Annotated in this window: 105 protein-coding genes, 4 tRNA genes and 2 pseudogenes (2 of these 111 cut by a window edge); 80 read left to right on the top strand and 31 right to left on the bottom strand. The window is 69.3% G+C overall.

The features are described from left to right. Nucleotides 1-819 carry the 5' portion of a hypothetical protein gene (locus ABZ420_RS00845; protein WP_357115761.1) on the bottom strand. The gene continues 195 nt to the left of window position 1, outside the view, so the window shows 819 of its 1,014 coding nt (coding positions 1-819); the start codon lies at nt 817-819; its stop codon lies off the left edge, out of view. A 547-nt stretch (nt 820-1,366) separates the two neighbouring features. On the opposite strand from ABZ420_RS00845, the gene ABZ420_RS00840 reads away from it, so the two are divergent. After that, nucleotides 1,367-2,311 (top strand): hypothetical protein, encoded by a 945-nt coding sequence (locus ABZ420_RS00840; protein ID WP_357115758.1) that lies wholly within the window; start codon nt 1,367-1,369, stop codon nt 2,309-2,311. Here the strand turns inward: ABZ420_RS00840 and ABZ420_RS00835 are convergent. The 3 genes from ABZ420_RS00835 to ABZ420_RS00825 all read right to left on the bottom strand — a co-directional run bounded on the left by ABZ420_RS00835 (nt 2,277) and on the right by ABZ420_RS00825 (nt 4,995). After that, nucleotides 2,277-3,506 (bottom strand): sigma factor-like helix-turn-helix DNA-binding protein, encoded by a 1,230-nt coding sequence (locus tag ABZ420_RS00835; RefSeq protein WP_357115755.1) that lies wholly within the window; start codon nt 3,504-3,506, stop codon nt 2,277-2,279. The genes ABZ420_RS00840 and ABZ420_RS00835 overlap by 35 nt on opposite strands. Nucleotides 3,507-3,728: 222 nt before the next feature. Continuing rightward, a complete protein-coding gene (locus ABZ420_RS00830) occupies nt 3,729-4,262 on the bottom strand; it encodes a hypothetical protein (RefSeq protein WP_357115752.1) in 534 nt (177 codons plus the stop codon). Between the two features lie 661 nt (nt 4,263-4,923). Next, nucleotides 4,924-4,995 (bottom strand) — tRNA-Val (locus tag ABZ420_RS00825). Between the two features lie 370 nt (nt 4,996-5,365). On the opposite strand from ABZ420_RS00825, the gene ABZ420_RS00820 reads away from it, so the two are divergent. From ABZ420_RS00820 to ABZ420_RS00740, 17 genes are all read left to right on the top strand, one after another. Then, nucleotides 5,366-5,438, top strand: a tRNA-Gly gene (locus ABZ420_RS00820). Between the two features lie 43 nt (nt 5,439-5,481). Beyond that, nucleotides 5,482-5,552, top strand: a tRNA-Cys gene (locus ABZ420_RS00815). Between the two features lies 1 nt (nt 5,553). Then, nucleotides 5,554-5,628 (top strand) — tRNA-Val (locus ABZ420_RS00810). 448 nt (nt 5,629-6,076) lie between these two features. Next, a complete protein-coding gene (locus ABZ420_RS00805) occupies nt 6,077-8,305 on the top strand; it encodes a bifunctional SulP family inorganic anion transporter/carbonic anhydrase (RefSeq protein ID WP_357115749.1) in 2,229 nt (742 codons plus the stop codon). Nucleotides 8,306-8,548: 243 nt separating this feature from the next. Continuing rightward, a complete protein-coding gene (locus tag ABZ420_RS00800) occupies nt 8,549-10,798 on the top strand; it encodes a bifunctional SulP family inorganic anion transporter/carbonic anhydrase (protein WP_357115746.1) in 2,250 nt (749 codons plus the stop codon). 107 nt (nt 10,799-10,905) lie between these two features. Continuing rightward, nucleotides 10,906-11,334: a TIGR02611 family protein gene (locus ABZ420_RS00795; protein WP_357115743.1), complete on the top strand. Its 429-nt coding sequence runs from the start codon at nt 10,906-10,908 to the stop codon at nt 11,332-11,334. Continuing rightward, the gene (locus tag ABZ420_RS00790; protein WP_357115740.1) at nt 11,331-11,945 is read left to right on the top strand and encodes a (2Fe-2S)-binding protein; all 615 of its coding nucleotides are present in this window, start codon (nt 11,331-11,333) and stop codon (nt 11,943-11,945) included. Before ABZ420_RS00795 ends, ABZ420_RS00790 begins: the two co-directional genes overlap by 4 nt. 177 nt (nt 11,946-12,122) lie before the next feature. Continuing rightward, entirely contained in the window at nt 12,123-14,174 is a 2,052-nt protein-coding gene (thrS, locus tag ABZ420_RS00785; protein WP_357115737.1) for a threonine--tRNA ligase, read from the top strand. Then, a complete protein-coding gene (locus ABZ420_RS00780; RefSeq protein ID WP_357115734.1) occupies nt 14,171-14,770 on the top strand; it encodes an HIT domain-containing protein in 600 nt (199 codons plus the stop codon). The genes thrS and ABZ420_RS00780 overlap by 4 nt, the downstream gene beginning before the upstream one ends. Nucleotides 14,771-14,795: 25 nt before the next feature. Next, complete coding sequence (gene pgsA / locus ABZ420_RS00775; RefSeq protein ID WP_357115731.1) at nt 14,796-15,491, top strand: phosphatidylinositol phosphate synthase; 696 nt, start codon at nt 14,796-14,798, stop codon at nt 15,489-15,491. Nucleotides 15,492-15,579: 88 nt separating this feature from the next. Continuing rightward, entirely contained in the window at nt 15,580-16,548 is a 969-nt protein-coding gene (locus tag ABZ420_RS00770) for a phosphatidylinositol mannoside acyltransferase (protein WP_357115728.1), read from the top strand. Then, nucleotides 16,545-17,669: a glycosyltransferase family 4 protein gene (locus ABZ420_RS00765; RefSeq protein ID WP_357115725.1), complete on the top strand. Its 1,125-nt coding sequence runs from the start codon at nt 16,545-16,547 to the stop codon at nt 17,667-17,669. Before ABZ420_RS00770 ends, ABZ420_RS00765 begins: the two co-directional genes overlap by 4 nt. Continuing rightward, nucleotides 17,669-18,712, top strand: coding sequence for an NUDIX domain-containing protein (locus tag ABZ420_RS00760; protein WP_357116429.1), 1,044 nt, complete (start codon nt 17,669-17,671; stop codon nt 18,710-18,712). The genes ABZ420_RS00765 and ABZ420_RS00760 overlap by 1 nt, the downstream gene beginning before the upstream one ends. Before the next feature lie 422 nt (nt 18,713-19,134). Next, complete coding sequence (pdxS, locus tag ABZ420_RS00755) at nt 19,135-20,055, top strand: pyridoxal 5'-phosphate synthase lyase subunit PdxS (protein ID WP_357115722.1); 921 nt, start codon at nt 19,135-19,137, stop codon at nt 20,053-20,055. Nucleotides 20,056-20,079: 24 nt separating this feature from the next. Beyond that, nucleotides 20,080-20,964: a LysR substrate-binding domain-containing protein gene (locus tag ABZ420_RS00750; protein WP_357115719.1), complete on the top strand. Its 885-nt coding sequence runs from the start codon at nt 20,080-20,082 to the stop codon at nt 20,962-20,964. A gap of 160 nt (nt 20,965-21,124) precedes the next feature. Continuing rightward, a complete protein-coding gene (locus ABZ420_RS00745) occupies nt 21,125-21,619 on the top strand; it encodes a hypothetical protein (RefSeq protein ID WP_062976116.1) in 495 nt (164 codons plus the stop codon). A gap of 149 nt (nt 21,620-21,768) precedes the next feature. After that, a complete protein-coding gene (locus tag ABZ420_RS00740) occupies nt 21,769-22,503 on the top strand; it encodes an SDR family oxidoreductase (RefSeq protein WP_357115716.1) in 735 nt (244 codons plus the stop codon). Nucleotides 22,504-22,730: 227 nt separating this feature from the next. Here the strand turns inward: ABZ420_RS00740 and ABZ420_RS00735 are convergent, their stop codons facing one another. Continuing rightward, a complete protein-coding gene (locus tag ABZ420_RS00735) occupies nt 22,731-23,357 on the bottom strand; it encodes a hypothetical protein (RefSeq protein ID WP_357115713.1) in 627 nt (208 codons plus the stop codon). Nucleotides 23,358-23,463: 106 nt separating this feature from the next. Between ABZ420_RS00735 and ABZ420_RS00730 the strand changes: the two genes are divergently transcribed. The 3 genes from ABZ420_RS00730 to ABZ420_RS00720 all read left to right on the top strand — a co-directional run bounded on the left by ABZ420_RS00730 (nt 23,464) and on the right by ABZ420_RS00720 (nt 25,930). Further along, nucleotides 23,464-24,285 carry an acyl-CoA thioesterase II gene (locus tag ABZ420_RS00730; protein WP_357115710.1) on the top strand — a complete coding sequence of 274 codons (822 nt, stop codon included), beginning with the start codon at nt 23,464-23,466 and terminating at the stop codon, nt 24,283-24,285. A gap of 79 nt (nt 24,286-24,364) precedes the next feature. After that, complete coding sequence (gene pdxT, locus ABZ420_RS00725; protein WP_357115707.1) at nt 24,365-25,015, top strand: pyridoxal 5'-phosphate synthase glutaminase subunit PdxT; 651 nt, start codon at nt 24,365-24,367, stop codon at nt 25,013-25,015. Nucleotides 25,016-25,177: 162 nt separating this feature from the next. Then, nucleotides 25,178-25,930, top strand: coding sequence for a YebC/PmpR family DNA-binding transcriptional regulator (locus ABZ420_RS00720; RefSeq protein WP_357032526.1), 753 nt, complete (start codon nt 25,178-25,180; stop codon nt 25,928-25,930). A 274-nt stretch (nt 25,931-26,204) separates the two neighbouring features. Here the strand turns inward: ABZ420_RS00720 and ABZ420_RS00715 are convergent, their stop codons facing one another. Both ABZ420_RS00715 and ABZ420_RS00710 read right to left on the bottom strand, forming a co-directional pair. Beyond that, on the bottom strand, nt 26,205-26,411 hold the full coding sequence (locus tag ABZ420_RS00715; protein WP_040867713.1) for a DUF5988 family protein: 207 nt from the start codon (nt 26,409-26,411) through the stop codon (nt 26,205-26,207). 41 nt (nt 26,412-26,452) lie between these two features. Beyond that, nucleotides 26,453-27,388, bottom strand: a complete 936-nt coding sequence (locus tag ABZ420_RS00710; RefSeq protein ID WP_357116427.1) for an NADP-dependent oxidoreductase — start codon at nt 27,386-27,388, stop codon at nt 26,453-26,455. 97 nt (nt 27,389-27,485) lie between these two features. Between ABZ420_RS00710 and ABZ420_RS00705 the strand changes: the two genes are divergently transcribed. Further along, nucleotides 27,486-28,460 (top strand): helix-turn-helix domain-containing protein, encoded by a 975-nt coding sequence (locus tag ABZ420_RS00705; protein ID WP_357115704.1) that lies wholly within the window; start codon nt 27,486-27,488, stop codon nt 28,458-28,460. 16 nt (nt 28,461-28,476) lie between these two features. Here ABZ420_RS00705 and ABZ420_RS00700 read toward each other — a convergent pair whose 3' ends face one another. Next, nucleotides 28,477-29,913: an alpha/beta hydrolase-fold protein gene (locus ABZ420_RS00700; protein ID WP_357115701.1), complete on the bottom strand. Its 1,437-nt coding sequence runs from the start codon at nt 29,911-29,913 to the stop codon at nt 28,477-28,479. 116 nt (nt 29,914-30,029) lie between these two features. Between ABZ420_RS00700 and ABZ420_RS00695 the strand changes: the two genes are divergently transcribed. The 5 genes from ABZ420_RS00695 to ruvB all read left to right on the top strand — a co-directional run bounded on the left by ABZ420_RS00695 (nt 30,030) and on the right by ruvB (nt 33,424). Next, the gene (locus tag ABZ420_RS00695) at nt 30,030-30,545 is read left to right on the top strand and encodes an O-acetyl-ADP-ribose deacetylase (protein WP_357115698.1); all 516 of its coding nucleotides are present in this window, start codon (nt 30,030-30,032) and stop codon (nt 30,543-30,545) included. Nucleotides 30,546-30,629: 84 nt separating this feature from the next. Next, nucleotides 30,630-31,082, top strand: coding sequence for an acyl-CoA thioesterase (locus ABZ420_RS00690; RefSeq protein WP_062977420.1), 453 nt, complete (start codon nt 30,630-30,632; stop codon nt 31,080-31,082). A gap of 82 nt (nt 31,083-31,164) precedes the next feature. After that, on the top strand, nt 31,165-31,734 hold the full coding sequence (gene ruvC, locus ABZ420_RS00685) for a crossover junction endodeoxyribonuclease RuvC (protein ID WP_357115695.1): 570 nt from the start codon (nt 31,165-31,167) through the stop codon (nt 31,732-31,734). Continuing rightward, nucleotides 31,731-32,333 (top strand): Holliday junction branch migration protein RuvA, encoded by a 603-nt coding sequence (gene ruvA / locus ABZ420_RS00680; RefSeq protein WP_357032513.1) that lies wholly within the window; start codon nt 31,731-31,733, stop codon nt 32,331-32,333. Before ruvC ends, ruvA begins: the two co-directional genes overlap by 4 nt. A gap of 8 nt (nt 32,334-32,341) precedes the next feature. Beyond that, a complete protein-coding gene (gene ruvB / locus ABZ420_RS00675; protein ID WP_357115692.1) occupies nt 32,342-33,424 on the top strand; it encodes a Holliday junction branch migration DNA helicase RuvB in 1,083 nt (360 codons plus the stop codon). A gap of 27 nt (nt 33,425-33,451) precedes the next feature. Here ruvB and ABZ420_RS00670 read toward each other — a convergent pair whose 3' ends face one another. Beyond that, nucleotides 33,452-34,015 carry a DivIVA domain-containing protein gene (locus tag ABZ420_RS00670; protein ID WP_357115689.1) on the bottom strand — a complete coding sequence of 188 codons (564 nt, stop codon included), beginning with the start codon at nt 34,013-34,015 and terminating at the stop codon, nt 33,452-33,454. A 151-nt stretch (nt 34,016-34,166) separates the two neighbouring features. Beyond that, nucleotides 34,167-34,832 (bottom strand): TetR/AcrR family transcriptional regulator, encoded by a 666-nt coding sequence (locus ABZ420_RS00665; RefSeq protein WP_357032510.1) that lies wholly within the window; start codon nt 34,830-34,832, stop codon nt 34,167-34,169. A gap of 36 nt (nt 34,833-34,868) precedes the next feature. Here ABZ420_RS00665 and ABZ420_RS00660 point away from each other — a divergent pair, with 36 nt between their 5' ends. The 11 genes from ABZ420_RS00660 to ABZ420_RS00610 all read left to right on the top strand — a co-directional run bounded on the left by ABZ420_RS00660 (nt 34,869) and on the right by ABZ420_RS00610 (nt 47,919). Next, on the top strand, nt 34,869-36,359 hold the full coding sequence (locus ABZ420_RS00660; protein WP_357115686.1) for an NAD(P)/FAD-dependent oxidoreductase: 1,491 nt from the start codon (nt 34,869-34,871) through the stop codon (nt 36,357-36,359). A gap of 171 nt (nt 36,360-36,530) precedes the next feature. Beyond that, nucleotides 36,531-36,887 (top strand): preprotein translocase subunit YajC, encoded by a 357-nt coding sequence (gene yajC, locus ABZ420_RS00655; RefSeq protein ID WP_357032504.1) that lies wholly within the window; start codon nt 36,531-36,533, stop codon nt 36,885-36,887. Nucleotides 36,888-37,007: 120 nt separating this feature from the next. Then, a complete protein-coding gene (gene secD, locus ABZ420_RS00650) occupies nt 37,008-38,678 on the top strand; it encodes a protein translocase subunit SecD (protein WP_357115683.1) in 1,671 nt (556 codons plus the stop codon). Between the two features lie 7 nt (nt 38,679-38,685). After that, nucleotides 38,686-39,921, top strand: a complete 1,236-nt coding sequence (secF, locus tag ABZ420_RS00645) for a protein translocase subunit SecF (protein ID WP_357115680.1) — start codon at nt 38,686-38,688, stop codon at nt 39,919-39,921. A gap of 17 nt (nt 39,922-39,938) precedes the next feature. Then, complete coding sequence (locus tag ABZ420_RS00640) at nt 39,939-41,660, top strand: ABC transporter substrate-binding protein (protein WP_357115677.1); 1,722 nt, start codon at nt 39,939-39,941, stop codon at nt 41,658-41,660. A 37-nt stretch (nt 41,661-41,697) separates the two neighbouring features. After that, nucleotides 41,698-42,270 (top strand): adenine phosphoribosyltransferase, encoded by a 573-nt coding sequence (locus ABZ420_RS00635; protein ID WP_357115674.1) that lies wholly within the window; start codon nt 41,698-41,700, stop codon nt 42,268-42,270. 90 nt (nt 42,271-42,360) lie between these two features. Continuing rightward, a complete protein-coding gene (locus ABZ420_RS00630; RefSeq protein WP_357115671.1) occupies nt 42,361-42,966 on the top strand; it encodes a DUF4291 domain-containing protein in 606 nt (201 codons plus the stop codon). 165 nt (nt 42,967-43,131) lie between these two features. After that, nucleotides 43,132-44,721 carry an ATP-binding cassette domain-containing protein gene (locus tag ABZ420_RS00625; protein WP_357115668.1) on the top strand — a complete coding sequence of 530 codons (1,590 nt, stop codon included), beginning with the start codon at nt 43,132-43,134 and terminating at the stop codon, nt 44,719-44,721. Between the two features lie 286 nt (nt 44,722-45,007). Beyond that, entirely contained in the window at nt 45,008-45,955 is a 948-nt protein-coding gene (locus ABZ420_RS00620) for a hypothetical protein (protein WP_357115665.1), read from the top strand. 15 nt (nt 45,956-45,970) lie between these two features. Continuing rightward, the gene (locus tag ABZ420_RS00615; protein ID WP_357115662.1) at nt 45,971-47,224 is read left to right on the top strand and encodes an adenylosuccinate synthetase; all 1,254 of its coding nucleotides are present in this window, start codon (nt 45,971-45,973) and stop codon (nt 47,222-47,224) included. Between the two features lie 68 nt (nt 47,225-47,292). Further along, complete coding sequence (locus ABZ420_RS00610) at nt 47,293-47,919, top strand: NUDIX hydrolase (RefSeq protein WP_357115659.1); 627 nt, start codon at nt 47,293-47,295, stop codon at nt 47,917-47,919. Between the two features lie 46 nt (nt 47,920-47,965). On the opposite strand, the gene ABZ420_RS00605 is transcribed toward ABZ420_RS00610, so the two are convergent. Together ABZ420_RS00605 and ABZ420_RS00600 are read right to left on the bottom strand one after the other, a co-directional pair. After that, entirely contained in the window at nt 47,966-48,298 is a 333-nt protein-coding gene (locus ABZ420_RS00605) for a YnfA family protein (RefSeq protein WP_040867681.1), read from the bottom strand. Further along, complete coding sequence (locus tag ABZ420_RS00600; RefSeq protein ID WP_357115656.1) at nt 48,295-49,077, bottom strand: metallophosphoesterase; 783 nt, start codon at nt 49,075-49,077, stop codon at nt 48,295-48,297. Before ABZ420_RS00600 ends, ABZ420_RS00605 begins: the two co-directional genes overlap by 4 nt. 202 nt (nt 49,078-49,279) lie before the next feature. Here ABZ420_RS00600 and ABZ420_RS00595 point away from each other — a divergent pair, with 202 nt between their 5' ends. From ABZ420_RS00595 to ABZ420_RS00505, 19 genes are all read left to right on the top strand, one after another. Beyond that, the gene (locus ABZ420_RS00595) at nt 49,280-50,311 is read left to right on the top strand and encodes an alkaline phosphatase family protein (RefSeq protein WP_357115653.1); all 1,032 of its coding nucleotides are present in this window, start codon (nt 49,280-49,282) and stop codon (nt 50,309-50,311) included. A gap of 372 nt (nt 50,312-50,683) precedes the next feature. Continuing rightward, complete coding sequence (locus ABZ420_RS00590; RefSeq protein WP_357115650.1) at nt 50,684-53,083, top strand: RelA/SpoT family protein; 2,400 nt, start codon at nt 50,684-50,686, stop codon at nt 53,081-53,083. Between the two features lie 302 nt (nt 53,084-53,385). Then, complete coding sequence (locus ABZ420_RS00585; RefSeq protein ID WP_357115647.1) at nt 53,386-54,984, top strand: cutinase family protein; 1,599 nt, start codon at nt 53,386-53,388, stop codon at nt 54,982-54,984. Between the two features lie 57 nt (nt 54,985-55,041). Continuing rightward, nucleotides 55,042-56,010 carry a hypothetical protein gene (locus tag ABZ420_RS00580; RefSeq protein WP_357115644.1) on the top strand — a complete coding sequence of 323 codons (969 nt, stop codon included), beginning with the start codon at nt 55,042-55,044 and terminating at the stop codon, nt 56,008-56,010. Between the two features lie 15 nt (nt 56,011-56,025). After that, a complete protein-coding gene (locus ABZ420_RS00575; protein ID WP_040867667.1) occupies nt 56,026-56,904 on the top strand; it encodes a hypothetical protein in 879 nt (292 codons plus the stop codon). Further along, on the top strand, nt 56,901-57,563 hold the full coding sequence (locus ABZ420_RS00570; RefSeq protein ID WP_357115641.1) for a DUF6668 family protein: 663 nt from the start codon (nt 56,901-56,903) through the stop codon (nt 57,561-57,563). Before ABZ420_RS00575 ends, ABZ420_RS00570 begins: the two co-directional genes overlap by 4 nt. Before the next feature lie 51 nt (nt 57,564-57,614). Next, entirely contained in the window at nt 57,615-57,911 is a 297-nt protein-coding gene (locus tag ABZ420_RS00565; RefSeq protein WP_039799032.1) for a hypothetical protein, read from the top strand. A gap of 7 nt (nt 57,912-57,918) precedes the next feature. Then, complete coding sequence (locus tag ABZ420_RS00560; protein ID WP_040867663.1) at nt 57,919-58,194, top strand: hypothetical protein; 276 nt, start codon at nt 57,919-57,921, stop codon at nt 58,192-58,194. A gap of 31 nt (nt 58,195-58,225) precedes the next feature. Beyond that, nucleotides 58,226-58,882 (top strand): hypothetical protein, encoded by a 657-nt coding sequence (locus ABZ420_RS00555; protein WP_245660150.1) that lies wholly within the window; start codon nt 58,226-58,228, stop codon nt 58,880-58,882. Next, on the top strand, nt 58,879-59,691 hold the full coding sequence (locus ABZ420_RS00550) for a hypothetical protein (protein WP_062977460.1): 813 nt from the start codon (nt 58,879-58,881) through the stop codon (nt 59,689-59,691). Before ABZ420_RS00555 ends, ABZ420_RS00550 begins: the two co-directional genes overlap by 4 nt. Continuing rightward, nucleotides 59,685-60,527: a hypothetical protein gene (locus tag ABZ420_RS00545; protein ID WP_357115636.1), complete on the top strand. Its 843-nt coding sequence runs from the start codon at nt 59,685-59,687 to the stop codon at nt 60,525-60,527. The genes ABZ420_RS00550 and ABZ420_RS00545 overlap by 7 nt, the downstream gene beginning before the upstream one ends. Then, nucleotides 60,521-61,993 carry a hypothetical protein gene (locus tag ABZ420_RS00540; RefSeq protein ID WP_357115633.1) on the top strand — a complete coding sequence of 491 codons (1,473 nt, stop codon included), beginning with the start codon at nt 60,521-60,523 and terminating at the stop codon, nt 61,991-61,993. Before ABZ420_RS00545 ends, ABZ420_RS00540 begins: the two co-directional genes overlap by 7 nt. Next, nucleotides 61,990-63,480, top strand: coding sequence for an SCO6880 family protein (locus ABZ420_RS00535; RefSeq protein WP_062973526.1), 1,491 nt, complete (start codon nt 61,990-61,992; stop codon nt 63,478-63,480). Before ABZ420_RS00540 ends, ABZ420_RS00535 begins: the two co-directional genes overlap by 4 nt. A 7-nt stretch (nt 63,481-63,487) precedes the next feature. Beyond that, nucleotides 63,488-65,632: a hypothetical protein gene (locus tag ABZ420_RS00530; RefSeq protein WP_357115630.1), complete on the top strand. Its 2,145-nt coding sequence runs from the start codon at nt 63,488-63,490 to the stop codon at nt 65,630-65,632. After that, the gene (locus tag ABZ420_RS00525; protein WP_040867646.1) at nt 65,629-65,937 is read left to right on the top strand and encodes a transposase; all 309 of its coding nucleotides are present in this window, start codon (nt 65,629-65,631) and stop codon (nt 65,935-65,937) included. The genes ABZ420_RS00530 and ABZ420_RS00525 overlap by 4 nt, the downstream gene beginning before the upstream one ends. 37 nt (nt 65,938-65,974) lie before the next feature. Further along, nucleotides 65,975-67,639, top strand: a complete 1,665-nt coding sequence (locus ABZ420_RS00520; RefSeq protein ID WP_357115627.1) for a peptidoglycan DD-metalloendopeptidase family protein — start codon at nt 65,975-65,977, stop codon at nt 67,637-67,639. Nucleotides 67,640-67,704: 65 nt separating this feature from the next. Further along, the gene (locus ABZ420_RS00515; RefSeq protein ID WP_357115624.1) at nt 67,705-68,268 is read left to right on the top strand and encodes a hypothetical protein; all 564 of its coding nucleotides are present in this window, start codon (nt 67,705-67,707) and stop codon (nt 68,266-68,268) included. 42 nt (nt 68,269-68,310) lie between these two features. Beyond that, on the top strand, nt 68,311-70,146 hold the full coding sequence (locus tag ABZ420_RS00510) for a TraM recognition domain-containing protein (protein WP_357115621.1): 1,836 nt from the start codon (nt 68,311-68,313) through the stop codon (nt 70,144-70,146). After that, nucleotides 70,143-70,529: a DUF4913 domain-containing protein gene (locus tag ABZ420_RS00505; protein ID WP_236565231.1), complete on the top strand. Its 387-nt coding sequence runs from the start codon at nt 70,143-70,145 to the stop codon at nt 70,527-70,529. Before ABZ420_RS00510 ends, ABZ420_RS00505 begins: the two co-directional genes overlap by 4 nt. 70 nt (nt 70,530-70,599) lie before the next feature. Here the strand turns inward: ABZ420_RS00505 and ABZ420_RS00500 are convergent, their stop codons facing one another. Both ABZ420_RS00500 and ABZ420_RS00495 read right to left on the bottom strand, forming a co-directional pair. After that, nucleotides 70,600-71,142: a hypothetical protein gene (locus ABZ420_RS00500; protein ID WP_040867639.1), complete on the bottom strand. Its 543-nt coding sequence runs from the start codon at nt 71,140-71,142 to the stop codon at nt 70,600-70,602. A 406-nt stretch (nt 71,143-71,548) separates the two neighbouring features. Further along, nucleotides 71,549-72,430: a peptidylprolyl isomerase gene (locus ABZ420_RS00495; RefSeq protein ID WP_357115616.1), complete on the bottom strand. Its 882-nt coding sequence runs from the start codon at nt 72,428-72,430 to the stop codon at nt 71,549-71,551. 139 nt (nt 72,431-72,569) lie between these two features. Between ABZ420_RS00495 and hisS the strand changes: the two genes are divergently transcribed. From hisS to ABZ420_RS00480, 3 genes are all read left to right on the top strand, one after another. Continuing rightward, nucleotides 72,570-73,841: a histidine--tRNA ligase gene (hisS, locus tag ABZ420_RS00490; protein ID WP_357115613.1), complete on the top strand. Its 1,272-nt coding sequence runs from the start codon at nt 72,570-72,572 to the stop codon at nt 73,839-73,841. A gap of 144 nt (nt 73,842-73,985) precedes the next feature. After that, a complete protein-coding gene (locus ABZ420_RS00485; protein WP_357115611.1) occupies nt 73,986-74,633 on the top strand; it encodes a hypothetical protein in 648 nt (215 codons plus the stop codon). 126 nt (nt 74,634-74,759) lie between these two features. Beyond that, a complete protein-coding gene (locus ABZ420_RS00480; protein ID WP_357115609.1) occupies nt 74,760-75,764 on the top strand; it encodes a malate dehydrogenase in 1,005 nt (334 codons plus the stop codon). Nucleotides 75,765-75,792: 28 nt separating this feature from the next. On the opposite strand, the gene ABZ420_RS00475 is transcribed toward ABZ420_RS00480, so the two are convergent. From ABZ420_RS00475 to ABZ420_RS00460, 4 genes and pseudogenes are all read right to left on the bottom strand, one after another. Continuing rightward, nucleotides 75,793-76,872 (bottom strand): 2-oxoacid:ferredoxin oxidoreductase subunit beta, encoded by a 1,080-nt coding sequence (locus ABZ420_RS00475; RefSeq protein WP_357115607.1) that lies wholly within the window; start codon nt 76,870-76,872, stop codon nt 75,793-75,795. A gap of 152 nt (nt 76,873-77,024) precedes the next feature. Further along, a pseudogene (locus tag ABZ420_RS00470) lies at nt 77,025-78,938 on the bottom strand (2-oxoacid:acceptor oxidoreductase subunit alpha); the annotation flags it as partial. Between the two features lie 110 nt (nt 78,939-79,048). Further along, nucleotides 79,049-80,065 carry an Rv2578c family radical SAM protein gene (locus ABZ420_RS00465; RefSeq protein WP_357115604.1) on the bottom strand — a complete coding sequence of 339 codons (1,017 nt, stop codon included), beginning with the start codon at nt 80,063-80,065 and terminating at the stop codon, nt 79,049-79,051. Nucleotides 80,066-80,096: 31 nt separating this feature from the next. Then, a complete protein-coding gene (locus ABZ420_RS00460) occupies nt 80,097-81,101 on the bottom strand; it encodes an NAD-dependent epimerase/dehydratase family protein (protein ID WP_357115601.1) in 1,005 nt (334 codons plus the stop codon). Nucleotides 81,102-81,312: 211 nt separating this feature from the next. Here ABZ420_RS00460 and ABZ420_RS00455 point away from each other — a divergent pair, with 211 nt between their 5' ends. Next, nucleotides 81,313-81,642, top strand: a complete 330-nt coding sequence (locus ABZ420_RS00455; RefSeq protein WP_040867626.1) for a type VII secretion target — start codon at nt 81,313-81,315, stop codon at nt 81,640-81,642. Beyond that, entirely contained in the window at nt 81,639-83,255 is a 1,617-nt protein-coding gene (locus ABZ420_RS00450; RefSeq protein WP_357115598.1) for a hypothetical protein, read from the top strand. Before ABZ420_RS00455 ends, ABZ420_RS00450 begins: the two co-directional genes overlap by 4 nt. 78 nt (nt 83,256-83,333) lie before the next feature. Here ABZ420_RS00450 and ABZ420_RS00445 read toward each other — a convergent pair whose 3' ends face one another. Next, entirely contained in the window at nt 83,334-83,870 is a 537-nt protein-coding gene (locus tag ABZ420_RS00445; protein ID WP_040867652.1) for a hypothetical protein, read from the bottom strand. A 117-nt stretch (nt 83,871-83,987) separates the two neighbouring features. Continuing rightward, nucleotides 83,988-84,911 (bottom strand): neutral zinc metallopeptidase, encoded by a 924-nt coding sequence (locus ABZ420_RS00440; protein ID WP_062973548.1) that lies wholly within the window; start codon nt 84,909-84,911, stop codon nt 83,988-83,990. 190 nt (nt 84,912-85,101) lie between these two features. On the opposite strand from ABZ420_RS00440, the gene aspS reads away from it, so the two are divergent. Together aspS and ABZ420_RS00430 are read left to right on the top strand one after the other, a co-directional pair. Beyond that, nucleotides 85,102-86,886 carry an aspartate--tRNA ligase gene (gene aspS, locus ABZ420_RS00435; protein WP_357115595.1) on the top strand — a complete coding sequence of 595 codons (1,785 nt, stop codon included), beginning with the start codon at nt 85,102-85,104 and terminating at the stop codon, nt 86,884-86,886. Between the two features lie 73 nt (nt 86,887-86,959). After that, entirely contained in the window at nt 86,960-87,928 is a 969-nt protein-coding gene (locus tag ABZ420_RS00430) for a DUF389 domain-containing protein (RefSeq protein ID WP_357115592.1), read from the top strand. Nucleotides 87,929-87,936: 8 nt separating this feature from the next. Here ABZ420_RS00430 and ABZ420_RS00425 read toward each other — a convergent pair whose 3' ends face one another. Further along, entirely contained in the window at nt 87,937-88,911 is a 975-nt protein-coding gene (locus tag ABZ420_RS00425) for a hypothetical protein (RefSeq protein WP_357115589.1), read from the bottom strand. Between the two features lie 190 nt (nt 88,912-89,101). On the opposite strand from ABZ420_RS00425, the gene ABZ420_RS00420 reads away from it, so the two are divergent. Beyond that, nucleotides 89,102-90,271, top strand: a complete 1,170-nt coding sequence (locus ABZ420_RS00420) for a kinase (RefSeq protein ID WP_357115586.1) — start codon at nt 89,102-89,104, stop codon at nt 90,269-90,271. A 766-nt stretch (nt 90,272-91,037) separates the two neighbouring features. Here the strand turns inward: ABZ420_RS00420 and ABZ420_RS00415 are convergent. Further along, nucleotides 91,038-92,693, bottom strand: coding sequence for an alkaline phosphatase D family protein (locus ABZ420_RS00415; RefSeq protein WP_357115583.1), 1,656 nt, complete (start codon nt 92,691-92,693; stop codon nt 91,038-91,040). Nucleotides 92,694-92,831: 138 nt separating this feature from the next. On the opposite strand from ABZ420_RS00415, the gene ABZ420_RS00410 reads away from it, so the two are divergent. From ABZ420_RS00410 to ABZ420_RS00380, 7 genes are all read left to right on the top strand, one after another. Continuing rightward, entirely contained in the window at nt 92,832-94,175 is a 1,344-nt protein-coding gene (locus ABZ420_RS00410; protein WP_357115580.1) for a replication-associated recombination protein A, read from the top strand. A 106-nt stretch (nt 94,176-94,281) separates the two neighbouring features. Further along, nucleotides 94,282-96,951 carry an alanine--tRNA ligase gene (gene alaS, locus ABZ420_RS00405; RefSeq protein WP_357115577.1) on the top strand — a complete coding sequence of 890 codons (2,670 nt, stop codon included), beginning with the start codon at nt 94,282-94,284 and terminating at the stop codon, nt 96,949-96,951. Next, a complete protein-coding gene (gene ruvX, locus ABZ420_RS00400; RefSeq protein WP_357115575.1) occupies nt 96,951-97,514 on the top strand; it encodes a Holliday junction resolvase RuvX in 564 nt (187 codons plus the stop codon). The genes alaS and ruvX overlap by 1 nt, the downstream gene beginning before the upstream one ends. Next, nucleotides 97,511-99,001: an endolytic transglycosylase MltG gene (locus tag ABZ420_RS00395; protein ID WP_357115572.1), complete on the top strand. Its 1,491-nt coding sequence runs from the start codon at nt 97,511-97,513 to the stop codon at nt 98,999-99,001. The genes ruvX and ABZ420_RS00395 overlap by 4 nt, the downstream gene beginning before the upstream one ends. Beyond that, entirely contained in the window at nt 98,991-99,818 is an 828-nt protein-coding gene (locus ABZ420_RS00390) for a shikimate dehydrogenase (RefSeq protein WP_357115569.1), read from the top strand. Before ABZ420_RS00395 ends, ABZ420_RS00390 begins: the two co-directional genes overlap by 11 nt. A gap of 48 nt (nt 99,819-99,866) precedes the next feature. Beyond that, on the top strand, nt 99,867-100,313 hold the full coding sequence (locus ABZ420_RS00385) for a B-4DMT family transporter (protein ID WP_357115567.1): 447 nt from the start codon (nt 99,867-99,869) through the stop codon (nt 100,311-100,313). Between the two features lie 171 nt (nt 100,314-100,484). Continuing rightward, nucleotides 100,485-100,766: a hypothetical protein gene (locus ABZ420_RS00380; protein WP_245659988.1), complete on the top strand. Its 282-nt coding sequence runs from the start codon at nt 100,485-100,487 to the stop codon at nt 100,764-100,766. Between the two features lie 85 nt (nt 100,767-100,851). Here the strand turns inward: ABZ420_RS00380 and aroB are convergent, their stop codons facing one another. The 5 genes and pseudogenes from aroB to ABZ420_RS00355 all read right to left on the bottom strand — a co-directional run bounded on the left by aroB (nt 100,852) and on the right by ABZ420_RS00355 (nt 105,722). After that, complete coding sequence (gene aroB / locus ABZ420_RS00375; protein WP_357115564.1) at nt 100,852-101,973, bottom strand: 3-dehydroquinate synthase; 1,122 nt, start codon at nt 101,971-101,973, stop codon at nt 100,852-100,854. A 236-nt stretch (nt 101,974-102,209) separates the two neighbouring features. Further along, nucleotides 102,210-102,857: pseudogene (locus tag ABZ420_RS00370) on the bottom strand (shikimate kinase); the annotation flags it as partial. After that, entirely contained in the window at nt 102,854-104,062 is a 1,209-nt protein-coding gene (gene aroC, locus ABZ420_RS00365; protein WP_357116425.1) for a chorismate synthase, read from the bottom strand. The gene aroC and the pseudogene ABZ420_RS00370, both read right to left, overlap by 4 nt. A 96-nt stretch (nt 104,063-104,158) precedes the next feature. Beyond that, a complete protein-coding gene (locus tag ABZ420_RS00360) occupies nt 104,159-105,007 on the bottom strand; it encodes a universal stress protein (protein WP_357115562.1) in 849 nt (282 codons plus the stop codon). Nucleotides 105,008-105,248: 241 nt separating this feature from the next. Beyond that, nucleotides 105,249-105,722 carry a prepilin peptidase gene (locus ABZ420_RS00355; protein ID WP_357115559.1) on the bottom strand — a complete coding sequence of 158 codons (474 nt, stop codon included), beginning with the start codon at nt 105,720-105,722 and terminating at the stop codon, nt 105,249-105,251. Between the two features lie 223 nt (nt 105,723-105,945). On the opposite strand from ABZ420_RS00355, the gene ABZ420_RS00350 reads away from it, so the two are divergent. From ABZ420_RS00350 to ABZ420_RS00335, 4 genes are read left to right on the top strand one after another with little or no spacing between them, the layout of a single operon-like run. Next, nucleotides 105,946-107,073 (top strand): Xaa-Pro peptidase family protein, encoded by a 1,128-nt coding sequence (locus tag ABZ420_RS00350; RefSeq protein ID WP_357032360.1) that lies wholly within the window; start codon nt 105,946-105,948, stop codon nt 107,071-107,073. Between the two features lie 48 nt (nt 107,074-107,121). Beyond that, on the top strand, nt 107,122-107,685 hold the full coding sequence (efp, locus tag ABZ420_RS00345) for an elongation factor P (RefSeq protein WP_040867576.1): 564 nt from the start codon (nt 107,122-107,124) through the stop codon (nt 107,683-107,685). 34 nt (nt 107,686-107,719) lie between these two features. After that, the gene (gene nusB, locus ABZ420_RS00340; RefSeq protein WP_040867601.1) at nt 107,720-108,229 is read left to right on the top strand and encodes a transcription antitermination factor NusB; all 510 of its coding nucleotides are present in this window, start codon (nt 107,720-107,722) and stop codon (nt 108,227-108,229) included. Continuing rightward, nucleotides 108,226-108,489 (top strand): YciI family protein, encoded by a 264-nt coding sequence (locus ABZ420_RS00335; protein ID WP_357115556.1) that lies wholly within the window; start codon nt 108,226-108,228, stop codon nt 108,487-108,489. Before nusB ends, ABZ420_RS00335 begins: the two co-directional genes overlap by 4 nt. A gap of 258 nt (nt 108,490-108,747) precedes the next feature. Here ABZ420_RS00335 and ABZ420_RS00330 read toward each other — a convergent pair whose 3' ends face one another. Continuing rightward, entirely contained in the window at nt 108,748-110,010 is a 1,263-nt protein-coding gene (locus tag ABZ420_RS00330; protein ID WP_357115553.1) for an SLC13 family permease, read from the bottom strand. 223 nt (nt 110,011-110,233) lie between these two features. On the opposite strand from ABZ420_RS00330, the gene ABZ420_RS00325 reads away from it, so the two are divergent. The 4 genes from ABZ420_RS00325 to ABZ420_RS00310 all read left to right on the top strand — a co-directional run bounded on the left by ABZ420_RS00325 (nt 110,234) and on the right by ABZ420_RS00310 (nt 113,269). Continuing rightward, complete coding sequence (locus ABZ420_RS00325) at nt 110,234-110,722, top strand: DMT family transporter (protein ID WP_357115551.1); 489 nt, start codon at nt 110,234-110,236, stop codon at nt 110,720-110,722. Nucleotides 110,723-110,784: 62 nt separating this feature from the next. Continuing rightward, on the top strand, nt 110,785-111,291 hold the full coding sequence (locus ABZ420_RS00320; RefSeq protein WP_357115548.1) for a DMT family transporter: 507 nt from the start codon (nt 110,785-110,787) through the stop codon (nt 111,289-111,291). A 101-nt stretch (nt 111,292-111,392) separates the two neighbouring features. Then, nucleotides 111,393-111,926 carry a DUF4334 domain-containing protein gene (locus ABZ420_RS00315; protein WP_357115545.1) on the top strand — a complete coding sequence of 178 codons (534 nt, stop codon included), beginning with the start codon at nt 111,393-111,395 and terminating at the stop codon, nt 111,924-111,926. Nucleotides 111,927-112,042: 116 nt separating this feature from the next. Then, complete coding sequence (locus tag ABZ420_RS00310) at nt 112,043-113,269, top strand: FAD-dependent oxidoreductase (RefSeq protein WP_357115542.1); 1,227 nt, start codon at nt 112,043-112,045, stop codon at nt 113,267-113,269. Nucleotides 113,270-113,285: 16 nt separating this feature from the next. Here the strand turns inward: ABZ420_RS00310 and ABZ420_RS00305 are convergent, their stop codons facing one another. The 3 genes in view from ABZ420_RS00305 to ABZ420_RS00295 are tightly spaced (at most 43 nt apart) and all read right to left on the bottom strand, a layout consistent with a single transcriptional unit that may run on beyond the window. Further along, nucleotides 113,286-114,209 carry a serpin family protein gene (locus ABZ420_RS00305; RefSeq protein ID WP_357115539.1) on the bottom strand — a complete coding sequence of 308 codons (924 nt, stop codon included), beginning with the start codon at nt 114,207-114,209 and terminating at the stop codon, nt 113,286-113,288. Continuing rightward, entirely contained in the window at nt 114,175-114,450 is a 276-nt protein-coding gene (locus ABZ420_RS00300; protein ID WP_357115536.1) for a hypothetical protein, read from the bottom strand. Before ABZ420_RS00300 ends, ABZ420_RS00305 begins: the two co-directional genes overlap by 35 nt. A 43-nt stretch (nt 114,451-114,493) precedes the next feature. Continuing rightward, nucleotides 114,494-115,343, bottom strand: the 3' portion of a protein-coding gene (locus tag ABZ420_RS00295) for a zinc-binding dehydrogenase (RefSeq protein ID WP_357115533.1). It continues 134 nt past the right edge of the window; the window shows 850 of its 984 coding nt (coding positions 135-984); its start codon lies beyond the right edge, outside the window — the gene reads right to left on this strand; its stop codon occupies nt 114,494-114,496.

Genomic DNA, 115,343 nt, shown 5'->3' with positions numbered 1-115,343 from the left:
GTCCTCACCGGCGCGGTGCGCACCGGTGAGTCCGGTGACCGGTGTCGCCCCGTTCTCCGATCCGCTGTGCTGAGTGCTCGGGGTGGACGCGACGATGCTCTCGTACGCGGCGTTCTCGGTGGGGGAGTAGGTGGCCGGCTCGCGTGTCTCCCGCTGACCGGTACTCGGATCGCGCGGTGCCGGCGGGGTGAAAGGCGACACGGGTTCCCGCGGTGTCGGCGTGGTGAAAGCGGGCTCACGCGAGGGCGGCGCGGTGAAGTTCGACGCCGGTTCGCGGGGTGCGGTGAAGTTCTGGCCGGAGGAGACGCTCGGATCCAGCGCGGTGAGCGTGGGCTCGCGCGGCGGTGTGAAACCCGTCTGCGCGGCGGAATTCGGTTCGGCCGCCGCGTGCACCGGCTCCCTGGGTGTGCTCTGCGGTCGCGCGCCGTTGCGGGAAACGGCCGCTTCGCCGGCATCGCTCTTTCGCGCCGCGGGTTCGGCGCCGCCGTGCTCCGCCTTGCGTGCGTTCGCCCGTCCCGCGGCCGCCCGGGGAAGCGAGCCTGCCGGGCGCTGCGCCGTCCGATCCTCCGGAGCCGGGTCGTCGCCGGATTCCAGGAGCTGCACCCTGGTGTCGAGACCCGAGATATCCTGTGCGGCACGGAAAGCCCACGCCTCGAGTTTGGCCAACCGTCCCTCGGCGGTTGGTTCGCTCACCACGGTCTGCGCGCCATCGATCCGGGCCGCCACCGCGTCCAGCTTCTCGCTGACCTCTCGGAGAGCCGACGCGATACTCGACAACATCGCGCCGATCGACTCGCCGGTCTGCTGACCGTGCTCCATCCAGTACCTACTTCCCCGTATCGGCCCAGCTCGCACTCGGCCGGACGATTCTATCCGCCCAGTTGGACATCCGCGGCTCGCGAAGTATCGGCGGCGCACCGATCCATGACCTGATCGAAGCAGCCTAGGCCCCCGGAATTACCCCCCTGCAGGCGGATTACGCGGCGACCCGGTTTGTCCGGAAACAGGCCGACGCATCTGATCGGTCATTATCCGCATGATCCGCGCCCTCCGCGACTCCGCGCTCCGGACGGCCGCCGTGAGCTGCGTTACGCAGGCCGCGAGTTCGCCCGGATGCCCGGCGGCCGGCGCGTCATGGGATGGCGGCAACTGTCAATTCGCCGATACCGGACTGCCCGGTGCGGGCCCGTGGCATGATGAAAATCCTTGTGCCACAGAGAACAACGCCAATTCTGCTGATCGATTACCTGCGCGGCACACCCGAGCGCGGGGTGAACGGGGCTGGCGAGGTAGCCGAGTCTGACGCACTCTTGATCTATGGCGTAGGTCGCCGGGCCTGCGGTGGTTTGTGCAGGGGAGTGGTCGCGTGAGAACGAAGCAGCGGGCGGAGATCGCCTGCGGGCGCCGGGCGATGCTCGCCGAGTTGGGTATCGGAGAGGCTTCCGGCCGTACGCGTGGGTCGAAAGCCGGTTATGCCTGCGGGTGCCCGGAATGCGCCGCCGCCCAGTGGGATACGCGGCGGCTCAAGTACTGGTTGTGCGGCAGGCTGCTCGCCTACGGGGCCGACGAGGCCGAGGTGGATCGGCGCATCGGCACGTTGCCGGTGGACGTGTACTGGCGCAAGGGCGACCGGGTGTACGCGATCGAGGTGCGCAGCGGCCCGCTGGAACGGGGCCTCGCCCAGGAGCACACCGAGCGGCTGCGCGCCGCCGGCTGCACGGATGTGCTGTGGCTGTGCCCGCCCGGCTACTGGGTGCCGTACCTGCACGCTCTCGGCATCGCCGACTTCGCGCCCGCCGCCTGTGATTACCGCGCGGTCACCGGTGTGCTGGACACCGAGCACGCCATGGCGGCGCCGCGGCGGGAGCCGGTCGAACTGCGCGAGTTCATCGCGGGCTGGGTACGCGGCGAGTACGTCTGGGGTTATCGGGACGAGAGGACAGGAGGCTGGGCTACCGTGACCGACTGGGAATACCACACGAAGACGCAGGCCATGGTCATCGCCCGGCAGCGCCAGGAACTGGTCAACCAGCGCACGGCGCTGGCGGTGACCCGCAAATCATTGCGCGACAGGCAGAAACACCTGCTGAAGCTGACCACGCGACTGGAACGCGCGGAGCTGGCCGCCCAGAAGCAGGCCGACGCCCTCGCTACCGCCCAGCGCACGATCGCCGATCACGATCGACTCGACAAGGCGCTGCGCAACACGATCGCCAATCTCGAGGTGACCATCGGCCGCTGGCAGCTGATCACGATCTGCGCGATGCTGCTGATCGTCACGTTCCTGGCGGCGGCGATGGTGGTGCGCTGAGCCGGAAGGGCGCCCGCTCCCACCGCCATTCGTGGCGCAGCACCAGCGCGAGGAAGTCCAGCAGTTCCAGGCCGGTCTTCGCACGCACTTCGCGGAGCGCGGCCCAGTGCACGGTGCCGCGCTCGACGAGGTCGCGCAGCATCCGCTCGCTGGTGGCGTCGACGGGGCGTGCGCGCAGATCGGGAACGCCGATGCGGCTGCCGGTCCAGACCAGCCAGCCCCAGCCGTTGGCGTGCGCGTGTGCTCGACCGGCGGCGGCCTTCACCCGGTTGACGTGGAAGCCGACGTGCCCGAGCGCGGCGACGTCGATCAAGACCGTGCGGCCGTCGGTGAGCCGGGCGACGATGCTGGGATAGTGCACCCGTTCCGCGCCGTCGAGGTCGTAGACGACCGCCGCGGGTTGCTCCTGAAAAGTCTCGACCAGATCGCTGGCGTTGAGGATCCAGAGCAGCCTGGCCTCCAAACCGGAGTCGAACGGCACGTCGCGACCGACCTTGTCCAGGTAGAAGCGCCCGCGGCCGTCGTCGTCGCTGTCCACGGTGCGCGCGGAGACGGTGGGGACCGCGGCCGCGGCGCCTGCCCGAGGCCAATCGACCTGGCTCAGCCAAGGATTCAGCTGACTCGTCGCCCGCGGCTCGGCATCGTGCAGCTTCGCCAGGCGCCGGTTGGTCTTCTTCTGCCAGGCGGCGATGCGCTGAGTGACGAACCCGGCGATCCGCTTGGCGTCCTCGGCCGCGTGCCCGGCCAGCCGCAGCTTCAGGTACGACAGCTCGGTCGCGGCGATGTCCGTGTCGGTCGCGTAGGTCTCCACCAGGAGCGCGCGCACCAGCTGCCGGTCCCTGGCGTCGAGCGGATAGCGCGCGGACAGGACCGCGGCGGCGTGATGGCCGGACAGTTGCGCCATCCGGATCATCTGCCCGACCGCTTTGGTGTGCAGTTGCCGCACCCGGTCGCGGGAAAGGTCGTAGCGAGCGCCGATCCGGGCCAGCGTCTCCGGTTTCTCCCCACCCACCCCGAGCCGAGCCGTCAGCAGGTCACCGTCCTTGGCCTTGTGGTCGGCGTGCAAAGCGATCAACTCGCCGAGCACCTCGTTGACCTCTTCGAGTTCGAACGAGATGTCATCTCGCAGATCGAGCGATTCGGGATCGTCGTCGTCCGGCGCCGCTCCTTGCGCGACCTCCGCACTGATCGTCACGCGACAACCCCCTGACTCGGCTCCGGCACTGTGCGCCACAGCGTATCCCCACCCACCGACACCGGACCGCCGCCGCGACCACCCGCGAACATCGCGCCACAACGATCGAAGCGGGGACTGGGTGCGGGATCTGCGCGACGAGTGCGTCGAGGCCGAGGTGCCGTTCTTCGTCAGCTTCTCTGCGCCATGACTGGCGCAAGCCATGATGAGGTGCTGGGTTTGTCAGGCGCTGCGCAGCCGAATTCTTCGGGTCGCGTCGAGATGCCGGTCGACGGTGAATTGTGCGGTGGTGCCGACGGCGGGGGGCGTGCCGGACCAGGACAGGACGGACCAAAGGCCATCGAATGCGACGACGTATTCGCGGTTGCTGGGGAAGACGTCGGTGACCTCGGCGGTGACTGCGGAGCCGACGGGGTGGCGGTTCTTGGCGGCCCACCATTCGGACTCGCTCATGGCGGGGAACCTTGTTGTGCTCGATCGGAAGGCGGGATCGAGAGGCCAGAGGCGAACCTGGCCGCGTGTGTGCTGGAGGACCTCGAACTCGGTCACTGTGCCGACAGCGGGCCATTGGTCGGCGGTAAACGGCAGATTCAGGATGTCGACGAATCCGGAGGGTGGATGGCCAAAGTCGACGAACAGTCCGACGACGCCGGGTCGCGGAATCAGCGTGACCACTCCGGTGACATGGTCGCCGATCGGATAAAGGCTGTGAGCGGCGTTGAGTTCCTCTTCGAGCTGGGGGTCGGGTTCGATCATCGTTGGACTATTTCAACGATCACTTCTGCCGATTGTCAATGATCAGGACTTGGTGGGAGATCAGTCCCGACCATTGCCCATGGTGCATTCGCGGTGCGGTCAACTGGGCAGCGGGGCGGCCGGACCCGAAGCACCACGGCCGCAGCCTTGACAGAGCTGCGCCACCAGCGGTGGCGTGTTCGCGCGTGGGGGCCGCGCTCAGTGCTGGATGGGAGTCACGAGCATTGGCGGTGGTCCAGGCACGCGAGTTCGCCGACGGGCCGGATCGCGTGGCGCGGGTGCAGCACGTTGCTAGGGTCCATCGCGCGGCCGATGCCGCGGCGACCAAGAGGGCCCGGGGCGGACATCGCAACGGATAGAGATCGCGGATTCTTCCATCCGTCGTTGCCAGTTCGACCTGGCACACCCAGCAACGCCGCCGGTCATCGAAACGCTGCGCCGCCTCGAACATGGCGAATATGGAGTGGCCGACGGCGGGTACGACCAGGCAATGTATGAGCTGAGTCTCTGGTGCCGACAACAGTGGGGATCGGCAAACGCGACACCCGAGCCGCACATCTTGGCGACGTTCGGATTCGCGAGATGGAACCCCAGTGGACACACCTGGCACGGAGAAGAAAGAAGACCGGGCAAGCAAGTGCACCGGTCTCGCATATGGGAGTGGTCCCAGCTGGGATCGAACCAGCGACCTTCCGCGTGTGAGGCGGACGCTCTCCCGCTGAGCTATGAGACCTGATATTTTTCCGGCGGCTCGGGGTGCCCTCCGGACGAGACGAAACATTAGCACGCGCCACCGGCGGTTCACCAAATCGCCATCCGGACAGAGACGGTTCGGCGGAACCTCCACTCATCCGGCGACCCTTTTCGCCCAGCCGCACGCCCGCCGCTATGCGTTCGCGACCGGTCGCCGACTCGACGTCCGCGCCGGTGGAAGCGACGACCGGAGCCTCCCCTCCCCCATCCACCACATGCGCCACCGGCGTCACACCATTCAACTTCTCGATTTCCGCCGTTCTACCAGCGGATTTGTGCCTTTCACCGAGCGTCCGCTAATGTTCTGTCTCGCACCACGGAGGCCGGAAACGAGCCCCGGGAGGCAGAATGCGGATGTAGCGCAGCTGGTAGCGCATCACCTTGCCAAGGTGAGGGTCGCGGGTTCGAATCCCGTCATCCGCTCGAGAGGTAGGGCCAGGCAAAATAACGCCGTCCCCCTTTGCGCGGTGGAGTGGCCGAGTGGTGAGGCAACGGCCTGCAAAGCCGTGCACACGGGTTCGATTCCCGTCTCCACCTCGCGCGATTAGCTCAGCGGGAGAGCGCTTCCCTGACACGGAAGAGGTCACTGGTTCAATCCCAGTATCGCGCACCACCGTCTCACGAGGTCAGGCCCGGTTTTCACCGGGTCTGATTTTGTTTGTGCCCAACGCGTGTAAAACGCACAGGCTCAGCAACATCTTTTTGCTATCCGGGACGGACGGCATCCCAGGGCACCCACTGCCGCATGGTGATCTCGGTGGGGCCGTTGTCAGTGCGCAGTTCGATCTCGAGGTACCCGGGCATGTCCCCCTCGAACACGCGGCCTCGACACCAGCCCTCAGTTGCGCTGTGACCTGAGTCACATTATGGTAGCGGTTGCTGTCATCGCGACCGGAAACCTTTTCACACGCTTTGGGAAGTCTTTACTATTGTCGCGACCGCCGTGTCAGGGGTCGTGCTCCACCGACGGGGACGGCCCGAGCTTCGCCCGCCGCTCGCCTTCGATGCCAAGAACATGTTTGACCGATGAACCGGGACCACCACCCGGCGAAGGAGAAAATATGTCCACCGACACCGATTCCGCACCCCGGACGTCGCCGCACGCGCACATGGCCGATCGGCTGACCCGGATCGCCCGTAACGATCTACCCGCGTCGATCGTGGTTTTCCTTGTCGCCCTTCCCCTTTCGCTCGGCGTGGCGGTGGCCGCCGGTGCTCCGGTCGCCGCGGGTTTGATCGCGGCCGTAATCGGCGGCGTGGTGGCGGGGCTCCTCGGCGGTTCCTCGATCCAGGTCAGCGGGCCCACCGCGAGCCTCACCGTGGTCGTCGCCGAGAGCGTGCACCAGTTCGGCTGGGCCGCAACGTGCTTCATCACCGTCGGCGCGGGCGTGCTGCAGATACTGTTCGGGCTGAGCCGGGTCGCGCGCGCCGCGCTGGCCATCGCCCCGGTGGTCGTGCACGGCATGCTGGCGGGCATCGGTGTGGTGATCGCGCTGCAACAGGTGCACGTGCTGCTCGGCGGGAACTCGCTGAGTTCGTCGTTCGCCGCGCTGGCCGCCCTGCCGCAACAGCTGACGTCGGTACGCACGGGCGACCTGTGCGTCGGGCTCGTCGTGATCGTCATCCTGATCGCCTGGCGATTCGCGCCGCCGCGGGTGCGCCTGATCCCCGGACCGCTCGTCGCCGTGGTCACCGCCACGCTGCTGGCGCTCGTCCTGCCCACGCACGTCGAGCGGATCGTGCTGAACGGCTCGTTGCTGGACTCCCTGGGCCTGCCCGCCGTCCCCTCCGGCGGCACGACCGCCGTCATCACGACGATGGTGACGATCGCGCTCATCGCCAGCGTCGAGAGCCTGCTGTCGGCCGTCGCGGTGGACAAGATGCGGCCGGGCCACCGCACCGACTTCGACCGGGAGTTGATCGGTCAGGGGTCGGCCAACGTCGTGTCCGGCCTGCTCGGCGGCCTGCCGATCGCCGCCGTCATCGTGCGCAGCATCACCAACGCGAACGCGGGCGCCCGCAGCCGGGCGTCGACCGTGCTGCACGGTGTCTGGATCCTGCTGTTCGCGGTGGCGCTGGCCGGGCTCGTACGGCAGATACCGACCGCCGCGCTGGCCGGACTGCTCATCTTCGTGGGCGCGCAACTGATCAAACTCGCGCATATCCGGCTGGCCAGACGAGCGGGCGAGATGTACGTCTACCTGGCGACTGTGCTGGGCGTGGTTTTCCTGAATCTGTTGCAGGGCATGGTGATCGGTCTGGTGCTCGCGTTCGCGCTGCTGCTGTGGCGGGTGGTGCGCGTGACGATCGTGGCGGCCCCCGTCCCCGGCTCGCGACGGTGGGTGGTCAGCATCGATGGCACGTGCACCTTCTTGGCCTTGCCGAAGCTGACCGCGGAACTGGCGAAGGTTCCGGCGGGCGCGGATGTGACCGTCGAGATGACCGTCGATTTCCTGGACCATGCCACGCACGAGTTCCTCACCGAATGGGCCAGGGAGCGTGAATCCGGCTCCGCGACCGTGGAATTCGCCGAACTTGGTAGCGCGCGGATGGCCACCGCCTTGGCCGGACCGCCCGAGCGCAGGCACGTGCGCCAGGTCATCGACCAGGTGATCGGGCCGTGGCGGCGCTCGGGCAACGGGGAGGACCGCATCGCGGCGGGCATCGCCGCCTATCACCGCGGCCACGCCCACGTGCTGCGCCCGCATCTGGACAAGCTGCGCCATCGGCACGACGCCGACTCGTTCTTCCTGACCTGCGCGGACGCGCGGATCGTGCCGAACGTCATCACCAACAGCGGACCGGGCGACCTGTTCACCGTGCGCAACGTGGGCAACCTGGTGCCGGTGCGCGGGGAGGACGTCTCGGTGGAGGCGGCCCTGATCTACGCGTTGGAGCGGCTGGTTGTGCGCGCGGTCGTGGTATGCGGTCATTCCGGCTGCGGTGCGATGGAGGCGCTGCACCGCGAGGTGCGTCCCGGGACCGGTCTCGGCGACTGGCTCGCACACGCGCGCCCGAGCCTGGAGCGCTACCGGCTGGGGCATCCGGTAGCCGCCGCCGCGGCCGTCGCGGGGTTCGGCGAGGTGGACCAGCTGGGCATGGTGAACGTGGCGGTGCAGCTGGAGACGCTGCACGCGCACCCGGTCGTGCGCCGGGGGATCGAGGAGCGGGGCGTAGTGGTGTCGGGGTTGTTCTTCGATCTCGCCACGGCCCGCGTGATCGAGGTCATGGTCGACGGCATCGCGGAGTTCGGCGACCGGGAGAGGCGGATCGCGGCGGAACCGGTCTGACCAGGCGATGTTCGGTGCGTCACGGTGATAACGACGAGAGGACAGTGGGGAACTACACACAATCGGCGAACTTCTCAGGCTTTGCTAAGTCTTTACCAATACAATTGTCCGTGTTTACATCTCGACTCATCGCTGTGTCGGGACTGCTTCACCGCGAGATGCCGGTTCGCGGTCTTGTGCCCTGCTGGACATGTTGATCGTCAACCGACCTCGGCGAATCAGCCGAGTCGGCGAAGGAGAGTCATGGCTATCGATCACGATTTAGCCCCGCCACCGTCCGTACCCGCACCGGCGGACCCGGGCCGCAGTTCCGGACCGCTGTCCGACCGCTTCACCGAGATCCTCCGCCACGATGTACCCGCCTCGATCGTGGTTTTCCTTGTCGCGCTACCACTTTCGCTGGGCATCGCGATCGCCTCCGGAGCCCCCGTCGCCGCCGGGCTCATCGCCGCCGTGATCGGCGGTATCGTCGCCGGAACGCTCGGCGGGTCGGTCCTCCAGGTGAGCGGCCCCGCCGCGGGCCTCACCGTGGTCGTCGCCGAGACGATCAATCAATTCGGCTGGCGCACCACGTGTTTCATCGTCTTCGCGGCCGGTGTGCTGCAGATCCTGCTCGGGCTCAGCCGGGTGGCCAGAGCGGCGCTCGCCGTGGCGCCCGTGGTGGTGCACGCGATGCTCGCCGGTATCGGCATCACGATCGCGCTGCAGCAGATCCATGTGCTGCTCGGCGGTTCCTCGCACAGCTCGGCTTGGCGCAACATCACCGAGCTGCCCGGGCAACTGTTGTCCCTGCACGGCGGCGGCACGCTGATCGGCGCGGTCGTGATCGCCATCATGCTCGGCTGGAAATACCTGCCCGCCAAGGTGCGCGTGGTGCCGGGCCCATTGGTCGCGGTGCTCGTGGGCACGGCGTTGTCGGTGGTGTTGCCGCTGAATGCCGAGCGCATCGTGCTCAATGGCTCGCTGTTCGACGCCATCGGCCTGCCCGCGCTGCCCAGCGGCGATTGGTCGGGTCTGGCTCTGGCCGTCCTCACCATCGCCCTGATCGCCAGCGTGGAGAGCCTGCTGTCCGCGGTGGCCGTGGACAAGATGCACTCGCGCAAGCGCACCGACTTCGATCGCGAGCTGATCGGCCAGGGTTCGGCGAATGTGCTGTCCGGCCTGCTCGGCGGACTGCCCGTCACCGGCGTGATCGTGCGCAGCGCCACCAACGTGCAGGCGGGAGCGCACAGCCGCGCCTCCGCGATCCTGCACGGCGTCTGGCTGCTGGTGTTCGCCGTGGCGCTGGTATCCGTGGTGGAGCAGATCCCGAAGGCCGCGCTGGCCGGTCTGCTCATCGTGATCGGCACCCAGCTGGTCAAGTTGGCCCACATCAAACTGGCCCGGCGCACCGGTGACCTGCTGATCTACGCCGTCACAGTGCTCGGGGTGGTATTCCTGAACCTGCTGGAGGGCGTGCTGATCGGCCTCGGCCTGGCCTTCGGGCTGCTGCTGTGGCGGGTCGTCCGAGTGACGGTCAGGGCCGAGCAGGTCCCCGGTACACAGCGCTGGCTCTTCGCCATCGACGGCTCGGCAACCTTCCTCGCACTGCCGAAGCTGTCGGCGCAGTTCGCGAAGATCCCACCGGGAGCCGACGTCACGGTGGAGATGACCGTCGACTTCCTCGATCACGCGGCGTTCGAGGCCATCGAGGAGTTCGCCCGCCAGCAGGTGAACAGCGGAGGCAGCGTCGATTTCGTGGAGATCGGCGGAGCCAGGATGGCCCACGCAGGCGCGCAACCGCCCGCGCGGAGCTTCGCGCGCTCGGTCTGGGACGAGATCCTCGGCCCCTGGCGACGCGACGAGCGGCACGAGAATCCGGTCGCGGCCGGCGTCGCGGCCTACCACCGCAGCCACGCGCACGTGGTCCGGCCCCACCTGGACGAGTTGCGCGACACGCAGGACCCGGATTCGTTCTTCCTGACCTGCTCGGACTCGCGGATCGTGCCGAACATCATCACCAACAGCGGACCGGGCGACCTGTTCACCGTGCGCAACGTGGGCAACCTCGCGCCCGCCGAGGGGGACGCGTCGGTCGAGGCGGCGCTGGTGTTCGCGCTCGAGCAGTTGAACGTCCGCTCGATCGTGGTCTGCGGGCATTCCTCCTGCGGCGCGATGAAGGCGCTGCACACCGGCGCCGAGGTACCCGGCGTGGACGCCTGGCTCGCGCATGCGCGCCCGAGCCTGGAGCGATTCCGCGCGGGCCATCCGGTCGCGGCCGCGGCACAGGAGGCCGGTTTCGGCGAGGTCGACCAGCTGGCAATGGTGAACGTCGCGGTGCAGCTCGAGTTGCTGCACCGGCACCCTGCGGTGCGCAAGGCGATCGCCGAGCGCGGCGTCACGGTGTCGGGCCTGTTCTTCGACATCGCCAGCGCCCGGGTCGTCGAGGTGACCGAGAACGGCATCGCGCATATCGATGACGCGGGCCATCAGCACACTCCCGAACTCGTGTGATCGACGGGGATGGGTGATCCCGCCCGGGCGCGCCGCCCGGGCGGGATCGCTGTATCCGGACGGTCGAGAGCAGATTCGGTCCGCCGGATTGCTCGTACCCTGGGAACGTGACCGCAGACCTGGAAACGAGCTCCGACGATCCGACCCGCTGGCGCGCCTTCCGCGCCGGCCTCGAACGACGGCCTAAGCTCTACCTCGTCTACCGGATCGTCGTCGCGGTCGTCGGTATCGCCGTGCTCGCGGTCGGCGTGCTCGCGATCCCCTATCCCGGTCCCGGCTGGGCGATCGTGTTCGCCGGACTCGGCATTCTTGCCACCGAATTCGCTTGGGCGCGTAGCGCATTGGCCTGGTTACGGGACCGGTACCGGCAATTGATGGACTGGTATCGCAGGCAGGGCAGGCCCGTGCAGGCCGTCGGGGCGATCGGGACCGCCGCGTTGGTCGTGGCGACGCTGTGGATATTGGGAACCTTCGGGCTAGTGGGTAGTTGGATCGGAGTCGAATGGGAATGGCTGCGCAGCCCCCTGCAACGGTGACCACCGTTCCGGGGCGCGTGCTCACCGAACCGGAATGGCTGGCCGCGCGCATCGCGGAGATGGGCCATTCCTGGGGGACCACGTCGCCGCGGATCGCGGGCACGCTCTGGTGGTGCATGGTCGCCTCCGCTCTGGTGGAGCAGCTCGCGCGGGCCTACGCGGACGACGAGGACGCCCCCGTCCCCGCGCTGGACCGGCTGGAGTGCGAGGTGCGCCCGGACGGTGGCGTCGAGCGCGTGCGCGTGCCCGCGCACGATGTTCCCTCCGTCAGCGGCGCGACGGCGCTGCGCGACACGCTCGGCGTCGTGATCCCGCCGGTCGCCGAGGTGTCCGGCGCGGGAGTCCCCGCGCTGTGGGCGATCGCCGCCGACGCGATCGGCAACCGCGCGCTCGACGCCGGTTCGCCGGAAGCGGGGGCGCGGCTGGCAGCCGACATCGCGGGCAAACTCCCGGTGCCGCGGTTCGTGGAGATCGGCGGACGCACCTTCGTCCGGCGCATTTCCTGCTGCCTGGTGTTCGAGGTGCCGGGTTGCCAGATGTGCACCAGCTGCCCGAAGCGGCCCGCGGCCGAACGGGCCGCACTGCTCGCGGACCTGGCCGCCGAAAACTGAGCAGAGCAACCTGCGCGAGGCGCAAGTGGTTTCCCGCGCCACCCGACCGGTACGGCCAAAGGCCCGAAGCGGCAGGACAGCGGCGGGACAGTAGCATGGTCGCGCCGGACGAACTTGCGATCGGCCACCATCAAGCGGGCCCTGCCCGCACACGAGAACGCCAAGGAGAGCGCAGCCGTGACCACCTCAGCCCCCATCAGCCCAGTCACCCTCGTCCGGGTGCCGGGCGGGACGACGGCGGGCGCCGCGGTGCGCGAGGCGGGCCTGCCGACCAAGGGGCCGGAGACCGTCGTGGTCGTCCGGGTGGACGGTGAGCTCAAGGACCTCTCCTGGACCCCGGCCGACGACGTGGACGTGGAGCCGGTCGCGGCGAACACCGCCGAGGGCCGCAACGTCATCCGGCACTCCGCCGCGCATGTGCTCGCCCAGGCCGTGCAGCAGGAGTTCCCCGAGGCCAAGCTGGGCATCGGGCCCTACATCAAGGACGGGTTCTACTACGACTTCCGCGTCGAACGGCCGTTCACCCCGGAGGATCTGGCGAAGCTGGAATCCCGGATGAAGAAGATCGTCAAAGGCGCGCAGCGGTTCTCCCGCCGGGTGGTCGAGATCGACGACGCCAGGGTCGAACTGGCCGGGGAGCCGTTCAAACTGGAGCTGATCAGCGACAAGTCCGGCATCGACGATCCGGAGGTCATGGAGGTCGGCGGCAAAGAGCTGACCATCTACGACAACCTGGATCCGCGCACCGGCGAGCGGATCTGGGGCGACCTGTGCCGCGGTCCGCACATTCCGACCACGAAGTTCATCCCGGCCTTCAAGCTGACCCGCAGCTCGGCCGCCTACTGGCGCGGCGACCAGAGCCGCGAGGACCTGCAGCGCATCTACGGCACCGCGTGGGAATCGCAGGAGGCGCTCGACGAGCACCTGCACCTGCTCGCCGAGGCCGAGCGCCGCGACCACCGCAAGCTCGGCCTGGAGCTGGACCTGTTCAGCTTCCCCGACGAACTCGGCTCCGGCCTGCCGGTGTTCCACCCGAAGGGCGGGATCATCCGCAAGGAGCTGGAGGAGTACTCGCGCCGCAGGCATATCGCGGCGGGCTACGAGTTCGTCAACACCCCGCACATCACCAAGGGCCACCTGTTCGAGGTCTCCGGCCACCTGGACTGGTACCGCGACGGCATGTTCCCGGCCATGCACCTGGATGCCGAGCTCAACGAGGACGGCACCGTCCGCAAGCCCGGCCAGGACTACTACGTCAAGCCGATGAACTGCCCGATGCACAACCTGATCTTCCGCGCCCGTGGCCGGTCGTACCGGGAGCTGCCGCTGCGCCTGTTCGAGTTCGGCTCGGTCTACCGCTACGAGAAGTCCGGCGTGGTGCACGGCCTGACCCGGGTGCGCGGCATGACGCAGGACGACGCGCACATCTACTGCACCAAAGAGCAGATGCACAGCGAACTGACCGACACGCTGCGGTTCGTGCTGGATCTGCTGAAGGATTACGGCCTCGACGACTTCTACCTCGAGCTGTCCACCAAGGACCCGAAGAAGTTCGTCGGTTCCGACGAGATCTGGGAGGAGGCCACCGAGACCTTGTCCAAGGTCGCCTCCGCCTCCGGCCTGGAGTTGGTGCCCGATCCGGGTGGCGCCGCCTTCTACGGCCCCAAGATCTCGGTGCAGGCCAAGGACGCGCTGGGCCGCACCTGGCAGATGTCGACCATCCAGCTGGACTTCAACCTGCCCGAGCGCTTCGACCTGGAATACACCGCCTCCGACGGCACCAAGCAGCGGCCGGTCATGATCCACCGCGCGCTGTTCGGCTCGATCGAGCGATTCTTCGGTGTGCTCACCGAGCACTACGCGGGCGCGTTCCCGGCCTGGCTCTCGCCGGTGCAGGTCGTCGGCATCCCGGTCGCCGAAACCTTTGCCCCGCATCTGGATCGGGTGATCGAACGGTTGCAGGACGAGGGCATCCGGGCACTGGTGGATCGCAGCGACGATCGCATGCAGAAGAAGATCTTCAACAACACCGCGCAGAAGGTGCCGTTCATGCTGCTGGCCGGTGAGCGCGACGTGACCGCGAACGCCGTGAGCTTCCGCTTCCGCGACGGCACCCAGGTCAACGGCGTACCGGTCGACGACGCGGTGGCCACCATCGTCGCGTGGATCGCCCAGCGGCAGAACGCGTCGCCGACGGCCGAGGGTTTCGAGATCAAGGGCCCGGCATGACCGAGCGGACGGTGCAGGACGGGCTCGCGGATCTGGACGGAACCGCGACCCCGGAGGAGCCGGGCAGCATCGTGGACAGCGGCGCGGGCGAACCGGATCGGCTGCTGCGGCTGTGGACGCCGTATCGCATGTCCTACATCGCGGAGGCGGCCACCGGCCCCAAGGATTCGACCGGCCATCCCTTCACCGACATCCCGAAGATGTCCGATGAGGACGGATTGGTCGTCGCGCGGGGTGAGCTGGTGTACGCCGTGCTCAACCTGTACCCGTACAACCCGGGGCACATGATGGTCGTGCCGTACCGCAAGGTGGCCAACCTGGAGGACCTCACCGAGGCGGAGAGCGCCGAACTGATGGCCTTCACCCAGCAGGCGATCCGGGTGATGAAGAAGGTGTCCCGGCCGCACGGGTTCAATGTCGGGCTGAATCTCGGCGGGGTGGCCGGTGGGTCGCTGGCCGATCACCTGCACCAGCACATCGTGCCGCGCTGGGGCGGAGACGCGAACTTCATCACCGTCATCGGCGGGGCGAAGGTGATGCCGCAACTGCTGCGGGAGACCAGGGCGCTGCTGTCGGCGGCCTGGAAGGAGGCCTAGAGATGAGCGACCGGGTGGATCGGCCGTGCTGAGCTTCTTCGGCCGCGAGACGTTCGCCAAGGCGACGGCTCCGCTGGGCCGGGCGCTGGTCGGCACGGGACTCACGCCCGATGCCGTGACGCTGATCGGCACCACCGCCTCCATAGTCGCCGCGGTCACGCTGTTCCCCACCGGACATCTGTTCTGGGGAACCATGGTGATCTGGTTGTTCGTCATGTTCGACATGCTCGACGGGGCGATGGCCAGGGCGCGCGGCGGCGGAACGAAATACGGCGCGGTGCTGGACGCCACCTGTGACCGGCTGGCCGACGGCGCCATCTTCGCCGGGCTGGCCTGGTGGGCGGTCTTCCACGAACAGCACAGGCCGCTGTTCGCCGCGACGCTGGTCGTTCTGGTGACCTCGCAGGTGATCTCCTATGCCAAGGCGCGCGCGGAGGCCAGCGGGCTGTCCGCGGACGGCGGCATCATCGAGCGGCCGGATCGGCTGATCATCGTGCTGGTGGGCGCCGGACTCACCGGCATCGCCGGCTACTGGGGCATAGAGTGGCTCACCTACGCCGTGCACGTGGCCATGTGGATCCTCGCCGTGCTCAGTATCGTCACCGTCGTTCAGCGGGTGCTGGCCGTGCGCAACTCGCCGGGGGCGCGCACCGTGATCCCGGCCGCGCGGCCGCAGAGCCCGAGCGCGGGAACCGCCGACACCCCGGGACTTCCGTCGTGATCTCACGCCGTGCGGGACGCAGGCCGATCGACGGCGGCGTCCGGGTATTCGCGACGATGGACAGCGGACCTGCGGTGCGGGAGTGCGGATGACGATAGGGGAGCAGCTCGGCGCCGCCGGATACGCGGCGGGCTGGCGGCTGGTGCGCGCACTGCCGGAGTCGACGGCCCGGCGACTGTTCGAGTGGGGCGGGGACCGGGTCGCCCGCCGCGCCAATCGGGAGTTCCACGCGGGCGGCGCGCCGAACCAGTTGCGGCGCAACCTGGCGCGCGTGCTCGGCGTACTGCCCGCCGACGTGCCGGACGAGTTGATCAGCGCCAGCATGCGGTCGTACGCGCGATATTGGCGGGAAGCGTTCCGGCTGCCCGGGATGGACCACGCGGCGATCGACTACTTCGTAGGTGGGCTGCAATACCTGGACGCCGCACTCGAGCAGGGTCGAGGCGTGGTTTTCGTGCTGCCGCACTCCGGCAATTGGGACATGGCGGGCGTCTGGCTGGTGCAGCACTACGGCGGCTTATCCACCGTGGCCGAGCGGTTGAAGCCGGAATCGCTGTTCGAGCGGTTCGTCGCCTACCGGGAAAGCCTGGGCTTCGAAGTGTTCCCGCTGACCGGTGGCGAGCAACCGCCGTTCGACCAGTTGGCGGCCCGCCTGCGGCAGAACAGGATCGTGTGCCTGCTGGGCGAACGCGACCTCACCGGCAAAGGCGTTCCCGTGCAGTTCTTCGGTGAGCGCACCTGGATGCCCGCGGGCTCGGCCAAACTGGCCATCGAGACCGGCGCGGCGCTGCTGCCGGTGCACGCGTGGTTCGAGGTCGAGGCCGACGGCCGTGAGAACTGGGGCCTGAAGGTCGAGGCGCCGGTGGACGTTTCCGGTGGCGTAGCCGCGGCCACGCAGGCGCTGGCGGATCGTTTCGCGGCGAATATCGCCGAGCATCCCGCGGACTGGCACATGCTGCAACCATTGTGGGAGAGCGATCTCTCGCCCCGGCGGCGCGCGATGATCGACACCGCACAGGCGAGACTCGGGGCCGAGCAGGGAGACGTATCGCCATGAAGATCGGCATGGTCTGCCCCTATTCGTTCGATGTCCCCGGTGGGGTGCAGGCACATGTAGTCGAGCTGGCGCGGGTGTTCATCGAGCGGGGGCACAAGGTGAGCGTGCTCGCGCCCGCGTCGGAGGACACTCCGCTTCCGGAGTTCGTGGTGTCGGCGGGCCGGGCGGTGGCCATCCCGTACAACGGGTCGGTGGCCAGGCTGTCGTTCGGGCCCATGGCCTACACCAGGATTCGCCGGTGGATCGACGGCAACGACTTCGACGTCCTGCACATCCACGAACCGAACGCGCCCAGCCTGTCCATGCTCGCGTTGAAGATCGCCGAGGGTCCGATCGTCGCGACCTTCCACACCTCGACGACGAAGTCCTTGGTGCTGAGCACTTTCCAGGGCGTGCTGCGGCCGTATCACGAGAAGATCTCCGGCCGTATCGCGGTCTCCGAGCTGGCGCGCCGCTGGCAGGTCGAGGCGCTGGGCTCGGACGCGGTGGAGATCCCCAACGGGGTCGACGTCCCGGCGTTCGCCCGCGCGCCGATGCTGCCCGGCTATCCGCGCTCCGGCGGCACGGTGCTGTTCCTGGGGCGCTACGACGAGCCGCGTAAGGGTATGGACGTACTGCTCGGCGCGCTGCCCGATCTGGTGCGCAGGCATCCCGACGTCGAGATCCTGATCGTCGGCCGCGGTGACGAGGACCGGTTGCGCCGCGAAGCGGGCAAGCTGGCAGGCCACCTGCGCTTCCTCGGCCAGGTGTCCGACGAGGAGAAGGCTTCGGCGATGCGCAGCGCGGACGTGTACGTGGCGCCCAACCTGGGCGGGGAGAGCTTCGGCATCATCCTCATCGAGGCGATGGCGGCAGGCACCGCGGTGGTGGCCAGTGAGCTGGACGCCTTCCGCCGGGTACTGCGGGACGGTACGGCGGGCATGCTGGTCCCGATCGGGGATTCGGCGGCCCTGGCCACCGCGCTGCACACCGTGCTCACCGACGAGGTGCGCAGAGAGGCGCTGGTGCGCACCGCGACACAGGTGGTCGGCGAGTACGACTGGCCGGTGGTGGCCGAACAGATCCTGCGCGTCTACGAGACGGTGACCGTCGGCGACACCCGAGTTCGGGCCGCCGGATGATCACGTTCTCCGCCACGACCGTTCTCGTCCTCGCGCTGATCGCGGCGATCGTCGTCGCGATCGGTCTGTGGGCGTACTCCACCGCCAACCGGCTCGACCGGCTGCACGTGCGCTCCGACCAGTCCTGGCAGGCGCTGGACGCGGCGCTGGCCCGGCGGGCGGTGGTGGCCCGGTCGGTCGCCATGGCGATCGCGGGCCCGGTGTCCGATCCGGCCATGGCGGAGCAGGCCAGACAACTCTCGGCCCTGGCCGACCGGGCCGAGCGCGCCGGGCGCGCCGAACGGGAGACGGTGGAGAACCGGCTGTCCTCCGCGTTGTCGGCGGTGGACATCGGCACGCTGCGCCCGCAACTGGTCGCCGAACTGGCCGACGCCGAGGCCCGGGTGCTGATCGCCCGCCGCTTCCACAACGACGCCGTGCGCGACACGCTGGCGCTGCGCACCCGCCGTCCGGTCCGGATCCTGCACCTCGGCGGCACCGCCCCGCTGCCTTCCTACTTCGAGATCACCGAGCGCGCCACTCCCGCGGCGTCCACCGGGCTGGCGGTCGACACCATCCGCACCACGGCGCGGGTCGTGCTGTTCGACGAGAACGACCGGACGTTGCTGATGCGCGGCAACGACCCGAAGACGCCGGAGGTGTCGTTCTGGTTCACCGTCGGCGGCGGTGTGGAGCCGGGGGAGAGCCTGCGCGCCGCGGCCGTGCGGGAACTGTACGAGGAGACCGGTTACCGCGCGGATCCGGTCGACCTGCGCGGCCCGATCTGGCGGCGGGTCGCGGTGTTCCCCTTCGACGGTGAGCTGATCCGGTCGGAGGAACTGTTCTTCGCGCTGCGGGCGCGTGGATTCGAACCGCACGCGGCGAATCGGACTCTGATCGAACGTCGCTCGATCACCGGGCACAAATGGTGCACCGCGGCCGATATCGTCGCGCTGGACCGCTCCGGCGAAACCGTCTACCCGTACCACCTGGACGAACTACTCGGCGAAGCCGCCGAGGCGGCATCGGGCCCCGCCGACCCGGAGGTTCGTTCCATCCGCTGACCGGCCCGAACGCATGTGATGTGTTTCACGATCGTGATAGCGTCGCGATGATTCGGCGCGCCGGAGGGTACTGCTGTCAGGGACGCATGTCAGTTCGGTGTCGTGGTCCTGCCGTCGGCGGGGCCGTTCCAGCTCGGTTGTGGAGGTAGTTCGTTCATGTCGTACCTGCTGTTCGATTTCCTGTTGCCGCTGATCGGCCCCGCGGCCGCGGAGTACTGGGCGACGTTGCTGGTGGTCGGCCCGCTGTGAGCCGGCGCCCGGCAACGGCCGGGCAGCCGGGATGGCGCGCTCGCCGAGCCGTCCCGGCTCAGGGCGCATAACCGAGATCACACCAGGCCAGTGCCCTCCAACTGGCTATCAAGTGGCCTTTTGTCACCGGCTTAGAATCGTGGCGTTCGCATCCGAGCGACCGATTGGCGCACATGCTGGAGGAATTAGCCGTGACCAACCCCGAGACCACCCAGACCGTCGGCACCGCCCGCGTGAAGCGCGGCATGGCCGAGATGCTCAAGGGCGGGGTGATCATGGATGTCGTCACGCCGGAGCAGGCCAAGATCGCCGAGGACGCAGGCGCGGTCGCGGTGATGGCGCTGGAGCGAGTGCCCGCGGACATTCGTGCCCAGGGCGGCGTGTCCCGGATGAGCGACCCGGACATGATCGACGGCATCATTTCCGCGGTCTCCATTCCGGTCATGGCCAAGGCCCGTATCGGCCACTTCGTGGAGGCACAGATCCTGCAGAGCCTCGGCGTCGACTACATCGATGAGTCCGAAGTGCTCACCCCGGCCGACTACGCCAACCACATCGACAAGTGGAACTTCACCGTGCCGTTCGTCTGTGGCGCCACCAACCTCGGCGAGGCTCTGCGCCGAATCACCGAGGGCGCGGCCATGATTCGCTCCAAGGGCGAGGCGGGCACCGGTGACGTGTCCAACGCGACCACGCACATGCGCAAGATCCGGCAGGAGATCCGCCGCCTGTCGTCGCTGCCCGAGGACGAGTTGTTCGTCGCGGCCAAGGAGCTGCAGGCGCCCTACGAGCTGGTCCGTGAGATCGCCGAGACCGGGAAGCTGCCGGTCGTGCTGTTCACCGCGGGCGGCATCGCCACCCCCGCCGACGCCGCGATGATGATGCAGCTCGGCGCCGAGGGCGTGTTCGTGGGTTCGGGCATCTTCAAATCCGGTAACCCGGCCCAGCGCGCCGCCGCCATCGTCAAAGCCACCACCTTCTACGACGACCCGGATGTGCTGGCCAAGGTGTCGCGCGGTCTCGGTGAGGCCATGGTCGGCATCAACGTCGAGGACATCGCCCAGCCGCACCGCTTGGCCGAACGCGGCTGGTGATCCGGGGCCGGTAGCGTCTGCCGCGTGGAGTTACGGCAGTTGCGGTACTTCGTGGTCCTGGCGGAGGAGTTGCACTTCCGCCGGGCCGCGGAGCGATTGTTCATCTCGGCGCCCACGCTCAGCCAGCAGATCAAGGTGCTGGAGCGGGAACTGGGCGGCCCGCTGCTGACCCGTGAGCCGCGGGTGGAGCTGACGCCCGCGGGTGCGGTGCTGCTGCGCTCCGGCAAGACCGTGCTGCGCGCGATGGACGAAGCGGTCAGGCAGACCAGGCGCGCTGCCGTCTCCGGCGCCCCGGTGCTGCGCCTCGGGCTGCTCAACGGCGTCCCACCCTGGCTACCGACGCGCATCGGGAGTCTGCTCACCGCCGCGTCGCCCGGCGCCCGGATGGTGCTCACCGGCGGGACCACCGCCGATCAGGTGCGTTTCCTCGATGACGACGAGGTCGACCTCGCGCTCGTCCGCACCCCGGTAGACCTGCCCGAACGCTTCGCGCAACGGGCCGTGGCCCGCGAGGAGCTCGGCGTGCTGATGTCGCAGCGGCATCCGCTCGCCGGCGAGGCACTGCTCGATCCGGTCGAGCTCAGCGGTCAGGAGCTGATCTTGTTCGCGCGCGAATCCGCCGCGGGCTTGCACGATTCGCTGTTGCGCGCCCTCGCCGACCACGGCGCGCGGGTGCGGCTCAGTGCCAGCGCGATGGGGCACGCGCAGATGCTCGCCGTGCTGCCCGCCCGGCCCGACGTGATCGGGCTCAGCTCCTCGCGCGCGGACGGACTGCCCGGTCTGGTCTGGCGGCCGCTCCTTGGCGCGCCCCTAGTGGTGACCTACGCGGTCGCCTGGCGCGCGGCGGTGCGCGACCCGGCCGTCGCGGCGCTGATCGCCGCCCTCACCGCCGACCTGTCGGCGGAATGAGCCGCGCGGACCGCTTCCGATGCTAGGTTCAACTCTTACGGCGGCCAGAAGGTCGTCTCATGGTTCCCACAATCACGCTCAGTAGCTTCGCCATTCGATGGCCGTCCAAGGCCATTTCGCGCCCTCTCACCGGATCGATCCGAGCGCAAAGGACGAACAGTTGAAGCTTCCCAAGACCGGACGCACCGCAGTAGCGGGTTTGGCCCTCGTGGCCGCCCTCGGCCTCGCCGCCTGCGGCAGTGACGACACGAGCGACTCACCCAAGTCGACCCGCACCACGGCGGCCGCCTCGGCGACTGTGACCACCCCCGCCGCGCCCACCGTCGACGAGCTCAACGCCCTGTTGCAGAAGGCCCTCGATCCCGCGGTGCCGAACGAGGACAAGCTCGATCTCGTGCAGGGTATCGAAGCCGACCCCGGCCTGCCCAACCGCCTGGCCGAGGCGTTCCGGCAGGCGAACGCCACGGCGGTGGTCACCGGAGTGACCGCCTTCGGTGACAGCGTGACCGCACAGGCGAAGTTCACCATCAACGGGCAGGAGAACCAGGTCGACGTCCCGTTCGTGCTGGACGGCGGCAAGTGGAAGGTCCAGAAGACGTGGGCGTGCCAGGCACTGGCCAACTTGAACCAGCAATCACCGGCCTGCACCCCCTGAGAACCGGCCGGGCGCACGGGGCGGTGCGGTGCGGTGCGTCGCCCTGTGCGGTCCCGGATCGGTCCTCGGCCTGCGGCGTTAGTCTCCGGCTAAGGCGTGTTCGGTAGTGCGACATGGACACTCGACCGCGCCGATGGTCGGCTGAAGCCATGACAGCAAGCAGCACAACACCCGAACGTGTCGTCATCGTGGGCGGCAGCTCCGGCATGGGACTGGCGCTGGCGACGGCGCTGGTCGCCGAGGGCGCGGAGGTCACCATCGCGGGCCGTTCCGCCGAACGGCTGGCCGCGGCGGAGCGCAGCGTGCCCGCGGGGCCGGGCTCGGTGCGCTCGGTCGTCGCGGACATCACCCGCGAAGCCGATCTCGAGCGTCTGTTCGCCGAGTCGGCGCCGGTCGATCATGTCGTCACCACCGCGGCCGACATCACCGGCGCCTATCAGCCGCTGGCCGAGTTCGACGCCGACCTGGCCCGGAATTTGTTCTCCTCCAAGCTGATCGGCGCCACTCTGCTGGCCAAGCACGCCCGGGTGGTCCCGGGCGGTTCGGTGACCTTCACCTCCGGCGTGGCGGCCTATCGGCCCGCGCCGGGCGGCGCGATGGTGGCGGCGGTCAACGGCGCGCTCGCCTCACTGGCCTACGCCTTGGCCCTCGAGCTCGGCCCGGTCCGCGTCAACGTTGTCTCACCCGGGTGGGTCGACACCCCGATCTGGGACACCATCGCGGGGCCCGCGAAGACCGAACGTCACCGGCAGCTCGCCGCGCGCCTGCCGGTCGGGCGCATCGGCCGTCCGTCCGATATTGCGCAGGCGATGCTCGGCGTGATGCGCAATCCCTTCATCACCGGCACCGTCCTGCACGTGGATGGCGGGCACCGGTTGGTGTGAGTGGTGAGGGAGCGTTGGGCAAGTTCGGCCATGGGACGGGATCGAGTCCGGTTGTCATGACGAAACGCTGATCGGGCCGAGTGCGCCGCCAGTGATGGCGGAGGACGTGGACCGGCGCACCGAAGCGCGCACGGCGAGCGGAAATACATATGGATACCTGGCTATGCGCATCTAATTATGAATGATCCGAACGCCGGCCAGCAGTCCGATATCGGCAGAGACGGACGCTAGTTCGCCCGGTGCTCGTCGACTCGAAGCGCCGGACGCTCGGGATGATCCCAACGCACGAAGAAGGTTGGCGTGTAGGGGTTCTCGGCGTCGTGCCGCAACAGAGCGGGGATGGTCCATTGCGCGTCGGCCGCGGTGCGGCGGCGGAGCGCGGGTTCGGACAGGTCCAGGCGGAGGCTCAGGTCGGCGTCGAGGTGGCGTCCGGCGAGCATCGGGCCCGCGAGGACGATCGTGGTCGCGGGCGGCGCCGTGCGGATCGCGGCGCGCGCGGAGCGGTCGGCGGCTTCGTCCCAGAGCGAGGGCAGCCACCGGCCGTGCCCGCGGAGCGCGTCGATCACTTCCCGGCGCAGCGCGGCGTAGTCGAACCACGCTGTGCGATAGGACATCTCGTCGGTGCGACCGAACTCCATGCGCAGTGAGGCGGGACGTACGTAGTCGTGCAGGGAGACCACGTCGGCGGACCGGCCCGCCTCGCGCAGCGCCTCGACGATCCGCTGGGCGAGCGCCACCGGCTGGGCGGCGTCCGCGCCGTCGACCGCGATCACGGTGTGCGAGGCCACGGTCAGGACGGGTTCGATTACTTGCTCGACGAGTCCGTCCGGAGTGATGGGCAGAAAGCGGGGCACCCGTCCATCTCAGCAAATCGCGACGGCCGGAGGAGGCGTGGGCGTTGCCGGACGTTCACCGGCGGCCGAGCGGCGACGTCGTGAGCGGCCGGGATAATCTCTGCGCATGGCGACAATCGAAGAGGCGCTGGAGATAGAGCGGCTGGAGCGGGACATCTTCCGTGGCGCGTCCACCAAGACCCAGCTTCCGCGCACGTTCGGCGGCCAGGTTGCCGGCCAGGCGCTCGTGTCCGCGGTCCGGACGGTGGAACCGCGATTCCAAGTGCACTCGCTGCACGGCTACTTCCTGCGTCCGGGCAATCCGCAGGAACCGACGGTCTACCAGGTCGAGCGCATCCGGGACGGCCGGTCGTTCTGCACGCGGCGGGTGACCGGCATCCAGGACGGCGCGGCGATCTTCACCATGTCGGCGTCGTTCCATGTCGGTGACCAGGGCCCCGAGCATCAGGACGTCATGCCCGGCGTTCCGATGCCGGAGGATCTGCCCGACGCGGGCACTACGATGAGTCCGGAACGATTGTGGGCGATGCGCGAGTGGGAACACTGGGACATCCGCATGGTCCCGCCGGAGAACGTGTCCCCCCGCGACGGCGTGGTCTCCCAGCAGCAGGTGTGGTTCCGCTACCGGCACCTGCTACCGGACGATCCGCTGGTGCACGTGTGCACCCTCGCCTACATGAGCGATATGACGCTGCTGGGTTCGTCGAAGGTCGTCCATCCCGACGAGCCGACCCAGAACGCCTCGCTCGATCACGCGATGTGGTTCCTGCGCCCGTTCCGGGCCGACGAATGGCTGCTCTACGACCAGTCCTCGCCGTCTGCGGCTTTCGGCCGGGGCCTGACCGGCGGCAAGATCTTCACCCGGGAGGGCACGCTGGTCGCGGCCGTGGTGCAGGAAGGCCTCATCCGCACGCTGCGCGAAGAGTGATCCGGGCGGTTGCGGCGATGTGCGTGTGGCAGCCGACCGTGAGCGCGCCCACATCGGCACGGCTCGTAAGCTTTCCGGCGTGAACGCTACCTCGGTCACCGCCCCCGCCGCCGACACCGGACAGACGCCGTCCCGTCCCGTCATCGGCGTGCTCGCGTTGCAAGGCGACGTCCGGGAGCACGTCGCCGCGCTCGCCGGCTGCGGTGCCGAGCCCGTACTGGTCCGGCGCGAGTCGGAGCTCGCGGCCGTGGACGCGCTCGTGCTGCCCGGCGGCGAGTCGACCGCGATCAGCAAGCTGCTGGCGGCCTTCGAACTGCTGGAGCCGCTGCGCGCGCGGCTGCGCGACGGCCTGCCGGCATTCGGTTCCTGCGCGGGCATGATCCTGCTCGCCTCGGAGGTGCTCGACACCCGCCCGGACGCCGAGCATCTGTCCGGCATCGATATGACGGTGCGGCGCAACGCGTTCGGCCGTCAGGTCGACTCGTTCGAAACCGATCTGCCGTTCGCGGGCCTGCCCGGTGGCCCCGTGCGAGCGGTGTTCATCCGAGCGCCCTGGGTCGAGCGGGCAGGCGAGGGCGTCGAGGTCCTGGCCACCGTGCCGCACGGCCCCGCCGCGGGCCGGATCGTCGCGGTGCGGCAGGGGAATGTCCTGGCGACCTCGTTCCATCCCGAGGTGACCGGCGATATGCGGGTGCACCGGATGTTCGTGGAGATGGTCCGCTCGGCTTGACGGGCGCGCCCGGACGGAGCCCGCGAAGACGAGTGGGTGCGAAGCCGGGGCCGCTTTGCGGGGCCGTAGTGGACGCCCGAGTAGGCTGGGGAAGCTGTCCGCCCGGCCGTGCCGGTACCGTACACACGACCGAACGTGCCATCGACCTGAAGGAAGTAGGGAATGAGCGGCCACTCCAAATGGGCCACCACCAAGCACAAGAAGGCTGCGATCGACGCGAAGCGCGGCAAGCTGTTCGCGAAGTTGATCAAGAACATCGAGGTGGCGGCCCGTACCGGTGGCGGTGACCCGGATGGCAACCCGACGCTGTTCGACGCCATCCAGAAGGCGAAGAAGTCGTCGGTCCCCAACGACAACATCGAGCGCGCCCGCAAGCGCGGCGGCGGCGAGGAAGCCGGCGGCGCCGACTGGCAGACGATCATGTACGAGGGCTACGGACCCAACGGCGTCGCCGTGCTGATCGAGTGCCTCACCGACAACCGCAACCGGGCGGCGGGCGAGGTCCGGGTCGCGATGACGCGCAACGGCGGCAACATGGCCGACCCGGGCTCGGTGGCCTACCTCTTCCATCGCAAGGGCGTCGTCACCCTGGAGAAGAACGGCCTGTCCGAGGACGACGTGTTGATGGCGGTGCTGGACGCGGGCGCCGAGGAAGTCAACGACCTCGGTGAGTCGTTCGAGATCATCAGCGAGCCCAGCGATCTGATCGCGGTGCGCACCGCGCTGCAGGGCGCCGGTATCGACTACGACTCCGCCGAGTCCGGTTTCCAGCCGTCGGTGTCGGTCGCGGTGGACGCCGACGGCGCGCGCAAGGTGATCAAACTCGTGGACGCCCTCGAAGACAGCGACGACGTGCAGAACGTCTACACCAACGTCGACATCTCGGACGAGGTGCTCGCTCAGCTCGACGACTGAATCGAGCTACCGCGGGTAATACTGCGCGAAATCGGGGCGGCCGGTCTCCTGACGGCCGCCCCGAAGCATGTCCGGACAGTCCGCCCCGTCGCGGTCGATGTGCGGCACTCGGGCGATCTCTCCGAGTTCGCTGACGTCATGTGCCGCGCCCTGGTCGCCGGCACGGCGGGAGCCGGAGTCCGGTACATCCCGGGTGCGATCGCGGAATGCCCGGTGATCTCCCCGGCGGTGCGCCGGGTGCCGACGTCACCGTCGCCGGGGAGGGGAGCCGGAATTACTCCGCGATCTTGGTGCGCTCGCACCATTCGTACACGCGCAGTCGCCCTTCGGGGGTGTCCTGCTCCCGCTGGGTGACCTTGAAGTGCTCGTATCCGCCGCGGAACGGCACCTTCAACTCCACTCCGGGCGGGGTGATCGGGACGATGCGCGCGGGCAGATCTTGCGGCCCGCCTTCGAGGACAGCTTTTGCACCAATGCTCATCCTCGGATCGTAGAAGCGGGAACGGCCTGATCGTGGCACATTCAGGGCACGGTCAGTACCAATTTGCCGACGGTTCGCCCCGTATCGCCCAACGCGTGCGCTTCTGCCGCCTTCGAAAGGGGGAACGACGCGGCGATCGTCGGGCGCAGGGCGCCGGATGCGGCGAGCCCGGCGAGGGCGAGCATGCCGGCGTGATCGTGTTCCACCAGCATCCTGAGCGCGCGGACGCCCAGCGCCTCCGCCTCGCTCGCCAGGTCGAGGGCGCCGAAGGCCCGCAGCGTCACCAGCAACCCGCCGGGACGCAGGGTGCGCAGCGACCGGATGCTGTTGTCGTCGTCGATCGAGTCCAGCACCACGTCGACGCCGCGAACCGCCTCGGCGACATCGGTATCGCGATAGTCGATCACCTCGTCGGCGCCGATCCCGCGCAGGAACGCGTGGTTGGGTGCGCTGGCCGTGCCGATGACGTACGCTCCGCGCGCCTTGGCGATCTGCACCGCGAAGTGGCCGACACCGCCCGCGGCCGCGTGGATCAGCACGCGTTGCCCCGCGGTCAGGTGAGCGGTGTCGACCAGCGCCTGCCATGCGGTGAGCGCGGCGAGCGGAATGGCCGCCGCCTGCGTGTGGTCGAGGGCGGCCGGTTTGCGAGCGAAAGCGCGGGCCGGCCCTACGACGTATTCGGCGCAGGAGCCGTGACCGTGCGGATACGGGAGCATGCCGAACACCTCGTCGCCGGGGCGGAACAGGGTGACGCCGATGCCGGTGGTCGCGACCTCGCCGGAGACATCCCAGCCGAGGACGAACGGCGGCTCCGGCAGGAAAAGCCCCGCGGTGGCGCGGTGGCGCCAGTCGGTCGGATTGAGTCCGGCCGCTCGGATCCGCACCAGGATCTGGCCGGGGCCCGGAACCGGCCGGAGGAGTTCGATTTCGGTGAGCACCTCGGGTCCGCCGAGGGTCTGCTGGCTGACCGCGCGCATGGTCGCGGTGCTGTCGATGTCGGTCACGGCAGTCAGTTTGCCGGGGCCGGACGGCAGAGAAAATGGCACGATTGCCATTATTCGATATGATCGTGCCATGACGGACTCGACCGCACCCCATCGGGTGGTGGTGCTGGCGTTGGACGGGGTCTACCCCTTCGAACTCGGTATCCCGAATCGGGTGTTCGGTAGTGCCGCAGGCAGATACGAGGTGGTCACCTGTTCGGTCGACGGTCGTCCGGTGCGCAGCGCCGCCGATTTCGATATCGCGGTAGCCCACGACGGCCGGGCCTTGCGAACTGCTGACACCGTGGTCCTGCCCGCCTGCGACATCACCACGACCCTCACCGGCGCGCTGCCGGAGCCGGTGCGCGACGCGTTCGCGCAGATCCGGCCGGGGGCCAGAATCGTCGCGATCTGCACCGGCGCCTTCGTCGCGGCGGCCGCGGGACTGCTCGACGGGCGCCCGGCCACCACGCACTGGAATCAGGCCGGTCTGTTCCGGCGCACCTTCCCGCGCGTGCGCCTCGACCCCGACGTGCTGTACGTGGACGACGGGGACGTCCTCACCTCGGCGGGTGCGGCGGCGGGGCTCGACGTGTGCCTGCACCTGGTGCGGCGCGATCACGGCAGTGCGGTCGCGAACGCGGTCGCGCGTCGTTGCGTCGTTCCGCCATGGCGGGACGGCGGTCAGGCGCAGTACATCGAGCAGCCGGTGCCGCCCGCGACCACGGCCGGGACCGCCGCCGCCAGACAGTGGGCGCTGGAGAACTTGAGTCATCCGCTGACCGTCGACGAGCTGGCCGTCCGGGCCCGGATGAGCAAGCGCACCTTCGCCCGGCGCTTCCGCGACGAGGTCGGCATGAGCCCGGGCCGCTGGTTGATCCAGCAGCGCGTGTTCCGTGCCAGGCATTTGCTGGAGACCACCGACCTGACCGTCGATCGCATCGCGGGCGAGGTCGGCTTCGCCACCGGCACGTCGCTGCGCCAGCACCTGGTCGAGGCGATCGGGGTGTCACCGCAGGCCTATCGGCGCACATTCCGTGTGCGGGCGGCCGCGTCGGCGAGCTGAGCCGGTTGCCGAGGGTTCAGCCGGTGGCGGGAACCGGCAGACCTACGCGGGCGGCGACCCACGGCAAGGACGAAGCGAACGCGGCCGAAGCGAATTGCCAGGTGTGTCCGCCCTCGGTGGTGTAGACGGTGCAGTCGATGCCTACCGCGTGTCCGGCGGTGCAGAGTTTGCCGGCGGCGCCGACTTCGCCGGAGTCGGGCACCTCGTCACGACCGCCGAGGCCCGCGCTGTCGTCGTCGGGAGCCGGAGTGCGCCGGTTGGCGCCACCCGAACGCTGGGCGGGGACGAGGTCGTCGAAGAGACCGGCCACGCCGTCGTAGGGACCGTGCCTGGTCATGACGGTCAGCGGGTCGAACGCCTCCCATGCGGCGGCGTCGCCACCGAAGAGACGGGAGACGGTCTGCTCCTCGGTGCCCGAAGACGGCCCGAGATCGCCGGCGATGTCGACGAACGTGTGCACGAGATCCGGGTGCGTGACCGCCAGGTCCACCGCGCAGGTGCCGCCCATGGACCAGCCGACCACCGCCCAGCGCGCGGGATCGGCGGAGGCGCCGAATTGCGCTTCGACGTAAGCGGGCACATCCTCGGTCAGATGCGCGGCGGCGTTGCCGCGCGGCCCGTTCACGCATTCGGTGTCGTTGTTGAAACTGCCGCTGGCGTCGACGAAGACGAGTATCGGGGCGAGGCCGCCGTTCGCCTTCGTGAAACCGTTCAGGGCGGGCATGATCCGGCCGCTGCGGACCCAGTCCGCCGGGGTGTTGAACTCGCCGCCGATCATCATCACCACCGGCAGTGCGGGTGGGGTCGGCCCGGCGAACCACGCGGGTGGCAAGTAGACGTATTCGGTGCGGTGCGGAAATCCGCTGCCGGTGTCGGGGATTCGCACCGGGACCAGTTTGCCGTCGGCGACGGCGGTGTTGCGCAGGGCGGCCAGCGCCGAGAGATCGGTCTGCTGCGGGAGCGGGCCTGCGGTGACCGCGCCCCACGCGGCTTGCACGGTGGGGTAGTAGCCGACCCACTGGTTGAGCACCACCCCGGTGCTCAGCAGCGTCAACGGGACGGCGATGACCGCGATTCCACGCCGCCACCAGCGCGCGCCCGGCCAGCCGAGGATCGCGACCGCTGCCGCCGCGGCGGCCACACCGATCCACACCCATAGTTCGGTGGGCGCGGGGTCGGAGGCCAGCCCCTCGTCGGCGACATACCAGGCCGCGGCCGCCGCCGCTGCTACGCCGACCGCCACGCATGCCGGTAGCCGCTGCAACCACCACCGCCTGGTTCGCCCAGCGACGGCGACCAGCAGGACCACCCCGGCGAGCAGTTCGACGGTCGGCGGCAGCCAGCCGTGCAGCAGTGAGATCCCGTGTTGGAACGCGTGCTGCTGATTCGGCGCCGGACTCGCCGGAGGAAGGCGCGGTGGCACCGGAGTCGCGGGAGCGGCGAGTACTGGCACGTCCGGCATTGTCGCGGCCATTCCTCGAGGCAGGCTGTGAATCGGCTTCGGTACTGCTGGGTGACCGGCCTCGGTTGTGCTCGATGCGCCGTTGGGGCGCGAGGCAGAATGCGAGCATGGTCGAACTGGTGCTGGTGCGCGGCGACATCACCGAACAGGAGGTCGACGCGGTGGTGAACGCGGCGAATTCGTCACTGCTCGGCGGCGGGGGAGTCGACGGCGCGATCCACCGGCGCGGCGGCCCGGAGATTCTGGCGGAATGCCGCAGGCTACGTGCGTCCCGCTACGGCTCGGGACTGCCGACCGGGGCCGCGGTCGCGACCACGGCCGGTCGCCTGCCCGCGCGCTGGGTGATCCACACGGTCGGCCCCGTGTGGTCGGCCACCGAGGACCGCTCGGCCTCGCTGGCCTCGTGTTATCGGGAATCTCTGCGCGTCGCGGAGGAACTGGGGGCGCGGACGGTCGCGTTCCCGGCGATCTCCACCGGCATCTACGGCTGGCCGATAAAGGACGGAGCCCGGATCGCGGTCGACACGGTTCGCTCGACTCGCACGGCCGTGTCGGAAGTCCGGTTCGTCCTCTTCGACGAGCGCGCGCACGCTGTGTTCGCGAGACAGGTCGCCAGGGCCTGAGGCCGGCCGCCCCGGCGAGATCTCCGCGGTGCGAACCATCTCGAGCCCTGAGGCTTGTCGGTGGCGGCTGGCATAGTTCGGCGCGTGTCGTTCAGTACCCGTATCGAAGTCCGGGTGTCCGACTTGGACCCGCAATTGCACGTCACCGGCGCGGCTTACCACCAATTCGCCGACCACGCGCGATTCGCGTGCGTCCGAGCGGCGGGCGTCTCGGTCGACGAGTTGCTCGCCTCCGGCCTAGGGCCGGTCAACCTGGAGACCGTGCTGCGCTTCCGGCGCGAACTACGCGGCGGCGACACCGTCGACGTGTCGTGCGCTTGGCAGTGGGGTGCGGGCAAGACCTATCGGGTCGAGCACACGCTGACGCGCGCCGACGGCGTGGTCGCCGCGACGGTGACCAACGTCAGCGGCTTACTGGACCTGGGGGCTCGACGCCTGGTCGCCGATCCCGCGCACCAGTGGGCGGTGCGGGCGAGTCGTCCGGAGGTGCTCGGCCTGCCGGGCGCGTCGCGGGAAGCCGGTGACGTCGGCGGATAGCCGGGCCGTGTCGCGGGGCGGCGAAAGAGCAAGCCTCCGCTAGACTCTCGAACAGTTGTTCGTGTCCGGGAGAGGGGTTGTCGTGCGGGTGATGGGCGTCGACCCCGGACTCACCCGATGCGGCCTCAGCATCGTCGACGGCGGGTCGGGGCGGAAGGTCACCGCCGTGGACGTCGACGTGGTCCGCACTCCCGGCGATATGGATCTGGCCCATCGCCTGCTGGCGGTCGCAGACGCCGCCGAACGCTGGATGGACACTCACAAGCCCGGGGCCGTTGCCATCGAACGCGTCTTCGCCCAGCACAATGTCCGTACCGCCATGGGCACCGCGCAGGCGGGCGGAGTGATCGCGCTGGCCGCCGCGCGCCGGGGGATCCCGGTCGCGTTCCACACACCCAGCGAGGTTAAGGCCGCGGTCACCGGTAGCGGCACCGCGGACAAGAAGCAGGTGACGGCCATGGTCACCCGGATCCTCGGCCTGCCCGTCGCGCCGAAACCGGCGGACGCGGCGGATGCGCTGGCGCTGGCGATCTGCCATTGTTGGCGGGCGCCGCTGCTGGAGCGGATGGCGGCGGCGGAGGCCAAGGCGGCCGCGGCGCAGCGCCGGTACATCGAACGGCTGGCCGAACAACGGAAGGCGGTGCACGGGTGATCGCGTCGGTACGCGGTGAAGTGCTGGAAATCGCCCTCGACCACGCGGTGATCGAGGCGGCGGGCGTCGGCTACCGGCTCAACGCCACCCCGTCCACCCTGGCCGGGCTCACCCGCGGCGAGGAAACCCGGCTCTACACCGCGATGATCGTGCGCGAGGACTCGATGACCCTCTACGGGTTCGCCGACACCGAGGCGCGCGACCTGTTCGGCCTGCTGCAAACCGTCTCCGGCGTCGGACCCCGCCTCGCCATGGCGGTGCTGGCCGTCCTCGAGCCCGAGGCGCTGCGCAAAGCGCTGGCCGAGAGCAACGTGGCGGCGCTGACCAGGGTGCCCGGCATCGGCAAGCGCGGCGCCGAACGCATGGTGGTGGAACTGCGGGACAAGGTGAACCTCGTTCCGGTGCCCTCCGGCCCGCCCGGATCGACACCCGCGGCGGCCACGCCGGTGCGTGATCAGGTCACCGAGGCGCTCGTCGGTCTTGGTTTCGCCGCCAAGCAGGCCGAACAGGCGATCGATGCGGTGCTGGCCGAACAGCCGGGCGTCGATACCTCCGCCGCCCTGCGGGCCGCGCTCGGCCTGCTCGGCAAGAACCGGTAAGGCGCGTCATGGACCACCACGAGGATCCTACCGAATCCCAGGTCAGCGCAAGCTATCTGAGGTCCGACGGCGAGATCGAGGCGAGTCTGCGCCCGCAGTCGCTGGACGACTTCATCGGCCAGCCCCGGGTGCGCGAACAACTCGCGCTGGTATTGCGCGGAGCCAAACAGCGCGGCGGCACTCCGGACCACGTCCTGCTGTCCGGCCCGCCGGGTCTCGGCAAAACCAGCATGGCGATGATCATCGCCGCCGAACTCGGCACCGCCCTGCGGATCACGTCCGGTCCCGCGCTGGAGCGGGCGGGCGATCTCGCCGCCATGCTCAGCAACCTGGTCGAGGGCGATGTGCTGTTCATCGATGAGATCCACCGGATGGCGCGTCCCGCGGAGGAGATGCTCTACTTGGCGATGGAGGACTTCCGGGTCGACGTGGTCGTCGGCAAGGGGCCCGGCGCGACCTCCATTCCCCTGGACATCGCGCCGTTCACCCTGGTCGGCGCCACCACCAGGTCCGGAGCGCTGACCGGCCCGCTGCGCGACCGTTTCGGTTTCACCGGGCACATGGACTTCTACGAGCCCGGCGAACTGCTGCGCATCCTGAAGCGCTCGGCGCGCATCCTCGGTGTCGTGATCGAGGAGGAGGCGGCGGCCGAGATCGCGGGGCGCTCGCGCGGCACGCCCCGCATCGCCAACCGCCTGCTGCGCCGGGTCCGCGACTACGCCGAGGTGCGTGCCGACGGCCGCATCACCCGCGCGATCGCCCACGCCGCGCTCGAGGTCTACGACGTGGACGTGCTCGGCCTCGACCGGCTCGACCGCGCGGTCCTCGGCGCCCTCGTCCGTAGTTTCGGCGGTGGCCCGGTGGGGGTGTCCACTTTGGCCGTCGCGGTCGGAGAAGAGGCCGCGACCGTGGAGGAGGTATGCGAACCGTTCCTGGTGCGCGCGGGCATGGTCGCGCGCACGCCGCGCGGCCGGGTCGCCACGGCGGCCGCCTGGGAACACCTCGGTCTCGTCCCGCCGCCCGACCTGGTGTTCGGCTCCATCGAGGTGCGCGGTCGCGAGCCACACCCCACGCTCGATCTCTTCGAATGAATCGCCCGTCCGGGTGACCGACCGCGGTCAGCGGCGATCGCGCAGGGCGGCGGCGACCAGGTCGAGGAAAGCGTCGACCTCGTCGCGCTGGTAGCCGCGGGTGCCGAGGCGGGCCTCGGTGAATCGGACGGCTTCGACATCGGCGATGGTGAGACTGCCCGGCCCGCCGTGCACGAGGGTCGCGGCGACCAGGTCGAGGAAAGCGCCGACCTCGTCCTCGTTGTATCCGCGCCGCCCCACCGTGGCTTGGCTGAATCGCATGCGCCGCACGTCATCGGGAGTGAGGATGGCGTGGCCGTTGCCGTTCGCGGCCGGGACCGGCCGGACGCCGCGCTGACGGAACTCCAGCTCGACGCGCAACTGGTCGAGATATTCGTCGACCTGGTCGGCGCGGTAACCACGCTGGCCGAGCCGCGGCGCGCCGAAACCGACATGTCGTAGATCATCGGCGGCCAGCGCGCCCTCCCCGGCCAGGGTCGCGGCGACGAGTTCGAGGAAGGCATCCACCTCGTCCGCGTGGTAACCCCGGTGCCCGAGCGTGGGGGTCGCGAAACGGGTGCGGCGCACGTCCTCGGGAGTCACGGGCGACATTCTGTCAGGCGCGGTGCGCCGGGCCGATCGGAAGGGAAATCTCGTATTTCCCTGGCCTTTTGCGAACAAGGGCCGTCCCCCTGGCGAAAGCGTCGGATCAGTGCGCCTCACCCTAGCGCCGGTGGCGGTGTCAGGGGGATTGCCGAGCCGCTCAGTCCTTGCGAACGCCGTCCACGAGCAGGCGGCGGATCGCCTGGGTCAGCCCGGCGATCGAAGCCTCGTCCGGTTCGCGCAGCGAGTAGACGATGCCCGCGATCAACATGCCGGTCACCGCCCGCGCGGTGTTCATGGTGTCCAGGTCGGCGCGCAGGTAGCCCTGCTCGACGCCGTGGTCGAGATAGCCCGCGGTCAGCGCGTCGGCCGTGTCGAGCAGCCCGTACAGCCGCTGGGTGAGCTCGTCGTCGATGCCGGTGGCGTGGAACAGCAGCAGCTGGGCCACCCTGCGATCGGCCAGCAGGATCTCGGTGAGGGCCACGCCGATGCGGTCGATCTGGGCGCGGTACTCGTCGAGGGAGGCGGCGGCGTCCGGGGCGTTCTCGGTGCCGAGGGCGGCGATGATGCGCGCGGCAAGGTCGTCGATGACGTGGTCGATGATGTCGCGCTTGTTGCTGAAGTACCGGTAGAAGGTGCCGTGACCGATGCCAAGCTGTCCCGCGATGTCGGCGATGCCGGTGGCGTGATAGCCCTTCTCCGCGAAGCAGACGAACGCGGTGTCGATGATCTCCTGACGCAGTTCGGCTTTCCGTCGCTCGGCACGCGTGGATGGCTTCGTCACCTTGCCGATGATACAGTCATCACAAACGGAATGATGTGTCATTCCGTGATATGTGGTTCAGCTAGCAGGAGGTTCGGTGTGGCGCCTCAATACGACGCGGTCGTGGTCGGTGCGGGGTTCGGGGGCATGGGAGCGGGGATTCAACTCGATCGGCTCGGCCTGAGCAATTACGTCATCCTCGAACGCGAGGACGATCTCGGTGGCACCTGGCACGTCAATCACTACCCGGGTCTGGCGGTCGACATCGCCTCGGTCACCTACTCCTACTCCTTCGAACCGAATCCGCACTGGTCGCGGCTGTTCGCGCCGGGCGAGGAGCTGAAGAAGTACGCCGAACACGTCGCCGACAAGTACGGCCTGCGCCGCCGCATGCGCTTCGGCACCGTCGTCGACGGCGCGCGCTGGGACGAAGAGCGGCAGCACTGGGTGGTCTCGGTCGCGGGCGGGCAGACCGTCACCGGCCGCTATCTGCTGACCGCGACCGGATTCCTGTCCCAGCCCTACACGCCGCCGTTCCCCGGTATCGAGTCGTTCGCCGGCAAGATCATCCACACCACCGCCTGGGAGGACGGCTTCGACCTCACCGGCCGCAGGGCCGCGATCATCGGCACCGGCGCCACGGCCGTGCAGCTGGTGCCCGAGGTCGCCGAGAAGGCGCGGGCGCTCACGGTGTTCCAGCGCACCCCGATCTGGGTGGTCCCGAAGATCGACACCGCGATCCCCGCGCCGGTGCGGAAGCTGTTCGAGCGGGTCCCCGCCACGCAGAAGGCCGCGCGACTGGTCAACACCAGCCTGCTGGAGGCGCTGATGGTGGTCGGGGTGCTGCACTTCAAGCAGGCCAGGCTGCTGAACAAGGGCGCGGGCGCGCTGGCAAAGGCGCATCTGCGGGCGTCCGTGCGGGACAAGGAAACCCGCAGACAGCTGACCCCGGACTACGACTTCGGGTGCAAGCGGCCGACCTTCTCCAACCACTACTTCACCACGTTCAACCAGCCGCACGTGCGGCTGGAGACGAACTCGATCGACCACATCGAGCCGGACGGCATCGTCACCGCGGACGGGCACAAGACCGAGATCGACACGCTGATCCTGGCCACCGGCTTCAACCTGTGGGACGTGAACTTCCCGGCCATCGAGATCATCGGACGCGACGGGGTGAACCTCGGAAAGTTCTGGCGGGAGAACCGGTTCCAGGCCTACGAGGGCATCACGGTGCCGAAGTTCCCCAACTTCCTCAGCCTCAACAGCCCGTACTCCTACAGCGGCCTGTCCTACTTCACCACCATCGAAGCGCAGATGAAGCACATGGGCCGCCTGTTCGGCGAGCTGCGCCGCAGGGGCGAGACGACCTTCGAGGTCACCGAGCAGGCCAACGCGGCGTTCCTGGACCGGGTCACCGCCAAGCTGGGCTCCTCGGTCTTCTACGGCGGCGACTGCGCCACCGCGCGCAGCTATTACTTCAACCAGCACGGCGAGGCGGCCCTGCTGCGGCCCACCAGCACGCTCAACGCGCATCGAGAGGCGGTCGGCTTCCCGCTGGAGGACTACGCCTACGGCAGGACCGCCTGAGGTCGGCGCCCCGCCTCGCCCGCCGGAGTGTCGTTCGCCGGGCGGGGCGGTGCGCGATGAGAACGTTGTAGCTGCCCAGCGGGTGTGCGGGTGTGGCACTCGCGCGGTGAACTGGCAGACTGTGTGGGTACTTGTCCATCCCACCCACGACACTAGGGACTGACTTCGACGATGGAACTGCTGTTTCCGCTGCTACTGGTAGCCCTGCTCGTGCCGATGTTCCTCGGTGTCCGCCGTCAGAAGCGGGAAGCCGAGAAGGTCGCAGGCATGCAGGACAACCTGAAGGTCGGCGATCAGGTCGTCACCACGTCGGGTCTGTACGGCACCGTGGTCGAACTCGATGACACCACGGTCGATCTCGAGATCGCCGAGGATGTGGTCACCACGTGGCTGCGCCAGGCCATCCGCGAGGTGCGCACCGAAGAGGTGGGCGCCGAGGAGACCGGCACGGAGACCGGCGGCTCGGACGCGACCGACGCCGTCGAGGAATCCGCCGAGCAGACCGAGACCCGCCTGACCAAGGACTGATCGTTCCGGTTGTGCCCCGGCCTCGCCGGATGTCGCCGCGGCCGTTGGTCCGCGCACCCGGCGCCGCTGGCGCACGCCCGCTGTTCCATCCTCGACTTCCCGCCTAGGAGATGACGTACTGTGCCACCTTCCCAGGGATCGGCGCACCCGCTGCGGTTGCTCGGTGTCTATGCCGCGCTGCTGGCAGTGATCTATGCGCTGGTGTTCTTCACCGGTGACGAGTCCCCGACACCCAAGCTCGGTATCGACCTGCAGGGCGGCACCCGCGTCACGCTGTCCGCGCGCACGCCGGACGGCAGCAAGCCGAGCCAGGACAGCCTGAAGAAGGCGCAGGACATCATCGAGAACCGGGTCAACGGGCTCGGCGTCGGTGGCTCCGAGGTCGTCATCGACGGCGACAACATCGTGATCACCGTGCCCGGCGACGACGGGCAGCAGGCGCGCGCGCTGGCGACCACCGCCAAGCTCTACATCCGGCCCGTATTGCAGGCCGTGCCCGCGGCGGGGCGCGGCGCTACCCCGCAGACGACGCCGGGCACGCAGCCCGCGCCGGCCGCGCAGCCGGAGACGACGCAACCCGCGACACCGGAGACCACCGAGCCCGCCCCGGCTCCGCAGCAGCGCGTGTTCCCCGCTCAGCAGCCGACGCAGCCGCCCGCCGATCCCAGCCTGACGCCCTCCGAAGAGGCGACGAAGGAGATCCAGGCGGCCAGGGCGCTGCGGCAGAGTTCCGACCCGTCCGTGCAGCAGACCGCGCTGGCCATCATGGACTGCGGAAAGGCCGATCCACTCGCGGGCAACGACGACCCGGCTCTTCCGCTGGTGACCTGCTCGACCGACGGCACCGAGGTCTTCCTGCTGGACAAGAGCCGCATCGACGGCCAGGAGATCAAGGACGCCACCTCGGGCCTGAATACTCAGCAGGCCAGGCACGAGGTCTATCTGGACTTCAAGTCCGGCGGCAGTGACGCCTGGGCGGCGCTCACCGGCGAGTACGTCTACAAGCGGGTCGCCTTCGTGCTCGACTCGAAGGTGGTCAGCGCACCGGTCGTGCAGCAGGGCCCGCAGCAGGGCGGCCGCACCCAGATCTCGGGTAACTTCACCGCGACATCGGCGAAGGAACTGGCGAACACGCTGAAGTACGGCTCGCTGCCGCTGTCGTTCCAGACCTCCGAAGCCGAGACGGTCTCCGCGACGCTGGGCCTGTCCTCGCTGAAGGCGGGCCTGCTCGCCGGTGCGGTCGGCTTGGTGGTGGTGTTGCTCTACTGCCTCACCTACTACCGGATGCTCGGTTTCGTTACCGGTTTGTCGCTCGTGGCGTCCGGATTCGCGGTGTACGGCATCATGGTGCTGCTCGGGCGCTGGATCGGCTTCACACTCGACCTCGCCGGTATCGCCGGTTTGATCATCGGTATCGGTATGACCGCCGACTCGTTCGTGGTGTTCTTCGAACGCATCAAGGACGAGATGCGCGAAGGACGCAGCTTCCGTTCCGCAGCTCCCCGTGGCTGGCAGCGCGCCCGCCGGACCATCCTGTCCGGCAACGCCGTCAGCTTCATCGCCGCGGCCGTGCTGTACATCCTGGCCGTCGGCCAGGTGAAGGGCTTCGCGTTCACCCTCGGTCTCACCACGATCCTCGACGTCGTCGTGGTGTTCCTGGTCACGTCACCGCTGGTGCTGCTGGCTTCACGGACGGCGTTCTGGTCCAAGCCCTCGGTGAACGGCCTGGGCGCGATCCAGCAGATCGCCCGCGAGCGGAAGGCGGCCGAGGCCGCCCTCGGGAAGGCGTGAGGACGCGATGACCAACAGCCACACCACCCCCTCGCTCGACAAGACGAGCGCCACCGAGATCACCGACGTGTTCGCGGCGGTCGGCGAGCCGCAGCCGCCCAAACACGGCTTCCTCAACCGCCTCTACACCGGTACCGGCGCGATCGATGTCATCGGCAAGCGCCGGATGTGGTATCTCATCACCGCCGCGATCGTGCTCGTCTCGCTGGGCAGCATCCTCTTCCGCGGCTTCAACTTCGGCATCGACTTCGAGGGTGGTTCCCGCATCCAGTTCCCCGCGGGGAACGCGACCACCAGCGCGGCGGAGGACGTCTACCGCGGCGCCATCGGCACCGACCCGGTCTCGGTGCAGACCGTCGGCACCGGCGGATCGGCCACCATGCTGATCCGGTCCGAGGCGCTGGACCAGCAGCAGGTGGAGGCGCTGAACAACGCGCTGTTCGCGAAGTTCCAGCCGAAGGACAAGTCCGGCAATCCTAGCCGGGCCGCGATCAGCACCTCCGACGTCAGCGAGACCTGGGGCAGCCAGATCACCCGCAAGGCGCTCATCGCGCTCGCGGTGTTCCTCGTGCTCGTGGCGGTCTACATCGCGGTCCGATTCGAACCGCACATGGCCATCGCGGCGCTGGCGGCGCTGGCCTTCGACGTCACGGTCACCGCGGGCGTGTACTCGCTCGTCGGCTTCGAGGTCACCCCGGCCACGGTGATCGGCATCCTGACGATCCTCGGCTTCTCGCTCTACGACTCGGTCGTGGTGTTCGACAAGGTCGAGGAGAACACCCACGGCATCCTGCACCTGACCAGGCGCACCTACGGTGAGCAGGCCAACCTCGCGGTGAACCAGACGCTGATGCGCTCGATCAACACCGCCTTGATCGGTATCCTGCCGATCGTCGGCTTGATGGTGATCGCGGTCTGGATGCTGGGCGTGGGCACCCTCAAGGACTTGGCGCTGGTGCAGCTGGTCGGTCTGCTGGTCGGTACCTACTCCTCGATCTTCTTCGCGACTCCGCTGCTGGTCTCGATCAAAGAGCGCTGGGGGCCGGTGGCGGCGCACACCAAGAAGGTCCTGGCCAAGCGGGCCGGTGCGGCAGGGGCACGGGCAGGCGTCGCGGCCGAGCGCCGGGCGAGCATGGCAGCGGGCCGGGATCTCGACGAGAAGCCGCGCGGACAGCGCGCGGCGGGGCAGACACCGCGACCCGGTGCGCGCCCGAGCGGTAAACGGCACAAAAGGCGGAACTGACACCAGACAGGGGTTTCATGCGACAGCCACGCGGTGCGGTACGACTGATCGGAGCGCTCGCTGCGGGCACGCTGGCCGCCGGGTTGATGGTCGGCTGCTCCAGTAAGAACCAGGTTCCCTCCATCGGCTACGCGACCGATGCCACCATCGCCACCTATAACGGCGGCAGCACGCTCGGAGCGAGTTCCGGGTCGTCGGCGGTGTTCTCCCGGGTGCTCACCGGCTTCTTCTACACCGGTCCGGACGGGCAGCAGGTCGCCGACACCGACTTCGGCACCGCCAAGGAGGTGCCGGGGGAGTCGCAGACCATCCAGTACCGCCTCAACCCCGACGGTGTGTACTCCGACGGTGTGCCGACCTCGTGCGACGACTTGGTGCTGGCCTGGGCCGCCCGTAGCGGGCGGTACACCAAACCCGGTGACCGCGGCGCGGTTCCGCTCTTCGACGCCGCGAGCACCAGCGGCTACGACGACATCGAGCGCGTCGACTGCCAGCCCGGTTCGCGGGATGCCACGGTGGTGTTCCGGCCCGGTCGGCATTACCTGCCGTGGCGCACTCTGTTCGCGGCGGGCGAGCTGGTGCCCGCGCACGTCGCGGCCCGAGTCGCGAACGTGCCCAATGTCGTGTCGGCGTTGCAGACCGGCGACCCGAACGCGCTCGGCAGGATCGCGGAATTCTGGAACACCGGATGGGTCGTCCCGGCCGACGGCCGGCTGGATCTGTCGCGCTTCCCTTCGTCGGGGCCGTATCGCATCGAGTCGTTCGGCAGCGAGGACGGCTTGGTGCTGGTCGCCAACGAGCGGTGGTGGGGCAACAAACCGGCGACCGGGCGAATCGTCGTCTGGCCCAAGACCTTCGACCTGAAGCAGAAGGTCGGCGACAACGCCGTCGGCGTGCTCGACATCGGTGCTCATTCGGTGAAAGACCTGAATCTGAACGGCTTCTCGGTGCAGACCATGCCGGGCCGGGGCGCCGAGCAACTGGTGCTGGCGACCGGCGGCGTGTTCGCCTCGGTCGAGGCGCGCCGCGCGTTCGCGTTGTGCCTGCCACGTCAGACGCTGTTCGACAAGCTCGGCAAGGCGCCGGACGCACCGAAGACCGGGCTCGGCTCCGGCCCGCTCGACGCGCACGTCGTGCAGCAGGACTCCTTGTTCTATCCGGCGGTCATCGGCGCGGCGAACAAGTACTCCGGTGGCGACGTGGCGAACGCGACCAGGGCGGTCGCGGCCTCCGGTGCGCCGAACCCCACCGTCCGGATCGGCTATCAAGGTCCGGACGATCGCCGTGCGCAGACCGTCGCCATGATCGCCGAGGCCTGCAAACCGGCGGGCATCACCGTGGTGGACGCCGGTGCGCCGGACTTCACTCCCACCCGGCTCACCGAGGGCAAGGTCGACGCCGTCCTGGGCAGCACCGCCGCGGTGCCCGGTCCGGCGGGCTCGCTCGGCGGCGAGGCCGCGACCAGCGCGTTGCGCACCGGTAGCGGGCTCAATTTCGGGCGGTTCGGCAACGGCCGTTACGATGCGATCACCGATCAGCTCGGGGCCGACGACAACGCGGCCGTACAGCTGAATCTGCTCACCGAGGCGGAGAACCTGCTGTGGGCGGAGCTGCCGAGCATCCCGTTGTTCGCCACCCCGCGCACGATCGCCTTCGGCAAGGGGCTGCGCAACGGGATCGCCGCCCCCACCCAGGCCGGATCCGGCTGGAACATGGACCGGTGGGTGCTCGAGCGGTGACCGACGGTGTGGGTGATGGGATCATGGAGAGGTGTCGATGAGTAAGCACGCGGCAATCGAATCCGCGGACGTAGCCGCCGAACGGACCACCAAAGCCGCCGAGGTGGTCGACCGTTTGACCCGTTGGCACGACGACTTTCCCACGGCCGGTGTGCGTTTCGCGGATCTCACCCCGGTGTTCGCCGACGCCGAGGGCTTCCGCGTCGTAGTCGAGTGCCTGGCCGCGTGCGCGCCCGACGCCGATCTGGTGGCGGGCGTCGACGCCCGCGGCTTCCTGCTCGGCGCCGGTGTCGCCGCATCCCTCGGCACCGGCGTGCTCGCCATCCGCAAGGCGGGCAAGCTGCCGCCGCCGGTGATCAGCCGCGAATACAGCCTCGAGTACGGCACCGCCGCGTTGGAGATTCCCGCGGACGGTATCGAATTGGCGGGCCGTCGCATCCTGTTGCTGGACGACGTGCTCGCCACCGGCGGCACGCTCGCCGCCGCCGCCGAAATCTTCAAGCAGGCGGGCGCCGAGGTGGCCGCCGCCGCGGTGGTGCTGGAACTCGGCTTCCTCGGCGGCCGCGCACGGCAGGGCGACTACCCGCTGACCTCCATCGTCCAGCTCTGAGCCATGCCCCGGATCCGCTCGCCACTCGCAGCGGGTCGCGCCTAGCGGAAATCCGTTGCCCGGGACCGCGGTGGCTGTCAGGATCGCGGCATGCGAGCTGACGAGCCGCCGCGCCGGATCCGGGCGGTCTACGACGAGAACACGATCGTCGTCTATCAGGCATATGCCCCGGATATCGCGGAATCCGCCCTGGCCGCAGGGACTTTCGTCGCCCCGTTCCGTCGCGAGCGGATGACGTGGATCAAGCCCTCGTTCCTGTGGATGATGTATCGCTGCGGCTGGGCGAGCAAGCCCGGCCAGGAACGAGTTCTGGCGGTCACGATCACCCGTTCCGGGTTCGAGTGGGCGCTGGCGCATGCCTGCCTCAGCCACTACGAGCCGAAACTGTTCCCGGATCGGCGGGCGTGGGCGGAGCGGCTCGAAACGAGTCCGACGCGCATCCAATGGGACCCGGAACGAGATCTCGCACACCGGTCGCTGTCGTACCGCTCTGTGCAGGTGGGCTTGGCGGGTCTCGCGGTAGAGCACTACCTCGACCGATGGATCACCGGAATCCGCGATGTCACCGAGGAAGCGCGGCAGCTGCGCCGGACGGTAGCCGCGGGAAAGTTGGAGGCGGCGACGCGGGCTCTCCCCGAGGAACGTCCCTATCCGCTCCCCGCGGCCGTGGCCGCCATCATCGGCGCGTCGTCCTGAAGCGGACGTGTGATCCGAATTGCACTGGCGCATTCGCCGGAGTTGCGTTTAATCTGGACAGGTCTTATCCCCGTTGATCGGAGTTCTGCCGTTGCTCATTTGAGGTAGCCACTCGTGCGGCCCGCATTCGCGCGCCGTCATTCGTCGCAACCTCCAGGAGCAGGCATGGCCAATTTGTCTTTTTCCGATCTCACTTTCGGCTGGCCGGACGGCACCCCCGTTTTCGACGGCCTCGACGCCGTCCTCGGTCCCGGTCACATCGGCCTGGTGGGCGGTAACGGTGCGGGCAAGTCCACTTTGCTGCGGTTGATCGCAGGGGAGCTGAAGCCCGTTCGCGGGTCCGTCACCGTCACCGGGCATCTCGGGTATCTGCGCCAGGATCTCGGCCTGGGTGCGGGGCAGCGCGTCGATGCGGTGCTGGGCATCGCGAAGGTGCGAAAGGCATTGCACCGCATCGAGTCCGGGTCGGGTGGTGAAGCCGACTTCGATCTGGTCGGTAATCACTGGGATGTCGAGGAGCGGGCATTGGCGTTGCTGGCCCGGCTCGGCCTGCACTACGTCGCCGACTCGGTGGAGCAGCTCGATCGCACGCTCGACACCCTCTCCGGCGGCGAGACGGTGCTGCTCGGACTGATCGCCGAGCTGCTCGCCGAGCCGGACGTGCTGCTGCTGGACGAACCGACGAACAACCTGGACCGGGTGGCTCGTGCACGGCTCTACGAGGTGGTCGGGCAGTTCTCCGGCACGGTGCTCACGGTCAGCCATGATCGTGAGCTGCTCGAGCGGATGACCTCCATCGCGGAGCTGCGCCACGGCGAATTGCGGCTGTTCGGCGGCAATTTCAGCGAGTACGAGCGGATCGTCGCCGCCGAGCAGGAAGCGGCTCGCGCCGCGATCCGCGACGCGCGCAGCGATGTCCGCAAGCAGGCCCGCGAACTCGTCGAGGCGCGCATCAAGCTGGACCGCAGGCAGCGATACGGGCAGAAGATGTGGGATCAGAAGCGCGAGCCGAAGATCATCATGAGCGAACGCAAACGGCAGGCGCAGGTATCGGCCGGCAAGCTGCGCAACAACCACATCGAGAAGCTGGACACCGCCAAGGAACAGCTCGAGCAGGCCAAGGAGCTGTTGCGCGACGATCGGGAGATCCGGGTGGAGCTACCCGGCACGCGGTTGTATCCCGGCCAGGACGTGATCGAGCTGGACCGGGTCGAGCTGGCGTGCGGGCCCACGGTGACGTTGCGGGTGTCCGGTCCGGAGCGGATCGCGCTGACCGGCCGCAACGGCGTCGGCAAGACGACGTTGCTGCGGCGCATCGCGCAGGAGGGGCCGAAGGTGCCGTGGCGGATGCTGCCGCAGCGGCTGGACGTGTTCGACGAGCGGCGATCGGTCTTCGAGAACGTCGCCTCGACGGCGCCGCACGCGTCCGCGGAGCGGATCCGGGCGCAGCTGGCCCGCTTCCTGTTCCGTGGCGCGGACGCCGACGTCGCGGCCGCGGCGCTGTCGGGCGGTGAACGGTTGCGCGCGGCGCTGGCCATGCTGCTGCTGGCCGATCCGGCGCCGCGGCTGCTGCTGCTGGACGAGCCGACCAACAATCTCGACCTGCCCAGCCTGGAGCACCTGACCCAGGCGCTGGCGAGCTTCGAGGGCGCGCTGATCGTGGTCAGCCACGATCCGCGTTTCCTCGACGACATCGGGGTGACTCGTCGTCTAGAGCTCACCGCGGAGGGATTGGCGGAGACGCTGGTGGCCTGACGCGTCGTCGCCGTCGAGAGCCGCTTCGGGCGCGGAACCGGCCTCCCGGCGACAGCGGAGGCCGAGCCGGCGGCGGTGCCCGACAGCAGGGTGGAGCGACGAACCGCGCGGGCTGCGACCATGCCGGCCTGCACGCGCACGGGAGCCAGGCACCGGTTGGTGGTGCCCGGCTCCGGTGCGCGTCGTCGAGGTACTACCCATAGCTCGGGTGGACGGCCGATGTGCGCGATCCTTGACCGCCGTAGTTTTAGTCACTTACACTAAAACGAAGAGAGGACGTGATCACATGGGATACGGAAACTGGGACGACTCCGCCTACCGCGCGGCGAAGACCTTCCGCGCCGCTCGCGGCATCGACGACTTCGGCTACACCGCCGACATGCGGGCCGAGCCGCACACCGAGTGGCGGGTGCACCCGACGCTGGATCCGCTCGGCGTCACGGTGCGCGAATGCCGGGATTCGGTTGAGCACGGCAGCTCACTGCCCATCGCGGTGCTGTTCGACGTCACCGGATCGATGGGGCGGGTGCCGCGAATCATGCAGGACAAGCTGGGTACCCTGCACGGTCTCTTGCGGCGCAAGGGCTATGCGGACGACCCGCAGATCCTTTTCGGCGCGATCGGCGACGCGGACACCGACCGCGTGCCGTTGCAGATCGGCCAGTTCGAATCCGACAACCGGATGGACGAGCAGTTGCGCGCCGTCTTCCTGGAGGGCGGCGGCGGTGGGCAGAAGTCCGAAAGCTACGAACTGGCCGCCTACTTCCTGGCGACACACATCGCGACCGACGCGTGGGACAAGCGGCGCAAGAAGGGCTACCTGTTCCTGATCGGCGACGAGCTGAACAAGCCGCGGCTGGCTTCTCGCCACATCCGCGCGATCATCGGCGACAGTGTGCGCCAGGACATCTCGGTGGAATCCATCTACCGCGAACTCGCCGAGCGCTGGCACGTGCACTACATCCTGCCGAACCAGTCCAGCTACTTCCACGACCCGGAGATCGCCGAGCACTGGCGTGAGCTGCTCGGCCAGAACTTCCTGCGCCTGGACGACCCGGCCGCGGTGTGCGAACTCATCGCGCTGACGATCGGATTGGCGGAAGGGCGCGTCGACCTGGCCGCCGGGCTGGCGGACTTGCGGGATGTCGGGTCCGTGGCCGAGGCCGCGTCGGTGGGCAAGGCGCTCGGGGCCGACGGCGGGCGAGCGCGGGCATTGCCGCGCGGCCGCGGTTGAAAGCCCGGGTGCACGATGTTCGGGTCGCACATCATCGTCGTGGATCTCGGTTTCGGGGACGCGGGCAAGGGCGCGACGGTCGACTGGCTCTGCGCCCCCGAGTCGGGATTCGAGGTCGCCGCCGTGGTCCGGTTCAACGGCGGGGCGCAGGCGGCGCACAACGTGATCGCCGACGGACGGCATCACACGTTCGCGCAATTCGGATCGGGGACGTTCGCGGGCGTCCCGACACTGCTGTCGCGGCACATGCTGGTCGAACCGATCGCGCTGGCCGCCGAGGCGCGCGGGTTGGCCGCGCTGGGCGTCCGGGATCCGCTGTCGTTGTTGCGGATCGACGGGCGGGCATTGCTCACCACGCCGATCCACATCGCCGCCAACCGTGCCCGCGAGGATGCGCGGGGTCGCGCGCGGCACGGTTCGTGCGGCCGTGGGATCGGCGAGACCGCGGGGTACGCGCTGGCGCACACGGCACCGACCGTGTCGGATTGCCTGCGACCCCGGGTGCTGCACCGCAAGCTGCGGGCGCTGGCGGCGTACTACGGGCCGCTGATCGCGTCGAGCGAACATCGTTACGAGCCGATCGATGACCTGGTCGACATGTACCGGGAATTCGCCGCAGCGGTCCCGATCGTCGGCGACGACCAGCTGGCTCGGTTCGCGCGGCGCGGCACGGTGGTGTTCGAAGGCGCCCAAGGCGTCCTGCTCGACGAATGGCGCGGGTTCCATCCGCACACCACCTGGTCGACGGTCGAGCCGCGCAACGCGCGGGCGATGCTCGCCGAGATCGGCGCGCGCGGTTATGTGCTCGGCGTCACCCGCACCTATCAGACCCGCCACGGCGTCGGCCCTTTCCCCACCGAGGATCCGGGCCTCGCCCTGCCCGAGCCGCACAATGCGGCAGGCCGCTACCAAGGCGAATTCCGTGTCGGGCACTTGGACACGGTGCTGCTGCGCTACGCCATCGAGGTCTCGGGCGGTGTCGACGGTCTCGCCGTCAACCACCTGGACGCGCCCGGAAGGCGTTACGCGGCAACCGGTTACATGGTGGACGGCGTCGCCTGGGACCGGGTGCTCGCCGGACGCAGGGGGGACCTCGACCACCAGCGGGAGTTGGCCCGGTTGCTCTCTCGCGCCGAGCCCGTCCTCGCCGAAATGCCGGATGACCCGGTGCCATGGCTGGCCAGGACGCTCGGTGTGCCGGTCGCGCTCACCGCCGACGGCCCCGGCCGCCGCCACCGCACCCGCACGGCGTATCCCGTCGCGGCGTGATCGTCCGCGAAGACATTCCGCGAGACGGGTCCGCCTGCCGCGTGGCGGGTCGGGCAGGATGGATGGCCGTGGAGCAGTCCGTTGTGTCGGTGGATGTCGTGGCGTTGCGGTTCTGGGACGAGGACGGCGGCGTCCGATTCGGGATCGCACCCCGGGCGATGGAACCGTTCGCGGGGCAACTCGCCTTGCCCGGTGTGCTGCTCGGACGGGGGGAGCGGCTGGCCGTCGCGGCACGGCGCGCGGTGCACACCAAATTGGACGTCCCGGAGGCCGCCATCGGCTCGGTGGGGCAATTGGTGACTTTCGACGAACCGACCCGCGACCCGCGCGGGCCGACGCTCTCGATCGCGATGTGGGCGGTGGTGGGACCGCACGAGGGACCGGCGCGGTGGACCGCCTTCGACGAGGTGCCCGAACTGGCCTTCGACCACAATCGCATCGTCGAGGTGGCCCGCGACGTCCTGACGCGGTTGCTGTGGAAGGACCTGACGTTCACCAGGGCCCTGCTCGGCGAGGAATTTCCGGCGACCAAGGCGGTGGAGGCCGTCACAGCGTTCTCCGGAGCCCGTCCCGACGCCGCGAACCTGAACCGGACGCTGGCGGCCATCCCGGGCCTGGCGCGCACCACCGAACGGCGTCGCGTCAAAGCGACCGGCCGTCCCGCGGCAGTGTGGGCCTTCGGCGCGCAGGAGTGAACGACAGTGCGCGGTGTCGCGTCGAGGCCGATCGAAGGGCCTGCGGTCAGCGGCGCGGTGCGTACATGATGATCGCGACCCCGACCAGGCAGATCGCCGCGCCCAGATAGTCCCAGCGATCGGGGCGGAACTTGTCCACCAGCATGCCCCAGGCCAGCGATCCCGCGACGAAGACACCGCCGTAGGCGGCGAGAATACGGCCGAAGTTCGGGTCCGGCTGGAAGGTCGCGACGAAGCCGTAGGCGCCGAGAGCGAGGACGCCCGCGGCGATCCAGACGACGCCACGCTGTTCCCGCCAGCCCTGCCACACCAGCCAGGCGCCGCCGATCTCGGCGAGCGCGGCGAGGGCGAACAGCAGCAGCGAGCGGGCGACCGTCATGGCGGGGACGGTACTTGCTCGCGATCCGTCGGACGTGAGCCAGGGGCGACCTCATAGACGGCGTAGGCGCGCCCGAGCACGGGGTAGGAGACGTTGCGCACCGGCACGCCGCCCTCGGTGTGCCCGAATTCCGTTCCCCCGTGGGCATGTCCGTGGACGGCCAGCACCGCTGCGCCCGCGTCGAGGGCCACGGCCAGATCATGGCAGCCGAGTCCGGCGTAGATCTTGGGCGGTTCACCGGCCAACGTGTCGATGACCGGCGCGAAATGAGTGAGCGCGATGCGGGTTTCGCAGTCGAGCTGGTCGAGTGCCTGGCGGAGGCGAAGGGCGTCGAGTGGGCCGCGGCGCATGCGGGCGCGGTGTTCGGCGGAACCCTCCTCCGGTGTGCCGGGATGGCCGGGGAAGCCGCCGCTGCCGCCCATGACTCCGGCGATGCCCACCCGGATTCCCCCTATGTCGAGGCTGATCGCGGTGCCGTCCAGCACGTGGACGCCCAACGCGGTGAGCTGTGCCGTGATCAGGTAACCCGATCGTTGATCGTGGTCGTGGTTGCCGAGCACGGCGACCACCGGTACGGGAAGACCGTCGAGTTCGGCACAGAGCAATTCCGACTCCGCGCGGGTGCCGCCATCGGTGAGATCGCCTGCCAGTAAGAGGATGTCGGCGTTCGCGGAAAGGCGCAGGAAGTCGGGACGGAAACGTCCGGCGACCGCCGCCCGCATGTGCAGGTCGCCGACGGCGGCGACGCGGAGGCATTCGGTGCTGCGCGCTGCGGTCACGACGGCCAGTCGGCCACAGCGGCGAAGGCGTGTCAAGCGATGGTGCGAAAGCCGAGCGCGACGGTCGATCGGCACACAGATCCAGAACTTGACGTTCACCTGGCCGCGACCGGCCGTGAAGTTCGGATATAGCTTGCGGCTATTCCTTGTTCAGGGCGTGTTCAGTGAGGCTACCGACAGTGTGGCCCTCGATGAAACGTCCATGAACACTGTCGAGGCGGTCTATCGCGCCTGCCCGCCGGTCCCGCATCGTCGCGGTATGAGCCGAGCGCAACTGCTGTCCAAAGTCGTTGCCGCCGCGGCGGCCGTCTTCCTTCCGCTGTCCGCGACCGGAGTCGCCGAGGGGGAGCCTCCGACGGCCAAGGTGGTCGTGATCGGCCTGGACGGCCTGATGTACGGCAAGGTCGAGCAGGTGCGGGCGCCGAATCTGCTGCGGCTGAGCGGAGAAGGCTTGCTGAGCCGTTCCTCGATCGCTCCGCACATCACCATCTCGGGTCCGTCCTGGGCCACCGTGCTGACCGGCGTGTGGGATCGCAAGCACGGCATCACCGACAACCGGTTCACCGCGGCGCCGTTCGCGCGGTACCCGACGGTGTTCACCCGGCTCGAGCGGGCTCGACCCGCGCTGAAGACCCAGTCCATCGCCACCTGGGACCAGATCGCCACCATGACCGGCAGCGGCGACCCGCGCGCCGACGCCGTCGTCTCCACCGCGCCCGTGCCGGACGACCCGGACGAGTCCCGCACCGACGCCGCCACTACCGACGCCGTGGTGGCCGCGATCGGCCGATTCGCGCCCGACCTGCTGTTCACCCATCTGGACCAAGTCGACCGCGCCGGTCACGACGCGGGCGGCGCTTCGCGGGCCTACCTGGACGCCGTCACGCGCATCGACGCCCAGGTGGGCCGCATCGTCGCCGCCGTCGACGCCCGCGCCGCCGCCCATCCCGCCGAGCGGTGGACCGTGCTCGTCACCGCCGACCACGGCCACCGGCCCAGGGGCGGGCACGGCGGCCAATCCCCGGACGAGACGACCAACTTCGTCATCGCTCGCGGCCCGGACTTCCGGCCCGGCGCCACCAGTGGCCGAGCGACCCTGGTCGACATCACACCCACCGTGCTCGACCTTCTCGACGTCGCCCCCGGCGCCGATCTCGATGGTCGCTCCCTGCGCCCAGAGCCCGGACCCGCGCGGACGCCGCTGTCCGAACCCCTGCCCGCCGCGATCCGCTGATCGTCCCTCGCCTGGCGCCGTCTCCGGGCTCTCGCTCCGCTCCGCGGGTCCGATACATCCGGATCCACGAGTCGGGCAAACTTGCCCCGATGCGATCCAAGGGTTGGTTTTCGCAGGTGAGATGGCATATCGGTGATGGTGGGTCGCAGGCTGGCTACCGCGTTCGGCGCATCATGAACATCCGATATGGGACGGTTGCCGGGAGTGCTCGGGACCTCGGCGTGCCCGTGTGCGTTATTCGTCGCGACACCATCGTGCGCATCCTTGGTTCGCGGAGCGGACGTTGCTGCTGCGCCCGGACTAAAGTTGGTGGTCCGGGAGGTTGCACCGGTCGGATAGGGTGGTCCGATCGAGGCGCGGAGAGGTGGTGGCATGACTCAGCACTTGGGCGAGGCGAAAGTCGAGCAATCGACGTCGGGCCCGCAGCCGAATGGTGCGGGCGCCACTGACGCCGCGAAACCGCAGGCGCCGGCGAACGCGACGCCTCCGCGTCAGCCGGGCACCTCTACCGCGGTTCCGACCTCGGCCTCGCGCCGGGTGCGGGCGCGCCTGGCCCGCCGCATGACCGGGCAGCGCGGTATCGCCGCGGTCAAGCCGGTGCTCGAACCACTGGCCACCGTGCACCGCGAGCTGTACCCGAAGGCCAACCTGACGCTGCTGCAGCGCGCGTTCGACGTGGCCGACGAGCGGCACAAGCATCAGTTCCGCAAATCGGGTGATCCCTACATCACCCATCCGCTCGCCGTGGCCAACATCCTCGCCGAACTGGGCATGGACACCACCACGCTGGTGGCCGCTCTGCTGCACGACACGGTGGAGGACACCGGATACAGCCTCGAACAGCTCACCCAGGACTTCGGCTCCGAGGTCGCCCACCTCGTCGACGGCGTCACCAAGCTGGACAAGGTCAACCTGGGCGCCGCCGCCGAGGCGGAGACCATCCGCAAGATGATCATCGCGATGGCCCGCGACCCGCGCGTACTGGTGATCAAGGTGGCCGACCGGCTGCACAACATGCGCACCATGCGTTTCCTGCCGCCGGAAAAGCAGGCGAAGAAGGCCAAGGAGACGCTGGAGGTCATCGCTCCGCTCGCCCATCGCCTCGGTATGGCGACGGTGAAATGGGAGCTGGAGGACCTCGCCTTCGCGATCCTGCACCCGAAGAAATACGACGAGATCGTCCGGCTGGTCGCCGACCGCGCGCCCTCGCGCGACACCTACCTGGCGAAGGTGCGCGCCGAGATCGTCAACACGCTGGCCGCCTCCCGGATCAACGCGATCGTCGAGGGTCGCCCGAAGCACTACTGGTCGATCTACCAGAAGATGATCGTCAAGGGTAAGGACTTCGACGACATCCACGACCTGGTCGGCATCTGCATCCTGTGCGACGAGGTGCGCGACTGCTACGCCGCCGTCGGCGTCGTGCACTCGCTGTGGCAGCCCATGGCTGGCCGGTTCAAGGACTACATCGCCCAGCCGCGCTACGGCGTCTACCAGTCGCTGCACACCACCGTGGTCGGACCGGACGGCAAGCCCCTGGAGGTGCAGATCCGCACCCAGGACATGCACCGCACCGCGGAGTTCGGCATCGCCGCGCACTGGCGCTACAAGGAGACCCGCGGCAAGCACTCCAACGACACCGCCGAGGTCGACGACATGGCGTGGATGCGCCAGCTGCTGGACTGGCAGCGGGAGGCCGCCGACCCGGCGGAGTTCCTGGAGTCGCTGCGCTTCGACCTGAAATCTCCGGAGATCTTCGTGTTCACGCCGAAGGGCGACGTCATCACGCTGCCGCAGAAGTCGACGCCGGTGGACTTCGCCTACGCCGTGCACACCGAGGTGGGGCACCGCTGCATCGGCGCCCGGGTGAACGGGCGGCTGGTCGCGCTGGAGCGTCAGCTGGAGAACGGCGAGGTCGTCGAGGTGTTCACCTCCAAAGCGCAGAACGCGGGACCCAGCCGGGACTGGCAGAACTTCGTGGTGTCCCCGCGCGCCAAGGCGAAGATTCGCCAATGGTTCGCCAAAGAGCGCCGCGAGGAGGCGCTGGAGAGCGGCAAGGACCAGATCTCCAAGGAGGTCCGCCGCGTCGGGCTGCCGCTGCAGCGGTTGATGAGCGTCGACGCGATGACCGCGGTGGCCCACGAGCTGCACTACACCGACATCTCCACGCTCTACACCGCCGTCGGCGAGCACCAGGTCTCCGCGCACCACGTGGTGCAGCGGTTGATGGCGCAGCTCGGTGGCATCGGCGACGTGGAGAACGAACTGGCCGAGCGCTCCACCCCGTCGACGACCCCGAGCAGGCAGCGGGTCACCGGTGACGCGGGCGTGCTGATCCCCGGCGCCACGGGCACCGTCGCCAAGCTGGCGAAGTGCTGCACTCCGGTGCCCGGCGACGAGATCATGGGCTTCGTGACCCGCGGTGGCGCGGTGAGCGTGCACCGCACCGACTGCACGAACGCCGGTTCCCTGCGGGAGCAGGCCGAGCGGATCATCGAGGTGTCCTGGGCGCCGTCGCCGTCCTCGGTGTTCCTGGTCGCCATCCAGATCGAGGCGCTCGATCGCACGCGGCTGCTGTCGGACGTGACCAAGGTGCTGGCCGACGAGAAGGTCAACATCCTGTCCGCGTCGGTGGCCACGCACGGCGACCGGGTGGCGATCAGCAAGTTCACCTTCGAGATGGGCGATCCGAAACACTTGGGGCACCTGCTGAATGTGGTGCGCAACGTCGAGGGCGTCTACGACGTCTACCGCGTCACCTCCGCTGCTTGATCATCCGCGCCTCGACCCGCGAGTAGCTGTCAAATAGCTGACGGCTCAAGGTGTTTCGGTTACCACGGCGCCCGTTTCGGGCTTGCCATACGGGGCGGACTGTCGGAAACTTGTCGGACTGAAACCGGGAACGCGCCAGCGTATGGTGCGTTCATTTCGGTGTGTCGTGGAAGTTTTCCGTCGATGCGGCAGTAATAGCCGGAATCTGTTACCGTCTATTGCGTTTCATGGCGTTGAGGTACCTGCGGCAGACGACTTGATTGCGGATCGCTATGACTGGATACACGGCAAGACTCTCGGGGATGCTGGTAGCACTCGCCGTGGCTGTGGCGACCGCCGGTGTCGCCGCGGCGGAGCCGTCGGATCCCGCCGGGCCTTCCACACAGATCCGTCTCGCGACCTGTCCCGCGTTGTACGCCTTGGGGATTCAGGGCACCGGTGAGTCCTCTCCGGACGCCGCGCCCAGCACCGACACGGGCATGCTCTCCACTGTTTTCCGGCCGATGATGGCGAAAGCTCCCGACACCGGTCTGGTCGACCGAGCCTACGTGCCATACGAATCCGGCTTCGGCGGGGCGACAGCCGGTGGCGTGGTGCCTTATTGGGATTCGGTGTCCGGCGGCCTCACCCGTTTGCGGAGTATGGCCGAGACCGTCGCCGACGCGTGCCCGAACAGTCGTTTCGCGGTGGTCGGCTACTCGCAGGGCGCGCATGTCGCGTCGCTGTTCGCGCAGGAGATCGGCCAGGGCCGCGGCGTGCTGCCCGCCGAGCGGGTCGCCGCGGTCGCGTTGTTCGCCGACCCGACCCGCAATCCCGGCGCACCGCTGTTCCCCGGCGCGCCGGGCAAGGCGACACCGGACCCCGCACCGGGAACCTCGGGCGACCGGCTGGAATCCATCGCCGCGCTGCCGCAGGCTCCCGCCCCCGGCGGCGGCATCGGCCCGGAACGGGACAAGGCCGCGAACTTCGGGGCGCTCACCGGCCGGGTGGCGAGTTTCTGCGCGGCGGGCGATCTCGCCTGCGACGCTCCGGACGGCGCTCCGATCCTGCGGGCGGTCGCCAACGTGGCCGGTCAGTCGAAGCTCAGCGGCGGCGACCCGATCGGCTCGCTGATATCGATCGCGCAGGCGCTGGCGTTCACCTCGATCAAGACCGCGACCCGGGTGCTCGACGAGGACGTGCAGGGCAATTCGCTGGCCACCCTGTCGATCTCGCCGGAGAAGTCGATCTCGCAGCGCCTCGCGGACGCCTCGGACCCGCGTACGCCGTTGAATCTGCCCGGCGCGCTGCAGGCGCTGCTGAAAATCGGCATGATCGGCTTGAACTCGGTGATCGCGGTGGTGCGGACGGTGATCGACTCGGCGAACATCTCGGAGCTGGCCACCGCGGGACTGGCGAATCCGCCCGCCGCCCTGATCAGGCTCGGCGCCGAGCTGGTCGGCGCCGTTCCCCAGCTGATTCCGCCGACCACCGGGGTCCGGCTGATCAACCAGGCATTCGACGCGGTGGTGCAGAACATCACCGACAACAGCGAGCTGCTGAACACGACGACATGGGTGCGGTACTGGGACACCGTGCAGCGCCACACCGCCTACGCCGGCGCGACCGTCTCGGCAGGCGGGGCCGCGCCCACGCAGTTCGTCGCCGACTGGCTCGCGGCGCTGGCCCGCGACATCGCCGACGCCTTCGGCGGCAAGGCCCAGCCACGGTCGGCGCTGGAGAAGCAGCCGACCGGATTCTTCGGGGACGGCTCCGGCGCGTCTCCCACGCCGACTTCGTCCGGTACGGGACAATTTCCGTTCGGGACAGGAGCCGATGGCGCCTCATCCAGCGGCGTGACATCGATTCCGCCCACCGACCGAACCGGCATACCCAACGCCTACCCGTTCTCCACGAACTGATCGCCGAGAGGGTCCGACGATGCGATACTGCGTGCCCTGCTCTGCGGGAATGGGGGAATGTTGAAGTCGTACAAACAGCTTTCCCGCTGGTACGGCGCATTGGAGCCGGAGACCGGTGCACCGGAGAAAGACAAGCCCGATGAGGCGAATGTCATCATCCCCGCGGACGACGAGGGGCCCGCGCGCTTCCCGGACTACATCCGCGACGATGCCGAGCCGTGGCCGCGCAAGCCCGAGGAGGTCCCCCCGGACCTGCCCGCCCAGCGCAGCGAGTTCACCGGCGGGTGGTCGGACTGGGTGGTGACCGGCCACGCGCCCGGTCCGGACGACGACTACGTCGCGCCCCGGCCGGTCGATCCCGTGCCGTTCCCGTGGGCCGACGACGACGAGCACGAGCCGGTCGAGCAGCCGCGTCCCGCGGTGCCGCGTGCGCTGCGGAAGGCCGCCCGCGACCACCCCGCCGTGCGCCGGGCACGGCTGTTGCTCATCGTGATCGCGGCGGTGCTGATCATCGCCGTCGCGGCCGTGGGTGTGCTGCTCCTGCTGCGCGCTGCCGCCGATCGCGCCGCGCTGCCGAGGGACTCGCATGTGTCCGCGTCGGTGCAGCTCACCGTCGGCGGCGCCCAGGCGGTCGGCAATCCGCGCGCGGTGGGTTCCGGCGCCTGCCCGACCGAGCGCAGTGACGCGATCGTGCGCAGCGCGGAGGCGGGCGGCACGAGCTCCGGGCCTGAGGTCGTGCTGTCGTTCCAGTACGCGTACTACGTGGAACGCTCCGGGGAGCGAGCCCGCGCGGCCGTCGCTCCGGATGCCGACGTCCAGCCCGCCTGGGTCATCCAGCGGGGCATCGACTCCGTCCCGGCGGGCACGACACATTGCGTGCGGATCGTGACGGTCGGTGACAACCGGTACTCGGTGGAGGTCACCGAATACCGGCCCGGCGGCGCGCCCGCCACGTACAACAGGCAGACGGTCACCACCGCGGTGATCGACGGCCGCACCCTGATCACGGGTATCGCGGCCGGATAAAGGAGAGCAGAAGCGATGGGAGAGGACTGGAGCCGCTGGCTCGACGAAGCGCCCGGGGAGGGCGCGGCGCCGAGTCGGCCGGTGCGTTCCAAGGCTCCGGTGGTGCGGTTGCGGCGCGGCAAGGACGACGGCTCCGAGGCGGATCATCCGGCGCAGCGGCCGATCCTGGTGGTCGGGGGGTGCGGTGGTGCGGGCACCACCACGACGGCGTTGGGCTTGGCGGGCGAACTCGGCACGGGCGGTACCCCGACGGTCGCGGTGGACGCCACCACGGCGGGCAGCGATCTCGCGCTGCGCGGCGCGGACGAGCATCTGCACCCGATCAGCCTGCAATCCTGGTTGTACGGACGCGGTGACGACGAACCCGCCCCGCTGAAGGAATGCCTGTCGCGCGCGACGTCGGGCATCGGCCTGCTCTGGCGCGACGCCGCGCCGCTGCGCAGGCGTGCGACCTATCTCACGGTTGCCCGTGCCGTGCGCGACGCCGGATACACCGCTGTCTACGACGGGGGACATCCGATTGCCGCCCGGCAACTGCTTCCCCTGCTCGATGACGCGGATGTGGCTCTGGTGCTTGCCATTCCGGCGCGCACGGATGCGGCCAACCGCCTGCGGGTCGCGCTGGAATGGCTCGACGACCAGTTCGGCGATACCGGGGAAGGGCACGGCGGCGGGGTCGTCGGCGACACGACGATCGTCGTCTCCCACCAGTACCCCGGCGACGACTCCCGGGTAGCCGAACATTTGCGCGAGCACTTGTCCGGCTGGGTCCGCGATATCAAGGAGATTCCCTACGATCCGCACCTGGCCCGGGGCGAGCTCGTGCGGCACGCCTCGCTGGCCGCCGAGACGCGCCGGGCATATGGGCGCTTGCTCGCAGGGGTGGCATCATGACCGCCGCCATGATTTTTCCGCGTCAGCCCGACCCCGCTCCCGCCGGTGTGATCGCCCCGCCGGAGTCCCGCCGTGCCGCCATCTGGGACCGCCCCGTACCGGGTGTCGGCCGTGCGCCGCTGGTCTGGCTGCTGGGTGTGCACGGGGGCGCCGGAGCCAGTACCCTCGCGCATGTGCTTGCGCCCGCGGCGGATTCGGGCCGCCGCTGGCCCGGCGTCTTCGACCGCGAAAGTCCGTTCGTCGTCCTCGTCGCCAGAGAGACCATCGCCGGTCTGTCCCGTGCGCACGACCTTCTGCGCCAACATCTTTCGGGTTTCGCCGGTCCCTCCGACGTGCTCGGCCTGATCACCGTCGCCGCGCGGCCCGGCCGGATGGCTCCCGAGATCCGGCGCTACCGCGACGTGGTCGGCTCCCTGGCCGGACAGGTGTGGCAGGTGCCGTGGTACGAGGAGTGGACGCTGGTCGAACCGGAGCAGCTGCCGGTGTGGTCGCCCGGTGATCCGATGCCATCCAGGAAACGCAAGCTCGATCTGCTGGAGGAAGTCCCGCTCGATGTCCGGGAGCTCGGCGCCGACATCGTGGCGGCCGCTCGGACGGCACTGGAGGAGGCGAGCTACGACCGCCGGTCACCGGATCTCCGCAAGCCGCCCGATGAGTGATCGTCCGCATCGAAACGGCGACAACCACCCACTATTCGAGAAAGGCATCCGATGAGCACGCTCCTCCTCGCCGTGCAGGACACGTACGGCACCGTCCTCGCGCAAGTCGGTAATCCGACGCCGGAGGCGCCGCCGGGCTCGGAGAAGATCCTGCAGCTGGTGCGGTATCTCACCTGGTTCGTGCTGTTGTCCGGAATCTGCGGGATCGTCTACGCGGGTGGCAAGTTCGCCTGGGAGAAGTGGACCGGCGGTGGTCTCGAGTCGCCGAAGATGGTGGCGGGCGCGATGATCGGCGGCGTGGTCGCCACCAGCGCGGGCACCATCATGAACGCCGTCATCGGGACCTGAGGTCGCGATGAGTACCGTGCGCATGCCCGCGGCCGAGTTGCTGGCCTACAAGCAGATGCCCGCCGACGTCCTGGCACCGCTGATGCAGCTGCTGAACTGGCTGCTGTGGTTCGTCCTTCTGGTCTGCCTCGCCTGGATGATCGTGTCCGCGGGGAAGCTGTGGCTGACCTTCCGCAGCGATCTGGCCATGAACGACGCCTCGCACGGCGTGCTGATGAGCCTGCTGGGTGCTGTGGTGGCGAGCACGGCGTCGGGGATCGCCCTGGCGTTCCTGCCCGCGTGAGCCGCCGGAGCGGGACGGGGACGACGCGGGAATGACTTCGACAGTACTGCGGCCGGCGGATTCCGCGGCGTGGCGGCGCGACATCCGCCGCCCCGCGGCCGGCGTCGTGGGCGCCGCGCTGCTGTTCGCGGCGGTCGGCTGCGGCGGTAACGCAGACCCGGCGGGGCCGGACCTCTCGGCCGCACCCACCGATGTGCGGTGGCAGCCGTTCCAAGGCGTGCCGCTGCCGCACACCGGCCAAGGGCCGCGATCGACGGCCGACGGCGCGGCGACCGGCTTCGAGCACTCGCCGCGCGGCGCGGCCATCGCCGCGCTGACCCATTCGGTGCGGCTGGCGGTAGCCGCCGACACACAATGGGCGAAAGTGGCTGCCGGAGAGGTCGTTCCGGGCGCGGCCAAGGACGAGTGGGCGATCAACCGGGTGCAGCTGTCGATCACGGGCCCGGCGGCCCCGGAGTTCGCACCCCGTTTGCTGGGCTACAAGATCACCGGTTACACCGACCGGCACTCCACCGTCGACGTGTACACCGAGTACTCCGACCGATCGAAGGCGGTGCACCACACGGCCGTCGAGTGGTTCGGCGAGGACTGGAGATTACGGCTGCCCGATCCGGATTCGACCGCCAGACCCATCGATCCGATCGACGCAGTACCTACCGACATCGTGAAAGTGGAGGCACCGACGTGAGCGACAGGGAGTCGTACGCGCGCGACCGTGTCTCCTTCGGCATCGTCGCCTCCGCCGCCGTGCTGGCGCTCATCGTGGTGGTCGGCATCTTCGTCTTCGTCAGCCGCGACGAGGAGCAGGCCGGCGGTGCCCCCGCCGTCACCGAGGGTTCCGGCGGCACCGGCTTCGCGAGCCCCGAGGTGGACATCCTCGGCAGGCGCGTGGATATCCCGAACAACCCTGCCGGACAACCACTTCCGCAGGATCCCTCCCGGCAGCGCAAGCCCACCGACCCGGATTGGCTGACCGCGGCGCCGCAGGGCACCGCCGAACCGCACGGCTGGCAGCGGGTATACGGCGCCTCCGTCCCGTTCTCCACCTCCGACGGGCCGACGCGGATCGAGGACGACCTGGCCGTCGGGTACGCGCACACCCCGCAGGGCGCGGTACTGGCCGCGGCGCAGATCACCTACCGGCTCAATGCCCGTCCCGCCGACCGCGACCTGTACGTGCGCCAGGTCCGCGTCTCCGCCCAGCAGATCGCCGCCTACGACAAGGCGCTGGCCGACGACCGCCTGCCCGAGCAGCAGCCGGAGAAGGTGACCCGCTACTTCGTCGCCTCGGACGCGTTCAAAGTGGACGACTACGCCGACGATCTCGCCATCGTCCGGCTGGCCACCAGGGGACCGGTGGTGGACGGCAAACGGCTGTGGGTGGCCACCCGCCTGGTGATGGTGTGGGACGCGGGCGACTGGCGCCTGAAGCCGTCGACCACCAACAACACGCAGATGGAGTATCTCGAGTCGCTGACGGGGTGGACGCAGTGGTGAGCCGGCGCGGTTCCGGCCGGATGCCCTTGGCGCTGATGGGCGCGGGCGCAGTGATCAGCGTCGCGCTGGCAGCTGCCCTGACGGTCACCGCCCTGCGGGACAACGCCTCCGCCGACGAGCGCGGCGCGGCGCCCGGCACGTCCTCGGAAAGCAATCCTGATCCCGGCCCCGCGACCGCGGCATTCGGCAACCCGGAGACCGACCTGTTCGGCCGTCGCGTAGACGTCCCCGTCCGCGCGACCGGTGTCGTCCTGCCACAGTATCCGGATCAGCGGCAGCAACCGGGCACGCCCGGATGGACCGCGGCCGCGCCGACGCCCGCGAACGGCGAGGGCGTGTGGCAGCGCCTGTTCGGTGGTCCGGTCGTACGGTTCTCCGCCTCCGACGGCCCCTCCCGGATCGACGGCTCCGCCGCGTTGGGATTCGCGCACACGCCGCAGGGCGCCGCGCTGGCCGCCGAGCAGATCTACTGGCGAACCAACGCCAATCCCAAGGATCGCGCCCTGCTCACCCGGCTGGTCGACGTGACGCCGCAGTACTTGGCCGAGTACGACCGGCTGGTCTCCGAGGGCAAGGTGTCCGACCGCCTGCCAGACAAGCTGAGGCCCCTGTTGTTCGCTTCGGATGCGTTCCGAATCGAAAGCTATGCAGATGATTTCGCGAAAGTGCAGTTTGCGAGAAAGGCTCGAGAAACAGTTGATGGCCAACCAACATGGGTGGGCATGCGCCTGGCGGTCCGGTGGCGAGACGGAGATTGGAAGCTCACCACGGTGACAGGCGACGAGCGAGTGCAGATCGAGTCCCTGCTGAGCATCGAGGGGTGGACACAATGGTGAGGCGCCTAGTCACGATACTCGCGGTCATCTTCACGGTGATGATCGCGACGCCGACCGTGGCCTACGGCCAGACCTACGGTTTCGACGAGACGTGCAACGAGATTCACGACACGCTCGACAACGTCGGCCTGCCCGGTATTTCCCTCGGCGACGCCGCGTCCGCCGCCTGCAAGGCGGGTAATGCCGCCTCGCATCCCGACCAGGCGGCGACGGCGGTGAAGGACAAGGCCTGGGATTCCACCTTCGGCAAGGTGGTCGATTCGCTGATGAACGGTCTCGGTGAGGCCATCATCCTGGCGTTGACCTTCTGGATGAAGGTGCCCAACGAGGCGGCCAGCGACTCCGGTTCGCTGTTCACCAAGATCAACGACTACACCTATCAAGCGCAGATCCTGCTGTTGATAGCGTCGGTGATCCTCTCCGGGGCGCGATTGGCCGAAGCCAGACGCGGGGCAGCGATGAACGAGGCGGCCGAGTCGTTCCGGATGTTCACCCGCGTCATATTCAGCTCCTGGATGCTCGGCGCGGTGATCGTCGCGGGCACGCAGGCGTCGGACCGCTTCGCGGAGTGGATCATCGACGACTCGACCAACGGCAATGCCAAGGACCTCGCCGAGCTGATGGTGAAAACCAGTAAGCTACAAGCGTTTTCGCCGGGCCTCGTGCTGATCATCGCGATTGTCGGCCTGCTCGGCGCGCTCGCGCAGATCGTGCTCGCGATCGTGCGGCAGGGCCTGCTGGTGATCGCGGCCGGAGTGCTGCCGCTGGCGGCGGCGGCCTCCGGGATGAACATCGGCAAGCAGTCCTATCAGAAGTTGATCGGCTGGATCATCGCCTTCATGCTGTGGAAACCGGTGGCCGCGATCGTCTACATGATCGCGTTCACCACGGCGGGCCACGTCGACTCGCTCACCCCGACGGGCGGCCTGCCCGACGGTGAGCAGGCCCAGCGCATGCTGGTCGCGATCGTGCTGTTGTGCAGCGTGGCGTTCGTGCTGCCCGCGCTCATGCGACTGGCCACTCCGGCCGTCGCGATCGTCGGCAGCGGCGGTTCCGGTTTCACCGCGGCGGGCGGCACCCTGGTCGGTGTGGCGGCCTTGGGCGCCATGGGCACCAAGGCGGTCGGCGTCAAGGGCACCGCGGCTCCCGGTAGGGCCGGTTACGTGAGCGGCAGCGGGACCGGCCCGCGTCCGGGCGGCGCGGGCGGACCGCGCGGCGGCGGCGCACCCCGGCCGACCACCCCGCCGCGTGGCGGCGGCCCACAGGGTGGCGCGGCTCCGCGCGCCTCCGGACCCGCGGGCGCGGCCGGGGTAGCGTCCGGAGCGGCCAGGACGGCGGGCCGGATCGGCGCGGCGCGCGCCGCGAGCGGCGGGCTGAACCGGGCCGACCAAGCCATGGGTGACGTCGCGGGCGACCGCTGGACGAACCGTTCACCCGACCTCGGGAGGAGCACCATTCCGCGATGACACTCACCGACACCTACGAGCGGCGCTCGTACGGGCTCTGGCAGAAGCCGCGCAGCGCGGGCCTTTTCGGCCTGCGCTGGGAGGAAACCGTGCTCGGCTTCGCGGTCGTGATCACTGCGCTGATCACCGCGATGGTCGGCGGCTTCCAGTGGGGTGTGATCGTCGGCGGCATCGGTGTCGTCGTGATGGTCCCGCTGGTGTGGCGGACCGGAGGTCGTTCGGGCTACGAGACGGGATTGATGATGTTCAACTGGATGCGCTCGCGCAGTCGTGGCGAGCACGTGTACCGCGGCGGCCGCTTCTCCCGGATCCCCGGCGGCGTCACCCGCCTGCCCGGACTGCTGGCGCCGTCGAAGTTGTACGAGGGCATCGACGCGGGCGGTTACAGCTTCGGCATGATCCACCTCCCGCAGTTCGCCCAGTACACGGTGGTGCTGCGCGCGTGGCCGCAAGGCCACGAGGCGGTGGACCAGCCGGTGATCGACCGCTGGGTCTCGGCGTGGGGCACCTTCCTCGCCTCGGTGGGCCAGACCAGCGACATCGTCGCCGTGGTGCCGGTCATCGACACCGTGCCGGAGACCGGAAACCGTTTGCTCACCGAGGTTTCCACGATCACCAGGCCGGAGGCGCCGGAGCTGGCCCAGCAGGTGATGTACGAGCTGGCCACCGAACTGCCGCAGGAACGGGTCCAGTTGCTGCCGCGGGTGGCGATCACGTTCAAGGCCACCACCGCCGAGCGCCGCAAGAACCCGGCGGAGGAGGCCGTCGAGATCGGCCGTCGCCTGCCCGGCATCTGCGCCGCGCTCGCGGAAGCCGGTGTCCGCGCCCAGCCGATGTCGGCCGACGAGGTGATCTCCTTCATCCGCCGCAGTTACGACCCCGCTTCGCAGGCCGACCTGGAAGTGGCCGCGGGCGAACCCGAGGGGCACGGCCTGGACTGGGCGGACGCGGGCCCGGTGTCCCATGACGAGAAGTGGGATCACCTGGTGCACGACGGTGGCCGCTCGGTCACCTGGGAGATGGACGCGGCGCCGGAGGGCGCGGTCGACGAGCGGGTGCTGCAGCGGCTGCTCGCGCCGAATCCCGAAGTCCCGCGCAAACGTATCGCGATCGTGTACCGTCCGCACTCAGCCGCCGACGCCGCCGAAATCGTCGACGACGATTTCAAGAACGCGTTGGTGGCCCAACAGAGCGAACGCGGGGTCGTGTCCGCGGCGGCGACGCTGCGGGTGGGCGCGACTCAGCAGGCCCGTGAAGAGCAGGCCAGGGGTCACGGTGTGACCCGCTTCGGGGCGCTGGTGACCATCACCGAGCCCTTGCGCGGTGACCTGCCGCGCATCGAAGCCATCACGCGCGACCTGTCGACCCAGGCGCGCTTGAAGATTCGGCGGTGCTACCGCTACCAGGCGGCGGCCTTCGCGGCCTCCCTCGGGTGCGGAGTGATCCTGCCGGAACACGCGACTATTCCGAAGGCACTGGCGGGGTGAGCGATTCATGGCACGGGACTACGAGCCACCCGTACGGGAACGGGACGAGGACGCACGCCGCAGGCGGCTCGAGCAATCCGGCCGGGACGAGTGGGGACAGCGGCCCGAGCGGCGGCGCCCCGCACGGGATTCGGCGCGGGTGAACGGCGAGGACCGGTCGGGCGTGGACGCGTCCGACCGGCGGGCGGCCGAGCGGCGCGCGCGATCGGGCGCGGGCAGGCCCGACGGCGCGCGCGCCGACCGGGCGCACGCCGAACGGTCTCGCGGCGAGCGGAACTCGCGCATGTCCCGCGACGCGGTCACCGAGCGCATCGCCGCGCGGCCGGATCGCAACGGCGCCAGGAACGGCCGCGTGGCCAGGCCCGCGAAGGTCGACTACACCGCCGACCGCGCCATGGGCGCGCCGAACACGGACAAGGCGGCCCGCCGGGCGAAGGCGAAGGCGGATCGTCGCAAGCAGTCCGGGCCGCCGCTGCTCGATGACGCCACCCGCGCCAAGCTGGAGATGATCGCCCGGGAGGGCAGTGGCCTGCGGGCGGCGTTCGCGCAGTTCCGCGTCCGCACCGACGACATCCGCCGCCGCAACTACGCCGCGCGCGCGGAGCAGACGATCGAGGACGGTTTCGACCGCAGCACAGCGCAACTCACCGACCGTGGTTACGCGGGCGCGGGCGGCGGCCGGATGAACGTGGTCGGCCGCCCGGTCGAGTACCGCGCCACCACCGCTCAGGTCGCCGGCCTGTGGCCCTGGTCGGTCGGCGCGGGCGCGCCGCTGATCGGCACGCCCCTCGGTTCGCATCTGCACACCGGGGCGCCGGTGTGCTTCGACCCGATGAACTGGTTCATGCGCGGCAGTTTCATCACCGCGCCCAGCCTGTTCGTGCTCGGCCTCAACGGTTTCGGCAAATCCTCGCTGGTTCGCCGGATCGTGCTCGGCGGCATCGCGCAAGGGATCACCCCGTTGATCCTCGCCGACGTGAAACCGGACTACCGCAAGATGGTCGAGCTCGTCGGCGGCCAGGTGATCGACCTGGGTTACGGGCACGGCAAGCTCAACCCGCTGGCGGCGGGCGTTCTCGGTGCGGTCGTTCCACGGCTGGAAGAGTTGCCGGCCCTGCAACTGCAGGTGTTGCAGGACCTGCGGGCCCGGCAGGTGACGTTGATCGCGGGCCTGGTCGAACTGGTGCGCGGCGACCGGGTGCGCGACTACGAGGAAACGCTGATCGCCACCGCGCTGCGCATCCTCTACCGGCCCGGTAGCGGATACACGCCGGACAAGCCGCCGATCATGGAGAACCTGCTCGAGGTGATCGTCGGCGGCGGCGAGGAATTGATGCTGGACGCGGGGGCCGACGACCTCGCGGAGTACATGGAAGCGATCAAGGGGCTGCGCCGCTCTCTACGCGCGCTCACCCAGGGGCCGTTCGGCGCCGTCTTCAACGGCCAGACCACCGTGCCGATCGACACCAGCGCGGTCGCGGTGTGCATGGACGTCTCGCACATCCCGACCGGCGACAAGAAGCTCAAGGCCGCCGTCATGCTGGCCTGCTGGGCCGACGGGTTCGCCTCGGTCGAGGCCGCGCACGTGCTCGCCGACGCGAAGCTAGGCCCGCAGCGCTATTTCCAGGTGGTGATGGACGAGCTGTGGCAGGTGCTCGGCCTCGGCGACTTCATGGTCGACCGCGTCGACGAGCTCACCCGATTGCAGCGCGGCATCGCCACCGCGCTGATCATGATCAGCCACACCATCAAGGACCTGCAAGCGCTCGGCTCGGAAGCCGCCATCGCGAAGGCGCTCGGTTTCCTCGAGCGGGCGCGCGCCAAGATCTTCGGCGCGCTTCCCGCCGAGGAGATCAAACGGCTGGACAGCACGGTTCCGTTCACATCGGCCGAGGAGGAGATGGTGACCGGATGGTCCGCACCGCAAGCGCTGACCGGTGAGGCGCTCAAACCGGGACAGCAGCGGCCGTCCCCGCCCGGCACCGGTAAATTCCTGCTGAAGATCGGTGAGGACCGCAGGCCCGGCATCCCGTTCCACATGGAATTCACGCTGTCGGAGAAGGAAAGCGGGATCCACGACACGAACCAGCGCTTCAGCGAGTTCACCGAGTCGACCTCGCGCGGAACGGATTCACCGGGGAGTGCCGCATGATGCCGCACCGGTCCTACCGTCGCGTTTCGCCGGAGGTCCGCCAAGCGGCGGTCGAACAGGTCATCGCCCTGACCGGCAAGCTGCGCAGTGAATCGGAGGCCTGCCGCGTGGTCGCCGAACAGATCGGTGTGCACACCAACTCGGTGCGGAACTGGGTGCGCGCGGCCGAAGGCCCCGGTCTGGAGCGGATGGACGCGACCGCGCTGCGGCGCAAAGTGGCGCTGCTGCAACAGCAATTGGCGGCCGCCGCCGAGATGAACCGCACGTTGGCCGACACGCTCAACGAAGCCCGGCGCCGGACGTGAACCCGGGCTGCGCGCGGCACGATGCCGGAGTGCGGCGATGAGCGGCAAAACGGCGTTGTGGACGGCGCTGGGCGCGGTGCTCGGCCTGATGACCATCGTGCTGGTCATCGTCATGCCCTCCGTGGACGACGCCTGCGAGGGCGGTTCGGTGCTCGGTTCGCAGTCGGCGCTTCCGCCGCTGGGCGGTTATGCGCCGGGCGATCGGCGCGCCGCCGCGACCACCGGTCCCGGTGCGACACAGACCAACTCGGCCGCGACCGCCACGCCCTCGCTCGCCGCGGGGGTAGGCCCGCTGCGCCGCACGTTGCCGATGGCCACCGGCACCTTCACCGTCTCGGACACCTTCGGTGCGCGGGGCGGCGCGCACAAGGGCGTCGACTTGGCCGCGCCGGACGGTACGCCCATCTTCTCGGTCTCCGACGGTCGCGTCGTCGCCGCTGGTCCGGCGTCGGGATTCGGCAACTGGATCGTCGTCGATTCGGTGGACACCAACGGCCGCTCGTACTCGGCGGTCTACGGCCACATGTGGGACTCCGGCGTGCTGGTCCGGCCGGGCGACACGGTGACCGCGGGGCAGCACATCGGCGCGGTCGGCTCGGCGGGTGAATCCAGCGGCCCCCATCTGCATTTCGAGATCGTTCCGGGCGGCCGGTTCACCGGCGGTCGTCAGATCGACCCGTTGCCCTGGCTGGACGGCGCGCCGACCCCGGACGTCGGCGGTGCGCGCGCCTATTCCAGCGATCCACGCTGCAGCCTCGGCTTCGGCACCGTCGGTGGTGCGCTGGCCGCGGGCAAGGTGCCGCAAGAACTGGAGATCTGGTACCGCCGTGCGGGTTCCCTCTGTCCGCAGATCACGCCCTCGCTGCTGGCCGCGCAGGGCAGGCAGGAGTCCGGTTTCCGGCGCGGGGCGACCTCGCCCGCCGGGGCCCAGGGCCTGGCGCAGTTCCTGCCGACCACCGCGGTGAGCGTTGATCCCGACGACGGCAGGCCGTATGTGATCGACGCCGACGGCAACGGCGTGGCCAGTGTGTGGGACGACGGTGACGCGATCATCGGCCAAGGGCGCTACATGTGCGCGATCGCGCACAAGATCCAGCAGTGGCAGGCCGAGGGCAGGGTGCAGGGCGACATCGTCGCCCTGACGCTGGCGGCCTACAACGCGGGCGAGGGCGCGGTCCTGGCGTCCGGCGGCATGCCGAACCAGGTTGCCGCGCATTACGCCGAGACCCAGCCGTATGTGCGCAACATCCTCACGATGGAAGCGCAATACCGAGCGCCGGGTTCGCTCGGCCGGTTCACTCCCGGGCAGGGTTCGGCCGGTGACCAGATCGTCGAGGCCGCGAACGAGTGGCTCGGCACCCCGTACGTCTGGGGCGGTGGCGGGCCCCAGGGGCCGAGCGGCGGGGGACTGGACGGACCGGGGTTGACCGCGGCGGCGGTGTTCGCGGCGTCCTCCGGCGCGGTGACACTGCCGCGCACAGCCGAACAGCAGTGGGAGGCGGGTGCGGAAGTGCCGATGCGGAAAGCGCAGCCGGGCGATCTGGTGTTCAGCTCGTTCGGTCCCCGCGGGCCTGCGCAGGTCGGCATCTACGTCGGCAACGGTCGGATGATCCAGTCCGCACCAGGTGCGAACGCCCGCGCGGCGGGCGGCGTTTCGGAAGTCGCGGTGCCGGGGGACGGACGGGCGAGGAGGGTGCTGTGAGCGGTGACGGGTCCGAACACGCGGCGGCGGGACTGCCGCGACACCCCGCAGTGCGGCTAGCCTGGATGAATAGAGCGAATGCACGCGCGAAACTGGTGGTGATGCTGGTGGTGAGCGTCGCGGTGCTGGGTGCGGCCTGTGGCCGTGCGGACCGCGCGGACACGGGATCCGATGCGGCGCACCCGGCTACGTCCACGCCCCGGTTGCTGGAGGGCGTGCCCGCCCCCGACCCGGTGACGCCCGACGGTGTCGCGGTCGCGGCGCTGCGGGAGATCTACAGCTGGCAGCCCGCTACCGAGACCGAGGGTGCTTCCCTGGGCCGGGCGCGGAAGTTTCTCGGCCCCAGTCTGATTCGTATGCTGGATGCGGCGCCGACCGCGGTGGAGACGCCGAAGTCGACGCTGCAGTGGGCGGATTGGGCGAGGGAGGGGGCACGCGTGGAGGCGTTCACGTTCGCGTCCGGTGAGAAGGCGCCCGCCCTCAGCGACCCGAACGTCCAGCAGTTCAAGATCGGGATCGAGCAGACCGTCGTCTATCCGAACGGACGCAAGGAGCCGCTGCCGCCCGCGACGGTGATCGCCACCGTCGTGCGCACACCCGACGGCTGGCGGCTCGACGCATTCCGCTGACCACCCGCTTTCCGTACCGGACGGCCGACCCAGGAGGCATACATGGCGAAGAAGAAAAAGGTGACGGATCCGGCCGTACCCGGACCCGACGTCAGCCTGCTACTGACCTACGCCGGCTTCGCGATCTTCGGAACCCTCTGGCTCGCGCTGCATCTGGGCAACCTGCTCGCAGGCAGCCCGCAGAAAGTCCCGTTCAATCCGATCGCCATCGCGGCCGATCTGGCGCGGGGCAAGCTGCAATGGCCCGGTGCGGCCACGGCGATCGTGTTGCTGGTGATCCTGAGCGTGGTCGCGTACCTGGTGATTCGCAAGGAGTTGCAGAAGCGCCGGTCCAAGGGCAGGCTGCCGGTGGACGACAAGGCCGACGTGATGGGCAACGGCGGGGCGATCTCGATGCTCACCGAGGCAGGCGTCCGGGAGAAGGCCCAGCAGCTGGGCGTGAGACTCGGCTACGACGACGCTCCCGGGGTCCCGATCGGTGTCGGTGTGGCCGACGGCGTGATGCTCTACGGCTCGTATGAGGATCTGCACCTGGACATCTGGGGTCCGCGCCAGGGCAAGTCGACGTCCCGGGTGATCCCCGCGATCCTCACCGCGATCGGCCCCGTACTGGCCACCTCGAACAAGCGCGACGTGGTGGACGCGACCCGGGATGTCCGTGAGTCGAAGGGAAGTCCTACCTTCGTCTTCGATCCGCAGGGTGTCGCGGGCGAAGAGACGACCTGGTTCTGGGATCCGCTGTCCTGGGTGGATGCCAAGCGCGAAGGGTGCGAGATGCGCGCGGCGCGGTTGGCGGGGCACTTCGCCGACGGCGACGACGGCAGCGACAGCAACCACGACGCGTTCTTCGATCCCGAGGCCGAGGATCTGCTGGCCGGACTGTTCCTCGCCGCCGCGGTCGGCGATCGCAACGGCAGCAGGCCGATCGTGCAGGTGTGGGAGTGGGTGACCAATCCGCAGGACACCGAGCCCATCGAGCTCCTGCGCGCCGCCCGCCATCACTACACGGCCTCGGGCCTGTCCTCGCAGTACAACGCCGATCCACGCACCCGCAGCGGCATCTTCGGCACCGCGAAGAAGATGATCCGGTGCCTGAAATTGTCGAATGTGCACCCGTGGATCACCCGTGGCGGCGATCGCAGGGAGTTCGACGAGCTGGAGTTCCTGGAGAACAACGGCACGCTCTACAGCTTGTCGCTGGAAGGCCGCGGTTCGGCGGCGCCCTTGGTGAGCGCGCTCACCGAGGCGGTGGTCGACGTGGCAATGCGCAAGGCGTCGCAGTCGGCCGGTGGGCGCCTGGCGATTCCGCTGCTCGCGGTGCTCGACGAGGCCGCCAACGTGGTGCGCTGGAAGGACCTGCCCAAGCAGTACAGCCACTTCGGCTCACGCGGCATCGTCGTGATGACGGTGCTGCAATCCTGGGCGCAGGGGGCCCGCTGCTGGGGCGAGAGCGGCATGAACGCCTTGTGGTCGGCGGCGAACATCAAAGTGCTCGGCAGCGGCGTGGACGACACCAAGTTCCTGCAGGAGCGTTCGGACGTGCTCGGCGAATACGACGCGATCTCGCAGTCGGTCTCCGAATCCAAGGGCGGCAAGAGCTATTCGCGCTCGCTGGGCTCGTCCAAGACGTTCTCGGTCAACGCCCTCGCGACGCTGCCGCGTGGCCGGGCCATCCTGTTCCCCTCCGGTGCGCCGCCGGTGCTCATCCGTACGGTGCCTTGGTGGGAGGGTGAGTACGCTGCGGACGTGAAACAGTCCATCTCGCGTCACGATCCGCAGCGCAAGACGGAGATCACCGATCTGATCGGCGCGCCCTCGCTCAGCAAGTCGACGCCGCCGCCGGAATACGGACAAGTCGAGGAGGTTCGGCCGCTGTGACCGAACAGCAGCAACAACCGATGATCTACGCGAGCGTGGTGGAGTTCGTCGAGAACTACCTCAGCCTGGTCTATCGGCGGCAAGTCACCGATCTCAGTGACACGGTGTGGTGCCCCGAGTGGTGGCAGCACGCCGAGGCGGTCGCCCGGCTGGACGCGTTGTGGCGCGCCTGGGAGCACTACCGGCTGGACGGGCGAACCGGATTGAGCGTCTGGTTCCTCGACCACGCGGACCCGCACATGTCGAAGCTGTTCGACCCCAAGGGGCCGTTCAAGTACTGCAGTGTGCGCAACGGCCACAAGGACATGCTCAGCCCGCTGCCCCTGAAGTCGCCGCAGCACGGTATGTTCGGCGATCCTACGGTCGGTGACTTCCGCACGTAAGGGTCTGCGTCCCAGCTGCTCGAGAAGAGACGAACGCCCGCCGGAATCCGGCGGGCGTTCGTTCGTCCGGCTACCTCGTGCGTTCCAGGCCGCGGGATTCCTGTTCCCTCGCCCTGGTGACCGACGGCGCCTCGTCGGGGCGGGAGCGTACGGCCTCACCCGGCGGCTGCGCCTGCCCTACTTCGATCAGCATCCGTACCGCGGCAAGCTCCGGTGCGACACCCATTTTGGCCAGGTGGGCCGCGATCGCCATGCGGCGTTCCTGGGAGTCGTATTGCAAAGCCGGCTTGGCGGCGGCGTTGGCCGCCATCCGGGATGCCTCGGCTTGCGCGGAGAAGCGGTCCTTCTCCAGCGACACGCCCTTGTCCGCGATCGGCTTCTCGATCAGCCGGGCCAGCTCGGTGTTGCGCGGATCCTTGGCCTTCGCGTCGCGCGCCTCACGCAGCTGCAATTCCTTGGCCTCTTTGAGCCGGGCCTCGGTGAGCTTGACGCGCGCTTCGGCTTCCTTCTGACCACGCTCGCGGGTCCGCAAGGCGACGAGCGTCGCAAGCTGCAACATTGTCCTCATCATGGCCGCGGTTTCCCGGCCGATGTCGTCCAGTTCCTCGGACATGGCTGCTCCCCGATGCTGCAGTGATCACTATGGATGATGTGGTGCTTCGTTACGGACGCCGCCACGCGAACTGTAGTCCCGTGCAGCGGGTCCCGCCTGCAAACGTGGACACCCGGAGAACTTGTGGTGCGGCACTTCCTGTCCGGGAATCGCCCGGCCGAGGCCGTACTACGCCGCAAGAACTCCTTGTATCGAGATTACCCGACAAAGGTCGGCACAATCGAACGAGCGTGCCGGTTTATCAGCATATATCGCACATTTCCGGCGTGTCTCCGGGCGCGCCGGATGATCTTCGAACTGAGGGCACCCTAACCGAAGAAAGGTTCGACTATCTCGCGCCGGCCGGATGGGGTGAACATGACCCGGGCCCGCGGCCGGAGAGCGGCGGCGGGCCCGGAGTGCACCCTCAGCGGTCGATACGTACCGACTGGATCGTGACCGGCTGCTTCGGCTTCCCGTCGCCGGGGCCGTTGGAGTCGTCCTGGCCCAGCTCGGCGATCTTGTCGAGCGTGCCGAGGCTGGTGTCGTCCACGGTGCCGAAGATCGTGTACTGCGGCGGGAGCATCGAATCCGCGTACACGATGAAGAACTGACTGCCGTTGGTTCCGGGGCCCGCGTTGGCCATGGCCAGCACGCCGCGCTTGTACGCGATCGGTTCGGAGGTCGCCGCGGGATCGTTCGGGGCGTACTGATCGGTGGGGTACTCGTTGTCGAATTCGTAACCGGGCCCGCCCATTCCGGTGCCGGTGGGATCGCCGCACTGCAGGACCTTCAGGCCCTCGCCCGCCGTCATGCGGTGGCAGCTGGTGCCGTCGAAGTAGTTCTGTGCCGCCAGGCTGACGAAGCTGTTCACCGTGCACGGCGACTCGGCGTTGTTCAGGGTCAGCCCGATCGGGCCCTGGGTGGTCTCCACGCTGACGCTGACCTTCGCGTCGACGCCGGTGGTGGGGATGCCGTCGGCCTTCGGCTTGCCGACCGGCTTGTCCGCGGGCTTGGCGCTGTCGCGGTAGGCGCAGTCGACCGTCGCGGGCTTGGCCTTCGCGGAGGGCGGCGCGGCCGCGGCGGGGGTGCTCGACAGCGAGGCGTCCGCGGCGTCGGAGTTGCTGCTGCTGTCGTCGCCGCGGGTCAAGAAGTACACCCCGGTCACGGCGGCGACCACGAGGACGACACCGAGTACCGATCCGGCGATCGTGAGTTGCTTGCGCTTGCGCGCCCGCTCGGCCCGATTGGCGAGCTGACGTTCCAGCTTGCGTTTCGCCGCTGCTCGTCGCTGTTCGTTGGTCGGCACTACCACGTTCCTCCCGTATCCGGTTACATCGGGATAAGAGTGTGCCATTTCTTTCTGAGACTGCTCCGCAACCTTCCTGAGAGGCGGTTCGGCGAATCGGTTGGACTTGCGGGGGCGTAGTGGTGGAAACTGGAGCATCGTGACCAAGACCAGCAGCTTTTCCGCCCCGAAGGGGGTACCGGACTACGTGCCACCCGGCTCGGCCGAGTTCGTCGCGGTGCGCGACGGCCTGCTCCGCGCCGCCCGACTGGCCGGGTACGGACATATCGAGCTGCCGGTCTTCGAGGACACGGGCCTGTTCGCCCGCGGTGTCGGCGAGTCCACCGACGTGGTCACCAAGGAGATGTACACCTTCCCCGACCGCGGCGATCGCAGCGTCACGCTGCGCCCCGAGGGAACCGCGGGCGTGATGCGCGCGGTCATCGAACACGGCCTCGACCGGGGCCAGCTGCCGGTGAAGCTGTGCTACGCGGGTCCCTTCTTCCGCTACGAGCGCCCGCAAGCCGGCCGGTACCGGCAGTTGCAGCAGGTGGGCATCGAGGCGATCGGCGTCGACGATCCGGCGTTGGACGCCGAGGTCATCGCCATCGCCGATGCCGGATTCCGCGGCCTGGGGCTGGACGGATTCCGGCTCGAGGTCACCTCGCTGGGTGACGAGACCTGCCGCCCGCAGTACCGCGAACTGCTGCAAGAATTCCTCTTCGGGCTCCCGTTGGACGAGGAGACGAAGCGGCGCGCCCAGCTCAACCCGCTGCGCGTGCTGGACGACAAGCGGCCGGAAGTGCGCGCGATGACCGCGGACGCGCCGCTGATGATCGATCACCTGTCGGAGTCGGCCAAGGCGCACTTCGAGCAGGTGCTCGGCCACCTGGAGGCGCTCGGTGTGCCGTATGTGGTGAACCCGCGCATGGTGCGCGGCCTGGACTACTACACCAAGACCACGTTCGAGTTCGTGCACGACGGTCTCGGCGCGCAATCCGGCATCGGCGGCGGCGGTCGCTACGACGGTCTCATGGCCGAGCTCGGCGGCCAGCCGCTGTCCGGTATCGGGTTCGGCCTCGGTGTCGACCGCACCATGCTGGCGCTGGCGGCCGAGGGCAAGTCGGCGGGCAGCCCGGCGCGCTGCGAGGTCTTCGGCGTGCCGCTGGGTGACTCCGCCAAACAGCGGCTGGTGGTGGTGGCCGCGCAGTTGCGGGCGGCGGGCATCCGGGTCGATCTGGCCTACGGCGGGCGCGGTGTGAAGGGCGCGATGAAGGCGGCCGACCGCTCCGGGGCCAGGTTCACCCTCGTGCTCGGTGATCGCGACCTCGCGGAGAACACCGTCGGGCTCAAGGACATGGCGACCGGTGATCAGCGGCAGATTCCGCTGCCCGAGGTGGTCGGCGTGATCCGGGAGTCGCTGGCCGGGTAGCGCGGTGGCCGGTGCTGTCGGGTTCCGCCGCGCGACCGCCGGGCGCGCGATACTGTGCGCCGAACCCGTCGCGGGCGGGGTGCGGGGGCGGTAGCGTGACCGGCGCGCACATCAGCGGCGCCGGAGTCGCGAGAAGGCGGAGTAGTGTCCACGAATTCTGATGACCAGCAGGCGCACGCGCCGGTGGGGCTCGATCTGGTCGCGCCCGAGCTGTACGCGCCGATGCTGCGCCGCCTCGCGCTGGCCGCGTCGGGCATCGGGATCGGCGCGGCGCTGCTGGCCGCGACCGTGGTGAGCTGGCCGATCGCGGCGGCCATCGGCGTCGTCGTGGGCGCGCCCACCGTGGTGTACGCCGTCGCGCTGCGCCGGCGGCGAATGTGGGTGACGGGCACGACGATTCACGCCCGCAGGCTGTTCGGTGAGCGGCAGGTGGAGATGTCGGCGGCCACCGGGGTCGAGGTCTTGGTGTTCCCGGCCCGGTTGAGCCGGATCGCCCTGCGGGTCACCGCCGGGGAGATCTCGCAGGTCGTTCCGCTGGCCATGTACACCGACGCGGGCAGCGGCCGCGAATTGCATCTGCTGGGTTTGCGCAAACTCGCGGACGCGCTCGCCGCCAGTGAATTGGCCGCGGCCGTAGCGGTTTCCGAGATGCTGGTGCACCAGTTGCGAGCCGAGGCACGCGATGCCGGGCTGGAGCAACGGCCGCTGTATCGCGCCGTGCGGCTGGCGCGGGACAAAGACGTGGTATCGCCGATCGTGCTGACCGACACCGAGGTCGCCGCGCTCGCCTGACCTACGTTGCCGGAGAACCGGTGCGGGCGGCACGGGTCACTGTCGCGTAGCTCACCGTGCGCCTTCGGCGGCGGTGAGAGTGGCTAGGGTGGGCTACAGGAATTCGCCGATCGCAAGGAGTTCGCCGTGAGCACCCCCGCTGGGACCGTGACCGTCACCGTGACCGGAGCCGCGGGCCAGATCGCCTACGGCATGCTGTTCCGGATCGCCTCCGGCGCGATGCTCGGCCCGGACACGCGCGTGCGCCTGCGGCTGCTGGAGGTCCCCGCCGCGGTGGCGTCGCTGGAGGGCGTCGCGATGGAACTGGAGGACGGCGCGTTCCCGCTGCTGGATTCCATCGACATCAGCGACGACCCGTGGATCGGCTTCGCCGGCGCGGGCATCGCCCTGCTCGTCGGCGCGCGGCCGCGCACGGCCGGGATGGAACGCTCGGATCTGCTCGCCGCCAACGGCGCGATCTTCACCGAGCAGGGCGCCGCGATCAACGCCAGCGCCGCGGACGACGTGAAGGTGCTCGTGATCGGCAACCCGGCCAACACCAACGCCTTCATCGCCATGAGCAACGCGCCGGACGTGCCCGCCGAGCGTTTCACCGCCATGACCCGGCTGGACCACAACCGCGCCATCGCGCAACTGGCGAGAAAGACCGGTGCGCCCGCCGCGGCTATCGCGCGGGTCGCCATCTGGGGCAATCACTCGGCGACGCAGTACCCGGATGTCGCGCACGCCACCATCGCGGGACGTCCCGCCCTCGATCTGATCGGCGATCCCGCGTGGTTGACCGAGCAGTTCGTGCCCACCGTGCAGCAGCGCGGCACCGCCATCATCCAAGCCCGCGGCGCGTCCTCGGCGGCGAGCGCGGCCAGCGCCGCGATCGACCACATCCACGACTGGGTGCACGGCACGCGGGACGGTGACTGGGTTTCCATGGCCGTTCCCTCGGACGGCTCCTACGGCGTGCCCGAAGGGCTGATCAGCTCGTTCCCGGTCACCTGCGCGAACGGTGAGTACACGATCGTGCCCGATCTGACGATCGACGAACCGGCCCGCCCCCGGATCGACGCCTCGGTCGCCGAGCTCGAGCAGGAGCGCGACGCCGTCATCGACCTCGGTTTCGCCAAGCACACCTGACCGGCTCGCGGACATCCGCCCGGTCGCCCTATCCGACTGTCCAGGTCTCGGGCCCGGTGAGCAGGGACTGGAGCGATTCGGGACCGACCGGTTTCTTCTCGCGCGCGGTCTCGGTCTGGTAGCGCACCCCGTCGTCGTAGGTCGGCCGCGAGACGCTGCGGAAGATGCCGGTGACCACATGCTCGAGTCCTTGATCGGACAACCGCGACAGCGCGTAGGCGTACTCCGGGTCGTCGGCGTAGGCGTCGTGCACCACGATGTCGGACTCCGCGACGCTGTCGGTGCGAGCCACCGTGAGTCCGAAACCCCGTCGTACGACGGCGAATTCGCCCTCGGCTCCGAACCGGATCGGTTCGGCGTGCCGCAACGGGATGAGATGGTCCGCGGCGGTCTCCCTGCGCAGCACGTCGAACGAGCCGTCGTTGAAGATCGGGCAGTCCTGCAGGATCTCCACGAACGACGTGCCGCGGTGCTCGGCGGCGGCGCGCAGTACCTCGGTGAGCCCCGCGCGATCGGAATCGAGCGCGCGAGCGGCGAAGGTCGCTTCCGCTCCCAGCGCCACCGACAAGGTGTTGAACGGGTGGTCCACCGAGCCCATCGGGGTCGACTTGGTGACCTTGCCTTGCTCCGAGGTCGGTGAGTACTGCCCCTTGGTCAAGCCGTAGATCCGGTTGTTGAACAGCAAAATCGTCATGTTCACGTTGCGGCGCAACGCGTGGATGAGGTGGTTGCCGCCGATGGACAGCGCGTCGCCGTCCCCGGTCACCACCCAGACCGACAGGTCGGGCCTGCTGACCGCCAATCCGGTCGCGATGGCGGGCGCACGACCGTGGATGGAGTGGATACCGTAGGCCTCCAAGTAGTACGGGAAGCGGCTCGAGCAGCCGATCCCGGACACGAACATCAGATTCTCCCTGCGCAATCCGAGTTCGGCGAGGAAGCCGCGCACCGTCGCCAGGATCACGTAGTCGCCACAGCCCGGGCACCAGCGCACCTCTTGATCGGAGGTGAACTCCTTCACCTTCTGCGGTCCGTCCGCGGTCGGCACCCCGGACACACCGGTCAGTCCCAGATCGGTACCGACCAGCGAGGTCTCCACGATGGTCATGCGTTACCCCCAGCGATGCGATATGCGGCTGCCTCGCCTGCGCTCGGCCCGGCGCAGGTTTGTGGTCGGACTTCGTCCGGCAGCGCTCGATATGCGGCTGCCTCGCCTGCGCTCGGCCCGGCGCAGGTTTGTGGTCGGACTTCGTCCGGCAGCGCTCGATAAGTGGCCCGCGCCCGTGCGGCGAAGACCTTGTTCTGTTCCATCTCCTCGATCGACCCGTCCAGCGCCGCGTCGATCACCCCGACCAGTTCCTGGGCGGAGAACGCGGTGCCCGCGATCTTCGTCCACGGCCGCACGTCGACCAGGTACTTCGCCCGCAGCAGCGTGGCCAGCTGGCCGCCGTTCATCTCCGGCGCGACCACGAGGCGATAGCGGCGCAGCACGTCACCGAGATCGGCGGGTAACGGATTCAAATGGCGTAGATGCGCTTGGGCCACCGGGACTCCGCGCCGCCGCGCGCGCCGGCACGCCTCGCCGATCGGGCCGTAGGAACTGCCCCAGCCGATCAGCAGCAGCTCGGCGGTGCCGTCCGGATCGTCGACCGCGACTTCGGGGACGGCGATGCCGTCGATCTTCGCTTGGCGCAGGCGGACCATGAGTTCGTGGTTGGCCGGATCGTAGGAGATGTTGCCGCTGCCGTCGGCCTTCTCGAGACCGCCGATGCGGTGGGCGCGGCCCTTCGTGCCGGGGACGGCCAGCGGTCGGGCGAGCGTGTCGGCATCGCGCGCGTACGGCTGGAACGGGTCGGCGTCGTCACCGTCCGGTTCGAATCCCGGGTCGATCGGCTCCAGCTCCGTCACTTGCGGAATGGACCACGGTTCGGAGCCGTTGGCGATCGCGCCGTCGGACAGCAGCAGCACCGGGGTGCGGTAGGTCAGGGCGATCCGCGCGGCCTCCACCGCGGTGGCGAAGCAGTCCGCCGGGGAACGCGGCGCGAGCACCGCTACCGGTGATTCGCCGTTGCGGCCGTAGAGCGCCTGCAACAGGTCGGCCTGTTCGGTCTTGGTCGGCAGTCCGGTCGACGGTCCGCCGCGCTGCACATCGATCACGATCAGCGGCAGCTCCGTCATCACCGCCAGGCCGATGGTCTCGCTCTTGAGCGCGAGTCCGGGGCCGGAAGTGCTGGTGACACCGAGGGCGCCCCCGAGCGAAGCGCCCAGCGCGGCACCGATTCCGGCGATCTCGTCCTCGGCCTGGAAGGTGGTGACGTCGAAGTTCTTGTGCTTGCTCAGCTCGTGCAGGATGTCCGAGGCGGGCGTGATGGGGTAGGTGCCCAGGAACACCGGCAGCTTCGTGAGCCGGCCCGCGGTGATCAGGCCGTAGGCGAGCGCGGTGTTGCCGGTGATCTGGCGGTAGGTGCCCGGCGGCAGTTTCGCGGGCGCGATCTCGTAGGTGGTGGCGAAGCTCTCGGTGGTCTCGCCGTAGTTCCAGCCCGCCCGGAACGCCAGGATATTGGCCTCGGCGATGTCCGGCTTGGTGGCGAACTTCTCCCGCATGAACTGCTCGGTGCCGCCGATCGGGCGCCCGTACATCCAGGACAGCAGGCCGAGGGCGAACATGTTCTTCGCACGCTGGGCGTCTTTTTTGCCGACCCCGGTCGATTCGGTCGCGCCCAGCGTGAGCGAGGTCATCGGGACGCGGTGGACCACGAAGTCCGACAGCGTCTCGTCGGACAGCGGATCGGCGGCGTAGCCGACCTTGGCGAGGGCCCGTTTGGTGAACTCGTCGGTGTTCACGATGACGGTGGCGCCGCGCGGGAGATCCTCCAGGTTCGCCTTGAGCGCGGCGGGGTTCATCGCGACCAGCACGTCGGGCTGGTCACCCGCGGTGAGGATGTCGTAGTCGGCGATCTGGATCTGGAAGGAAGAGACGCCCGGCAGGGTGCCCTGCGGCGCCCGGATCTCGGCGGGGAAGCTGGGCTGGGTGGCCAGGTCGTTGCCGAACGCGGCGGCCTCGTGGGTGAAGCGATCGCCGGTCAGCTGCATTCCGTCGCCGGAGTCCCCGGCGAACCGAATGACGACCTTTTCCAACTTCGCTGTGCCGACATCGTTTTGGTGTGAAACCATATGCCTGCTTCACTTCCTCGTCGCTGAGAGGTGCCATCGCCAAACTACTCCGTCGAGTGCGGTGCGCGCCCCCGAAGCGTGCGGACCGGCGAGATCCGGCGACGGTGGCGTCAGGCGAACAATGCCAGTTGCGCGGCGGTCGTGTGCGCGGTTTCGGGTCGTGTCTCCGGTTCGGCATGCCTGCGCGCCGTCAAACCGTGCTCGGCCAGCAGTGGAGCGACCCGCGCGCGCAGCCAGGCGGAGTACTCCGGGGTCACGTAGGCGCCGCGGCGGTAGAGCTGACGGTACCGGCGCAGCAACGCCGGATGGTGCTCGGCCAGCCAGGACAGGAACCAGCCCCTGGTGCTGCCGCGCAGATGCATCGGGAACGCGACGGCCGATGCCGCCCCGGCCTCGGCGATGGCGCCGAAGATCGCGTCCAGATGTGCCTGTCCGTCCGTGAGACAGGGGATGACCGGGGCGACCAGCACGTTCACCGCGAAGCCCGCGTCGGTGAGCGCGCGAACCAGGTCCAGCCGGGCCCGTGGCGACGGCGTGCCGGGTTCCAGGCTCTGGTGCAGCTCCTGATCGAGGATCGCGATGGACACCGCGAGGCTGACCCGCACCTCGCGCGTTGCCGAGGTGAGCAACGGCAGATCCCGGCGCAGCAAGGTGCCTTTGGTGAGGATGGAGAACGGGGTGCCGGACTCGGCCAGCGCGCGGATGATGCCCGGCATCAGGCGATATCGACCCTCGGCGCGCTGGTAGGGATCGGTGTTGGTGCCGAGCGCGACCGGTTCGCGGTGCCAGGACCGCCTGCCGAGTTCCTTGCGCAGCACCGCGGCGACATTGGTCTTCACCACGATCTGCGAGTCGAAGTCGCGGCCCGCGTCCAGGTCCAGATACTCGTGCGTGCCGCGCGCGAAACAGTAGCGGCACGCGTGCGAACAACCGCGCATCGGATTGACGGTCCACTGGAACGGCACGTTCGCGCCCTCGGGCACCCTGTTCAGCGCGCTCTTGCACAGCACTTCGTGGAAGGTGATGCCCTCGAACTCCGGCGTCCGCACGGTGCGCACCAGACCAGCCCGGGACAGCCCGGGCAAGGCGCCGTCCTCGGCGTCCAGGGTCTGGCTTTGCCACCGCACCCTCTCAGTCGAACATGTGTTCTAGAAGCTGTCAAGCGATCTGCCGGGTGTCCGGCGGAGTGAGCCGGGCCGGGTCGGCGAAGAAGGTGACCAGATCGCGCACCGTGTCGTCGAGCGGACGCGGCTGGTAGCCGAGCTCGCGTTCCGCCTTGCCGTGGTCGACGACGGGCGCGGAGATGAGCGCGCCGAGCGCCGCCTTGGAGACGATGTCGGAGTTGAACAGCTTGCCGATCGGCGCGAGCACCGGGATGACGCCGGACACGAACTTGGCGGGGATGGCGAACCTCGGCCCCCGCTTGCCGCCGTGGGTCGCGGCGACGCGGCACAATGCGAGCATCGAGACCATCGATCCACCCAGCAGGTAGTTCTCACCCGTGCGGCCGTGCTCTCCGGCCAGTACCAGGCCCTGGGCCACGTCGCGTACGTCCACGAGGTCGAAGCCCCCGCCGATCATGGCGGGCACGCGCCCGAGCGCCGCGTCCCTGAGCGTCCGGTTGATGCGCGAGAGCGGCTTGCCGAAGTCCAGCGGGCCGAAGACGCCGGTCGGGTTGCACAGCACCGCGTCCAGGCCCTGGTCGATCACCTTGCGCAGCGCCACCTCGCCCGCCCACTTCGAGCGGTCGTAGACCGGCAGCCCGGGATCGGTCGACCGCGGCGCGTTCTCGTCGATCCGGCCACCGCAGCTGTACTGGTCGAACGCGTGGATCGAGCTGGCGTGCACCATCCGGCGCGCGCCGACGGCCAGCGCCGCCTCGGCGACCACGCGCACGCCCTCGGTGTTCACCCGCCAGGCGAGGTCGTTCTTCTCGGCCAGGGTGATCACCGCGACCAGGTGGTAGACCACCTCCGCGCCGTCCAGTGCGGCACGCATGGACGCCGGGTCGAGCACATCGCCCTGCACCCAGGTGATGCCGGGCGCGGCCTGCTCGGCGGGAATCGCCCGATCGATGGCCGTGATCTGATGGCCGCGCTCGGTGAGGAGGCGGAGCAGATTCGTGCCAAGGTAGCCGGCTGCGCCGGTCACTGCGACCTTCATGGGACAGAGAATATAGAACTTGTTCTAATTTGCAACACGTTCCAATTCTGCCCCTTTCGCCCTGCCGTGCGGCGCGTTCGGGCTCGAAACTTGCCGGTCGGGTCGGCTATATTGAGCGCAACCGTAGCGGCCCTTGCCGATTCGGCAGGGAGCCTGCGGATCACGACAACTTCATGACGCAGATCTGTACGACGATTTGGGGGGCAACTCGATGAGTGATCTCTCGGTGGAGACCGAAGCGGTCCGGGCGTTCGCCGCCACGAACGCCGGTATCGCCGGTGATCTCGCGGGGGCGGGCAATTTCGACGCGGTGAAGAACGTTTCCGCGCTCGTTCCGGTCTTCGGCTTGATCGGGGCCGACTACCTGGCGATGTTCGCGGCGGCACAGGTGTTGCAGGCCAAGGACATCAACGATCTGTCGGCCAAGTACGCCAAGCTCTCGGACTCGGCGTTCAGCGCCGCCGCGGCCTACGACGCGGTCGACTGGTCCAACGCGGGCGCGCTCGGATCGATCGCGGGCCAGATCGGGGGCGCGGTATGAGGCCGCTCGACAGTGGCGTCATCGCGCCGGAGGACCACGCCGTCGCGCACGCGGCCGAGCAGAACGTCGCGATCGGCCAGCAGTCCTTGCTGGACTCCCTGCAGAACGCGCCAGGGCAGGCGGTGCTGGACCTGCCGTTGCCGCAGCTGCCAGACGATCTGCCGCCCATCGAGCCGCCCGCTTTCGTGCTGTCGCGCAAGATCGCGGAGGATCAGCAGTCGGTCGGCGCCATGCCCTCCGGTCTGCCGGGTCTGAACGGCGCACCGGGCGCCGAGAACGTACTCGGCGCGCCGCACGAGGCGTCGGCGCTGCTCGGTGACATGAACACGGCGGTCGACCACGTCGCGGCGCCCGCGGTCCACGCGGCGCTCGATCAGGCCCCCGGCGTGCTGAACGGGGCACTCGCCGACGCGTCGAGCGCGGTCGCGGGCACGGTGAACCAGGCGGCGGCCGCCGCCGCGGCGTTGCCCCCGTTGCCCGCCGACCCCGTCGCCGCGCTGATGCAGGGTGTCGCGGTGCCCGCGCTCCCCGGCGTCGATCTGCTGATGAAGCCGATCCTGGATCTACTGAGCAGCTTCGGCACCGGCGTCATCGGCGCGTTCGATCCGACCGCGATCCTGAGCCAGTCCTCCAAGGTCATCGAGATGGCCATGCAGGTGGGCAAGGGCAGCATGAGCACGGTCGAGCAGTTGTGGCAGAGCCAGGCCGCGCGCAACGCCCAGGCCGCGAGCCAGCAGGCGAACGTGGAGGGGCAGCAGACCAGCCAGCGGGGTATCGACATCTCCGAGCTCACCCAGCGTGCCGCCACGGTGGTACAGCAGGGCAACGCGCAACTGCTCGGCATCGCGTCGTCGTTCGCCACCCAGGCGACCGCGCTCGCGCCGGTCATCCTCACCCCGCCGGCCCAGGCGACGCTGATCGCCTCGGCCACCGAACACCTGGGCAACGCCGTCGGCGTGGTCAACGCCACCCGCGGTGATCTGGCGGGCAAGACCGCCGAGCTCAGCGGCATGGTGCAGCAACTGGTCGCGCCGGGCGGCGGTCCGGCGCCGCAGGAGGTCGCGCAGGCGCTGGCCGAGAACGTCGGCCAGCCGATCCTGGAGCAGGCGCAGTCGACCGCCTCGGATACCGCGACCAAGGCGGCAGGCCTGGACTCCGCCACGCCCGGGACCTCGACCCCCTCGACAACGCCGTCGTCGGTGCACACCACGCACAGCCCGAGTACCAGCCACGGCACGCCGAGCGGACTGCTCGGCAGCGGTCCCGGCAGGCCCGGAAGTCCGAGCACGCCCTCGGTCCCGAAGGCCACCGGCATGCCCGGCACCACGGTTCCTCCGATCCGCTCGGTCGCCGGCGTCCCGGGCACGTCCTTCGGTACCGGCTCGCCCGCGAGCACCACACCTGCCGGGTCGAACGGTTTCATGGGTGGCCCGGCCGGCGCGGCGGGGCAGCGCGGCAATGACGACGAACACTCGCGCTCGGTGCAGCCGTATCTCAGTCCCACCGGCAACGACGACCTCACCGGCCCCCTCGGCGAGTCCACGCCGGACGTCATCGGTGCCACGCACTCGGACGAGATCATCAGTTCGGACTACGAGCAAGACCAGTTCTGACGCGTCGCGGGGGAGGCCGCGCACGGCACCCGGCCCGAACGGGGATCATCGCCGTTCGGGCCGTATGACGAGCGACGGTCAGTTGTCCTGCGCGAAGGCGTCGAGCAGTTTCCGGTACAGGTCGGCGAAGCGTTTGCGTGCGGCCTGCTGCTCGGCGCCGAGCCCCTCGGTGGTGTCGGGCGAATACACCACGAGATGTACGTCCTCCGACGGCGACTGCGGCATGAAGTCGATGATCCGGCTGCTCTGATCCGTGGCGGCCGGCACGCCGAGGTCCACCGTGGCGAGCGCTTTGGTCTCCGCCAGCGCCGCGCTCAGCACGTCGGGCGGGATGTGGCCGTCGATCCGCTTGGGCGGGGTCTCCGGCCGGCGCTCGGCGGCCACCGCGTCGGGGCTGCTGACCGCACGGCCGTCGGCGAAGATCTCCAGCTGCGGACGCAGGTCCGTGCGGGCCTGCCACCCGTCCGGAATGGTGGTCAGCGTGAACAACGCCAGCGGCGCGGCGATCGGCGGTAGGGCGCTGGGGCGATCCAGGGCCGGGTCGGCCGTGGCGGCGCCCGAGCCCGCCGCGACGATCAGCAGCACAACCAGCACAACAGCTTTCGTTACTCGCATCGATCCCATCTTCCGGTGCTGTCCGTGTCCACCCGCAACACAGGTGAACTGCCGTAGATCATGACAGCGCGCCGGCTTTCGGGAGGAACCGGCGCGCTGGATCGATCGGATCCGGGTCTATCGCAGGCCGGACGGAGTGTTCAGGTCTTGCGCCGAATACGTGTCGCAAGCCCGGACCTGGCCGGTCTTGTAGCCGGTGAGGAACCACTTCTGTCGCTGCTCGGACGAACCGTGCGTCCATGCTTCGGGATTCACCCGGCCCTGCGCGGCGCGCTGGATGCGGTCGTCGCCGACCGCCGCGGCCGCCGACAGCGCGTCGTCGACGTCCTTGTCCGACAGCGGTTTCAGGAACGGCTGGTCGCTGCCGGGTGCAGGCTGCTTGTCCGCGAAATGGGCCCAGATGCCCGCGTAGCAGTCGGCCTGCAGTTCGGTGCGTACCGCGCCGGACTCCGGCCCGCGCGGATCGCGCTGCGCGCGGCCGAGGTCACCGAGCATGTTCTGGATGTGATGGCCGATCTCGTGCGCCACCACGTATTCCTGCGCGAGCGGGCCGCCGCTGGAACCGAAGCGATCCACCAGCTCCTGGAAGAAGCTGGTGTCGAAGTAGGCGGTCCGGTCGGCCGGGCAGTAGAACGGCCCGACGTCGCTGGTGGCGTTGCCGCATCCGGTGGAGGTGGCCCCGGAGAAGAGCACGACCTTCGGCTGCGAGTAGCGCTTGCCCGCCTGCTTCGGCAGTTCGGCCGACCACACGGCGTCCAGGCTCTGCGCGGTGAGCGCCACCCGGCAGTCGACGTATTTGTTGGCGTCCGCGCCGGTCTTGCAGTGGCTCGGCGTGCCCTCCGTGCCCGGCTGCGTCTGGCTCTCCTCCGGCGTTCCGGTGAAGTTGCCGAGTATGGAGCCGGGGTCGCCGCCCAGCAGCAGCGCCAGCACCAGCACGATGAGTCCGCCCGCTCCACCGCCCAGCGCGAGCTTGCCGCCCATGCCGGGACCGCCGGAGGAAACCCGGTCCGGGTCGATCTGCATGCCCTCGTTGAAGGTCATCGTCGTCGCTTTCTCGCTCGTCCCCGGGGAACACACAGCCCTCGGTCGTACGGCCCCGGTTCGCTCTCCCTCGGATACAGCTTGGCATGGGCGCGTCGATATCGGTTTCCTCTCGGGGAATGTGTCTCACTACGATGGACTCGCACCTGGTCACCCCGCGCCCGGTGTCAGCGTCGTCGAAAGGAACCCCGTGCTGCGCACCCACTTGGCTGGTTCGCTGCGAAGCGAGCATGCCGGTCAGACCGTCACTCTCACCGGTTGGGTGGCCCGGCGGCGTGACCACGGTGGGGTGATCTTCATCGATCTGCGCGACGCGTCCGGCGTGGCCCAAGCGGTGTTCCGCGAGGGCGAACCCGCCGAACAGGCGCACCGGCTGCGCGCGGAGTACTGCGTGCGCGTCACCGGCACCGTGGAACCGCGTCCGAGCGGCAACGAGAACCCGGAACTGCCGACCGGCGCGATCGAGGTGAACGTCACCGAGCTCGAGGTACTGAACGAGAGCGCGCCGCTGCCCTTCCAGCTGGACGAGCAGCCCGGTGAGGAAGCGCGCCTGAAGCACCGCTACCTGGACCTGCGCCGGGAGGGCCCGGCGCACGCCATCCGGCTGCGCTCCAAGGTCAACGCGGCTGCCCGCGAGGTGCTCGCCCACCACGAGTTCGTCGAGGTCGAGACTCCGACGCTGACCCGGTCCACGCCAGAGGGCGCTCGCGACTTCCTGGTGCCCGCCCGCCTGCAGCCGGGCAGCTTCTACGCCCTGCCGCAGAGCCCGCAGCTGTTCAAGCAGCTGCTGATGGTCGGCGGCATCGAACGCTACTACCAGATCGCGCGCTGCTACCGGGACGAGGACTTCCGCGCCGACCGGCAGCCGGAGTTCACCCAGCTCGACATCGAGATGAGCTTCGTGCGCCAGGAGGACGTGATCCTGCTGGCCGAGGAGATCCTGGTCGCGCTGTGGAAGCTGGTGGGCTACGAGATCCAGACCCCCATCCCGCACATGACCTACGCCGAGGCCATGCGCCGATTCGGCAGCGACAAGCCCGATCTGCGCTTCGGCGTGGAGATCACCGAGTGCACCGACTATTTCAAGGACACCCCGTTCCGGGTGTTCCAGGCGCCCTACGTCGGCGCGGTGGTCATGGCGGGCGGCGCGAGCCAGCCGCGGCGCCAGCTCGACGCCTGGCAGGAGTGGGCCAAGCAGCGCGGCGCCAAGGGACTGGCGTACATCCTGGTGAACGAGGACGGCACGCTGGGTGGCCCGGTCGCCAAGAACCTCAGCGAAGCCGAACGCGAGGGCTTGGCAAAGCACGTCGGCGCGGTGCCTGGGGACTGTGTGTTCTTCGCCGCGGGCGCACCGAAAGCGCAGCGCGCGCTGCTCGGTGCGGCGCGCGTCGAGATCGCCCGCAAGGTCGGTCTCATCGACGAGGACGCCTGGTCGTTCGTGTGGATCGTGGACGCGCCGCTGTTCGAGCCGACCGTCGAGGCGACCGCGAGCGGTGACGTGGCGGTGGGCCATTCCGCCTGGACCGCGGTGCACCACGCGTTCACCTCGCCGAAGCCGGAGTCGCTGGACACTTTCGACACCGACCCGGGCTCGGCGCTGGCCTACGCCTACGACATCGTCTGCAACGGCAACGAGATCGGTGGCGGGTCGATTCGTATCCACCGCCGCGACGTCCAGGAACGGGTCTTCGAGGTGATGGGCATCACACACGAGGAGGCCCAGGAGAAGTTCGGCTTCCTGCTCGACGCCTTCGCCTTCGGCGCTCCGCCGCACGGCGGCATCGCCTTCGGCTGGGACCGGGTCACCGCGCTGCTGGCGGGGGAGGACTCGATCCGCGAGGTCATCGCCTTCCCGAAGACCGGTGGCGGCGTCGACCCCCTGACCGACGCGCCCGCGCCGATCACCGCGCAGCAGCGCAAGGAGGCGGGACTGGACGTCAAGCCGGAGCAGAAGAAGGACGCGCCCGCCTCGTAGCGGCCGCTGCCGCGAACGGTATTTTCTGGTCAGCCGCGTCCGTGCCGGCTGACGCCGACCACGAGGAAACCCGTTGCTGCACTTGCGCATGATCAGCCCGCCGGAGAGCACCGACGAGGCGATCGCGGTACTCGCCGCCGATCCCGGGGTCACGCACGTGACCCTGGCACGCGGTGCGGCGCTGGAGCCGAAGGGCGACCTCGTCCAGGCGGACCTGGCTCGCGAGGCCGCCAACGCCGTGCTCGAGGACCTCACGGCGCTGGGGATCTGCCGTTCCGGCGGCTTGACGCTCACACCGGTCGAGACGGTCTTGTCGGACGCGGGTGAACGCGCGGTGCACGAGGCGCCCGGCGATCCGAGCGACGCGGTGGTGTGGGAGGAACTGGTAGCGCAGACGCACGAGGAGTCGAGCCTCAACGCGACGTTCCTCGCGTTCCTGACGATCGCCTGCCTGCTCGCCGCCGTGGGCGTCACGACCGATTCGCCGGTGACGATCGTGGGCGCGATGGTCGTCGGTCCGGAGTTCGGTCCGTTGGCCGCGTTCGCGGTGGCGTTGGTGCGCAAAGATTTCCGGCTTGCCCGCCGCTCGGCCGTCGCGCTCGCGGTCGGTTTTCCGGTGGCGATGGTGGTCACGCTGCTGGCGACGCTGGTGTGGGAGCAGGTCGGCTGGATCACCATCGACGGGGTGGGAAGTATCGAACAGGTCGACTTCATTTACCAGGTCGGCCCGTTCTCCCTGGTCGTCGCGCTGCTCGCGGGCGCGGCGGGCATGTTGTCGCTGGTGACGGCGAAATCGGCCGCGCTGGTCGGCGTGTTCATCTCGGTGACCACCGTGCCCGCGGCCGGATTCGCCGTGGTGGCGGCGACTTTGGGGGAGTGGCGGGTGGCGTTCCTGTCCGCGGGTCAGCTCGCGGTGAACATGGGGGGCATCATCGTGGCCGGGATCATCGTGCTCGCGCTCCGGCCTCGCGCGGGCGGCGAGGCCGGTCCGGTGGAACGGTTCAAACGCTTGATCGGCATGCGCTCACCGGTCCAGAAGTGAGGCAGGTTTCACAGCGCGGCGACGGAACCGCCGGTGAGGGCGCGGTAGGCGTAGGTCACGGCGATGACGGCGACCGGGCCCGCGATCAGCAGGCCGAAACCACACAGCAGTAGCCCCAGGAAGGTGACCACCAGCACCGCCAGCGCGAGCAGCAGCACCTGCCCGGCATTGGCGACCACCAGGGTGAAGCTGGACTTCAGCGCCTCGAACGGACCCTGGTCCTGATCGACGACGAAATGCAGCGAGAACATGCACAGCCAGCCGGCGATCAGCCCGGGGATCAGGCAGATCGCCGAGCCGAGGAAGGTCAGCGTGAACGCCAGCAGTGCGGTGAGCAGCACATTGCCCGCGTTCACGAATCGGAAGTAGGCGCCGAAAGGTGGCGGGGTGCCGTCGGTTTCGTACAGGGCGCCGCGCACCATCGCCGCCTGCAGCAGCCATATCCCGGCCATGACCGCCAAGAAGACGAGCAGCAGCGGCAGCATCGTCGTCGGGTCGGTGAGCTGGACGACGAGCACGAACGCCAGATATATGACCATGCCCACCGCGGTCACCCCGACCCACGGGCCCGGATTGGCCCGGAAACGGGCCCAGCCGTAGCTGAGCGCCTGGCCCACGTCCAGCGTGCCCGGTCCCGTGGTGACCTGCTGGTAGCCGTAGACCGGCTCCTGGGCGGGCGCCGGGCCGGGCGGTGGCGCCCACCCCGGGCCGGTGCCCTGTGGGCCGTAGCTGGGGTGCGGCGCGCCCACGGGCGGGGGTGGCTGCACCGGTTCGCTGCCGTAGTGCGCCGCGCCGGGACCTTCGAACTGCGGGTATGCTGACGAACCGGCCATCTCATGGCGGGGTTGGCCGGTTGCGGGGGTGCCGCCTCGCGGATCGGGGTTCTCCTGCTGCCCCGGCCGTGCCGCGAAGCGTTCCTCGTCGTTCGGGGAGGAAGCGCCACCAGGTGATTGTTTGGGTGCGGGGGGCGGTGTTTCGGTCATGCGTAGACCTTTCCACTCAACTGGTTTGCGGTGTGGCGCACGGCAGTTCACGATGAGAAAACCCGACGGGTGCACAGGTGTCAAGCGACCGGCGGCCACCCTCCGGCCTGGCCGGAGACACGCCGGGCGACGCGGAAAGGTTGTGTAACCGCTCGCTAGAAGTGACCCCATGCGAGTACTTTGAGAGGCGATGACCGCACTATTGGCCGAACGCGCCGCCGAAGTCGTGTCCGCAGCGCAACAGTTGCTCACAAAGCGAATGGGTGCTCCGGTAAAGCTGAGCGATCCGATCGAACTCAGTGGTAGTGGTAGGACGACCGTCCTACGTGTGCGAGTAGCGGAGAACGCCTTCTCGTTGCCGCGAACCCTGATAATCAAGCAGGTCCGTGGCGCTGCCCAGGATCGCCGGACCGGCGGTCTGGCGCCCGGGGTGGCCAGCATCGATTCCGCGTTCCTCCGCGAGACGGTGTCCTACCAGTTCACCACCGCACTGAGCCGGGAACACCGCCCGGGCGCGTACCTGATCGCGCACAGCCTCCCCGACCGGCTGTTGATCCTCAGCGACCTCGGTGACAACTCACTGCTCACCGCCGTGCTGCGCTCCGGAGCCGAGCCGGCAACCCGCAATGCCCTCATGGCCTTCGCCCAGGCGCTGGGCCGGATGCACGCCGCCACCGTCGGGCGCGAGGCGGACTTCGTCGCGTTGCTGCGCCGGGTGGACGTGGTGCACCGGGTGGACGGCATCGCCCAGCAGGCCGAGTCGGCGATCGCCGAGGTGCCCGGCATGCTCCAGCGCGAACTGGGCATCGAGGTGCCCGGCGAGATCGCCGAGCGGATCGTGCGCGGCAACCGCCTGTACTCGGCGGGGCGCTTCCGGGCGTTCAGCCCGTCGGACCTCTGCCCGGACAATGTGATCTTGAACGAGGAGGGCGCCCGCTTCCTCGACTACGAGTGGGGCGGATTCCGCGACGCCACCCTGGACATCGCCTACGCGCTGGTGTCCTTCCCGGGCTGCCTGTGCGACCTCGAGCTCTCGCGCGAACGCGCCAACCAGATGGTCGAGGCGTGGCGCGCGGAAGTCGTGGGCGTGTGGCCCGCGCTGGCCGACGACGACCAGCTGGCCGAACGCATCTTGGAAGCCCGGCTGATCTGGGTGTGGCTGTCCACCTACTGGTTCCTGCCCGCCGACCACACGCGTATCGCGGCTGCCCGGGAGCACGGGCTGTCGGTGCCGCGCTCGGCGGCCCTGATCAACCGCTGGGCCGCACTCGCCGAAGACGCGCGGTGCACGGGGGACGACATCGTGGGCGATTTCGCCGAGGACGTGTCGGCGATGCTGGAAGAGCGCTGGTCGGAATAGGGCTTCGCGTCCGAGCGATCGGGCGTGGGCTGTGCTGGACCTCAGCGGTGCGAATTCGGCCGCCGGCTCTGTTGTCGTCGTTCCGACGGTCTTCTACCGGGCTGCGAAGCGCCTAGCGCATCCCGGGCTACCCCCGACCGCATGAGCAGAAGAGGCTGCCGCTTCAGCCGGTGCGTGGCGCCATGTGGTGCGACCTGCTGGACGCGGTTCGGGGGCCCACTGTGGCGGCAATCAGCCGCGTGGCGATCGGCTGCGGCGACGGGCGGTTCTGACCGACACCACGACCGCACCGTCGATGCCCGCGCCCGCGCCGAGGCGATCCGGTGCCGGTAGTCGATCGCCGCCGGGATGGATCGGCCCTAGGGAAGCCCATAGCGTTGCTCGTCTTGTGGCGGTCGCAGAGCCGAATGCGTACGGATGGGAATCGGCTTGCGGGACCGGCATGATGAGAGGTCGGGAGCGCTCGGTTCGGGGGTACGGGCGCGGGGAAGAGGGAGTGCCGGATGGGTCACCTACTGCTGGCATTGCTTGCGATCGTTCTCGTCGCCGCGCCGCTCGGCGTCGTGATCTTCCGAAGAAACAGAGGCCGGAGCCGGATCGAAGGCGACCCGGCGACGCGTGCCCGCGCGACCGGAGCGCAGCTCAGCAAAAGGTCCGAGCCTATCAATGGCGGAACCGGCCGCATGACAAGTCGGAGGACAACATCAGCGGTGGCGGTGGATGCGGTGGCGGATGTGGGGGCGGAGAGTGAGCTACCGCCCGACGATCAGCCGAGCGGCCCCGGCCGCGGCTCGACCCGGCCGCCGGAACGTACGGCGAACGAAGCGCCGTGGCGCACACCGGAATTCGGGTCGGTGACGTTCAGCAGGTAGTACCAGTCCATCTGTGCCTGCTCCGCGGTGACTTCCAGCACGCCGTAGCCGTGTGAATCCAATTCCACGTACCGCAGATGACGGTTGATCGCCCCGAGCGATTCCGCGATCGGCGCGGAATTCGTCCGCAGCAGGTCGCCGATGCTGGACGAGGTCACCGACGGCACCACGAACTCGGCGCCCGCCGTCGCCCCGCCCGGGTAGCTCGCCGCGTCCACCGGGAGATCCGCGGCCCACGAGGAGTGGATATCTCCGGTCAGGAACAGCACGTCGGAGATCTGCTGGTCGATGATGGCGCGGAAGAGGCGGGCGCGGTCGGCGGTGTAACCGTCCCACTGGTCGCCGTTCAGTGACGGGCCGGACTCCGGGACGCCCAAGGTACTGGTGATCGCCGCCGTGGTGGCAGGCTCCAGCGGCGGGAAGACCAGCGGAGCGATCATCACCGAGTTGCCGACCAGCTTCCACCGCACCGGCGCGGACGCCAAGCCCGCGGTCAGCCACTCCATCTGCGCCTTACCGGTGATGGTGCGCGCCGGGTTGTCGGCCTCCCGCCAGTTCGCTCCGGGTTTCGCCTCCTCGTCGCGGTAGCTGCGCAGATCGAGCATGCTGAGCTCGGCCAAGGTGCCGAAGCGCAGCCTGCGGTAGATCCGTACGTCGGTGCCGGACCCGGACGCGCGGACCGGCATCCATTCCAAGTAGGCCTGCGCGGAGGCGGCGCGCCGGTCGATCCAGCTGCCCTCGGTCGCGGGATCGTGGTTGTGCGCGCCGCCCGACCAGGAGTTGTCCGCGGATTCGTGGTCGTCCCAGGTGCAGATGAACGGCAGCGTGGCGTGCAGACCGAGCAGATCCGGGTCGGTCTTGTACTGGGCGTGGCGGATGCGGTAATCGGTCAGGGTGACGATCTCGTTCGCCGGTTCGTGCGCACGCACGGTGCCGTTGCGGCCGCCGTACTTGCCGCGACCGTATTCGTAGATGTAATCGCCCAGGTGCACGATCGCGTCCAGGTCGGTGCGGCCGGCCAGGTGACGGTAGGCGCCGAACCAGCCCGCCTCCCAGTTCGAGCACGAGACCACGCCGAATCGAAGGCGGTCCGGTGTGTCCGCCGTGGCGGGCGCGGTTTTGGTGCGGCCGACCGGGGAGGTCTGGCCGAGGGCGCTGAAGCGATAGAAGTACTCGACGTTCGGCGCGAGGCCGGAGACGTCGACCTTGACGGTGTGGTCGGACTCCGCCGCGGCCGTCACGGTTCCGGAGGCTGCGATCGAGAGGAATTGCTCGTCCGCGGCGATCTCCCACCGCACGGCCGCCGGGTCGCCCACGCCCGAACCCGGCGTCGCGTCGTCGGAGACGGTGACGCGGGTCCAGAGGATGACGCCGTCGGGAAGCGGGTCGCCCGAGGCGACGCCGTGCCGGAACGCCGGTGTCGCGGCTTGCGCGCGTCCGGCGCCCGCCACCGCGGTGGCGGTGGCGGCGGCCGCGCTGCCCTTCAGCAGGGTGCGCCGAGCGAAGCGGGAGGCGGACGATGGATCTGAAACGAATGCGTTTTCAGGCACGGGTACCGATCCCATCCGAAGTACCGGCGGCGCGCAACTCGGTTCGCCGCCGCGCCGGTCCGCGCCGTGCTCCGCGGCGCGATGAGGACGGGGGAACGGCATGTCGCGCTGTCGGTGCGGCTGGGTAACGTTCGTCTGGTGAGCGATGGTTTGTTCGACGTGCCCGGTGCCGCGGTGCCCCCGGAGCATTCGATCGACACCGTGGTGCGCAGGGACGCGGGTGCGCCGCTGGCCGTGCGCATGCGTCCGGCCACGCTGGAGGAAGTGGTCGGCCAGCAGCATCTGCTCGGGCCCGGCTCGCCGTTGCGCAGGCTGATCGAGGGATCTGGCGCCGCATCGGTGCTGCTGTACGGGCCGCCCGGAACGGGCAAGACCACCCTCGCCTCGCTCATCTCGCAGGCCACCGGACGGCGGTTCGAGGCGCTGTCGGCCCTCTCGGCCGGCGTCAAGGAGGTGCGCGCGGTCATCGACATGGCGCGGCGCAGGCTGTCGGCGGGCGAGCAGACCGTGCTGTTCATCGATGAGGTACACCGTTTCTCCAAGACCCAGCAGGACGCGCTGCTGGCCGCGGTGGAGAACCGCATCGTCCTGCTGGTCGGCGCCACCACCGAGAACCCGTCGTTCTCGGTGGTGTCGCCGCTGCTGTCGCGCTCGCTGGTGCTGCAACTGCGGTCGCTGACCGAAGCCGACATCCGCCAGGTGCTCGGCCGCGCGATCGCCGATCCGCGTGGGCTCGGGGGCGAGTACACCGTCACCGACGCCGCGCTCGAGCACATCGTCCGGATCGCGGGCGGCGACGCCCGCCGCGCGCTGACCGCGCTGGAAGCGTCGGCCGAATCCTCGCTCGACGGCACCGTCGACGTGGACCTGGTCGAGGCCAGCGTGGACAAGGCCGCCGTCCGCTACGACCGCGCAGGCGACCAGCACTACGACGTGATCAGCGCGTTCATCAAGTCCATCCGCGGGTCGGACGTCGATGCCGCCTTGCACTACCTGGCACGCATGCTCAGCGCGGGCGAGGACCCTCGCTTCATCGCCCGCAGGCTGATGATCCACGCCAGCGAGGACATCGGCATGGCCGATCCGATGGCGTTGCAGACGGCGACCGCCGCCGCGCAGGTGGTGCAGCTGGTCGGCCTACCCGAGGGCCGCCTCGCGCTCGCACAGGCCACGATCCATCTGGCGACCGCCCCGAAGTCCGGCGCGGTGGTGGCCGCGATCGGAGCGGCCATGGCCGATGTCGCGGCGGGTAAGGCGGGCCCGGTCCCGCCGCACTTGCGTGATGGGCACTACGCGGGTGCGGCGGCACTCGGCAACGCGCAGGGCTATCGGTACCCCCACGACGACAAAGACGGCGTGCTCACCCAGCAGTACCCGCCCGACGAACTGGTCGGCGTCGACTACTACCGTCCCACCGACCACGGGCACGAACGCGAAATCGGTCCACGGGTCGACAAGCTGCGCCGCATCGTCCGAGGCTGACCGCTCAGAGCCGCTGGAGGGCTGGCTTCGCTGAGCGGTCGCGGGGACGCGACGGGTCCCCGGTCGATGAAAATTCGCATGCGCGGCACCGGTAGGCTGGGTATTCGTGCAGACCCACGAGATTCGACGGCGTTTCCTGGACCACTTTCTCCGTGCCGGCCACACCGAGGTGCCGAGTGCCTCGCTGATCCTGGCCGACCCGAACCTGCTGTTCGTCAACGCAGGCATGGTCCAGTTCAAGCCGTACTTCCTGGGTCAGGAGGCGCCGCCGTACCCGCGGGCGACCAGCGTGCAGAAATGCGTGCGGACGGGCGACATCGAAGAGGTCGGCGTCACCACGCGGCACAACACGTTCTTCCAGATGGCGGGGAACTTCTCCTTCGGTGACTATTTCAAGGAGGGGGCGATCACGCTCGCCTGGGAGCTGATCTCCAAGCCGCAGGACGAAGGCGGTTACGGCTTCGACCCCGAGCGGATCTGGGTGACCGTCTACCAGGACGACCCGGAGGCCGCTGAGATCTGGAAGCGGGTCGCGGGCATGCCCGAGGAGCGCATCCAGTTCCGCGACGGCAAGGACAACTACTGGGACATGGGCGTGCCCGGCCCCGGTGGACCCTGCTCGGAGATCTACTACGACCGCGGGCCCGAGCACGGCCGCGACGGCGGGCCGGTCGCCGACGAGGACCGCTACCTCGAGATCTGGAATCTCGTGTTCATGCAGGACGTCCGCGGTGAGCTGAGCCCGAAGCTGGGGCATCCGCCGGTCGGGTCGCTGCCGAAGAGGAACATCGACACCGGTATGGGCGTCGAGCGGATCGCGCTGCTGCTGCAGGGCGTGGACAACGTCTACGAGACCGACCTGCTGCGCCCCATCATCGACAAGGCCGAGGAGCTGACCGGACGTTCCTACGGCGTCCAGCACGAGGACGACGTCCGCTTCCGTGTGATCGCCGACCACGCCCGCACCGCCGCCATGCTCATCGCCGACGGCGTGAACCCGGGCAACGACGGCCGCGGATACGTGCTGCGCCGCCTGCTGCGCCGGATCGTGCGCTCGGCGCGCCTGCTCGGCGCCGAGAAGCCGGTGATGAGCGAGTTCATGAAGGTCGTCAGCGACCTGATGGCCCCGTCCTACCCGGAGCTGGCCACCGACTTCCGCCGGATCGAGACCGTCGCCGTCGGCGAGGAGACGGCGTTCCTGAAGACGCTGAACACCGGCTCCACCTTGTTCGACAACACCGCCGCCGCGGTGAAGGCCGGGGGCGGCAGCACGATCGCCGGGTCGGACGCGTTCACCCTGCACGACACCTACGGTTTCCCGATCGATCTGACGCTGGAGATGGCCGCCGAGGCCGGGCTGTCGGTCGACGAAGAGGGCTTCCGCTCGCTCATGGCCGAGCAGCGCAAGCGCGCCAAGGAGGACGCGCAGTCCCGTAAGCACGCCCACGCCGACCTGACGATCTACAAGGAGCTGGTCGACCGGGGCGCCACCGAGTTCACCGGCTTCGACGAGCTCACCTCCGAGGCCACCGTGCTCGCCCTGATCGCCGACGGCGTCCGGGTGCCCGCCGCGACCGTCGGACAGGACGTCGAGGTGATCCTGGACCGCAGCCCGCTCTACGCCGAGTCCGGTGGCCAGATCGCCGACCGCGGCTCCATCACCGCCTCCTCGGGCCTGAAGCTGCGCGTCAACGACGTGCAGAAGATCGCCAAGAAGCTGTGGGTGCACAAGACCACCGTGGAGCACGGCCAGGTCACCGAGGGCGATATCGTGCTCGCCCAAGCCGATCCCGCGTGGCGGCGCGGCGCCACGCAGGGCCATTCCGGCACACACATGGTGCACGCTGCCCTCCGCCAGGTGCTCGGCCCGAACGCCGTGCAGGCCGGTTCCCTGAACAAGCCGGGCTACCTGCGCTTCGACTTCAACTGGCAGGGCCAGCTGTCCGAGCAGCAGAAGGCCGACATCGAGGCCGTGTCCAACGACGCGGTAGGCGCCGACTTCCCGGTGAACACCTTCCTCACCGATCTGCCGAAGGCCAAGCAGATGGGCGCGCTGGCGCTGTTCGGTGAGAACTACGGCAACGAGGTCCGCGTCGTGGAGATCGGCGGCCCGTTCTCCATGGAGCTGTGCGGCGGTACGCACGTGCAGCATTCCTCACAGATCGGCCCGATCACCGTGCTCGGCGAGTCGTCGGTCGGCTCCGGTGTGCGGCGCGTCGAAGCGTTCGTCGGCCTGGACTCCTACAAGTACCTGGCCAAGGAGCGCGCACTGCTGGCCGGTGTCGCCTCCGCGCTGAAGGTGCCCTCCGAAGAGGTGCCGGGTCGCGTCGAGCAGCTCGTGGAGCGGCTCAAGGTGGCCGAGAAAGAACTCGAGCGCACGAAGATGGCGGCCGTGCTGTCGTCGGCGGCCACATTCGTCGAGGAAGCCGAGCGGATCGGCCGTCTGCTGCTGGTCGCCGTGGCCGCGCCGGAGGGCGTGCCCGCGGGCGATCTGCGCACCCTCGCCACCGATATCCGCGGCCGGTTCGGCAGCGAGCCCGCCGTGGTGGTGCTGCTCGGCAACGCCGACGGCAAGGTGCCGTTCGTGGTCGCCGTGAACAAGCCCGCGCAGGAACTCGGCATCAAGGCGGGTGATCTGGTCGGCAGCTTCGGCCCGAGTATCGCCGGACGCGGCGGCGGTAAGCCGGAGATGGCCCAGGGCGCGGGGTCGGATCCGTCCGGCATTCCGGCGGGCCTGGCCGCGGTCCGCGCGCGGGTGGCCGAACTCGCCGGGTGATGGGGGAGTCCGCGGAATCGGAGAGGTCGGCGCAGCGCGGCGCCGACCGGCCGGATCCCGCCACCGACCCCGGCCGGGGCAGGCGGATCGGCGTCGACGTCGGCAGTGTCCGGATCGGGGTCGCCGCGTGCGATCCCGACGGCATTCTCGCCACGCCGGTGGAGACCGTACCGCGCGCGAAATCGTCACGGCGTTCGGCTCCCGCACCCGATATCGAAAGAATTGCCGAAATTGTGCGGGAGTACGAGGCAGTCGAGGTAATCGTCGGATTGCCGCGAACATTACGCGGGGAGAAGGGGACTGCGGCTACGCTGGCCAGCGCATTCGCTGAGCGATTGCGGGCTTCCGTCGGGCCGGTGCCGGTCCGGCTTTCCGACGAACGTTTGACTACGGTGTCAGCTGCACGTGCATTGCGGGACAGTGGAGTTCGCGCGCGTGGCCAGCGGCAGGTGATCGATCAGGCGGCGGCCGTGTCGATCCTGCAAGGATGGTTGGACGAACGGAGTGCGGTGTTGAGGTCGGTGGAAGCGGGACGTCCCGCGTCGCCCGGGGACGATGCATGACGGATCGGTGGGCGCGGGCCGAGGAACTGTTCCGACAGCGCGAAGCTGATCGGCGGTATCGGAGAGACGACCGGGCCTGGGGCGAACACGACGACGGCGACGACTACTACGACGACGACGATACGACCGTCATCCCCCGCTACGTCGATGACGAGGAGGAGGAGCCGCCCACGCCGGCTCCGCCCGCCCCGCGGCGTGGCGGGCAGCGCGCGAGCGCCACCCGCGAGCAGGCGCCGCGCCGCGCGAAGCGCGTGCAGCCGGAGCGTTCGGAGCGCCCTGGTAAACGTGGCAAGCGATCCCGAGTGGCCTCGCGCAAAGCCGCCGAACGCAAGCGGCGCCGCCGGACCATATGGATCGTCGGCGGCGTCTTCGCGCTGATGTTCGCCGGCGCTGTCGTCTTCGCGGGCATGAAGCTGGTCGCCAGTTTCGGCCCGCCGGAGGACTTCGCGGGTCCGCCCGGACCCTTGGTGATCGTGCAAGTGCACGACGGCGACACCTCGACGCAGATCGCGGCGACCATGCACGACAAGGGCGTCGTCGCCAGCACCGGCGCGTTCATCGAAGCGGCCGTGCGGAATTCGAACATGAACTCGGTGCAGCCGGGCTTCTACGCGATCGCGAGCCGCAGTCCCGCCGCGCAGGCGGTCGCCGCGCTGGTCGGCAAGGACTCCAGGGTCGGCAATCTGGTCGTCTCCGAAGGACGTCTGCTGCACGACCAGCACGACATGAGCACCGGCGGGCGGTACGACGGCATCTACCGCAAGATCGCCGAGGCCAGCTGCATCGGCACCGGCGCGAACCAGAAGTGCGTGACCTACGAACAGCTCGATGCCGCGGGCGCGAGCCTGGACCTGGCCTCGCTCGGTGTGCCGGCGTGGGCGATGCAGGGTGTCAAGGACTGCCCGGACCGGGCGAGACAGCTGGAAGGCCTGATCGCCGCGGGCACATGGGATTTCGATCCCAGCGGCACTCCGGAGCAGATTTTGCGGCAATTGGTGTCCGCGAGCGCGAAGAGCTATGAATCCACCGGATTGCTGCAGTCCGGCGCCGACACGAAACTGACACCCTATGAGACGCTGGTCGCCGCCTCGCTGGTGGAACGCGAGGCGAAACCGCAGGACATGGGCAAAGTGGCACGGGTGATCGTGAACCGGCTGCGAGTCGATCAGATGCTGCAGTTCGACTCGACGGTGAACTACACGCTGGATCGCACCGAGGTGGCGACCACCGACGCCGACCGCGCTCAGGAAACCGCCTGGAACACCTATGCGATGCAGGGCCTGCCCAAGACCCCGATCGCCGCGCCGTCGTTGAACGCGTTGCGTGCGATGGAGAATCCGGAGGCGGGGCCCTGGCTGTACTTCGTCACCGTCGACAAACAGGGCACCACCTTGTTCACCGACGACTACCAGGAGCATCTGCGCCTGATCGCACGGGCGCAGCGCAGCGGCATTCTCGACAGTTCCAAGGACAGCGGTGGCCGGTAGTCGCAAGGCGGCGGTGCTCGGCAAGCCGATCGCACACTCGCGATCGCCCCAGCTGCACCTGGCCGCGTATCGCGCGCTCGGGCTCGACTGGAGCTACGAGCGCATCGAATGCTCGGCCGAGCAACTGCCCGGGTTCGTCGACGGGCTGGGCCCGGAATGGGTCGGGCTCTCGGTGACCATGCCCGGCAAGGAAGCGGCACTGGCCTACGCGCACGATCGCACCGAGCGTGCTGTGCTGGTCGGATCGGCCAACACCTTGGTCCGCACCGGCGCGGGCTGGCTGGCCGACTGCACCGACGTCGACGGCGTGCTCGGTGCGCTGCGCGGCGCAGGGGCCGGAGAACTGGCCGAAGGCGTGGTGCTGGGCGCGGGCGGTACCGCACGGCCCGCTCTGCTGGCGCTGTCGGAGCTGGGCGCGAAGTCGGTCACCGTGGTCGCGCGGGACGCGAACCGGGCGCGCGGTGCGCTCGAACTCGCCGAGCGGCTCGGAATGGTTGCCGCGTCGGCCGCGTTCGAGGCCGGGCCGCTCCAGGGGATTTGCGCGGCGGCAGGCGCCGTGATCAGTACCGTTCCCGCCACGGCGGCCGCGGTCGTCGCTCCCGCGGTGGCCGAGGCTCCGGTGGTGCTCGACGCGATCTACAACCCATGGCCGACACCGCTGGCCGAGGCGGTGTGGAGGGCCGGGCACACGGTGGTCAGCGGTTTGGAGATGCTGCTGAACCAGGCCTACGGGCAGGTCGAGCTGTTCACCGGGCAGCCCGCGCCGCGCGCGGAGATGGCGGCGGCGCTGGACGAGGGGCACCGGCCCCGGAATTGATACCGGTTCTAGTTTGGTTGAGCGCGACGCGGGGTTAGGGTGGTGCGCATGAATGCTTGGGTGTTGCGGGCGATCGTGCTCGGTGCGCTGGTCGTCGTGCTGCGCGCCGCGCTGGGGTTCGCGATGGTGTACTGGCCGACCCACGGGGCGTGGATGCGTGCGCTCGCACTGATCGTGCTGGTCGCAGCCGCCCTGTACTGGGGTTTCCTGGACGGACGCAAGGACAGGGCGGCCCAGCCCGATCCCGACCGTGGCACCGACCTGACACTGCTGTGGCTGAAGGCCGCGGTGGTGGCCGGCGTCGGCAGCGGTCTCGCCGCCTGGCTGCTCGACTGGTTGCCCAAATTCGACCTGGGAGACAACGGCCTGCTCTTCGAACTCACGGCGGCCGCGGCGTTCATCGTCCTGCTGATCTTCATCTTCGCCCTCATCGGCGTTGGCATCGGCCGCGCTCTCGCCGACCGCGCCGCGGGCAAACAGTCCACCCCCGCCTGAGGCCGGCTCGCGCATCGACGCGATCGGATGGACGGCGGGTGATCCGCGAATGAGGTTGCTCGTCCGTGTCATTTGCTGACGCATTGCCATAGGTGGCGATGCGGCCAACCGGCAGCGCCGGTGCGTGCCTCCCCTTTCCGCTGCTGACGCCGCCGGTTATGCTGCTGTGCAATGCATTTCAACGGGAGGGGAAGCGTTGTGCTGATTCGATTCGGGGTTACCGCGGCGATGGCGATCGCCGCGTCCGCGTTCGTGTTCGGCGGTCAGGCGGCGGCGAAAGCCGATGGCTGCGCCTCGGCGCAGCCCAAGTGGGGGTTCCAATGCGTGTCGTCGGCGTCGAACGTCTCGCTGGCGAGCTGCATGAAGGACGCGCCGCTCTGGAACGATCACGCGGAGTGCGTTCCGCGAAACGACGGCAGTGGTAGGTACGACCTCTGGGTCCCGTCCCACTGAGAGGAGAAACGGCGGACCCTCCTGGAGGGTCCGCCGTTCCTCGTTCGATCCAACACCACCGTCCGGCACCGGACGTGTCATGGCTCTACAGCAGGATGCCGCCGGTGTCGGGCTTGCCTTCGCGCGCCACGGCGGAGTAGGCGGCGGCCAGCAATGTGGGATCGGGTCCCTCGAGCCGGCCCGGCTTGGCGAGACCGTCGAGCACGACGAAGCGCAGCACGCCGGAGCGAGTCTTCTTGTCGGTCTGCATGGCGTCCAGCAGTTGCGGAAGTGCGTCGGCGTCGTAGCTGGTCGGCAGCCCGACGGCGGTCAGGATCGCGCGATGACGGTCGGCGGTGTCGTCGTCGAGACGGCCCGCGAGACGGCCGAGTTCGGCGGCGAACACCAGCCCGACGGAGACTGCCGCGCCGTGCCGCCACCGGTAGCGCTCCCGCCGCTCGATCGCGTGCCCGAGGGTGTGACCGTAGTTGAGGATCTCGCGGAGGCTGGACTCCTTCAGATCGGCGGCGACGACGTCGGCTTTCACCTGGATCGCGCGGCGGATCAACTCCGGCAGCACCTCGCCGGACGGGTCGAGGGCGGCCTCGGGGTCGCGCTCCACCAGATCGAGGATCACCGGGTCGGCGATGAAACCGGCCTTGATGATCTCGGCCATGCCCGCGACGATCTCGTTGCGCGGAACCGTCTCCAGCGTGGCCAGGTCGACCAGTACGGCGGCGGGCTCGTGGAAGCAGCCGACCAGGTTCTTGCCCGCCTCGGTGTTGATGCCGGTCTTGCCGCCGACCGCCGCGTCGACCATGGCCAGCAGCGTGGTGGGCACGTGCACGATGCGCACCCCGCGCATCCAGGTGGCGGCGACGAACCCGGCCAGGTCGGTCGCCGCGCCGCCGCCGAGGCTGACCACGACGTCGTTGCGGGTCAGGCCGATGCGCCCGAGCACCTCCCAGCAGAACCCGGCGACGGCCAGGTCCTTGCCCGCCTCGGCGTCCGGGATCTCGACGCGATGTGCGTCGATGCCGGTGTCGGCCAGCGCCTTCCGCACCGCTTCGGCGGTCTCGGCGAGCGGCGGCTGATGGAAGATGGCCACGGTGCGTACGCCTTTGGTCGCGCCGCTGACCGACTCGACGAGTTCGCCGAGCAACCTGCGGCCGATGATCACCGGGTACGGGTCGGCGGTCCGGACTTCGAGACGACTCGGCTCTGTCACGTGGCTTGCTCCGATTCTGTTGTTGCTGTTGTCGACTGCTGACGCGCCCGGGCGCGGGCACGGCGTGCGCGGGCACGCCTGGATCGGTTGCCGGCCGCGGTCTCGCCGTCGCTCGTTCCGCTCGCCGCGTCGGGTTCGCTCGTGCGGCCCCTGCGCGTACGGCGGGATCGAGCGGTGGTGGTCGCCGCCGATTCCTTCGTGGCGCCGGTTTCGGTGGCGGTGCTCTCGCCCTGATCGGCGGTCGTGCGCCGGGCCGCGGCCCTGGCCCTGGCGCGACGCCGGGACCGGGATCGGCTGCTGCCCTGCGGAATTCCGCTCGGTGGCGGCCGGAGATCCGCTTCGGCGTGCTCGACCGGCTCCATCCCGAGCTTGGTCATGATCATCCGTACCACCCGGCCCGGACTGCGACCGTCGGTGCGGACCCGGACGGTGGCCACCTCCCGGTAGAGCGGCCTCCGGGCGCGCATCAGCTCCCGGTACTTCGCGCCGGGGTCGGCGCCGTTGAGCAGCGGCCGCTGGGTGCTCGCGCCGGTGCGCCGAAGGCCCTCGGCCACACTGATCTCCAGGTAGACCACGGTGCGGCCGCGCAGAAGGGCCCTGGTGTCGGCGGACAGCACGGCGCCGCCGCCCAGCGAGACCACACCGCGCTCGGCGAGGACGGCGCGGCGCACCACCCGCTCCTCGATCCTGCGGAATTCGGGCTCACCGTCTTCGGCGAAGATCTCCGGGATGGTGCGACCGGTCTCCCGCTCGATGCCCGCATCGGTGTCGTACAGCTCGACGCCGAGTTCCCTGGCGAGCTTGCGGCCGATCGTGGACTTGCCCGCCCCCGGCGGTCCGACCAGCACCACGCGCGGGGCGCGCGGATCGGTCTGCACGATCATTGCGACCGACTGTCCGCGGGCACGTGGGGGCGAGTGCTGATGCGCTTGATGTAGCTGGTGATGTTCTCGACCGTCTCGGTGAGCGAATCGCCGCCGAACTTCTCCAGCGCCGCCTGCGCGACGACCAGCGCCACCATGGACTCGGCCACCACGCCCGCCGCGGGAACGGCGCACACGTCCGAACGCTGGTGGATGGCGACGGCCTCGTCTCCGGTGGTCATGTCGACGGTGGACAGCGCGCGCGGCACCGTCGAGATCGGCTTCATGGCCGCACGCACACGCAGCGCCTCGCCGTTGGTCATGCCGCCCTCCAGGCCACCGGCGCGATTGGTGGAGCGCAGCACGCCGTCGGGGCCGGGCCGCATCTCGTCGTGCGCCTGGCTGCCGCGGCGGCGTGCGGTCTCGAAACCGTCACCGACCTCGACGCCCTTGATGGCCTGGATGCCCATGAGGGCGGCCGCGAGCCGCGCGTCCAGCCGGTTCTCGCCGCTGGTGAACGAGCCGAGGCCGACCGGAAGTCCCTCCACGACCACCTCGACCACGCCGCCGAGGGTGTCGCCGTCCTTCTTGGCCGCCTCGATCTCGGCGATCATCGCGGCTTCGGCGTCCTTGTCGAACGCCCGCACCGGGCTCTCGTCCACCGCGGCGAGATCGGCGGCGGTCGGCACGATGCCGGAGGTGTTCCGCGCCGTGCCGATCGACACGACGTGCGAGACGACCTCCGCGCCGAACGCCTGGCGCAGGAAGTTGCGGGCGACGGTGCCCGCCGCGACGCGCGCGGCGGTCTCCCTGGCACTGGCGCGCTCGAGCACGTTGCGGGCGTCGTCGAAGTTGTACTTGAGCATGCCGGAGTAGTCGGCGTGCCCAGGCCGGGGGCGGGTCAGCGGTGCGTTGCGGGCCAACTCGGCGAGTTCGGCCGGATCGACCGGGTCGGCGGACATCACGGTGGTCCACTTCGGCCACTCGGAGTTGGCCACCTCGATGGCGACCGGGCCGCCCATCGTGCGCCCGTGCCGCACACCGCCGACGACGGTGACCTTGTCGGCCTCGAACTTCATCCGCGCGCCGCGGCCGTAGCCCAGCCTGCGGCGCGCGAGCTGCGTGGAGATCTCGTCCGACGTCACCTCGACGCCTGCCACCATCCCCTCGAGGAGGGCGACGAGAGCGGGACCATGGGATTCTCCAGCAGTTATCCAACGCAGCACGTCGTTCATCTTCCCATGTCGACGCCGGTGCCCGGGAACGTGGCCCGCCGTGACGACGCGCACGCCGGAGGAGGGGCGATACCACCCGCCGACGCCTCAGCGGGCTATGACGATGGGGCGATCCACCGAACGCAGCAGCGCCTCACCCACCGAACCGAACAGCAGCCGTCCCAGGGCTCCGCGGCCCCGGTTGCCCACCACCAGCAGTTGCCCGTCGCGGGAGCGTTCGAGCAACTGCCGCTCCGGCCGGTCGCGGACGACCTCGCGCCGGATGGTGAGTTCCGGATATTGCTCCTGCCAACCGGCCAGGCTTGTGGCGAGCAACGCTTCCTCGGTCCGGCGCAGCGCGGTCCAGTCCGTGCCGATCGCGCCGAGCGGCTCGACCTCGCCCCAGGTGTGCACGGCCACCAATTCGACCCCGCGCAGCGAAGCTTCGGTGGCCGCGACCTCGATGGCGGCTTGCTCGGCGGCGGAGCCGTCCACCCCGACGATCACCGGCCCGGTGTCGGCCCGGTCCCACAGCGGCGTCTCGGCAGGCACCACCGCGACGGGGCAATCGGCGTCCCGGGCGACTGCGGTGCTGACCGAGCCGAGCAGGACTCGCTGGACGCGGCCGATACCGCGGGTGCCGACCACGAGCATCGCCGCGCTGCGAGATCGCTCGATCAGGGCGGTGGCGACGTGCGCGGTGCGGATCTCGGTGCCGATGGCGATGTCGCGCACGGTACGCGCGGCCGCCACCGCGGCGTTCGCGGCGCGCTCGATCGCCTCGTCCGCTTCGCGCACCCGCAGCAACGCCGCCGGGCGTGGCGGATCGTCGTCGTCGGAGGCGAGCGGCGCCTCGACGACCAGCGCGATATGCAGGGGCGCGTCGTGCAGCGCGGCGGTCTGCGCCGCCCAGCGGACCGCGACGATCGATGGGTCCGAACCGTCGGTTCCCACCACGATCGGTCTCCGCGACGAATGCCTCGGATGCACTGGGTGGCTCCTTCCCGACGCCGCTTCCGCTGTCCTGGCGACTCGACCGGGCGACTCGCCGAACTGCCGACCCCGCGAGTGCCGCCGCGGTGGCTGCTCGGAAAGTCGTTGCCCGCGGCTGATGCTACCGATGAATTGCGGTGGATTTGCTGGCTTCGTGATCGCGGGTGTGCGCTGCGGAGACGCGCCGGCGCGGTGACGGACGACCTCAGGTCGAACCCAGGGCCGACGACAGCAAGGCCAGCAAAGTCGCCAGGCACATCGCGGGACCGTGTGGCACGGTGACCGCGTGGTTGCCCGGCCCGGCGGCACGTGAGGTGAATACGCCCCGGCAGGCCGATGCGCCGAGCGCGGCGCACCCGGTGAGCACCGGTGCTCCGAGTGCCGCCCACACCCACGGCCGCGCACCGCCGAGTGCGGCAGCCCCGCCCAGCATCACCGCGAGCTTGACGTCGCCCGCACCCAGCGCGGCGGGTGCGGCGAGATGTACCAGCAGGTACGGCGCGGAGAGGAGCAGTGCGCCCAGCAGTGCGGCGGTGAATTGCCCTGTGAGCACGGCGTATCCGAGGACCGTCAGCGCGCCCGTACCGGTCAGTCCGTTCGGCAGGCGGCGTTCGCGGAGGTCGAACATTGTCAGGACCGCGCACCACACGGTGAGGACGGCGCATGCGAGAAGGGTCATGCCTCCACCTTCACCCGGCACAGGCGCGGGAAAGCTGGGCCGATCCGGAATGTGCACAACATTGTCGGATGTGAACAGGTCGTTGTTCAGCAGTCGTCCTCGATCGTGAGAAAGAGTGCCTGCCAGCGATTTTCGCGAAACTCCGCACACAGCGAACGCGGCGGACGGCGGGCGAGCACGTGTTGACTGTCGGCGTGCGGTGCGTCGGCGGTAGTTTTGAGGTATGTGTGCAGATCACCAGGGTCATGTGCCGGACTACGCGGCGCGGCGTGGCGCGCTGCGCAGCCTGCTGGTGGAGAACGGGGTGGACGCCCTGCTGGTCACCGATCTGGTGAACATCAGATATCTGACGGGGTTCACCGGCTCCAACGCGGCGTTGCTCGTGCACTCCTGGGACACGCGCACCGCCGAGGAACGCACGGTGATCGGCACCGACGGCCGGTACCGAACCCAGGTCGCCGAGCAGGTTCCCGACCTGCGGGCGGAGATCGCGCGGGCCACCTCCCGGCGGATCGTGCAATTGGCGGGGGAGTGGCAGGTCGGCCGGGTGGGCTTCGAAAGCCATGTCGTCACCGTCGAGCAGCATCGCGGTTTCCTCGAACAGCGCACCGGCCTGCAGTTCGTCGCCTCGCCCGGGCTGGTGGAGCAGTTGCGCATGGTGAAAGACGCCTACGAAGTGGAACAGTTGCGCGCGGCGTGCGCGGCGGGCGACGCCGGTCTGGCCGCGCTGCTGGAGCGGGGCGGATTGCGGCCCGGTCGCACCGAGCGCCAGGTGGCCCGGGATCTGGAATGGGCCATGTTCGAGCACGGCGCGGAAGCGGTGTCGTTCGAGACCATCGTGGCCACCGGCCCGAACTCGGCTGTCCCACACCATCGTCCGACCGGCGCCGTGCTGGCGGCGGGCGATTTCGTCAAGCTGGACTTCGGGGCGGTGGTCGGCGGCTACCACTCCGACATGACCCGCACTTTCGTACTCGGCACGCCGAGCGACTGGCAGCGCGAGGTGTACGCGCTGGTCGCCGCGGCGCAGCGGGCCGGGCGCGAGGCGCTGCGGCCGGGGATCCCGGTGGCCGACGTGGACGCGGCGTCGCGGGCGGTGATCGAGGCCGCCGGGCACGGGAAGTTGTTCGTGCACGGACTCGGCCACGGGGTCGGTCTGCAGATCCACGAAGCGCCCGGAATCGCGAAAACCGGAACCGGTACACTTCTGTCTGGCGTGGCGGTGACCGTCGAACCAGGTGTGTACTTTCCCGGCCGCGGCGGGGTCCGGATCGAGGACACGCTCGTGGTGCGCGAAGGGGGCCCTGAGCTGCTCACCCACACCAGCAAAGACCTGACCGTCGTCGCCTGACGCCGGTCTGCCCGAGACCAAGCGGTAGAACGAGGAGATCCGAAGACAGTGGCGGACACCAGCGACTTCAAGAACGGCCTTGTGCTGAAGATCGACGGTCAGCTCCAGCAGATCATCGAGTTCCAGCACGTCAAGCCGGGCAAGGGTCCCGCGTTCGTGCGGACCAAGCTGAAGAACGTCGTGTCCGGCAAGGTCGTCGACAAGACCTTCAACGCCGGTGTGAAGGTGGAGACCGCCACCGTCGACCGCCGCGACATGACCTACCTCTACCACGACGGCTCGGACTACGTCTTCATGGACGGTGAGACCTTCGACCAGATCTCCATCTCCGAGGCCACCATCGGCGACGGCGCCCGCTTCCTGCTGGAGAACATGAACGTCCAGGTCGCGATGCACGAGGGCGCGCCGCTGTATGTCGAGCTCCCGGTCTCGATCGAGCTCGTGGTCCAGCACACCGACATCGGCCTGCAAGGTGACCGCTCCACCGGCGGCACCAAGCCCGCCACCCTGGAGACCGGCGCCGAGGTGCAGGTCCCGCTGTTCATCAACACGGGCGACAAGCTGCGCATCGACTCGCGCGACGGCAGCTACCTCGGCCGGGTCAACGCCTGAGCGCCCGGGCCTGCGAATCCGGGATGATGTGACCGTGGCTGAACAGCCCGTGGACAAGAAGTCCGCGTACAAGAAGCTCGGCGCACGGCACAAGGCCCGCCGCCGGGCGGTCGACCTGCTGTTCGAGGCGGAGGCCAGAGACGTCGACGCCGCCGACCTGCTCGACGAGCGCGCCGAACTCGCCACCCGCGACCAGTCGGTCGCGCCGGTGCACCCCTACACCCGCACCTTGGTCGGCGGCGTAGCCGACGACCTCGACCGGGTGGACGGCACCATCGAGTCGTACCTGCAGGACTGGACTCTCGCGCGTCTCCCCGCCGTGGACCGCGCGATCCTGCGCATCGCGGTCTGGGAGCTGTTCCACGCGAGCGACGTCCCGCCGGTCGTCGCCGTGGACGAGGCGGTGGAGCTGGCCAAGGAGCTGTCCACCGACGATTCCCCGTCCTTCCTCAACGGCGTGCTGGGGCAGGTCGTCCTGGTGGCGCCGCAGGTGCGCGCCGCGGCGGCCGCGACGAGGGCGCCGCGCCCGGAGCCCGAGCCGTGAACAAGTACCTCGTGCTGGTGATGCGTACTCCGCGCTTCGACGCCGCTGTGACCGAGCCGCACCGGCAGTTCCTGCGGTCGCTGCACGACCGTGGGCAGTTGCAGGAGAGCGGCCGCTTCACCGACGGCACCGGTGGCGCGTACGTGATTCTCGCCGAGAATCTCGACGCCGCACGGGAAATAGCGTTCACCGACCCCGTGCACACCACCGGCGCCTCGGAACTGACCATCTACGAGTGGGAAATCACCACACCGAACTGAGGGCGCCGCATCCTCACCTCGGTCCCGGTATAGGCGCTCGCAGTCCAGCTCGGCTCACCGCCCGAAGCCGAAGGCGATGCCCGTTTTCATTCCGGTCGTTCCGACGCCGCCCAGCGCCTCGCCTGGTCTCGAAGGGTGGAACTCCCGCTGGTGGGTGTACGGATGACCAGCGGGAGCACGACCGATCCTCGTACCTCGACCGCACTCGAGGTCAAGCGGGCCTCGCGGGCACTGCTCGGCGACCGCCGTCTCGGGGGGCTAACCCGTGATCAACAGCGCCGCGACCGCGCCGGCGGTGGCGGTCACCGCGAGGACGAGGCCGGTCAGGACGAATCGCTTCATCGGAACGCGCACATCGTGCATGCGGCAGAACTCCAAGCACAGCAGCGTCGCGAGCGAGGCCCACGGCGTGACGATCGAGCCGATATTGGTACCGATCAACAGCCCGAGAAGCTGATCGCCGTTCTGCCGGGGAATCACCGCCTCGCCCGCGGTGTAGGCCGGTAAATTGTTCGCGATGTTCGAGAGGCCGGCGCCTGCCGCGGCGGCCCGGAACGCGCCGGACGCACCCGGATCGGTCCCGATCAAGGCGTGCATCGCGTCGGCGAGGCCGAACCGGCTCAGGGTGGGCACCACCAGGAACAGGCCGACTACGAAGACGAGCAGCCGCCATGGAATGAGCGACAGCCGCAGGGCGGCGCGGTCGAAGACCGCGAACGCCGCCACGGCGATGAGCGCCGCGAGCGTCGCCGCGATACCGATCCGGTCGCCGACGACGGGGATCGCGATGACGAACAGCGAACAGGCGCCTGCGGTGGCCAGCAGCAGCGAGCGCTCCCGGAAGTTCGCGGGGCGGATCGGCTCGGGCGGCACGTAGCGATCGGTGTCCCGTCGTCCTCGCCGCCAGTACCACAGCCACAGGCACACCATCGTCGCCGCGATCGAAACCAGTTGCGGCGCCCACATCTTCGCCGCGAAGCCGGTCGCGGTCAGTGCCACGCGATCGGCGGCGAGCAGATTGGTGAGATTGGAGACCGGCAACAGCAGACTCGCGGTATTGGCCAGCCAGAGCGTGGTCATGGCCAGCGGAAGCGGCGGGATCCGGGCGGGCGCCGCGAGGGCCAGCATGACCGGGGCGATCAGCACTGCCGTGGTGTCGAGATTCAGCACGATGGTCGTGGCGGAGGCGAACAGGACACAGAGTCCGAACAGCGCGGGATAGTGACCGCGCCCGAGGATCGCGAGCCGATGGGCGATGACGTCGAAGACCTTGGCCTGCCTGGTCAGTTCGGCCAGCACGATCACGCTGGCGAGGAACAGCAGCAACGGGCCGACGCGACGCATGTTCGCGGCGGCCTCGGCGCGGGGCAGGAGACCGGTGAGCACACACAGCAGGCCTGCCCCCAGCAAGCCGAGCCGGACCCGGTCCAGGACGCTCAGCCGCGGCTTCGATGCCGGCGTGGCCGGGGCGGAGGACGAGTTACGCGAAGAGGAGTCGACCAGGCGGGGCACGAGTGCCATGATCGCAGCCCTTCGTTCGCGCCCCTTTCGGGCGGGGCGGCTGATGTAGTCGGCAGCCAACGGATTACCCGTTGAACGTGCCGTTATCCAATGGTACGTTATTCAAGTCACAGGTCGGCCCGGATGTCGGCTCGAACACATTCAGGCCGTTTCGGGGGCCCGGGGAGTTGTGTCCGAGCCGGCTTCGGTTCTCGTCCGCCGCCGAATCGAGGATGTGTTGCCCATGAGCATCGCCATCGGACTGGTCTTTCTGTTCATCTTGGTCGGAGGCAGCCTACGGTCGGCCGAAGCGGGCTGTCAGAACACGCTGATGAACCACATGAAGAACATGTGGCTCTGCGCCGTGATCTCCTACGCCGTAGCACTTACCGGCTTTTCGATTTTCCTCGCACTGTCGTCGAAGTCGCCGTGGCCGACGCTCGACGACCTGCGGAACATGCCGTGGTGGGCGCCGTTCGGCGGCTTGCTGGGCGGCGCGGCCGTTATGGGAATGATCGCCGTCGCCCGATACGTCGGTGTGGCGACCTTCAGCGCGCTGGTGATCGTCGGCGAGATGGTGGTCGCCGTGATCATGGACCACTTCGGACTGATGGGATTCGACGAGCGATCCGCCAGTCCGCCCCGTCTGCTCGCATGCGGGCTGATCACGCTCGCGATCTACCTGATGGCCGACGAGCCCGCGGCCGGCGAGCCCAGGGTCAGCGTCACCTGACCCGAGAACACGCACCGCTGCCGGTCCAACCATCCAACCTTCGCGCCCTCCGAGGATTCTCGATGACGGTTCAGACCGCCGAAAAGACCCGTGCCGCCCTGCCCCGCGCCACGATGGCACTCATCTTCGCATTCATCCTGGTCGGAGGTGCCCTGCGCTCCGTGGAAGCCGGATGCCAGAACTCCCTCAAGCTCGCACTGAAGAATGTCTGGCTGTGCGGCGTGATCTCCTACGCCGTGGCATTCACCGGCTTCGCGATCTTTCTCACCGTGGCGCTGCTGGTTTCCTCCCGTCGGCCATGGCCGACGCGGCTCGACATCCGAAGCATGCCCCGGTGGGCGCCGTTCGGAGGTCTCCTCGGCGGTGCCGCGATCCTGGCGATGATCTCGGTGGCTTCCGATGTGGGCGCGGGCACATTCAATGCCCTGATCATCGCGGGGCAGATGTTCGGTGCCCTCGCGATCGATCACTTCGGGCTGATGGGTTTCCCGCGGCGGTCGGTGAACTCCAAGCGCATCGTCGCCTGTGTCATGATCATCGCCGGGATCTATCTCATGGCGACCTACTGACCAGGCGCGCGAGGCACGCCCAGGACCTACTGGTCTGCCGTGTTCTGAGAGACCGATAGGGTATCTCTCGCAACGTTGCCTCGCCGAGGGAAGTAGGAGACATGGCCACGAACGAGCTGACCGTGACGGACGTCCGCACCGCACAGGAGGCGTGGGCACTGTTCGACCGCCTCCCCGCGGCGCCGGTCGAGGAGATCACGACGGGGCGCTGGCGGGGAGAGGAACTGCACACGGGCCATCCGATGGATGGTGTGCTGGTGGCTTCGGGCTGGTACGGCAAGCAGTTCGACGGCGCCGATCACGTGCATCCTCTGCTGTTCACCTCGGGCGGCGACGTTTTCCCGATCGATCCGCGCCGCGTCCCGCTCGGCCTGGCCGGGCGGGTGCCGCTGTCCGGAGTGCGCGCCCTGCGCAAACTGCTGCCCGCCCTCGCTCCCGCGCTGCGTACGCGCAAACCCACCGCGCGTCTGCGTGCGGTCGAATACCGCGGAGTGACGAGTGCCGCGATGGTCTACGACCACCTGCCGATCATCGATCACTTCCGGCGCGCCGACGGGCACACCCTGCTCGGCGTGATGGATTTGCGCGGTATGGCCGAACCGTACTTCTTCGTCCTGCACAGGGACATCGGCTAGGCGGCCGCGGATCCGGTCGGCCGCAGCCGATCCGGATCCGGTGCCGCGCCCATCGCACTAGGATTTGCGCGACAGGCGGGACCTTGCGGGATGCGGCGACCGAGGAGGCACAGTCGATGGAACGCACGACATGCCTGGTGGTCGGCGGGGGACCGGCCGGAATGTTCCTCGGGCTGCTGCTGGCCAGGGCCGGTGTCGAGGTCACGGTGCTGGAGAAGCACACGGATTTCCTCCGTGACTTCCGCGGCGACACCGTGCATCCCACCACCCTCGATCTGATCGACGAACTGGGTCTCGGCGCCGAATTCGCGAAACTTCCCGCGCGCAAGGTGGATCAGGTGCAGTTGCCGATCGCGGGCGGCCTACAGACTCTCGCGACGCTGAAAAACCTGCCGGGCAAGCACAAATATGTCGCCATGGTGCCGCAATGGGATCTGCTGGATCTGCTCGCGCGTGCCGCGGCGGCCGAGCCCACCTTCCACCTGCGGATGAATACCGAGGCCACCGACCTGGTCTGGATCGACGGACGGGTCGGTGGCGTCGTCTACCGCACCGCCGACGGCGCGACCGGCTCGATCGAAGCCGACCTCACCGTGGCCTGCGACGGCCGTGGCTCCCTGCTGAGGTCGGCCGCGGGGTTGTCGGCACACACTTGGTCGACGCCGATGGACGTCTGGTGGTTCCGCCTGCCGCGCACCGAGATCGACCCCGCCGGCGCGCTGCCGATCGTCAGCGCCCGGCGGGTGGCGGTTCTGCTCGACCGCGGCGACTACTGGCAGTGCGCGACGTTGATCGCCAAGGGCGCTGACGAATCAGCCCGCCGCGGACCGGTCGAGGACATCATGCGCGGCCTGGCCGAGGCCGCGCCCTGGCTCCACGACAGGGTCGACGCCTTGTCCGGCTGGGACGAGGTCAAGCTGCTGGAAGTGAAACTCGACCGGCTGACCCAGTGGTACACCCACGGCCTGCTCTGCCTCGGCGACGCCGCCCACGCCATGTCACCCGCCGGTGGCGTCGGCATCAACCTGGCTGTTCAGGATGCCGTCGCCGCGGCGAGAATCCTCGCCCCGCCGCTGCTCTCGGGCGCGCTGCGGATCAGGGATCTGGCGAAGGTGCAGCGACGGCGCAGATTCCCGACCGTCGTGACGCAGGGCATGCAGCGGCTCCTGCACGCCATCGCGATCGCTCCCGCGCTGGACGGGCGAATCGACATCGCGAGCGCTTCCCGCGCACCGCTGCCGGTCCGGATCCTGCGCCGCGTCCCCGTGATACGCAGCGTGCCACCGTACTTGCTCGCTCGCGGCGTCTTGCCGGAGCACGCTCCGCACTTCGCCCGGCGGTAGCGGTGCGGGCGGGTGCTCAGGCCGGAACGTCGGGGGATGAGGCGGGCGGGGTCGCGATCCAGCCCGCGACGGCCACGAGACCGGTCGGGCGGTGTACGGCGAGAAAGCCGAAGGGACGGTCGAAGTTCACCGAGACGACGGGTGCGTAGTGGTGCCGCAGCGCCGCCGCTGCCGCGCGTAACGCGAAGGACGTCACAGCGGCGGCCTCGAAGCCTTCATGGCTGAACCGGGCGAGGACCTCCTGCGCTCCTCGGCCGACGCAGAGCGGGAAAGGCGAGATCGCCGGGAAATGGCCCTGGGTGCAGTCCGTCGCGGCGGTCAGGCCGAACAAGCCGGACCCGGTGAGCAGGTCATGGGTGGATCGGACCTCGAAGGGCGGCAGCCGGATTCGCAGTTGACCGGTTCGGGTCGGCACCTGCTCGGTGCGCACGGCGAGGCCCGGCCCCTCGGTGCCGACCGGCAGGTCGGAGCGGATCGGCACGGCGCAGGCCAGCGCCGCCAGGCCGGTTCCGAGCACGGTCCCCGATCGGCCCGTGCCGAGCAGCAGGTGGACGTCGAGGTCGGCCACACCTTCGACGACGACGCGCGTGACCGGCTCCGGCGCGTCCAGGATCGCGGCGTTCGCCAGGTCTGTGCTCACGCGGGACAACCCGGGGCCGCGATGCCCCTGCCACGGACCGTCTTTCGGGGTCAGCGTCGCGACCTCGAAGGGCGCCTGCCACCGGGTCTTCGCGACCAGCGCGGTGGCGAGCACCAGCAGCGTGCCGGGATCGACCGAGAGGGGGAACCGCTCGATGAGCCCGTCGGTATGCCGCGCCGCCCAGCTGTCGAGTTCGGACTGACCGGCCAGCCGGGCGAGAACTCCCTCGGGCAGCGCCCGCGCCCAGGCTTCGTGCAGCGGAAGATCATGGCGCACCCACACGCCCAGTGCCGCCGACACCGCGTCCGCGCTGGAGGTCGTGCAGCAACCGGAGCGCTTCTTCCCGGGCGTTCGCCGCGGGTACGCCGATCGCCGTCGACAGTTCATCCCGGGCCGGACCGTCCGCCGCGGAGGCGAGCAAGGCCAGCAGTGGCCAGACGCCCGCGCCGGACACCACGAAGTCTCGCTCGCCCGCCGCCGCGCACCAGCGTGCCGTTAGAGCGTTGGCGGCGCCGACATGGGAATCCAGAGAAGTCCGCACGACACCCACCCTAGCCACGGCGGGGGCAGGTTTCGCGCCGCTCTCAGGACGTGGCGGCTTCCGGACGCAGCACGATTTTGCCCAGCGGAGTCCGGTTCTCCAGCAGCCGATGCGCGTGACTCGCCTGTTCGAGCGGCAGTACCGTCTCGACCAGCGGATCGAGCCCGCCCGCCGCCGCGCGGGCCAGCACGGCTCCGCGCGCCTGCGCGACTCGGTTCAGCCAGTCCGGCCCCGCGCAGCCGGTGAAGGTCAACCCGCGCATGATCAGGTCGGTCGCCGACACCTGCGCGGGTGCGCCGGACAGCCAGCCGTAGCCCAGCATCCGTCCGCGCAGCGGAGTCATGAGATCGAGGAGGCCGGAAGCGCTCGCACCGCCGATCGAATCGAACACCACGTCCACCGTTGCGCCGCCGAGTGTTTCACGCAGCCGGGTGGTCCACGCGGGATCGTGGTGGTCGATCACTTCGTCGGCGCCCAGCTCGCGCGCCCGGGCCGCTTTCTCGGGACTGCCCGCGGTGCCGATGACGCAAGCCGCCCCGAATTCTCCGGCCAGCTGGGTCAGGGCGCTGCCGACGCCCGTGGCGGCCGCCTCGATCAGGACGGTTTCGACGCCCGTCAGCGCGGCGGTCTCCAGCAGTGGAATCGCCACCGATCCGTTCATCAGCACCGCGGCGGCGTCGACGAAGGACAGGCCGTCCGGAATGGGCGTCACGGAATCGGCGGGCGCGGCCACGAATTCGGCGTAGGCGCCGAAGCCTCTGGTCGCCACTACGACTCGCCGTCCGAGCAGCGCGGAGTCGACCTGGGCGCCGACCTCCGTGACGATTCCCGCGGCCTGGAAACCGAAGGTCAGCGGCGGTGGCGCGGCGAGCGGGAACTCGCCGGAGCGCAGC

This window comes from Nocardia sp. NPDC005745 (genome assembly GCF_040630775.1).
Classification (GTDB): Bacteria; Actinomycetota; Actinomycetes; order Mycobacteriales; family Mycobacteriaceae; genus Nocardia.
This window is presented reverse-complemented; position numbering and strand designations above follow the sequence as displayed.

What these genes read in the sequence shown, in the direction of transcription:
- ABZ420_RS00830 (WP_357115752.1), bottom strand. Translation starts at nt 4,262, where the DNA reads ATGATCGAACCCGACCCCCAGCTCGAAGAGGAACTCAACGCCGCTCAC.
- ABZ420_RS00805 (WP_357115749.1), top strand. Translation starts at nt 6,077, where the DNA reads ATGTCCACCGACACCGATTCCGCACCCCGGACGTCGCCGCACGCGCAC.
- ABZ420_RS00800 (WP_357115746.1), top strand. Translation starts at nt 8,549, where the DNA reads ATGGCTATCGATCACGATTTAGCCCCGCCACCGTCCGTACCCGCACCG.
- ABZ420_RS00780 (WP_357115734.1), top strand. Translation starts at nt 14,171, where the DNA reads ATGACCGAGCGGACGGTGCAGGACGGGCTCGCGGATCTGGACGGAACC.
- ABZ420_RS00770 (WP_357115728.1), top strand. Translation starts at nt 15,580, where the DNA reads ATGACGATAGGGGAGCAGCTCGGCGCCGCCGGATACGCGGCGGGCTGG.
- ABZ420_RS00765 (WP_357115725.1), top strand. Translation starts at nt 16,545, where the DNA reads ATGAAGATCGGCATGGTCTGCCCCTATTCGTTCGATGTCCCCGGTGGG.
- pdxS (WP_357115722.1), top strand. Translation starts at nt 19,135, where the DNA reads ATGCTGGAGGAATTAGCCGTGACCAACCCCGAGACCACCCAGACCGTC.
- ABZ420_RS00740 (WP_357115716.1), top strand. Translation starts at nt 21,769, where the DNA reads ATGACAGCAAGCAGCACAACACCCGAACGTGTCGTCATCGTGGGCGGC.
- ABZ420_RS00730 (WP_357115710.1), top strand. Translation starts at nt 23,464, where the DNA reads ATGGCGACAATCGAAGAGGCGCTGGAGATAGAGCGGCTGGAGCGGGAC.
- ABZ420_RS00720 (WP_357032526.1), top strand. Translation starts at nt 25,178, where the DNA reads ATGAGCGGCCACTCCAAATGGGCCACCACCAAGCACAAGAAGGCTGCG.
- ABZ420_RS00715 (WP_040867713.1), bottom strand. Translation starts at nt 26,411, where the DNA reads ATGAGCATTGGTGCAAAAGCTGTCCTCGAAGGCGGGCCGCAAGATCTG.
- ABZ420_RS00710 (WP_357116427.1), bottom strand. Translation starts at nt 27,388, where the DNA reads ATGCGCGCGGTCAGCCAGCAGACCCTCGGCGGACCCGAGGTGCTCACC.
- ABZ420_RS00705 (WP_357115704.1), top strand. Translation starts at nt 27,486, where the DNA reads ATGACGGACTCGACCGCACCCCATCGGGTGGTGGTGCTGGCGTTGGAC.
- ABZ420_RS00695 (WP_357115698.1), top strand. Translation starts at nt 30,030, where the DNA reads ATGGTCGAACTGGTGCTGGTGCGCGGCGACATCACCGAACAGGAGGTC.
- ruvB (WP_357115692.1), top strand. Translation starts at nt 32,342, where the DNA reads ATGGACCACCACGAGGATCCTACCGAATCCCAGGTCAGCGCAAGCTAT.
- ABZ420_RS00670 (WP_357115689.1), bottom strand. Translation starts at nt 34,015, where the DNA reads ATGTCGCCCGTGACTCCCGAGGACGTGCGCCGCACCCGTTTCGCGACC.
- ABZ420_RS00665 (WP_357032510.1), bottom strand. Translation starts at nt 34,832, where the DNA reads ATGACACATCATTCCGTTTGTGATGACTGTATCATCGGCAAGGTGACG.
- yajC (WP_357032504.1), top strand. Translation starts at nt 36,531, where the DNA reads ATGGAACTGCTGTTTCCGCTGCTACTGGTAGCCCTGCTCGTGCCGATG.
- secF (WP_357115680.1), top strand. Translation starts at nt 38,686, where the DNA reads ATGACCAACAGCCACACCACCCCCTCGCTCGACAAGACGAGCGCCACC.
- ABZ420_RS00640 (WP_357115677.1), top strand. Translation starts at nt 39,939, where the DNA reads ATGCGACAGCCACGCGGTGCGGTACGACTGATCGGAGCGCTCGCTGCG.
- ABZ420_RS00635 (WP_357115674.1), top strand. Translation starts at nt 41,698, where the DNA reads ATGAGTAAGCACGCGGCAATCGAATCCGCGGACGTAGCCGCCGAACGG.
- ABZ420_RS00630 (WP_357115671.1), top strand. Translation starts at nt 42,361, where the DNA reads ATGCGAGCTGACGAGCCGCCGCGCCGGATCCGGGCGGTCTACGACGAG.
- ABZ420_RS00625 (WP_357115668.1), top strand. Translation starts at nt 43,132, where the DNA reads ATGGCCAATTTGTCTTTTTCCGATCTCACTTTCGGCTGGCCGGACGGC.
- ABZ420_RS00620 (WP_357115665.1), top strand. Translation starts at nt 45,008, where the DNA reads ATGGGATACGGAAACTGGGACGACTCCGCCTACCGCGCGGCGAAGACC.
- ABZ420_RS00615 (WP_357115662.1), top strand. Translation starts at nt 45,971, where the DNA reads ATGTTCGGGTCGCACATCATCGTCGTGGATCTCGGTTTCGGGGACGCG.
- ABZ420_RS00605 (WP_040867681.1), bottom strand. Translation starts at nt 48,298, where the DNA reads ATGACGGTCGCCCGCTCGCTGCTGCTGTTCGCCCTCGCCGCGCTCGCC.
- ABZ420_RS00595 (WP_357115653.1), top strand. Translation starts at nt 49,280, where the DNA reads ATGAACACTGTCGAGGCGGTCTATCGCGCCTGCCCGCCGGTCCCGCAT.
- ABZ420_RS00590 (WP_357115650.1), top strand. Translation starts at nt 50,684, where the DNA reads ATGACTCAGCACTTGGGCGAGGCGAAAGTCGAGCAATCGACGTCGGGC.
- ABZ420_RS00585 (WP_357115647.1), top strand. Translation starts at nt 53,386, where the DNA reads ATGCTGGTAGCACTCGCCGTGGCTGTGGCGACCGCCGGTGTCGCCGCG.
- ABZ420_RS00580 (WP_357115644.1), top strand. Translation starts at nt 55,042, where the DNA reads ATGTTGAAGTCGTACAAACAGCTTTCCCGCTGGTACGGCGCATTGGAG.
- ABZ420_RS00575 (WP_040867667.1), top strand. Translation starts at nt 56,026, where the DNA reads ATGGGAGAGGACTGGAGCCGCTGGCTCGACGAAGCGCCCGGGGAGGGC.
- ABZ420_RS00570 (WP_357115641.1), top strand. Translation starts at nt 56,901, where the DNA reads ATGACCGCCGCCATGATTTTTCCGCGTCAGCCCGACCCCGCTCCCGCC.
- ABZ420_RS00565 (WP_039799032.1), top strand. Translation starts at nt 57,615, where the DNA reads ATGAGCACGCTCCTCCTCGCCGTGCAGGACACGTACGGCACCGTCCTC.
- ABZ420_RS00560 (WP_040867663.1), top strand. Translation starts at nt 57,919, where the DNA reads ATGAGTACCGTGCGCATGCCCGCGGCCGAGTTGCTGGCCTACAAGCAG.
- ABZ420_RS00555 (WP_245660150.1), top strand. Translation starts at nt 58,226, where the DNA reads ATGACTTCGACAGTACTGCGGCCGGCGGATTCCGCGGCGTGGCGGCGC.
- ABZ420_RS00540 (WP_357115633.1), top strand. Translation starts at nt 60,521, where the DNA reads ATGGTGAGGCGCCTAGTCACGATACTCGCGGTCATCTTCACGGTGATG.
- ABZ420_RS00535 (WP_062973526.1), top strand. Translation starts at nt 61,990, where the DNA reads ATGACACTCACCGACACCTACGAGCGGCGCTCGTACGGGCTCTGGCAG.
- ABZ420_RS00530 (WP_357115630.1), top strand. Translation starts at nt 63,488, where the DNA reads ATGGCACGGGACTACGAGCCACCCGTACGGGAACGGGACGAGGACGCA.
- ABZ420_RS00525 (WP_040867646.1), top strand. Translation starts at nt 65,629, where the DNA reads ATGATGCCGCACCGGTCCTACCGTCGCGTTTCGCCGGAGGTCCGCCAA.
- ABZ420_RS00520 (WP_357115627.1), top strand. Translation starts at nt 65,975, where the DNA reads ATGAGCGGCAAAACGGCGTTGTGGACGGCGCTGGGCGCGGTGCTCGGC.
- ABZ420_RS00515 (WP_357115624.1), top strand. Translation starts at nt 67,705, where the DNA reads ATGAATAGAGCGAATGCACGCGCGAAACTGGTGGTGATGCTGGTGGTG.
- ABZ420_RS00510 (WP_357115621.1), top strand. Translation starts at nt 68,311, where the DNA reads ATGGCGAAGAAGAAAAAGGTGACGGATCCGGCCGTACCCGGACCCGAC.
- ABZ420_RS00500 (WP_040867639.1), bottom strand. Translation starts at nt 71,142, where the DNA reads ATGTCCGAGGAACTGGACGACATCGGCCGGGAAACCGCGGCCATGATG.
- ABZ420_RS00475 (WP_357115607.1), bottom strand. Translation starts at nt 76,872, where the DNA reads ATGACCATCGTGGAGACCTCGCTGGTCGGTACCGATCTGGGACTGACC.
- ABZ420_RS00460 (WP_357115601.1), bottom strand. Translation starts at nt 81,101, where the DNA reads ATGAAGGTCGCAGTGACCGGCGCAGCCGGCTACCTTGGCACGAATCTG.
- ABZ420_RS00455 (WP_040867626.1), top strand. Translation starts at nt 81,313, where the DNA reads ATGAGTGATCTCTCGGTGGAGACCGAAGCGGTCCGGGCGTTCGCCGCC.
- ABZ420_RS00450 (WP_357115598.1), top strand. Translation starts at nt 81,639, where the DNA reads ATGAGGCCGCTCGACAGTGGCGTCATCGCGCCGGAGGACCACGCCGTC.
- ABZ420_RS00445 (WP_040867652.1), bottom strand. Translation starts at nt 83,870, where the DNA reads ATGCGAGTAACGAAAGCTGTTGTGCTGGTTGTGCTGCTGATCGTCGCG.
- ABZ420_RS00440 (WP_062973548.1), bottom strand. Translation starts at nt 84,911, where the DNA reads ATGACCTTCAACGAGGGCATGCAGATCGACCCGGACCGGGTTTCCTCC.
- ABZ420_RS00425 (WP_357115589.1), bottom strand. Translation starts at nt 88,911, where the DNA reads ATGACCGAAACACCGCCCCCCGCACCCAAACAATCACCTGGTGGCGCT.
- ABZ420_RS00420 (WP_357115586.1), top strand. Translation starts at nt 89,102, where the DNA reads ATGACCGCACTATTGGCCGAACGCGCCGCCGAAGTCGTGTCCGCAGCG.
- ruvX (WP_357115575.1), top strand. Translation starts at nt 96,951, where the DNA reads ATGGGGGAGTCCGCGGAATCGGAGAGGTCGGCGCAGCGCGGCGCCGAC.
- ABZ420_RS00395 (WP_357115572.1), top strand. Translation starts at nt 97,511, where the DNA reads ATGACGGATCGGTGGGCGCGGGCCGAGGAACTGTTCCGACAGCGCGAA.
- ABZ420_RS00385 (WP_357115567.1), top strand. Translation starts at nt 99,867, where the DNA reads ATGAATGCTTGGGTGTTGCGGGCGATCGTGCTCGGTGCGCTGGTCGTC.
- ABZ420_RS00380 (WP_245659988.1), top strand. Translation starts at nt 100,485, where the DNA reads ATGCATTTCAACGGGAGGGGAAGCGTTGTGCTGATTCGATTCGGGGTT.
- ABZ420_RS00355 (WP_357115559.1), bottom strand. Translation starts at nt 105,722, where the DNA reads ATGACCCTTCTCGCATGCGCCGTCCTCACCGTGTGGTGCGCGGTCCTG.
- ABZ420_RS00350 (WP_357032360.1), top strand. Translation starts at nt 105,946, where the DNA reads ATGTGTGCAGATCACCAGGGTCATGTGCCGGACTACGCGGCGCGGCGT.
- ABZ420_RS00330 (WP_357115553.1), bottom strand. Translation starts at nt 110,010, where the DNA reads ATGGCACTCGTGCCCCGCCTGGTCGACTCCTCTTCGCGTAACTCGTCC.
- ABZ420_RS00325 (WP_357115551.1), top strand. Translation starts at nt 110,234, where the DNA reads ATGAGCATCGCCATCGGACTGGTCTTTCTGTTCATCTTGGTCGGAGGC.
- ABZ420_RS00320 (WP_357115548.1), top strand. Translation starts at nt 110,785, where the DNA reads ATGACGGTTCAGACCGCCGAAAAGACCCGTGCCGCCCTGCCCCGCGCC.
- ABZ420_RS00315 (WP_357115545.1), top strand. Translation starts at nt 111,393, where the DNA reads ATGGCCACGAACGAGCTGACCGTGACGGACGTCCGCACCGCACAGGAG.
- ABZ420_RS00310 (WP_357115542.1), top strand. Translation starts at nt 112,043, where the DNA reads ATGGAACGCACGACATGCCTGGTGGTCGGCGGGGGACCGGCCGGAATG.